The 109,386-nt window shown below is 73.2% G+C and carries 112 protein-coding genes, 1 tRNA gene and 1 riboswitch (2 of these 114 only partly in view); of the genes, 66 read left to right on the top strand and 47 right to left on the bottom strand.

Features of this window, described 5'->3' with window-relative positions; all coding sequences use genetic code 11:
• The 11 genes from ACZ50K_RS14575 to ygfZ all read left to right on the top strand — a co-directional run.
• A protein-coding gene (locus ACZ50K_RS14575) for an LmeA family phospholipid-binding protein (RefSeq protein ID WP_468902281.1) crosses the window boundary here: on the top strand, positions 1-525 show its 3' portion. The gene continues 192 nt to the left of window position 1, outside the view; the window shows 525 of its 717 coding nt (coding positions 193-717); its start codon lies off the left edge, out of view; it ends in the stop codon at positions 523-525.
• A gap of 159 nt (positions 526-684) precedes the next feature.
• Positions 685-768 carry a putative leader peptide gene (locus tag ACZ50K_RS14570; RefSeq protein ID WP_389475332.1) on the top strand — a complete coding sequence of 28 codons (84 nt, stop codon included), beginning with the start codon at positions 685-687 and terminating at the stop codon, positions 766-768.
• Between the two features lie 184 nt (positions 769-952).
• Positions 953-1,798 (top strand): sulfurtransferase, encoded by an 846-nt coding sequence (locus ACZ50K_RS14565; RefSeq protein ID WP_468902279.1) that lies wholly within the window; start codon positions 953-955, stop codon positions 1,796-1,798.
• Between the two features lie 61 nt (positions 1,799-1,859).
• On the top strand, positions 1,860-2,150 hold the full coding sequence (locus ACZ50K_RS14560; RefSeq protein ID WP_468902276.1) for a DUF1416 domain-containing protein: 291 nt from the start codon (positions 1,860-1,862) through the stop codon (positions 2,148-2,150).
• Positions 2,151-2,317: 167 nt separating this feature from the next.
• Positions 2,318-2,590 (top strand): DUF3099 domain-containing protein, encoded by a 273-nt coding sequence (locus ACZ50K_RS14555; protein ID WP_468902274.1) that lies wholly within the window; start codon positions 2,318-2,320, stop codon positions 2,588-2,590.
• A 130-nt stretch (positions 2,591-2,720) separates the two neighbouring features.
• Entirely contained in the window at positions 2,721-3,605 is an 885-nt protein-coding gene (locus ACZ50K_RS14550; protein WP_468902271.1) for a hypothetical protein, read from the top strand.
• Positions 3,602-4,348, top strand: a complete 747-nt coding sequence (locus ACZ50K_RS14545; RefSeq protein WP_468902269.1) for a hypothetical protein — start codon at positions 3,602-3,604, stop codon at positions 4,346-4,348. Before ACZ50K_RS14550 ends, ACZ50K_RS14545 begins: the two co-directional genes overlap by 4 nt.
• Positions 4,345-5,250 (top strand): hypothetical protein, encoded by a 906-nt coding sequence (locus ACZ50K_RS14540; RefSeq protein WP_468902266.1) that lies wholly within the window; start codon positions 4,345-4,347, stop codon positions 5,248-5,250. Before ACZ50K_RS14545 ends, ACZ50K_RS14540 begins: the two co-directional genes overlap by 4 nt.
• A gap of 263 nt (positions 5,251-5,513) precedes the next feature.
• On the top strand, positions 5,514-6,086 hold the full coding sequence (locus tag ACZ50K_RS14535) for a heme-binding beta-barrel domain-containing protein (protein ID WP_468902263.1): 573 nt from the start codon (positions 5,514-5,516) through the stop codon (positions 6,084-6,086).
• An 85-nt stretch (positions 6,087-6,171) separates the two neighbouring features.
• On the top strand, positions 6,172-6,630 hold the full coding sequence (locus ACZ50K_RS14530) for a Fur family transcriptional regulator (protein WP_468902260.1): 459 nt from the start codon (positions 6,172-6,174) through the stop codon (positions 6,628-6,630).
• A 59-nt stretch (positions 6,631-6,689) separates the two neighbouring features.
• Positions 6,690-7,655 (top strand): CAF17-like 4Fe-4S cluster assembly/insertion protein YgfZ, encoded by a 966-nt coding sequence (gene ygfZ / locus ACZ50K_RS14525; protein WP_468902257.1) that lies wholly within the window; start codon positions 6,690-6,692, stop codon positions 7,653-7,655.
• A 33-nt stretch (positions 7,656-7,688) separates the two neighbouring features.
• Here ygfZ and dtd read toward each other — a convergent pair whose 3' ends face one another.
• Positions 7,689-8,114, bottom strand: coding sequence for a D-aminoacyl-tRNA deacylase (dtd, locus tag ACZ50K_RS14520; RefSeq protein WP_468902255.1), 426 nt, complete (start codon positions 8,112-8,114; stop codon positions 7,689-7,691).
• Between the two features lie 134 nt (positions 8,115-8,248).
• Here dtd and ACZ50K_RS14515 point away from each other — a divergent pair, with 134 nt between their 5' ends.
• From ACZ50K_RS14515 to ACZ50K_RS14500, 4 genes are all read left to right on the top strand, one after another.
• A complete protein-coding gene (locus ACZ50K_RS14515; RefSeq protein ID WP_468902253.1) occupies positions 8,249-8,890 on the top strand; it encodes an RsiG family protein in 642 nt (213 codons plus the stop codon).
• Between the two features lie 86 nt (positions 8,891-8,976).
• Positions 8,977-10,236, top strand: coding sequence for a GNAT family N-acetyltransferase (locus ACZ50K_RS14510; RefSeq protein WP_468902250.1), 1,260 nt, complete (start codon positions 8,977-8,979; stop codon positions 10,234-10,236).
• A gap of 65 nt (positions 10,237-10,301) precedes the next feature.
• The gene (locus tag ACZ50K_RS14505) at positions 10,302-10,859 is read left to right on the top strand and encodes a sigma-70 family RNA polymerase sigma factor (protein WP_468902248.1); all 558 of its coding nucleotides are present in this window, start codon (positions 10,302-10,304) and stop codon (positions 10,857-10,859) included.
• 11 nt (positions 10,860-10,870) lie between these two features.
• Positions 10,871-11,653, top strand: a complete 783-nt coding sequence (locus ACZ50K_RS14500) for a putative protein N(5)-glutamine methyltransferase (protein ID WP_468902246.1) — start codon at positions 10,871-10,873, stop codon at positions 11,651-11,653.
• A gap of 36 nt (positions 11,654-11,689) precedes the next feature.
• Here the strand turns inward: ACZ50K_RS14500 and ACZ50K_RS14495 are convergent, their stop codons facing one another.
• Entirely contained in the window at positions 11,690-12,598 is a 909-nt protein-coding gene (locus ACZ50K_RS14495; RefSeq protein ID WP_468902243.1) for an aminoglycoside phosphotransferase family protein, read from the bottom strand.
• Between the two features lie 161 nt (positions 12,599-12,759).
• On the opposite strand from ACZ50K_RS14495, the gene ACZ50K_RS14490 reads away from it, so the two are divergent.
• The 3 genes from ACZ50K_RS14490 to ACZ50K_RS14480 all read left to right on the top strand — a co-directional run bounded on the left by ACZ50K_RS14490 (position 12,760) and on the right by ACZ50K_RS14480 (position 14,189).
• Positions 12,760-13,137 (top strand): helix-turn-helix domain-containing protein, encoded by a 378-nt coding sequence (locus ACZ50K_RS14490; protein WP_468902240.1) that lies wholly within the window; start codon positions 12,760-12,762, stop codon positions 13,135-13,137.
• 26 nt (positions 13,138-13,163) lie between these two features.
• On the top strand, positions 13,164-13,748 hold the full coding sequence (locus ACZ50K_RS14485) for a hypothetical protein (protein ID WP_468902237.1): 585 nt from the start codon (positions 13,164-13,166) through the stop codon (positions 13,746-13,748).
• Positions 13,749-13,844: 96 nt separating this feature from the next.
• Positions 13,845-14,189 (top strand): DUF2516 family protein, encoded by a 345-nt coding sequence (locus ACZ50K_RS14480; RefSeq protein ID WP_468902236.1) that lies wholly within the window; start codon positions 13,845-13,847, stop codon positions 14,187-14,189.
• Positions 14,190-14,269: 80 nt separating this feature from the next.
• Here ACZ50K_RS14480 and ACZ50K_RS14475 read toward each other — a convergent pair whose 3' ends face one another.
• The 3 genes from ACZ50K_RS14475 to ACZ50K_RS14465 form a co-directional block, all read right to left on the bottom strand.
• A complete protein-coding gene (locus ACZ50K_RS14475) occupies positions 14,270-15,724 on the bottom strand; it encodes a PP2C family protein-serine/threonine phosphatase (protein ID WP_468902233.1) in 1,455 nt (484 codons plus the stop codon).
• A 154-nt stretch (positions 15,725-15,878) separates the two neighbouring features.
• Positions 15,879-16,931, bottom strand: coding sequence for a C40 family peptidase (locus ACZ50K_RS14470; protein WP_468902231.1), 1,053 nt, complete (start codon positions 16,929-16,931; stop codon positions 15,879-15,881).
• A 204-nt stretch (positions 16,932-17,135) separates the two neighbouring features.
• A complete protein-coding gene (locus ACZ50K_RS14465) occupies positions 17,136-17,951 on the bottom strand; it encodes a methyltransferase domain-containing protein (protein WP_468902228.1) in 816 nt (271 codons plus the stop codon).
• Positions 17,952-18,132: 181 nt separating this feature from the next.
• Here ACZ50K_RS14465 and mshA point away from each other — a divergent pair, with 181 nt between their 5' ends.
• Both mshA and ACZ50K_RS14455 read left to right on the top strand, forming a co-directional pair.
• Positions 18,133-19,503: a D-inositol-3-phosphate glycosyltransferase gene (gene mshA / locus ACZ50K_RS14460; RefSeq protein ID WP_468902226.1), complete on the top strand. Its 1,371-nt coding sequence runs from the start codon at positions 18,133-18,135 to the stop codon at positions 19,501-19,503.
• The gene (locus ACZ50K_RS14455; RefSeq protein WP_468902223.1) at positions 19,496-19,999 is read left to right on the top strand and encodes a type III secretion system chaperone family protein; all 504 of its coding nucleotides are present in this window, start codon (positions 19,496-19,498) and stop codon (positions 19,997-19,999) included. Before mshA ends, ACZ50K_RS14455 begins: the two co-directional genes overlap by 8 nt.
• On the opposite strand, the gene ACZ50K_RS14450 is transcribed toward ACZ50K_RS14455, so the two are convergent.
• Positions 19,977-21,314: an MDR family MFS transporter gene (locus tag ACZ50K_RS14450; protein ID WP_468902221.1), complete on the bottom strand. Its 1,338-nt coding sequence runs from the start codon at positions 21,312-21,314 to the stop codon at positions 19,977-19,979. The two genes, ACZ50K_RS14455 and ACZ50K_RS14450, sit on opposite strands and share 23 nt — an antisense overlap.
• Before the next feature lie 196 nt (positions 21,315-21,510).
• On the opposite strand from ACZ50K_RS14450, the gene ACZ50K_RS14445 reads away from it, so the two are divergent.
• Positions 21,511-22,272: a phosphoglyceromutase gene (locus tag ACZ50K_RS14445; RefSeq protein ID WP_468902219.1), complete on the top strand. Its 762-nt coding sequence runs from the start codon at positions 21,511-21,513 to the stop codon at positions 22,270-22,272.
• Positions 22,273-22,357: 85 nt separating this feature from the next.
• Here the strand turns inward: ACZ50K_RS14445 and ACZ50K_RS14440 are convergent, their stop codons facing one another.
• The gene (locus ACZ50K_RS14440; RefSeq protein ID WP_468902216.1) at positions 22,358-22,882 is read right to left on the bottom strand and encodes a hypothetical protein; all 525 of its coding nucleotides are present in this window, start codon (positions 22,880-22,882) and stop codon (positions 22,358-22,360) included.
• A 58-nt stretch (positions 22,883-22,940) separates the two neighbouring features.
• Positions 22,941-24,326 (bottom strand): collagen-like domain-containing protein, encoded by a 1,386-nt coding sequence (locus tag ACZ50K_RS14435; RefSeq protein WP_468902213.1) that lies wholly within the window; start codon positions 24,324-24,326, stop codon positions 22,941-22,943.
• 307 nt (positions 24,327-24,633) lie between these two features.
• Here ACZ50K_RS14435 and ACZ50K_RS14430 point away from each other — a divergent pair, with 307 nt between their 5' ends.
• Complete coding sequence (locus ACZ50K_RS14430) at positions 24,634-25,101, top strand: GNAT family N-acetyltransferase (RefSeq protein WP_468902211.1); 468 nt, start codon at positions 24,634-24,636, stop codon at positions 25,099-25,101.
• A 37-nt stretch (positions 25,102-25,138) separates the two neighbouring features.
• Positions 25,139-25,726, top strand: a complete 588-nt coding sequence (locus ACZ50K_RS14425; protein ID WP_468902209.1) for a hypothetical protein — start codon at positions 25,139-25,141, stop codon at positions 25,724-25,726.
• Positions 25,727-25,801: 75 nt separating this feature from the next.
• Here ACZ50K_RS14425 and ACZ50K_RS14420 read toward each other — a convergent pair whose 3' ends face one another.
• Positions 25,802-25,957: a hypothetical protein gene (locus ACZ50K_RS14420; RefSeq protein ID WP_468902206.1), complete on the bottom strand. Its 156-nt coding sequence runs from the start codon at positions 25,955-25,957 to the stop codon at positions 25,802-25,804.
• Positions 25,958-26,061: 104 nt separating this feature from the next.
• Positions 26,062-26,739 carry a phosphate signaling complex protein PhoU gene (gene phoU, locus ACZ50K_RS14415; RefSeq protein WP_468902203.1) on the bottom strand — a complete coding sequence of 226 codons (678 nt, stop codon included), beginning with the start codon at positions 26,737-26,739 and terminating at the stop codon, positions 26,062-26,064.
• A gap of 207 nt (positions 26,740-26,946) precedes the next feature.
• Here phoU and phoR point away from each other — a divergent pair, with 207 nt between their 5' ends.
• A complete protein-coding gene (gene phoR / locus ACZ50K_RS14410) occupies positions 26,947-28,161 on the top strand; it encodes a two-component system sensor histidine kinase PhoR (protein ID WP_468902200.1) in 1,215 nt (404 codons plus the stop codon).
• 5 nt (positions 28,162-28,166) lie between these two features.
• Positions 28,167-28,838, top strand: coding sequence for a two-component system response regulator PhoP (phoP, locus tag ACZ50K_RS14405; protein ID WP_466527820.1), 672 nt, complete (start codon positions 28,167-28,169; stop codon positions 28,836-28,838).
• A gap of 64 nt (positions 28,839-28,902) precedes the next feature.
• On the opposite strand, the gene ACZ50K_RS14400 is transcribed toward phoP, so the two are convergent.
• Positions 28,903-29,577: a copper chaperone PCu(A)C domain-containing protein gene (locus tag ACZ50K_RS14400; protein ID WP_468902197.1), complete on the bottom strand. Its 675-nt coding sequence runs from the start codon at positions 29,575-29,577 to the stop codon at positions 28,903-28,905.
• A gap of 627 nt (positions 29,578-30,204) precedes the next feature.
• Between ACZ50K_RS14400 and ACZ50K_RS14395 the strand changes: the two genes are divergently transcribed.
• The 6 genes from ACZ50K_RS14395 to ACZ50K_RS14370 all read left to right on the top strand — a co-directional run bounded on the left by ACZ50K_RS14395 (position 30,205) and on the right by ACZ50K_RS14370 (position 36,553).
• The gene (locus ACZ50K_RS14395; RefSeq protein WP_003953493.1) at positions 30,205-30,687 is read left to right on the top strand and encodes a CarD family transcriptional regulator; all 483 of its coding nucleotides are present in this window, start codon (positions 30,205-30,207) and stop codon (positions 30,685-30,687) included.
• 262 nt (positions 30,688-30,949) lie between these two features.
• On the top strand, positions 30,950-31,717 hold the full coding sequence (gene ispD / locus ACZ50K_RS14390; protein WP_468902194.1) for a 2-C-methyl-D-erythritol 4-phosphate cytidylyltransferase: 768 nt from the start codon (positions 30,950-30,952) through the stop codon (positions 31,715-31,717).
• Positions 31,707-32,243 carry a 2-C-methyl-D-erythritol 2,4-cyclodiphosphate synthase gene (gene ispF, locus ACZ50K_RS14385; protein ID WP_468902191.1) on the top strand — a complete coding sequence of 179 codons (537 nt, stop codon included), beginning with the start codon at positions 31,707-31,709 and terminating at the stop codon, positions 32,241-32,243. Before ispD ends, ispF begins: the two co-directional genes overlap by 11 nt.
• Before the next feature lie 125 nt (positions 32,244-32,368).
• Positions 32,369-33,769 (top strand): cysteine--tRNA ligase, encoded by a 1,401-nt coding sequence (cysS, locus tag ACZ50K_RS14380; protein WP_468902188.1) that lies wholly within the window; start codon positions 32,369-32,371, stop codon positions 33,767-33,769.
• A 95-nt stretch (positions 33,770-33,864) separates the two neighbouring features.
• Positions 33,865-34,821, top strand: a complete 957-nt coding sequence (rlmB, locus tag ACZ50K_RS14375; protein WP_468902185.1) for a 23S rRNA (guanosine(2251)-2'-O)-methyltransferase RlmB — start codon at positions 33,865-33,867, stop codon at positions 34,819-34,821.
• Between the two features lie 136 nt (positions 34,822-34,957).
• Positions 34,958-36,553: a DoxX family protein gene (locus tag ACZ50K_RS14370; RefSeq protein ID WP_468902182.1), complete on the top strand. Its 1,596-nt coding sequence runs from the start codon at positions 34,958-34,960 to the stop codon at positions 36,551-36,553.
• Positions 36,554-36,673: 120 nt separating this feature from the next.
• Here ACZ50K_RS14370 and ACZ50K_RS14365 read toward each other — a convergent pair whose 3' ends face one another.
• The 4 genes from ACZ50K_RS14365 to ACZ50K_RS14350 all read right to left on the bottom strand — a co-directional run bounded on the left by ACZ50K_RS14365 (position 36,674) and on the right by ACZ50K_RS14350 (position 39,831).
• Positions 36,674-37,492 carry a nucleotidyltransferase family protein gene (locus tag ACZ50K_RS14365; RefSeq protein WP_468902180.1) on the bottom strand — a complete coding sequence of 273 codons (819 nt, stop codon included), beginning with the start codon at positions 37,490-37,492 and terminating at the stop codon, positions 36,674-36,676.
• A 50-nt stretch (positions 37,493-37,542) separates the two neighbouring features.
• Positions 37,543-37,956: a hypothetical protein gene (locus ACZ50K_RS14360; protein ID WP_468902178.1), complete on the bottom strand. Its 414-nt coding sequence runs from the start codon at positions 37,954-37,956 to the stop codon at positions 37,543-37,545.
• A gap of 235 nt (positions 37,957-38,191) precedes the next feature.
• A complete protein-coding gene (locus ACZ50K_RS14355; RefSeq protein WP_468902175.1) occupies positions 38,192-39,280 on the bottom strand; it encodes an ABC transporter ATP-binding protein in 1,089 nt (362 codons plus the stop codon).
• 281 nt (positions 39,281-39,561) lie between these two features.
• The gene (locus tag ACZ50K_RS14350; RefSeq protein WP_468902172.1) at positions 39,562-39,831 is read right to left on the bottom strand and encodes a helix-turn-helix domain-containing protein; all 270 of its coding nucleotides are present in this window, start codon (positions 39,829-39,831) and stop codon (positions 39,562-39,564) included.
• A gap of 163 nt (positions 39,832-39,994) precedes the next feature.
• Here ACZ50K_RS14350 and ACZ50K_RS14345 point away from each other — a divergent pair.
• Together ACZ50K_RS14345 and ACZ50K_RS14340 are read left to right on the top strand one after the other, a co-directional pair.
• Positions 39,995-40,069: transfer RNA gene (locus ACZ50K_RS14345), tRNA-Thr, on the top strand.
• A gap of 223 nt (positions 40,070-40,292) precedes the next feature.
• Entirely contained in the window at positions 40,293-41,783 is a 1,491-nt protein-coding gene (locus ACZ50K_RS14340; protein ID WP_468902169.1) for a multicopper oxidase family protein, read from the top strand.
• 45 nt (positions 41,784-41,828) lie between these two features.
• On the opposite strand, the gene ACZ50K_RS14335 is transcribed toward ACZ50K_RS14340, so the two are convergent.
• Positions 41,829-42,725, bottom strand: coding sequence for a ScbA/BarX family gamma-butyrolactone biosynthesis protein (locus ACZ50K_RS14335; protein WP_468902166.1), 897 nt, complete (start codon positions 42,723-42,725; stop codon positions 41,829-41,831).
• Positions 42,726-42,856: 131 nt separating this feature from the next.
• Between ACZ50K_RS14335 and ACZ50K_RS14330 the strand changes: the two genes are divergently transcribed.
• Positions 42,857-43,483: a ScbR family autoregulator-binding transcription factor gene (locus tag ACZ50K_RS14330; RefSeq protein ID WP_468902163.1), complete on the top strand. Its 627-nt coding sequence runs from the start codon at positions 42,857-42,859 to the stop codon at positions 43,481-43,483.
• A 111-nt stretch (positions 43,484-43,594) separates the two neighbouring features.
• Here the strand turns inward: ACZ50K_RS14330 and ACZ50K_RS14325 are convergent, their stop codons facing one another.
• Positions 43,595-45,028 carry an NAD(P)/FAD-dependent oxidoreductase gene (locus ACZ50K_RS14325; protein WP_468902161.1) on the bottom strand — a complete coding sequence of 478 codons (1,434 nt, stop codon included), beginning with the start codon at positions 45,026-45,028 and terminating at the stop codon, positions 43,595-43,597.
• A 143-nt stretch (positions 45,029-45,171) separates the two neighbouring features.
• Between ACZ50K_RS14325 and ACZ50K_RS14320 the strand changes: the two genes are divergently transcribed.
• The 3 genes from ACZ50K_RS14320 (at position 45,172) to ACZ50K_RS14310 (ending at position 47,313) form a co-directional block, all read left to right on the top strand.
• Positions 45,172-46,101: an aminoglycoside phosphotransferase family protein gene (locus ACZ50K_RS14320; RefSeq protein WP_468902158.1), complete on the top strand. Its 930-nt coding sequence runs from the start codon at positions 45,172-45,174 to the stop codon at positions 46,099-46,101.
• 77 nt (positions 46,102-46,178) lie between these two features.
• Complete coding sequence (locus ACZ50K_RS14315) at positions 46,179-46,658, top strand: GNAT family N-acetyltransferase (protein ID WP_468902155.1); 480 nt, start codon at positions 46,179-46,181, stop codon at positions 46,656-46,658.
• Position 46,659: 1 nt separating this feature from the next.
• Positions 46,660-47,313, top strand: a complete 654-nt coding sequence (locus tag ACZ50K_RS14310; RefSeq protein WP_468902152.1) for a pentapeptide repeat-containing protein — start codon at positions 46,660-46,662, stop codon at positions 47,311-47,313.
• A 68-nt stretch (positions 47,314-47,381) separates the two neighbouring features.
• Here ACZ50K_RS14310 and ACZ50K_RS14305 read toward each other — a convergent pair whose 3' ends face one another.
• Genes ACZ50K_RS14305 through ACZ50K_RS14295 form a run of 3 tightly spaced genes read right to left on the bottom strand, consistent with a single transcriptional unit; the run spans position 47,382 to position 49,789 of the window.
• Positions 47,382-47,885, bottom strand: coding sequence for a hypothetical protein (locus tag ACZ50K_RS14305; protein ID WP_468902149.1), 504 nt, complete (start codon positions 47,883-47,885; stop codon positions 47,382-47,384).
• 36 nt (positions 47,886-47,921) lie between these two features.
• A complete protein-coding gene (locus tag ACZ50K_RS14300) occupies positions 47,922-48,548 on the bottom strand; it encodes a response regulator (RefSeq protein WP_468902146.1) in 627 nt (208 codons plus the stop codon).
• Entirely contained in the window at positions 48,545-49,789 is a 1,245-nt protein-coding gene (locus tag ACZ50K_RS14295) for a sensor histidine kinase (RefSeq protein ID WP_468902144.1), read from the bottom strand. Before ACZ50K_RS14295 ends, ACZ50K_RS14300 begins: the two co-directional genes overlap by 4 nt.
• Before the next feature lie 270 nt (positions 49,790-50,059).
• Here ACZ50K_RS14295 and ACZ50K_RS14290 point away from each other — a divergent pair, with 270 nt between their 5' ends.
• Both ACZ50K_RS14290 and ACZ50K_RS14285 read left to right on the top strand, forming a co-directional pair.
• Positions 50,060-50,602 (top strand): GlcG/HbpS family heme-binding protein, encoded by a 543-nt coding sequence (locus ACZ50K_RS14290; protein WP_468902141.1) that lies wholly within the window; start codon positions 50,060-50,062, stop codon positions 50,600-50,602.
• Between the two features lie 77 nt (positions 50,603-50,679).
• Positions 50,680-52,101, top strand: a complete 1,422-nt coding sequence (locus tag ACZ50K_RS14285) for a M1 family metallopeptidase (protein WP_468902139.1) — start codon at positions 50,680-50,682, stop codon at positions 52,099-52,101.
• Positions 52,102-52,128: 27 nt separating this feature from the next.
• Here ACZ50K_RS14285 and ACZ50K_RS14280 read toward each other — a convergent pair whose 3' ends face one another.
• Entirely contained in the window at positions 52,129-52,641 is a 513-nt protein-coding gene (locus ACZ50K_RS14280; RefSeq protein ID WP_468902136.1) for a GNAT family N-acetyltransferase, read from the bottom strand.
• Between the two features lie 61 nt (positions 52,642-52,702).
• Positions 52,703-53,278, bottom strand: a complete 576-nt coding sequence (locus tag ACZ50K_RS14275) for a TerD family protein (protein ID WP_468902133.1) — start codon at positions 53,276-53,278, stop codon at positions 52,703-52,705.
• 147 nt (positions 53,279-53,425) lie between these two features.
• Here ACZ50K_RS14275 and arfB point away from each other — a divergent pair, with 147 nt between their 5' ends.
• Positions 53,426-53,851 (top strand): alternative ribosome rescue aminoacyl-tRNA hydrolase ArfB, encoded by a 426-nt coding sequence (gene arfB / locus ACZ50K_RS14270; RefSeq protein WP_468902130.1) that lies wholly within the window; start codon positions 53,426-53,428, stop codon positions 53,849-53,851.
• Positions 53,852-53,930: 79 nt separating this feature from the next.
• On the opposite strand, the gene ACZ50K_RS14265 is transcribed toward arfB, so the two are convergent.
• The gene (locus tag ACZ50K_RS14265; protein WP_468902127.1) at positions 53,931-54,497 is read right to left on the bottom strand and encodes a flavin reductase family protein; all 567 of its coding nucleotides are present in this window, start codon (positions 54,495-54,497) and stop codon (positions 53,931-53,933) included.
• A 328-nt stretch (positions 54,498-54,825) separates the two neighbouring features.
• On the opposite strand from ACZ50K_RS14265, the gene cdgB reads away from it, so the two are divergent.
• Positions 54,826-56,547, top strand: a complete 1,722-nt coding sequence (cdgB, locus tag ACZ50K_RS14260) for a diguanylate cyclase CdgB (protein ID WP_468902125.1) — start codon at positions 54,826-54,828, stop codon at positions 56,545-56,547.
• Positions 56,548-56,615: 68 nt separating this feature from the next.
• The gene (locus ACZ50K_RS14255) at positions 56,616-57,611 is read left to right on the top strand and encodes a carbohydrate-binding protein (RefSeq protein WP_468902123.1); all 996 of its coding nucleotides are present in this window, start codon (positions 56,616-56,618) and stop codon (positions 57,609-57,611) included.
• Here ACZ50K_RS14255 and ACZ50K_RS14250 read toward each other — a convergent pair.
• From ACZ50K_RS14250 to ACZ50K_RS14240, 3 genes are all read right to left on the bottom strand, one after another.
• On the bottom strand, positions 57,601-58,533 hold the full coding sequence (locus tag ACZ50K_RS14250; protein ID WP_468902120.1) for a 1-phosphofructokinase family hexose kinase: 933 nt from the start codon (positions 58,531-58,533) through the stop codon (positions 57,601-57,603). The genes ACZ50K_RS14255 and ACZ50K_RS14250 overlap by 11 nt on opposite strands.
• 90 nt (positions 58,534-58,623) lie before the next feature.
• Entirely contained in the window at positions 58,624-59,775 is a 1,152-nt protein-coding gene (nagA, locus tag ACZ50K_RS14245; RefSeq protein ID WP_468902117.1) for an N-acetylglucosamine-6-phosphate deacetylase, read from the bottom strand.
• On the bottom strand, positions 59,775-60,707 hold the full coding sequence (locus ACZ50K_RS14240; protein ID WP_468902443.1) for an ROK family protein: 933 nt from the start codon (positions 60,705-60,707) through the stop codon (positions 59,775-59,777). The genes nagA and ACZ50K_RS14240 overlap by 1 nt, the downstream gene beginning before the upstream one ends.
• A gap of 244 nt (positions 60,708-60,951) precedes the next feature.
• Between ACZ50K_RS14240 and ACZ50K_RS14235 the strand changes: the two genes are divergently transcribed.
• The 3 genes from ACZ50K_RS14235 to otsB all read left to right on the top strand — a co-directional run bounded on the left by ACZ50K_RS14235 (position 60,952) and on the right by otsB (position 63,447).
• Complete coding sequence (locus ACZ50K_RS14235) at positions 60,952-62,199, top strand: ABC transporter substrate-binding protein (RefSeq protein WP_468902114.1); 1,248 nt, start codon at positions 60,952-60,954, stop codon at positions 62,197-62,199.
• A 50-nt stretch (positions 62,200-62,249) separates the two neighbouring features.
• Positions 62,250-62,504, top strand: a complete 255-nt coding sequence (locus ACZ50K_RS14230; RefSeq protein WP_468902111.1) for a DUF3263 domain-containing protein — start codon at positions 62,250-62,252, stop codon at positions 62,502-62,504.
• Between the two features lie 79 nt (positions 62,505-62,583).
• The gene (gene otsB, locus ACZ50K_RS14225) at positions 62,584-63,447 is read left to right on the top strand and encodes a trehalose-phosphatase (protein ID WP_468902108.1); all 864 of its coding nucleotides are present in this window, start codon (positions 62,584-62,586) and stop codon (positions 63,445-63,447) included.
• Here the strand turns inward: otsB and ACZ50K_RS14220 are convergent.
• A complete protein-coding gene (locus ACZ50K_RS14220) occupies positions 63,444-64,814 on the bottom strand; it encodes an alpha,alpha-trehalose-phosphate synthase (UDP-forming) (protein WP_468902105.1) in 1,371 nt (456 codons plus the stop codon). The genes otsB and ACZ50K_RS14220 overlap by 4 nt on opposite strands.
• 102 nt (positions 64,815-64,916) lie before the next feature.
• Positions 64,917-65,867, bottom strand: coding sequence for a glucosyl-3-phosphoglycerate synthase (locus ACZ50K_RS14215; RefSeq protein WP_468902102.1), 951 nt, complete (start codon positions 65,865-65,867; stop codon positions 64,917-64,919).
• 175 nt (positions 65,868-66,042) lie between these two features.
• Positions 66,043-66,195: riboswitch (SAM riboswitch) on the top strand.
• On the opposite strand from ACZ50K_RS14215, the gene thrC reads away from it, so the two are divergent.
• From thrC to ACZ50K_RS14185, 6 genes are all read left to right on the top strand, one after another.
• A complete protein-coding gene (thrC, locus tag ACZ50K_RS14210) occupies positions 66,189-67,490 on the top strand; it encodes a threonine synthase (protein ID WP_468902099.1) in 1,302 nt (433 codons plus the stop codon). (Overlaps the previous riboswitch by 7 nt.)
• 34 nt (positions 67,491-67,524) lie before the next feature.
• Positions 67,525-67,800 carry a MoaD/ThiS family protein gene (locus ACZ50K_RS14205; protein WP_468902096.1) on the top strand — a complete coding sequence of 92 codons (276 nt, stop codon included), beginning with the start codon at positions 67,525-67,527 and terminating at the stop codon, positions 67,798-67,800.
• Between the two features lie 444 nt (positions 67,801-68,244).
• A complete protein-coding gene (locus ACZ50K_RS14200) occupies positions 68,245-68,448 on the top strand; it encodes a cold-shock protein (RefSeq protein ID WP_005315736.1) in 204 nt (67 codons plus the stop codon).
• Positions 68,449-68,771: 323 nt separating this feature from the next.
• On the top strand, positions 68,772-70,397 hold the full coding sequence (groL, locus tag ACZ50K_RS14195) for a chaperonin GroEL (RefSeq protein WP_468902094.1): 1,626 nt from the start codon (positions 68,772-68,774) through the stop codon (positions 70,395-70,397).
• A gap of 141 nt (positions 70,398-70,538) precedes the next feature.
• Entirely contained in the window at positions 70,539-71,144 is a 606-nt protein-coding gene (locus tag ACZ50K_RS14190; protein WP_468902092.1) for a phosphoribosylanthranilate isomerase, read from the top strand.
• Positions 71,145-71,427: 283 nt separating this feature from the next.
• Positions 71,428-71,799 carry a hypothetical protein gene (locus tag ACZ50K_RS14185; protein ID WP_468902090.1) on the top strand — a complete coding sequence of 124 codons (372 nt, stop codon included), beginning with the start codon at positions 71,428-71,430 and terminating at the stop codon, positions 71,797-71,799.
• Positions 71,800-71,846: 47 nt separating this feature from the next.
• On the opposite strand, the gene ACZ50K_RS14180 is transcribed toward ACZ50K_RS14185, so the two are convergent.
• From ACZ50K_RS14180 to ACZ50K_RS14170, 3 genes are read right to left on the bottom strand one after another with little or no spacing between them, the layout of a single operon-like run.
• Complete coding sequence (locus tag ACZ50K_RS14180) at positions 71,847-73,355, bottom strand: PTS transporter subunit EIIC (RefSeq protein WP_468902088.1); 1,509 nt, start codon at positions 73,353-73,355, stop codon at positions 71,847-71,849.
• 49 nt (positions 73,356-73,404) lie between these two features.
• Positions 73,405-74,340, bottom strand: coding sequence for an N-acetylmuramic acid 6-phosphate etherase (murQ, locus tag ACZ50K_RS14175; protein WP_468902085.1), 936 nt, complete (start codon positions 74,338-74,340; stop codon positions 73,405-73,407).
• A 10-nt stretch (positions 74,341-74,350) separates the two neighbouring features.
• Positions 74,351-75,340, bottom strand: a complete 990-nt coding sequence (locus tag ACZ50K_RS14170) for a MurR/RpiR family transcriptional regulator (RefSeq protein WP_468902082.1) — start codon at positions 75,338-75,340, stop codon at positions 74,351-74,353.
• Between the two features lie 103 nt (positions 75,341-75,443).
• Here ACZ50K_RS14170 and ACZ50K_RS14165 point away from each other — a divergent pair, with 103 nt between their 5' ends.
• Together ACZ50K_RS14165 and ACZ50K_RS14160 are read left to right on the top strand one after the other, a co-directional pair.
• Positions 75,444-75,818, top strand: a complete 375-nt coding sequence (locus ACZ50K_RS14165; protein ID WP_468902079.1) for a hypothetical protein — start codon at positions 75,444-75,446, stop codon at positions 75,816-75,818.
• A gap of 14 nt (positions 75,819-75,832) precedes the next feature.
• Positions 75,833-76,099, top strand: coding sequence for a DUF4031 domain-containing protein (locus ACZ50K_RS14160; protein ID WP_468902077.1), 267 nt, complete (start codon positions 75,833-75,835; stop codon positions 76,097-76,099).
• A gap of 53 nt (positions 76,100-76,152) precedes the next feature.
• Here ACZ50K_RS14160 and ACZ50K_RS14155 read toward each other — a convergent pair whose 3' ends face one another.
• Entirely contained in the window at positions 76,153-76,839 is a 687-nt protein-coding gene (locus tag ACZ50K_RS14155) for a copper homeostasis protein CutC (RefSeq protein ID WP_468902075.1), read from the bottom strand.
• Between the two features lie 160 nt (positions 76,840-76,999).
• Here ACZ50K_RS14155 and ACZ50K_RS14150 point away from each other — a divergent pair, with 160 nt between their 5' ends.
• Both ACZ50K_RS14150 and ACZ50K_RS14145 read left to right on the top strand, forming a co-directional pair.
• Entirely contained in the window at positions 77,000-77,665 is a 666-nt protein-coding gene (locus tag ACZ50K_RS14150) for an HD domain-containing protein (RefSeq protein ID WP_468902072.1), read from the top strand.
• Between the two features lie 152 nt (positions 77,666-77,817).
• The gene (locus tag ACZ50K_RS14145; protein ID WP_468902069.1) at positions 77,818-79,035 is read left to right on the top strand and encodes a Cmx/CmrA family chloramphenicol efflux MFS transporter; all 1,218 of its coding nucleotides are present in this window, start codon (positions 77,818-77,820) and stop codon (positions 79,033-79,035) included.
• Positions 79,036-79,062: 27 nt separating this feature from the next.
• Here ACZ50K_RS14145 and ACZ50K_RS14140 read toward each other — a convergent pair whose 3' ends face one another.
• On the bottom strand, positions 79,063-81,201 hold the full coding sequence (locus ACZ50K_RS14140; RefSeq protein WP_468902066.1) for a HelD family protein: 2,139 nt from the start codon (positions 81,199-81,201) through the stop codon (positions 79,063-79,065).
• Positions 81,202-81,534: 333 nt separating this feature from the next.
• Between ACZ50K_RS14140 and ACZ50K_RS14135 the strand changes: the two genes are divergently transcribed.
• Positions 81,535-81,738 carry a hypothetical protein gene (locus ACZ50K_RS14135; RefSeq protein ID WP_468902063.1) on the top strand — a complete coding sequence of 68 codons (204 nt, stop codon included), beginning with the start codon at positions 81,535-81,537 and terminating at the stop codon, positions 81,736-81,738.
• Between the two features lie 70 nt (positions 81,739-81,808).
• On the opposite strand, the gene ACZ50K_RS14130 is transcribed toward ACZ50K_RS14135, so the two are convergent.
• Both ACZ50K_RS14130 and ACZ50K_RS14125 read right to left on the bottom strand, forming a co-directional pair.
• Positions 81,809-83,452, bottom strand: coding sequence for a DNA repair helicase XPB (locus ACZ50K_RS14130; protein ID WP_468902060.1), 1,644 nt, complete (start codon positions 83,450-83,452; stop codon positions 81,809-81,811).
• A gap of 120 nt (positions 83,453-83,572) precedes the next feature.
• Positions 83,573-86,158 (bottom strand): helicase-associated domain-containing protein, encoded by a 2,586-nt coding sequence (locus ACZ50K_RS14125; protein WP_468902058.1) that lies wholly within the window; start codon positions 86,156-86,158, stop codon positions 83,573-83,575.
• A 109-nt stretch (positions 86,159-86,267) separates the two neighbouring features.
• On the opposite strand from ACZ50K_RS14125, the gene ACZ50K_RS14120 reads away from it, so the two are divergent.
• Together ACZ50K_RS14120 and ACZ50K_RS14115 are read left to right on the top strand one after the other, a co-directional pair.
• Positions 86,268-87,398: a hypothetical protein gene (locus tag ACZ50K_RS14120; protein WP_468902055.1), complete on the top strand. Its 1,131-nt coding sequence runs from the start codon at positions 86,268-86,270 to the stop codon at positions 87,396-87,398.
• 373 nt (positions 87,399-87,771) lie between these two features.
• Positions 87,772-88,404, top strand: coding sequence for an HAD family hydrolase (locus tag ACZ50K_RS14115; protein WP_468902052.1), 633 nt, complete (start codon positions 87,772-87,774; stop codon positions 88,402-88,404).
• Between the two features lie 96 nt (positions 88,405-88,500).
• Here ACZ50K_RS14115 and ACZ50K_RS14110 read toward each other — a convergent pair whose 3' ends face one another.
• Entirely contained in the window at positions 88,501-88,767 is a 267-nt protein-coding gene (locus tag ACZ50K_RS14110; RefSeq protein WP_468902049.1) for a hypothetical protein, read from the bottom strand.
• Between the two features lie 188 nt (positions 88,768-88,955).
• On the opposite strand from ACZ50K_RS14110, the gene ACZ50K_RS14105 reads away from it, so the two are divergent.
• Complete coding sequence (locus ACZ50K_RS14105; protein WP_468902046.1) at positions 88,956-89,339, top strand: cold-shock protein; 384 nt, start codon at positions 88,956-88,958, stop codon at positions 89,337-89,339.
• A 93-nt stretch (positions 89,340-89,432) separates the two neighbouring features.
• On the opposite strand, the gene ACZ50K_RS14100 is transcribed toward ACZ50K_RS14105, so the two are convergent.
• From ACZ50K_RS14100 to ACZ50K_RS14085, 4 genes are all read right to left on the bottom strand, one after another.
• A complete protein-coding gene (locus ACZ50K_RS14100) occupies positions 89,433-90,341 on the bottom strand; it encodes a 1,4-dihydroxy-6-naphthoate synthase (RefSeq protein ID WP_468902043.1) in 909 nt (302 codons plus the stop codon).
• Positions 90,331-91,062: a futalosine hydrolase gene (locus ACZ50K_RS14095; RefSeq protein ID WP_468902041.1), complete on the bottom strand. Its 732-nt coding sequence runs from the start codon at positions 91,060-91,062 to the stop codon at positions 90,331-90,333. The genes ACZ50K_RS14100 and ACZ50K_RS14095 overlap by 11 nt, the downstream gene beginning before the upstream one ends.
• A gap of 19 nt (positions 91,063-91,081) precedes the next feature.
• Entirely contained in the window at positions 91,082-91,576 is a 495-nt protein-coding gene (locus ACZ50K_RS14090) for a DUF2771 domain-containing protein (protein WP_468902039.1), read from the bottom strand.
• A gap of 78 nt (positions 91,577-91,654) precedes the next feature.
• Positions 91,655-93,031 carry an MFS transporter gene (locus ACZ50K_RS14085; RefSeq protein WP_468902036.1) on the bottom strand — a complete coding sequence of 459 codons (1,377 nt, stop codon included), beginning with the start codon at positions 93,029-93,031 and terminating at the stop codon, positions 91,655-91,657.
• A 333-nt stretch (positions 93,032-93,364) separates the two neighbouring features.
• Here ACZ50K_RS14085 and ACZ50K_RS14080 point away from each other — a divergent pair, with 333 nt between their 5' ends.
• Both ACZ50K_RS14080 and ACZ50K_RS14075 read left to right on the top strand, forming a co-directional pair.
• Positions 93,365-94,282 (top strand): DUF3027 domain-containing protein, encoded by a 918-nt coding sequence (locus ACZ50K_RS14080; protein WP_468902034.1) that lies wholly within the window; start codon positions 93,365-93,367, stop codon positions 94,280-94,282.
• 250 nt (positions 94,283-94,532) lie between these two features.
• Positions 94,533-95,009, top strand: coding sequence for a Rieske (2Fe-2S) protein (locus ACZ50K_RS14075; RefSeq protein WP_468902031.1), 477 nt, complete (start codon positions 94,533-94,535; stop codon positions 95,007-95,009).
• Positions 95,010-95,051: 42 nt separating this feature from the next.
• Here ACZ50K_RS14075 and ACZ50K_RS14070 read toward each other — a convergent pair whose 3' ends face one another.
• Entirely contained in the window at positions 95,052-96,137 is a 1,086-nt protein-coding gene (locus ACZ50K_RS14070; protein ID WP_468902029.1) for a WD40 repeat domain-containing protein, read from the bottom strand.
• 68 nt (positions 96,138-96,205) lie between these two features.
• Here ACZ50K_RS14070 and ACZ50K_RS14065 point away from each other — a divergent pair, with 68 nt between their 5' ends.
• Both ACZ50K_RS14065 and ACZ50K_RS14060 read left to right on the top strand, forming a co-directional pair.
• The gene (locus tag ACZ50K_RS14065; protein ID WP_468902027.1) at positions 96,206-96,892 is read left to right on the top strand and encodes a GDSL-type esterase/lipase family protein; all 687 of its coding nucleotides are present in this window, start codon (positions 96,206-96,208) and stop codon (positions 96,890-96,892) included.
• Between the two features lie 41 nt (positions 96,893-96,933).
• Positions 96,934-97,926, top strand: coding sequence for an aldo/keto reductase (locus tag ACZ50K_RS14060; protein ID WP_468902024.1), 993 nt, complete (start codon positions 96,934-96,936; stop codon positions 97,924-97,926).
• A gap of 384 nt (positions 97,927-98,310) precedes the next feature.
• Here ACZ50K_RS14060 and ACZ50K_RS14055 read toward each other — a convergent pair whose 3' ends face one another.
• Both ACZ50K_RS14055 and ACZ50K_RS14050 read right to left on the bottom strand, forming a co-directional pair.
• Positions 98,311-99,669, bottom strand: a complete 1,359-nt coding sequence (locus ACZ50K_RS14055; RefSeq protein WP_468902022.1) for an MFS transporter — start codon at positions 99,667-99,669, stop codon at positions 98,311-98,313.
• A 24-nt stretch (positions 99,670-99,693) separates the two neighbouring features.
• Entirely contained in the window at positions 99,694-100,131 is a 438-nt protein-coding gene (locus ACZ50K_RS14050; RefSeq protein ID WP_468902019.1) for a MarR family winged helix-turn-helix transcriptional regulator, read from the bottom strand.
• Positions 100,132-100,249: 118 nt separating this feature from the next.
• Between ACZ50K_RS14050 and ACZ50K_RS14045 the strand changes: the two genes are divergently transcribed.
• Positions 100,250-100,432: a hypothetical protein gene (locus ACZ50K_RS14045; RefSeq protein WP_030156886.1), complete on the top strand. Its 183-nt coding sequence runs from the start codon at positions 100,250-100,252 to the stop codon at positions 100,430-100,432.
• On the opposite strand, the gene ACZ50K_RS14040 is transcribed toward ACZ50K_RS14045, so the two are convergent.
• Positions 100,425-101,876, bottom strand: a complete 1,452-nt coding sequence (locus tag ACZ50K_RS14040) for an NCS2 family permease (RefSeq protein ID WP_468902016.1) — start codon at positions 101,874-101,876, stop codon at positions 100,425-100,427. The genes ACZ50K_RS14045 and ACZ50K_RS14040 overlap by 8 nt on opposite strands.
• A 148-nt stretch (positions 101,877-102,024) precedes the next feature.
• Here ACZ50K_RS14040 and ACZ50K_RS14035 point away from each other — a divergent pair, with 148 nt between their 5' ends.
• Together ACZ50K_RS14035 and ACZ50K_RS14030 are read left to right on the top strand one after the other, a co-directional pair.
• On the top strand, positions 102,025-102,360 hold the full coding sequence (locus ACZ50K_RS14035; RefSeq protein ID WP_468902013.1) for a DUF2530 domain-containing protein: 336 nt from the start codon (positions 102,025-102,027) through the stop codon (positions 102,358-102,360).
• Positions 102,361-102,531: 171 nt separating this feature from the next.
• Complete coding sequence (locus ACZ50K_RS14030) at positions 102,532-104,985, top strand: cation-translocating P-type ATPase (protein WP_468902011.1); 2,454 nt, start codon at positions 102,532-102,534, stop codon at positions 104,983-104,985.
• Between the two features lie 71 nt (positions 104,986-105,056).
• Here the strand turns inward: ACZ50K_RS14030 and ACZ50K_RS14025 are convergent, their stop codons facing one another.
• From ACZ50K_RS14025 to ACZ50K_RS14015, 3 genes are all read right to left on the bottom strand, one after another.
• Positions 105,057-108,482 carry a sacsin N-terminal ATP-binding-like domain-containing protein gene (locus ACZ50K_RS14025; RefSeq protein ID WP_468902008.1) on the bottom strand — a complete coding sequence of 1,142 codons (3,426 nt, stop codon included), beginning with the start codon at positions 108,480-108,482 and terminating at the stop codon, positions 105,057-105,059.
• Between the two features lie 86 nt (positions 108,483-108,568).
• Complete coding sequence (locus ACZ50K_RS14020) at positions 108,569-109,201, bottom strand: class F sortase (protein ID WP_468902006.1); 633 nt, start codon at positions 109,199-109,201, stop codon at positions 108,569-108,571.
• Positions 109,194-109,386 carry the 3' end of a hypothetical protein gene (locus ACZ50K_RS14015; protein WP_468902004.1) on the bottom strand. It continues 356 nt past the right edge of the window, so 193 of the gene's 549 nt are visible here — the last part of the coding sequence; the start codon falls outside the window, past its right edge; it ends in the stop codon at positions 109,194-109,196. The genes ACZ50K_RS14020 and ACZ50K_RS14015 overlap by 8 nt, the downstream gene beginning before the upstream one ends.

Raw genomic sequence — 109,386 nt, 5'->3', positions numbered from 1 at the left:
ACCCAGGCCCTCGGACACCGTCTGGACCGGGTCGACGTCCGGCTCACGGACGTGGAGACCACCACCTCGGAGGGCCGCCGGCTGCTGATCTCCGAGCTGGACACCCGCTTCCACGAGGTCCGGCTGGACTCCTCGTACGCGCGCGGCACCGCGACCCGCGCCGAGGGCTCCGCCCGGATCGGCTATCCGGCGCTGACCGCCGCCTCGACCGGCGGCGTGGTGATCACGTACGGCGGGGCGCCGGACAAGGTCAAGGTGACCGCCTCCGTGGAGGTCCTGGGCCGGACCCTGTCCCGCAGTGTGATCTCCACCATCACGGTGGTCGACGGGCACACCGTCCGGGTCCGGGCCGACGAGGTGCCCGGTGAGGGCATTCCCGGCATCGAGCGGCTGATCAGGGAGAAGACCGATTTCGACCGTCGGATCGAGGGCCTGCCGACCGGCCTGGAGGTGTCCGCGCTGACCGCGGACAAGGCCGGACTCCGCTTCTCCGTGGAGGGCCGCGAAGTGGACCTGGCCGGATAGTGAGACGACCGGGTCCGATCCGCAGGCGCAACGGACCCCCGGACCTCTCCCGACCCCCTCGCGGGACCTTCCGGAACGACCCGCGTCCCAATATCCGGACGATCCTGTCTCGACATATGACACACCGGTGACAGGGGTGCCGATTCGTCCCTACGATCCATGCCCATGAAGCGAATGCAGGCGGACCTCACGAAGCGACGGGCAGTAGACCTGTGTCGCGTCGCCGCCATGCTCTGTCGCTGACCGAGCGCGGCACGACGTCGCTCCCGCAGGCCGCACGACGGCCCTTCCCCGCGTGATCCCCGCACCGCCACCCGCCCCTGTGCCTCCCCGCGCAGACCGGCCGAGCGCACCCGGAGCCACGCACCCCCGCTGTTCGCACAGCACCCGCACAGCCCCGCCGCACACTGCCCCGGAGGAGAACACCATGAGCCGCAGCGACGTCCTCGTAGACGCCGACTGGGTCGAGGCCCACCTGGACGACCCGAAGGTCGTCATCGTCGAGGTGGACGAGGACACGTCCGCGTACGACAAGAACCACATCCGCAACGCCGTCCGGATCGACTGGAAGCAGGACCTCCAGGACCCGGTCCGCCGCGACTTCGTGGACCAGGAGGGCTTCGAGAAGCTGCTCTCCGCCAAGGGCATCGCCAACGACGACACGGTGGTCCTCTACGGCGGCAACAACAACTGGTTCGCCTCCTACGCCTACTGGTACTTCAAGCTCTACGGCCACCAGGACGTCAAGCTCCTCGACGGCGGCCGCAAGAAGTGGGAGCTCGACTCCCGCGACCTGGTCGACGGCGCCGAGGTCCCGCAGCGCGCGGCCACCCAGTACCAGGCCAAGGCCCAGGACACCTCGATCCGCGCCTTCCGCGACGACGTCGTGGCCGCGATCGACAGCCAGAACCTGGTCGACGTCCGCTCGCCCGACGAGTTCTCCGGCAAGCTGCTCGCCCCGGCCCACCTCCCGCAGGAGCAGTCGCAGCGCCCCGGCCACGTGCCGAGCGCCCGCAACATCCCGTGGTCGAAGAACGCCAACGACGACGGCACCTTCAAGTCGGACGAAGAGCTGACCGCCCTCTACGAGGCCGAGCAGGTCGATCTGGCGAAGGACACCATCGCCTACTGCCGCATCGGTGAGCGTTCCGCGCTCACCTGGTTCGTCCTGCACGAGCTGCTGGGCCAGGAGAACGTCAAGAACTACGACGGCTCCTGGACCGAGTACGGCTCGCTGGTCGGCGTGCCGATCGAGCTCGGCGCGGCCAAGTAGTTCCCCCGCCGGGCAGAGCGCGCCCGGCAGCGGCAGACCTCTCTAGGACAGGACAGAGAACATGTGTGGAGCACAGATCGGCGGGCCCGACCTCTCGACCCTCAAGCCGGGCGAGACGGCCATCCAGGGCCAGGTGACCAAGGACGGCGAGCCCGTCAGCGGGTACGTGCGGCTGCTGGACTCGACCGGTGAGTTCACCGCCGAGGTCCCGACCTCGGCCACCGGCCAGTTCCGCTTCTACGCGGCCACCGGCAGCTGGACGCTGCGGGCCCTGATCCCCGGCGGCCAGGCCGACCGCTCCGTGGTCGTCGCCGAGGCCGGCGGAGTCACGGACATCGCCATCGCCGTCTGAGCACGGCAGACGGTTTGACCGGCCGAAGGGCCGCACCCCCGGGGGTTGGACGCCACTGACCGGGGTGCGGCCCTTCGTGCCGTTCCGGCGCCGGTGCGGTGCCGTTGCGGTGCCGTTCCGGGCCGGGCGCCGTTCCGGGCCGGGCCCTCCGGAACTACGCTTGGTTCATGTATGCGCGGCGCCGGCGCGCCTATTTCTGGCTGATGGGCGGATGCCTCTTCCTCTTCGTCTCCGCCTGGAGCTTCGTGCGCCTGTGGTCGGTGGAGGCCGCGGTGGCGCTCTGTGTGGTGGCCATGGTCATCCCGCCGGTGGCCGCGATGGTGGCCAACCGGCGGGGGCCGGACGACCGCTGGTGGGACGACCCCTCGGGCGACCGGACCTCCGACGAATGGTGGGACGAACTCGACGGCAAACCCCGCCGCCGGGATACCGAATCGTGATCACACCCGCTACAACCCCCACCCCCGGGCCCGGGTCTCCCGTGTGCACAGGTAACGGAACCTGTGTCCCATGTCCTGTGGGGGGACCCCTTTGCACCGAGAACAAACGCCAGAACGAGCATCGGAACCGATGGAATCGGACACTCCGGAATTCTCACTGGCAAAGCCTGAAAACCCGCCGATACCGGAGCCGGAGGAGCGGCCCGCGCCGGACCAGGAGCCCGCGCCGGAGCAGCGGCCCGCGCCGGAGTCCGCGTACGCGCCCGAGCCCGCGGCAGCACCCGTACCCGCGCGGCGCCGCCGCCGGACGGCCCGCACGGTCGCGCTGATCGCCTCGGCCGCCGTCCTCGGCGTCCTGGCCGGCACGGCCACCGGCTACGGCATCCAGATCGACCGCGAGCCCACCCCGCTGCCGCCCCTGGCCCAGCAGCACCTCCCGGCCCCGAAGCCGGTGGCCGCCGACGACTCGACCACCCACCGCACCGTCAACGCCAACCGCTGGCACAAGACGGAAGGCGACCTGCTCAAGCTCCTGCTGCCGGCGCCGGCCGGAAGCCGGGCGGCGTGGTCCGGGTACCAGTCGCCGGAGGTCTATGTCAGCGACTTCTTCGCGGACCCCGACTACGTGTTCGGGGACTTGATCTCGTCCGACCTCCGGCGGGTCGCGCTCAGCCGCTGGTCGGCGGGCGCCGGCCGGTCCGTGGAGGTCCGGCTGGTCCAGTTCCGTGACCGGGCCGGAGCCGAGGATTTCTGGCTGCGCCAGACGAACTACCAGTCGCGCGACGGCTGGGCCGGGAACGACGGGGAACTCCTCCCCGGTTACACGGACGGCCCAGGTCGCCTCTGGGTGTACAAGCCGAAGGAAGAGGCGGGCCGCCATCCGCTGAACCAGGCCCGGGCCCTGATCCGGCGCGGCGACACCGTCGTCGACGTCTCCTGGCTCGACCGGCAGGGGAAGCCCATCACCATGGCCGCTCTGCGGAGCGTGGCCCTGCGACAGCTGGAGCGACTGTGACCAAGCGCCGGAAGGTCATCGCCTCGGCGGGGGCGGCCCTCGCCGTTCTCGGCCTGACGAGTGCGGCACTGGTCGGAGTCCAGCGGGTCTCCGAAGCCGACCGCACCTCCCCGACCCGCTACTGGACGGTGGCCGACGCACCCGGGGCCGGTGCCTCCGAGGCACCTCCCGCCCCCGGCCCGGTCCCGGAGCACCCCATGGCCGCGAAGCTGCTGCCCGTACCGAAGGGGTTCCGGCCGGGTCCGGACAGCGGTACCGACGGCAGCGACTTCTTCGTGGTCGGCGAGCGGGCGGCCGATCTGGTCAGGTCCCAGGGGACCGGGCTGTCGGGCACGGAGCGCAAGGAACGGGACAAGGTGCTCAAGGCAGCCGACCTCAAGGGCTTCGCCGGGCGCAGCTACACGCATTCCTCCGACGCGTTCACCGTCCGGATCCAGCTGATGCAGGCCGACCCCAAGGCGCTCCGGCCCTTCGCCGAGGTCACCGGGCGGCTGCTGAAGCAGCTCAACGACAAGGGTGTGAAGCCGCCGGTGGTGGTCGGCCACCCGAAGGCCGTGTGCGCGCTGATGAAGACCGGGCCGGTGGACAAGAAGCGACTGCGGTCCCTCGACTGTGTCGCCGTGGAAGGGGACCACCTGGTCAGCCTCCAGGCGCACGGTCGGGCGGCCTTCAAGCCCGCCGAGGCCGCCGCGCTCCTCAAGGACCAGCTCGACCACCTGAAGTCCCCCGGAGAGTCCGTATGACCGAGCCGATCACCCAGACCGAGCCGATCACCCAGACCGAGTCGGCGACTGGGTCCATGTTGGCGACCGCGTCTGGTCCGGCGGGCCCGGTATCGGAACATGCTGCCCCCGGCCGCGGCCGCAGGGCAGTCTTCGCCGCGCTGCGCTGGACCGGTGCCCTCCTCGTCTTCGCGAGCGCGGCCACGGCGGTCGGGTACGAGATCACCGGCCGGGAGCGCACCGACGTCCCGGGCCTGGCCACCGAACCGGACGGCCGCTGGGCCTACCCCGAGCTCCGCAAGCCGGTGCTGCCCAAGGGCGCTCCGCTGCCCTTCGCCAGGGACAACCCGGACGGCGTCCACTACGCCTCCCTGTCCCGGTTGCTGCTGCCGCCCCCGGCCGGAGCCGCACCCGACACGACGCTGAAGACCGGGCGCGACGGCACGGTCACTCCGGAGGCCCTCCTCGCCGAGTACGGGCAGGACTCCCGCCCTGGCCTGCGGGAGCAGCTGCGGGACGAGGCGCTGCGCGGAATCACCGGCCGTGGCTGGACCACCCCCGACGGCACCCGTACCCGGATCTATCTGCTGCGCTTCCACAGCTCCGCCTTCGTGGACGCCTTCAGCGGCTGCGGCTACCACCTGGCCCCGGTGGGCGAGGCCGCGCTGTCCGACGACGAGGGCTGGAAGGCCGCCCTGGAGGCCGAAGGGGCAACCGGCGGCCGCGGGCTCCCCGGCAGCCGGGACACCGAGGTCCAGGTCTTCCGGGAGACGCCGCCGGCCGCCGGCCCGGAGACCGTCCGCGCCGCCTGTCTGCGGTCCGGGGACATCCAGGCCGTGGTGCTCCAGTCCCGCAAGGGGGCCGAGCCGGACGCCGTGCCCTTCCACCAGACGGTGATCCTGCAGAACCAGCTGCTCGGGTAGCCGCGGGGCCGCGGGACCACCTACGGGGCACCTCGCAGAGTGGCCCGGGCCCCGGGCCAGTAGGCTGGGGGCCGGCCCCGTAGCCACCCGAACCGACCCCTCCGAGGAGCACCCCGTGCTTGAGGCAGTCTTCACCTCCCTGCTGGTCCTGGTCGCCGTCGGCGTCCTCGCCTTCACCGCGCTGGCCGTCGCGAAGCTCTACCAGGGCCAGCGCTGACCTCCGGTTCACCAACCCCTCCCACAGATCGCCTGAGCAGCCATTCATGATCCAGATCCCGTCCGACCTGAACCCGGGCCTCGTCCCCCTCGCCTTCCTCCTCGGCACCTGGGAGGGCGCGGGCGTCTTCGACTTCCCCGGTGAGGAGAAGTGCAACTTCGGCCAGGAGGTCGTCTTCAGCCACGACGGCCGGGACTTCCTGGAGTACGTCTCGCGCACCTGGGTGCTGGACACCGAGGGCAACAAGGTCCGGCCCCTTGAGTCGGAGACCGGTTACTGGCGCATCGACAAGGACCGCAAGGTCGAGATCGTCATGGTCCGCGACCAGGGCGTCGTCGAGATCTGGTACGGCGAGCTGGCGGACCAGAAGCCGCAGATCGACCTGGCCACCGACGCCGTCGCCCGGACCGCGGCCTCCGGCCCGTACAGCGGGGGCAAGCGCCTCTACGGCTACGTCCACGGCGATCTGATGTGGGTGGGCGAGAAGGCCACCCCGGAGGTCGAGCTCCGCCCGTACATGTCGGCGCAGCTGAAGAAGGTCGTCACCCCCGAGGAGGTCGCCGAGATGGCCCGCAACCTCCCCGACCTGCCGGACGAGGGCATCGCCTTCTTCCGCTGACGGAGACGGAGCCGGAGCACGGCGTAGGACGAAGAGGGGGGACCGCGGAGCGCCGCGGCCCCCCTCTCCCGCATACACTGGCCGGGTGGCGAGCACCGACTGGAAGACCGACCTGCGGGCGCGGGGCTACCGGCTGACCCCGCAGCGCCAGCTGGTCCTGGAGGCGGTGGACGCCCTGGAGCACGCCACCCCGGACGAGATCCTCGCCGAGGTCCGCAAGACCGCCGCCGGGGTGAACATCTCCACCGTCTACCGGACCCTGGAGCTCCTGGAGGAGCTCAAACTGGTCTCGCACGCCCATCTCGGGCACGGTGCCCCCACCTACCACCTCGCCGACCGGCACCACCACATCCATCTGGTCTGCCGGGACTGCCAGGCGGTCATCGAGGCCGAGCAGGACGTCGCCGCCGAGTTCATCGCCAAGCTCAGCTCCACCTTCGGCTTCCAGACCGACATGAAGCACTTCGCGATCTTCGGGCGCTGCCGGAAGTGCTCCGCCGAGCACCCCGCCGAGCACCCCGCGGAGCACCCCGCCGAGCACTGATCCGGGCACTCCGCCGGGCACCCGGGCGGGCAGTCCCAGCGCGGTCGTAGGCTTGGCCCATGACCAGCCCTTTGCTTCATCTGCCCGGTGCGGTGGCGGCCGAAGGCCGTGACGCAGGCGTCGCCGCCCACTACGGAGAGCTCTACGGAGAGCAGCGCGCGCTCGCGGACGGCCGCGGCTTCGTCGACCTCTCGCACCGCGGAGTCGTCACGGTCACCGGGCCGGAACGGCTCAGCTGGCTGCACCTGCTGCTCACCCAGCACCTCACCGAACTCCCCCCCGGCCGGGCCACCGAGGCGCTGATCCTGTCGGCCAACGGCCACATCGAGCACGCCCTGTACCTGGTCGACGACGGCGAGACGGTCTGGGCGCACGTGGAGCCGGACACCCAGAAGGACCTGATCGCCTACCTGGAGTCGATGAAGTTCTTCTACCGGGTGGAAGTCGCCGACCGCACCGACGAGTTCGCGGTGGTCCACCTGCCCGCCGGATCCATCGCCGAGCTCCCCGGGGGCCACGCGGTCCGGGAGACCCCGGCCGGCCGGGACGTGTTCCTGCCGCGCGCGGAGATCGAGGAGTTCGCGGCCGCCCACGGCCCCGCCGCCGGGCTCCTCGCCTACGAGGCGCTGCGCGTGGAGGCGCACCGGCCGCGGCTGGGCCTGGAGACCGACCACCGGACCATCCCGCACGAGCTGGGCTGGATCGGCAGCGCGGTGCACCTCCAGAAGGGCTGCTACCGCGGCCAGGAGACGGTGGCCCGGGTCCACAACCTGGGGAAGCCCCCGCGCCGGCTGGTGTTCCTGCACCTGGACGGCTCCGAGGTGCTGCTGCCGGCGCACGGAACCCCCGTACGGCTGGCCGCCGACGGGCCGGAGGGCCGGCAGCTGGGCTTCGTGACCACGGCGGTGCGCCACCACGAGCTCGGCCCGATCGCGCTGGCGCTGGTCAAGCGGAACGTTCCGCTGGACGCCCCGCTGCTGGCCGGGAACACGGCGGCGGCGCAGGAGGTCGTGGTCGCCCCGTAGGGCGGTTCCGGCGGTTCCCCCTCCGGGCGCCGCTCAGATGTCGATGACGAGGGTGAACGGGCCCTGGTTGGTCAGCGAGACCCGCATCTCCGCGCCGAACCGGCCCGTCGCCACCGTCGCGCCCAGCTCCCGCAGCCGCGCCACCACCTCGTCGACCAGCGGCTCGGCCACCGGGCCGGGCGCGGCCGCGTTCCAGGTGGGGCGGCGGCCCTTGCGGGCGTCCCCGTAGAGCGTGAACTGGCTGATCACCAGCAGCGGGGCGCCGATGTCGCTGCACGACTTCTCGGCCTCCAGCATCCGCACCGACCACAGCTTCCGGGCCAGCTGGGCCGCCTTCTCCGGGGTGTCCTCGTGGGTCACCCCCACCAGGACGCACAGCCCCTCGCCGACGATCTCGCCGACCGTCTCCCCGGCGACGACCACGCTCGCCCCGTCCACCCTCTGCACCACTGCTCGCATACCACCTGTGTACCAGGCGTGCACCCGTCCGGGGCCGATCGGGTGGACTGGGCCTGCACCGGCCCCGCCGACAGTGGCACGATGCACGGAGGCGGTGCCCGATGGGCACCGGTCGAGGGGACGGACACGTTCGTATGAATACTTCTGGTACCTCAGCGGCCTCGGCCGGGGCGGCGGGCGCGGGCCCGGTGTCGTCGGTGTCGGCGGCGGTCCGGCCGCCCGCACAGCGCTCCACGGACGCCCCACCGGCCCCCGGCTCCCCGGGAATCCCCGGCGCCCCCGGTGCCCCGAGCGTCACGGGGCTGGGGCTGCCGGACCTGCGGACCCTGCGCCGGAGCGCCCAGTGCGACGAGGCGGACCTCAGCTACATCCGCCGGCTGCTGCACGGACGCATCGACATCCTCCGCGCCGAACTCGCCCGGCGCACCGACCAGGAGGGGCCCGGGGTGCCGGCGGCCGTCGCGGACCGGCTTTCGGAGATCCTCACCGACGCCCCCTCCAGCCGCAGCGCCTCCGCCCGGCACGTCACCCTCGGCACCCCGCAGAACGAGGAGTACCGGCTGCTGGCCGCCGAGATGCTGGCCGATGTGGAACTCTCCGACCTGGCCGCCCGCACCGATGCCGAACTGCACGACGCGATGGGCCGGCTGGTCCGGTACGAGAAGCAGGTCTCCCGGCGCCGCCAGCAGCTCCAGCGCACCGCCGACGACTGCAGCGCCGAGATCACCCGCCGGTACCGGGAGGGCGAGGCCCAGGTGGACGACCTGCTGGCCTAGGCCGTCTCTTCCGGAGCGACGGCGGCCCAGGGGCGTCGGCGTAATTCGGGCGACGCATCCGGTGCCGCCGACTAGCGTGACCCGTCATGACCGCTGCCGACGACGCCATCGCCATCCGTACCGTCACCGAAGCCGAACTGGCCTCCTGGCTGAGCACCGTGCAGACCGGATTCCTCTCGCCCTCCGAGGTCACGGACGGCGACCTCGCCCAGCGGCTCAAGTACAACGACCTGTCCCGCACGGTCGGCGCCTTCGACCCCGCCACCGGTGGCTGCGTGGCCACCTTCCGGACCTTCCCGCAGGAACTGACGGTCCCCGGCGGCGCCCGGCTGCCGGCCTGCGCCGTCACCAACGTCTCCGTGCTGCCCACCCACCGGCGGCGCGGGCTGCTGACCCGGATGATGGCCCGGGAACTGGCCGCCGCCGAGGCCCGCGGGGACGCCGTCGCCACCCTGATCGCCGCCGAGTACCCGATCTACGGCCGGTACGGCTTCGGGCCCGCCACCACCGTCATGGAGTGGGAGGTCGACGTCCCCCGCACCGGACTCGACCCCCGCTGGTCGGGGCCCGGGGACGGCGGCCGGATCGACCTGGTGGACGCGGCCGAGGTCCGCCGGCTGGGCCCCGCCCTGCACGAGCGGGTGCGCGCCCGGATACCCGGCACGGTCGGCCGCACCGACCGCTGGTGGTCCGTGGAGACCGGACTCGAAACCCTCGACTCGCGGCCCTACAAGCCGAAGCACTTCGCCGTCCACCGCTCGGCCGACGGCGAGGTGCAGGGCCTGGCCGCCTACCACGCCGACGGCCACTGGACCGAGGCCAAGGTCCCCCTGAACACGGTCCAGGTCACCGATCTGCTGGCGGCCACCCCGGCCGCCGAACGGGCCCTGTGGCACTTCCTGTGCTCCATCGACTGGGTGCTGAAGGTCCGCACCGGCCGCCGCGCCCCCGACGACCTCCTCCCGCACCTGCTCCCCGACCCCCGCTCGGCCCGCACCCTGCTCTGCGCGGACTTCTTCTGGCTCCGGCCGCTGGACGTCGTACGGGCCCTGGAGGCGCGGACGTACGAGGTGCCGGGCCGGCTGGTGCTGGAGGTAGAGGACCCGGCGGGCCCGGCGGGCGGCCGCTACCTCCTGGACGCGGGCGCCGGCAGCTGCGAACGCACCGGGGCCGAACCGGACCTGGTCCTCGGCGCCGCCGAACTCGGCACGCTCTACCTCGGCGACGGCTCGGCGGTCCGGCTGGCGGCCCTCGGCCGGCTCCGGGAGGTCAGGCCCGGCGCCGCGGCCCTCGCGGACGCCGTGTTCCGCACCGCCCGCCGCCCCTGGTGCCCGGACATCTTCTAGGCCGGGGGCCCTCGCGGGGATCCGGCCGGCGGTCACATCGCCGTCCGTCGATCCGTCAGCAGGCCATGAACTCATCGACCGAACGCGACCTGGCCGAAAGGGAATTCCTGGCCGCCCGCTTCGAGGAGCGGCGGACCCGGCTGCGGGCCGTGGCCCGGCGGATGCTCGGCTCCCCGGCCGAGGCGGAGCAGGCGGTCCGGGAGGCCCGGGCGTTGCTGGCCGACGCCCCCGGGCACGGGTCCCGGGCCCTGGACGGCTGGCTGACCACGGTGCTGGCCGGGGTCTGCCTGGACCGGCTGCGCGCCCGCCGCGCCGGACCGGCGTCGCGGCCCGCCGAGGGGGAGGAGCCCATGGACACGGCGGCCCCTGCGGACCCCACGGACACGGCGGAGGTCACCGACGCGCTGGGGCCCGCCCTGCTCGTCGTACTGGAACACCTGGAGCCGGGGGAACGGCTGGCGTTCGTGCTGCACGACGTGTTCGGGATGCCCTTCGAGGAGATCGCCCCGATCGTGGACCGCTCCCCGGCCGGGGCCCGCAGGCTGGCCCGCGGGGCGCGCCGCCGGGTGCGGGGCGGCCGACCGGTCCCGGCAGGATGGACGGAACGCGAAGAGACGACGTGAGGGAGGACCGGGTGACGGATCCGGCGACGGACTGGGTGGTGGACCGGCTGCGCACCGCGGGCTGTGTCTTCGCCGAGGAGGAGGCGGAGCTGCTGCGCGCGGCGGCCGCCGAGGGCGCCGATCTGGCCCGGCTGGTGGAGCTGCGGGCGGCCGGCCGGCCGCTGGAGCACGTGGTCGGCTGGGCGGAGTTCTGCGGACTGCGGATGGCGGTCGGCGAAGGCGCCTTCGTGCCGCGCCGCCGCACCGAGTTCCTGGTCCGGGAGGCGGCCGGGCTGGCCCGGCCGGGCGCCCTGGTGGTGGACCTGTGCTGCGGGGTGGGCGCGGTGGGCGCCGCCGTCGCCGCGGCCGTGCCGGGCACCGAGCTGCACTGCGCGGACATCGACCCGGTGGCCCTCGGCTACGCCCGCCGCAACATCGCCCCGTACGGCGGCCGCGCCCACCGGGGCGACCTGTACGCGGCGCTGCCGCAGGAGCTGCGCGGCCGGGTGGACCTGCTGGTGGTGAACGCCCCCTACGTGCCGACCGGTTCGATCCCGCTGCTGCCGGCGGAGGCCCGCGAGCACGAGCCGCGGACGGCCCTGGACGGCGGCCCGGACGGCCTCGCGGTCCAGCGCCGGGTCGCCGAGGGCGCGCCGTCCTGGCTGGCCGAGGGGGGCCGTCTGCTGATCGAGACCAGTGCCCGGCAGTCCCCGTCGACGGCTTCGGCGATGGCCTCCGCCGGCCTCTCGGTCCACGCCGAGTCCTCGCAGGAGTGGTCCGCCACGGTGGTCACCGGCCGCCGCCCCCTCACCTGACCACCCGCCCGCCCGTGTGACGCGCAGCGACAGCCGTCACCGGTCGTCGGCAGCCTCCAGGATCGCGCGGAGGCGCGAGAGGCATTCGTCGACGAAGGCGGGATAGGTGGCCCAGTAGTACGACACTCCGCTGACCCCGACGGCTATGGCCCACGCCCGGGCGCGCAGCCAGGTCTCGTGGTCGAGGCTCATGGCGTCCCAGTAGGCCTGTCGGGCCCCGGGGGGAAGGTCCCAGAGAGGCGAGTGCTCGGCATCGGGGAGGCCGACCGAGAGGGCGCCGAAGTCGATGACCGCGTGCAGCTTTCCCTGCTGTACCAGGAGGTTGCCGGGTTTGAGGTCCCCGTGAAGCCATACCTGGTGGCCGGATGGCTCGGGCAAGGCGAGCGCACCCTTCCACAGGTCTCGCAGGTGCGCGACGTCGAGGTCGAGGCCCTCGATCATCCGGCAGTCGTCGAAGCTTTCGCCGACCCACCGGTCACAGGCTCGCAGGCCACCTCCGCGGTACCAGCTGAGCTCGCCCTGGCGAGTGGCTCCCATGAGGGGGGTGGAGTGCAGGGTTCGCACGACCGCCGCCAGGTCGGCCCCGAAGGCGGGCCAATCGGTGACCGATCCCGGGCCGGGTTCATCGCCGTCGATCCAGCGGTACACCGACCAGGCGAGCGGAAACGAGGAACTCGGGGTGCCGGCGTGCACCGGCTCGGGGATGCGACAGGGGATGTGCGGCGCCAGCCGCGGCAGCCAGGTCTGTTCCTTGCGCACGGCCTTCGCGTTGTCCGGGGTACGCGGCAGCCGCACCAGCAGCCGGTCGCCGAGCCGGTACATCCTGTTGTCGGTGCCCTCGCCGGCCGGTGCGATCGGAAGGGCGGACCACTCCGGTCGCTGCTCCCGCAGCAGCGAGCGGACGACGGCCTCATCCACGGGGATCTCGTTCTCGTGAAGTGTCACGCCGAGAGCCTTCTGCCCGGGCCTCGCCGCCGCCAGTGATTTTCACGGTGGTCGCCGCTCGGAACGGTCCGGCAGGAGTCCAGCGCCCTGCCCTTCCGACCGGTGGGAGCTTTTGCAAGCGACTGCTTGCAAAAGTTAGCAAGCTGGGGGAGGATCGGGGCATGGCATCCCTGAACGTCGGGAATCTCGGCGAGTACCTGCGGGAGCAGCGCCGGCAGGCGCAGCTCTCGCTGCGGCAGCTGGCCGACGCGGCAGGGGTGTCGAACCCGTACCTCAGTCAGATCGAGCGCGGGCTGCGCAAGCCGAGCGCGGACATCCTGCAGCAGCTGGCCAAGGCCCTGCGGATCTCCGCGGAGACGCTGTACGTGCAGGCCGGCATGCTCGACGAGCGGGACCGGGACGAGGTGGAGACGCGGGCCGTCATCCTCGGCGACCCCTCCATCAACGAGCGGCAGAAGCAGGTGCTGCTCCAGATCTACGAGTCGTTCCGCAAGGAGAACGCGCTCGGCGAGGCCGAGGTCCCCGCCGACACCCCATGACACGCGATCCGGGAGGACCGGCACACATGGCCATCGCCGATGACCTGAAGAAGACCCTGACCGACCCGACCCCGCTCTACTTCGCCGCCGGCACCGCCGATCTGGCCGTGCAGCAGGCCAGGAAGGTGCCGGGGCTGATCGAGCAGCTGCGCGCCGAGGCCCCGGCGCGGATCGAGGCGGTGCGCAACACCGACCCCAAGGCCGTGCAGGAGCGGGCCAAGGAGGACCTGGAGGCGGTCGCCGCCAAGGTCGTCGGGGTGATCGGGTCCATCGACCCGAAGAAGATCGACGCGAAGAAGCTCGGGGAGACCGCCCAGGACCTGGCGCTGCGCGGGGTCGGCGTGGCCGCCGAGTACGCGGTGCGGGCCAAGGAGACCTACGACAAGGTCGCCGAGCACGGCGAGCAGACCGTGCGGACCTGGCGCGGGGAGTCGGCCGAGGAGGCCGCCGCCGAGGGCACCGTCGCCGAGTTCGTCGAGGTCACCGAGCCGGAGCCCGGCCCGGAGACGGCCGCGAAGCCCGCCGCGAAGAAGACCGGCGCGCGCAAGCCGGCCGCGAAGAAGGCGGCCCCCGCGGCGGCCGAGGCCCCGGCGGAGGCCCCGGCGGAGTGACGACCGGCCGGACCGGGCACCTACCGGGTGTCCGGTCCGTTCTGTCGGTAGCGTGGAACGGACAGCGGCCAAGGACGGCGTGAGGCGGTAGAGGGCATGTTGATTCAGGGGTTCAATTCCTTCGTGGGGTTGTTGGGGCTCGCCATGCTCGCCCTCGCCGTGATCGCGTTCGGGTTCGCCCTGCTCGCGCGGGAGGACGCCTACCGGGCGGCGGACAAGCAGACCAAGACCTTCTGGCTGGTGATCCTCGGCATCACCGTGCTGGTCGACGCGTTCCTGGGGATGCTGTTCCTCCAGATCGCGGGCCTGATCGCCTCCATCGTCTTCATGGTGGACGTCAAGCCGGCCCTGAAGCGGGTCACCGGCTCCGGTGGCGGCGGCGGTCGGCGCGGCGGCAGCAGCAGCGACGGTCCGTACGGGCCGTACAACGGCAACCGCTGACCTGGGCCCGGCCCGGGCCGGCATCGATCCCGCCGATCCCGCCGATCCCGCCGATCCCGCAGACCCCGCCCCGCCCCCGGTCAGGGGGCGGCGGTGCGTTCCGCTCGGTCCAGCAGGACCACGGCGACGTCGTCGGTGAGCTCGCCGCCGTTCAGCCGGCGGGCCTCGGTGACGGCGGCCTCCAGCAGGGCCTCGCCGCGCAGCCCCCGGTCCAGGTGCCGGTTGATCATCTCGACCATGCCGTCCTGGCCCAGCCGCTCGCGTCCCTCGCCGATCCGGCCCTCGATCAGGCCGTCGGTGTACAGCATCAGGCTCCAGGCGCCGCCCAGCTCCACCTGGCGGCGCGGCCAGCGGGCCCGCGGCAGCAGGCCCAGTGCCGGGCCGCTGTTCTCGTAGGGCAGCAGTCGGGCGGGCCGCCCCGGGCGGGTGATCAGCGGGGCCGGATGGCCGGCCAGGCAGAGCCCGGCCCGGCGGCCGTCCGGGGAGATGTCCACCGTGCAGAGCGTCGCGAAGATCTCCTCGCAGGGCCGCTCCACCTCCAGCACCTCCTGGAGGGTGGCGAGCAGGTCGTCCCCGCACAGCCCGGCCAGGGTCAGGGCGCGCCAGGCGATCCGCAGCTCCACCCCGAGCGCGGCCTCGTCGGGGCCGTGCCCGCAGACGTCCCCGATCATCGCGTGGACGGTGCCGTCCGGGGTGCGGACGGTGTCGTAGAAGTCCCCGCCGAGCAGGGCGCGGCTGCGGCCGGGCCGGTAGCGGGCGGCGAAGCGGAGATCGGCCCCCTCCAGCAGCGGGGTGGGCAGCAGGCCGCGCTCCAGCCGGGCGTTCTCCTGGGCGCGCAGCCGGGACTCCGCCAGCTTGTACTGGGCGATGTCGGCCCGCTTGCGCTCCACCGCGTACCGGATGGCCCGGCTCAGCAGCCGGCCGTCCAGCTCGTCCCGGAACAGGAAGTCCTGGGCGCCGACCCGGACGGCCTCGGCGGCCCGGTCGGCGTCCGCCTCGGCGGTCAGCACGAGCACGGCGTGCCGCGGGGCGATCCGCAGCACCTGGCGGAGGGTGGCCAGCTCGTCGGTCTCGGTCTCCAGGACGGCACCCGCGCCCGCGCCGGGACCGCCCGGGTTCGGGGCGGGGGCGGCGCCCGGGTGGGCGGGGGCGGCCGGATGGCCGGGGCGGCGGGGCGCACCGGGGAGGCTGAGGTCCAGCAGGATGCAGTGCACGTCGTGGGTGAGCAGCCGGGCGGCCTCGGTGAGGTTGCGCGCGGTGCGGATGCGGATGCGCTGGCCGTCGGCGTCCAGGATCTCCGGGACGGTGAGGCCGCCGGACGGATCGTCCTCGATCACCAGCAGTGTCAGCGCCTGCGGGGGTATGCCGGGCGGACCGCTCTCCGCGGCCGGGGTGTCCCTCTGCCGCGGTACGGGTACGGTCATCGTCTCGGTTCCCTTCCCTCCCCCCGAGGCTGCGCTGCGCTCGCTGCGTGCCGACCCTAGCGGGCCTTTCCGCGACGACGGAATGCCAGCCCCCTCACGGGCCACCGGCATATGCCCTATCCCGGGCGAAGTCGCTGGTCAGCCGCAGGTGACGGGATGACGCACATCACGCCGGCCGGGGCCCTCGTCTCGGTAGTCGGACCGCCTCCGAGGGCCCTCCGGAGCTCCTCCGCGGACCCTCCGGAAGCCTTCCGGAAGGGTGTGGCTACGCCCCGTAGTCCGGCCGGACCACTGCCTTGATCGGCATGGAGCCGGCGCCCGCCACGGTGATGTCCCGGCCCGGCCGGGGGGCGTGCACCATCGCGCCGTCCCCTATGTACAGGGCGACATGGCTGGCGTCGGCGAAGTAGATGATCAGATCGCCGGGCCGCATGTCCTTGACCGGCACCTTGGTCAGCCGGCGCAGCTGCTCCTGCGAGGTCCGCGGGATGTTCAGACCGGCCGCCAGCCAGGCCTTCGAGGTCAGACCGGAGCAGTCGAAGGAGCCCGGACCCTCGGCCCCCCATTCGTACGGCTTGCCGATCTGCGCGGTGGCGAACCGCACCGCCCGCTGCCCGGCCTCGGTGGCCGTGCCCTTGGCGTCCCGGATCGCGCCGGTGTCCAGCCAGTCCTTCTGGGCGCGGTACTGGGCATCCTGCTCCAGCTGGAGCAGCCGGGCCTTCTCCTCGGCCTCCAGCTTGCTCTCCAGCTCCTCGGCGGCCTTGATCTTGGCCTCTATCTCCTTCTTCGCCGCCTCCTGCTTGACCCGGTTGGCCTCCAGGGCCTGCCAGTGCGTGGTGGCGTCCTTGGCGTACTGCTCCAGATCGCCCTGGGTGCGGTTCAGCTCGGCGAGCACTCCCGCGGTGGCCTTCTCGCCCTGCCGCAGCCGGTCGGCCCCGTCCAGGAAGCGGGCCGGGTCGGGGCTCATCACCAGGCTGGCCCCCGGCGGCAGCCCGCCCGACCGGTACTGGGCGCGGGCGGCGGCCCCCACCTGGTTCTTCAGGGCGGCGATCCGCTCCTGGCCGGCCACGATCCGCTTGGCCAGCGACACGATCTGGTCGGACTGCCGCGCGGTGTCGGCCTCGGCCTGGTTGTACGCGTCGGTGGCCGTCCCGGCCTGCCGGTACAGCCCCTCGATCTCCGTGCGGACCTGTTCCAGCGACTTCACCGGGGGCTGCGGAGCCGGGGCCGCGAAGGCCGGGGACACCGCCCCGGCGCACAGCAGCGCCGTCGCGCAGAGCAGCGTCAGCGTGATGCCGCCGCGTCGCCGTCGGTTCATGGTCCCCCCAGACACACCGCAGATCTGCCCGCACAGCAAATCTGACTATTCATCAGTAACTTTCCATCGCCTTCGGGATGGTGCCATGCCCGGGTGAATTCCGACACCCTCTGTGGACAACCCCCAGGCCGCCCCCAGGCACCCCGCCCGTTCCCCCCAACCCCAACGCGCGGACCCCGCCCCCCGTTCCCCACCCCGCCCGATTCACCCCGCCGGCCGCAAGGCCTCCCAGCGCACCGTCAGTTCACCCTGCCGCCAACGCCCCGGCCCGTCCGCCAGGGGCCAGTCCCCGGCCAGCGCCCGCGCCGTCCGGATCCACCGCTGCCGGGCACCGTACGAGGCGTACGGCGCCGCGGCCGCCCACGCCCGGTCGAAGTCCCGCAGGAACGCGTGCACCGGCTCACCCGGCACGTTCCGGTGGATCAGCGCCTTCGGCAGCCGCTCCGCCAGGTCCGAAGGACGCTCCAGCGACCCCAGCCGGGTCGCGAACGTCACCGTCCGGGGCCCCTCCGGACCCAGCGCCACCCACACGTGCCGCCGCCCGATCTCGTCACAGGTCCCCTCCACCAGCAGCCCCTCCGGCGCCAGCCGCCCGCACAGCCGGGCCCACACCTCGGCCACCCGCTCCTCGTCGTACTGCCGCAGCACGTTCGCCGCCCGGATCAGCGCCGGCCGCTCCCCGCCCGCCAGCGGCACCTCGAACCCGCCGTGCCGGAAGGACAGCCCCTCCCGCTCGTACGGCTTCGCGCCCGCCACCCGGGCCGGTTCGATCTCGATCCCCACCACCCGCACCCCGGGCACCGCCGTCCGCAGCCGCCCCAGCAGCTCCACCGCCGTCCACGGCGCCGCCCCGTACCCCAGGTCCACGGCCACCGGGGACTCCGCCCGGCGCAGCGCCGGACCGTGCACCGCCGCGATCCAGCGGTCCATCCGGCGCAACCGGTTCGGATTGGTCGTCCCGCGGGTCACCGTGCCCACCGGACGGGCGGACCGGCTCGGCACGGACGGGCGGGAACTCATGATCCGAGGGTAAACGGAACGCCCGGACCGCAGGAAAACCCGACGGCCCGCAGAGAAAAGCAGAGCAAATCCGTCCGGCGCGGAATGCGGAACGGGTCCCCCTCCGTTGCACTGCATCGAGGACCGCTCCGCGGGCCCTCCGTCAGACGTGCCGTCGCCCCCGACCGAGAGGACTGCTCCCTTGAGCCAGTACGTATCCCGGCTCGGAGGCAGGCGAACCGCCGGCCGCCTCTCCCGGTACGAACCGCCCCGGCTGCGCCTGCCGGAGTTCGGCCACCACCGCCGGCCGCGCCGGGTGGCCATGCTCAGCGTCCACACCTCCCCGCTGCACCAGCCGGGCACCGGCGACGCCGGCGGCATGAACGTCTACATCGTGGAACTGGCCAAACGCCTCGCCGCCATCGACATCGAGGTGGAGATCTTCACCCGGGCCACCGAAGGCGGCCTGCCGCCCACCGTGCAGCTGGCCCCCGGGGTCCTGGTCCGGCACGTGGACGCCGGCCCCTACGAGGGCCTCGCCAAGGAGGAGCTGCCCGCCCAGCTCTGCGCCTTCACCCACGGGGTCATGCAGGCCTGGGCCGGGCACCGCCCCGGCTACTACGACCTCGTCCACTCCCACTACTGGCTGTCCGGACACGTCGGCTGGCTCGCCGCCGAACGCTGGGGCGTCCCCCTCGTCCACGCCATGCACACCATGGCCAAGGTCAAGAACGCGGCGCTGGCCGAGGGGGACACCCCCGAACCGGCCGCCCGCGTGATCGGCGAGACCCAGATCGTCGACGCCGCAGACCGCCTCATCGCCAACACCGCCGAGGAGGCGGACGAGCTCGTCAGGTACTACGAGGCCGAGCCCGCCAAGGTCGCCGTCGTGCACCCCGGCGTCAACCTCGACCGGTTCACCGCCGGCGACGGCCGGGCCGCCGCCCGCGCCCGCCTCGGGCTCCCGCAGGACGCCCTGATCCCGCTCTTCGCCGGCCGCATCCAGCCCCTCAAGGCCCCCGACATCCTGCTCCGCGCCGTCGCCGTGATGGTCGACCGCGACCCCTCACTCCGCTCCCGGCTCTTCGTCCCGGTGGTCGGCGGCCCCAGCGGCAGCGGACTCGCCAAGCCGGAGGGACTCCAGAAGCTCGCCGCCCGGCTCGGCATCGCCGACCTCGTCCACTTCCACCCCCCGGTGGCACAGGACGGCCTCGCCGACTGGTTCCGCGCCGCCTCCGTCCTGGTCATGCCCTCCTACAGCGAGTCCTTCGGACTCGTCGCCATAGAGGCCCAGGCCGCCGGCACCCCCGTGGTCGCCGCCGCGGTCGGCGGACTGCCCGTGGCCGTGGCCGACGGAGTCACCGGAATGCTGGTCCCCGGCCACGACCCGGCGGACTACGCCGCCCGCCTCCAGCGGTTCGCCGACGACCCCTCCCTCGCCGACCGGATGGGCCGCGAGGCCGCCCGGCACGCCCAGTCCTTCGGCTGGGACACCGCCGCCGCCGGCACCGCCGAGGTCTACACCGCGGCCATGCACGACCACCGCCGTCGCGTACGCTCCCACCATGGCTGATCACCCGGACCACCAGGCGGTCATCGAGGGCGTCCTCACCGACGGCGAGCTGGAGTGGGAATCCCCCGAACCCGGGTCGTACGTGGTCAGACTTCCCGGCACCCGCAAGCTGTCGACCACCTGCTCCCTGCGGGTCGGCCGCCACTCGCTGTCCGTCAACGCCTTCGTCATCCGGCACCCCGACGAGAACGACACCGGGGTCCACCGCTGGCTCCTGGAACGCAACCTCAAGCTCTACGGCGGCCTCGCCTACGCCATCGACCGGCTCGGCGACATCTACCTGGTCGGCCGGCTCCCCCTGGCGGTGATCACCCCGGAGGAACTGGACCGGATCCTGGGCACCGTCCTGGAAGCCGCCGACGGCGCCTTCAACACCCTGCTGGAACTGGGTTTCGCCTCGGCCATCCGCCGCGAGTACGACTGGCGGGTCTCCCGGGGCGAGCCCACGTACAACCTGGACGCCTTCCGGCACCTCACCCGGCCGCAGACCCCGTGACCACCGGTCCGGCCGGCGCGCCCGGAGTGGCCGGAGCCTCCACCGGCACGACCTCCACCGGCACCGCCGCTGCCGCCGCGGACGTCTCGGCCACCACCGAGGACGCCTTCGGCTCGGGACCCAACCCCCGCATCAGCAGCCAGTAACCGGCCGCCGCCACCGTCCCCAGCACCCCGGTGGCCCCCCACAGCCACCCGGCCCCGTACGTGTCGATCACGAACCCCGCCATCAGCGGCGCGACCAGCGCGGCCACCGCCCAGGACATCGTGTACACGCCCTGGTAGCGCCCCCGCCCGTGCACCGGGGACAGCCGCACCACCAGGCTCATCTGGGTCGGCGAGTTCACGATCTCCGCCAGCGTCCACACGCACACCGTCAGCGCGTACACCCCGATCGATCCGGCGAACGCCGTCATCGCGAACCCGTAACCGGCCAGCAGCGCCGACACCACCAGCAGCCGCTGCGGGTCCCGGTGCTCGATGAACCGGGTGACCGGCAGCTGGAGCACCACGATCAGCAGACCGTTCACCATGATCACCAGGCCGTAGTCGCCCGGCGAGAACCCGGCCGCGCCCATCGCCACCGGCAGCCCCACCGAACCCTGGGTGAAGATCAGCGAGATCAGGAAGGACAGCCCGACCACGCCCATGTAACGGCCGTCCCGCAACACCGTCCCCAGCCGCACCTCCGGCTCCGCGGCGACCCCCGTCACGATCCGCTCAGGCCGCGACTCCGGCAGCTTCACGAACACCAGCACCGCGCACACCAGCGTCAGCACCGCCTCGCCCAGGAACCCGGCGAGATAGCTGTACTCGGCCACGAACCCGGCCGCCGCCGCACTCACCGCGAAACCCAGGTTGATCGCCCAGTAGTTCAGGGCGAAGGCCCGCACCCGGTCCTCCGGCCGCACGATGTCCGCCATCATCGCCTGCACCGCCGGACGCGAGGCGTTCGAGGTCATACCGACCAGCAGCGCCACCGCGGCGATCGCCGCCGGATGCTCCATGAAACCGAGCAGCGCCACCGAGAACGCCGTCGAGGCCTGCGCCGCCAGCAGCGTCGGCCGCCGCCCCAGACGGTCCGTCATCACCCCGGCGGCCAGCGAGGAGATCACCCCGCCCAGCCCGTGCAAAGCGGCCACAAGTCCCGCGAAGGAGGCCGAATAGCCCCGCTCCAGGGTCAGGTACAAGGCCATGAACGTGGCGACGAAAGCCCCGAGCCGGTTCACCAGGGTGCTCGCCCACAGCCACCAGAACGCGCGCGGCAGACCCGACACGGTCTCCCGGGCGGCACGTCTCAACGTGGCGACGGACATACGGATCCCCCTGGCGGTGTAAGCGGCGTGATAGCTGTTCGGACGTTACGTCCAGGGGTGCTCCGGCGCTACTCAATTGACGCTCCACGTCAATCGGCGAAGGTCCGTACGGGGCCGGGACCGGTCCCGGGACGGGTCCCGGAAGCCGCCCGGGCGAGGCGCGCGACGGCCCCTCGCGTCCATTAGGCTCGTACGCATGGCCGACGCACCGTACAAGCTGATCCTGCTCCGTCACGGCGAGAGCGAGTGGAACGCGAAGAACCTGTTCACCGGCTGGGTGGACGTCAATCTCAACGAGAAGGGCGAGAAGGAGGCGGTCCGCGGCGGTGAGCTGCTCAAGGACGCCGGCCTGCTGCCCGACGTGGTCCACACGTCCCTCCAGAAGCGCGCGATCCGCACCTCCCAGCTCGCCCTGGAGGCCGCCGACCGCCACTGGATCCCGGTCCACCGCTCCTGGCGCCTGAACGAGCGCCACTACGGTGCGCTCCAGGGCAAGGACAAGGCCCAGACCCTCGCCGAGTTCGGCGAGGAGCAGTTCATGCTGTGGCGCCGCTCCTACGACACCCCGCCGCCGGCCCTCCAGGACGGCACCGAGTTCTCCCAGTCCGAGGACCCGCGCTACGCGACCATCCCGCCGGAGCTGCGCCCGAAGACCGAGTGCCTCAAGGACGTCGTCGTCCGCATGCTGCCGTACTGGTACGACGGCATCGTCCCCGACCTCCTCGCCGGCCGCACGGTCCTGGTCGCCGCCCACGGCAACTCGCTGCGCGCGCTGGTCAAGCACCTGGACGGGATCTCCGACGAGGACATCGCCGGCCTCAACATCCCGACCGGCATCCCGCTCTCCTACGAGCTGGACGCCGAGTTCAAGCCCCTGAACCCGGGCGGCACCTACCTCGACCCGGACGCCGCGGCGGCCGCCATCGAGGCCGTCAAGAACCAGGGCAAGAAGAAGTAGCAGAAGAAGAAGCAGCACAGCAGAGGCCCCCCGGCCGCCGGTCTTCGGCGGGCGGGGGGCCTTCGCGTGGGGCCGGGGCCCGGGGTCAGTACTGGATGGCGACCAGCCGGCTGCAGACGATGGCCACGTCGTAGGTGCGCGAGACGGTGTCGTTGTTGAGCACCGTGGTCTCCCAGGACTCGCTGACGCCCTTGATGGACTTCTGCAGGACCAGCAGCGGAGCGACGGTGCCGAGGTCCACACCGCCGCTGTCGATCAGCCAGCCCGGGTCGCAGGCGAGGCTGCCGTTGTGCGGGACGCCGGGCAGCGCGGTGAACGTGGTCTCGATGGTGCGGGACTGCAGCTCGTAGCTGATGCCGCGGGACTTGTCGTGGCAGCCGTCGGAGCCGCCGCGGGGCGCGGACCGGCGGTCGTCGTCACAGCCGCCCTTGGTCTGGTGCGGCGGGTCGAGGGCCACTACGGGCGCGGGGGCGCCGGAGGCCGTGGCGGCGGAGGCCGGGGTGGCGAGGCCGGTCAGGGCGAAGGCCAGCGAGGCGGTCAGACCCGAGGCGATGGCGGCCGGGCGGCGCAGCCGGGCGGCGCGGTGTCCCGAGGTGCGGTGGATGCTCAACTCTCACTCCTGGTTCGTGGTGTGCGTGCGGTGCGTGGCGTTCGTGGGGACGGGGTGCTCAGGAACGCGCGGCGTGGGGTCCGGCGTGGGCGGGCTTCTTGTGGTCGAGCCGGGCGCAGAGGGCGTGGATCTCCGCGACCCAGGTGCCGGCCGTGGGGTCGGTGGTTCCGGCGGGCAGGGTGTTGGTGACCGAGGCGATCCAGTTCTGGGCGTCGCCGGAGTTGTCCCACAGCAGGTTCAGGTCGGGGCTGCGGAGCGTCGCCCCGCCGCCGGTGACGAAGTAGCCGCGGGGGCAGACCGCTTCGATGGTCACCGTCGAACCCGGGAGCACCGGGGCGCTGACGTTGACGACCCGGCGGACCTCCAGTTCGGAGTGGGAGCCGTGGGCCGGCTTGCCCTGCGGGCCGCGCGGGCCCTTCGGACCCTTCTCGCCCTTGTCACCCTTGGGTCCGGCGGGACCCGCCGGGCCTGCCGGACCCTGGGGGCCGGGCTTGCCGTGTCCGGAGCTTCCGGCCGGGCCCTGGGGGCCTGCCGGTCCCGCGGGGCCCGCCGGGCCGGCGGGTCCGGGCGGGCCGCCGATGCCGGCCGTGCCCGCGGGACCCGCGGGGCCGCCCGGTCCGGGCGGGCCGCCGATACCGGCCGGGCCCGCCGGGCCGGCCGCCCCCTGGTTGCCGGTGTCGCCCTTCTGGCCCTGGGCTCCGGGGTCGCCCTTCGCACCCTGGGAGCCGGTGTCGCCCTTGGGGCCGGCCGGGCCGGCGGGACCGATGTTGCCGGTGTCGCCCTTGGGGCCCTGGATGCCCGTGTCGCCCTTCGGGCCCTGAACCCCGGTGTCTCCCTTGGGTCCCTGGGAGCCGGTGTCTCCCTTGAGGCCCTGCGGTCCGGTGTCTCCCTTTGGTCCCTGGGAACCCGTGTCGCCCTTGGGGCCCTGGACTCCGGTGTCACCCTTGGGGCCCTGCGGGCCGGTGGGTCCGGTGTCGCCCTGCTTGCCGGGGTGCCCCTTGGGACCCTGCGGGCCGGTGGGACCGGTGTCACCCTTCTTGCCCGGGTGGCCCTTGGGTCCCTGCGGGCCGGTCGGTCCGGTGGGGCCGGTAGGACCGGTCGGGCCCGTGGGACCAGTGGGACCCGTCGGTCCGGTGGGGCCGGTCGGACCCGTCGGACCGGTGGGACCGGTCGGTCCGGTGTCGCCCTTCGGGCCGCGCGGCCCGGGGGTGCCCTCGTCGCAGTGCTTCTCGCCGCCACCGCCCGCCGCCGTCCGCGGGTCGTCCTTGCCACAGGGTTCGCGGTGGAACGCGGCGCCCTGCTGCGGTGCGGCCTTCACCTGGTGCCGGGCGGCCGAAGCCGCCGCTGCCGGGGCGGTCGCCGCCCCGAGGGTCAGTGATGCCAGTGCTCCGCACACCAGCCATGCGCCCCCAGCGCGCGCTCTCGCCTGACGACGAGCATTCATCTGCACCGCTCCTTGCCGACTCGGGATCCCCCAGGGGATCCAATTGCGACTTTTCTACGCAAAACGGACATTTCGCAATCGTCTCGGAGTTCGCGTTCACTCCCGTGTTCGACGAAACCGGTGTGATGAACGGACCGGCCTGTCGGGTGTCCTACGCGAAATGGCCGCCACCCGAAGGGATGCCCCGTGCGGGGCCCGGGCGTGTCGGGAGCGCGTGTCGCGAGCGCGTCGGGGCGGCCGTCGCGGTTCCCGTCCCGGGCGTGGATATTCCGTGGGCACGGGCGGTCCGGGTTGTTACCGTGCGCGGATGGAACTGCGCCTTGAGAAGATCACCCCCGCGAACGTCGAGGCCGGGATCGCGCTCCGGATACGGCCCGAGCAGGAGAAGAACGTCGAGCCGGTCGCGCACTCGCTGGCCGAGGCGTACGCGTGGGGCGAGACCGCCTGGCCGCGGTTCGTCTACGACGGGGAGCGGCTCGTCGGGTTCCTGATGGCCTTTCTGGACATCCAGTGGAACCCGGAGAAGGACCCCGAGGACCGGCGCAGCGGGCTCTGGCGGCTGAACATCGGGGCCGGGGAGCAGGGGCGCGGATACGGCCGGTTCGCGGTGGAGGCGGTGGCCGCGGAGATCCGGCGTCGGGGCGGGACGCGGCTGTTCACCACCTGGGAGCCGGGGGAGCACAGCCCCGAGGAGTTCTATCTGAAGCTGGGGTTCCGCCCCACCGGGGAGACCAGCGGCGGTCAGACGGTCGGTGTGCTCGAACTCCACGGCTGACGGACGGGTGGCCGGCGACGGGGTGACGGACGACCGCGTGACGGACGACCGTGTGACGGACGACCGTGTGACGGACGATCGGCTGACGGCCGAGGACCTCGGCCGTCTGCGGGCGGCCGCCGAGGCGGCCGGGCCCGGGTTCCGCGGCCTGGACGAGGCGCTGGCCCGCTGGCGGCTGGTGGTCGTGGACGTCGAGGCCGGCTTCGACCCGGCCTTCGCCTGGGAGTACCACGGCGAACTCGTCTGCCGGGACTGGCTGGACAGGGCCTGGCCGCTGCTCGGCGAGCGTCTGCGGCGTCTGCGGCAGCCGGAACTCGACCGCTGGGACCGGCGTTTCCTCGCCGCCACCCTCCCCATGCACCCGGACCCCGACCCGGACGCCGAACACGGCGCCGACCCGAACCCGGGACCGAACCCGGGACCGAACCCGGGACCGAACCCGGGACCGGACCCGGGACCGGACCCCGACCGAGGCGCCGAGCCGGACCCCGGGCGCGGCGCCGGCCCGGACGCCGGGCGGGCCGGGGCCTGGTGGCATCGGCGCTTCCCGGCCCGCTGTCTCAGCGGCGAGGGCCAGGAGCCGCCCGCCCGCTGGTCTCCGCCGCCGCCCGCCGGGCGCCACTGAGCCGCCGCGGGGCGTACGCGTGCGAAGGGCCCCGACCGGGGACGGTCGGGGCCCTTCGCGCTGCCGGAGGCGGCCTCAGCCGCCGCACTGGCACGGCGCGCCGGACTGACAGCCGCAGCCGCAGCCCGAGCCGCACCCGCAGGCGGCCAGCAGGGGAAGCCGCAGCAGCTCGCTCTGCGCCGCCGGCTGCTGCTCCTGCTCCGGGGTGATGGGAACGGGGGAATCGGGCATGGTTCCTCCTCGCGGGCGTACGTGCCTATCGACTCATTCATGCCCACCGAAGGCGGCGCGTCAACGGCGCATCGAGGCAGAACCGGCCCGCCCGGGCGCCCGGTTCAGGCCCCCTCGACCACCGTCGGCGCCTGGAGCTCGTCCGCGTGCTCGCCGGTCACCAGATAGACCACCCGCTTGGCCACCGACACCGCGTGGTCGGCGAACCGCTCGTAGTAGCGGCCCAGCAGGGTCACGTCCACCGCGGTCTCGATGCCGTGCTTCCAGCGGTCGTCCATCAGGTGCTGGAACAGCGTGCGGTGCAGCTGGTCCATCTCGTCGTCGTCCTGCTCCAGCTGGAGCGCGAGGTCCACGTCCTTGGTGATGATCACCTCGGCCGCCTTCGCCATCAGGCGCTGCGCCAGCTGCCCCATCTCCAGAATGGTCGCGTGCAGGTCCCGGGGCACCGCCGTGTCGGGGAAGCGCAGCCGGGCCAGCTTGGCCACGTGCTGGGCCAGGTCACCGGAACGCTCCAGGTCGGCACTCATCCGGAGCGAGGTGACGACGATCCGCAGGTCGGTGGCCACCGGCTGCTGGCGCGCCAGCAGCGCGATCGCCCGGGCCTCCAGGTCGTGCTGCAGGTCGTCGACCTTCTGGTCCGCCGCGATCACGCTCTCGGCCAGCTTCAGATCGGCGTCGAGCATGGCGGTGGTGGCCCGCCCGATCGCGGAACCGACCAGCCGGGCCATCTCGACCAGGCCTTCCCCGATCGAGTCCAGTTCCTCGTGGTACGCGTCCCGCATGGGTGTTCCCTTCCTACCTGATGCCAGAGGGCCGGGGGGATCCGTTCGGTTCCGGCCCCCACGCTCTCACGGTGCGCCCCGGACGCGACGGACTCCGGCACCACAAGTGAATCAACCCCGTCGTCACGGTGAACTCTGGGCGACGAGTGTTCGAGGTGCCACCCGAACGGCTGTGGAAGTGTCGTCGTGCCTGCTTAACCTGGATGCATGGACGTGAACGCGGCGGTCGCCGCAGCTGCAGCGATCGCCGGGTTGTGCACCGGTGTGATCGCGATGCTGGCGTTCCGCTGGAGCGAGCGCGACCAGGCCCGCCCCACCCGGAGCTCCATGCGCCCCGACATCAATGCCGTGCTGCCGCCCGGCGTGGACACCGTCCTGTCGGTGCTCCGCTCCTCCGCCGTGGTCCTCGACGAGGGCGACGCGGTGGTCAAGGCCAGCTCGGCGGCGTACGCCCTGGGGCTGGTCCGCGGCGGGAAGCTGGCGGTGGAACCGATGCTGCACATGGCCCGGGACACCCGCCGGGACGGGGAGATACGGCAGGTGGAACTGGACCTGCCGCGCCGGGGCACCGGCCGCGGCGAGGCCCTCGCGGTCTCCGCCCGGGTCGCCCCCCTCGGATCCCGGCTCGTGCTGCTGCTGGTCGAGGACCTCACCGAGGCCCGCCGCATCGAGGCGGTCCGCCGGGACTTCGTCGCGAACGTCTCGCACGAGCTCAAGACCCCGGTGGGAGCGCTCTCGCTGCTCTCGGAGGCGGTCATGGACGCCTCCGACGACCCCGAGGCCGTCACCCGCTTCGCCGGCCGGATGCAGATCGAGGCCACCCGCCTCACCAACCTGGTCCAGGAGCTCATCGACCTCTCCCGGGTGCAGAACGACGACCCGCTGGAGGACGCCGAGCCGGTCCGGGTCGACACCCTGGTGGCCGAAGCCATCGACCGCTGCCGGCACACCGCCTCCAGCAAGCAGATCACCATGGCCTCGGGCGGCACCGCCGACCTGAGGGTCTGGGGGCACCGCGGACAGCTCGCGGCCGCCCTGGGCAATCTGGTGGAGAATGCGGTGAACTACAGCCCGGCCCGGACCAGGGTCGGGATAGCCGGGCGCCGGGTCTCGGCACCCGGCGGTGACTACATCGAGGTCGCCGTGACCGATCAGGGCATCGGCATCCCCGAGAAGGACCGAGAACGCATCTTCGAGCGGTTCTACCGCGTCGACCCGGCCCGTTCCCGCGCCACGGGCGGCACCGGACTCGGCCTCGCCATCGTCAAACACGTGGCCGCCTCGCACGGCGGGGAGGTCACCGTGTGGAGCTCCGAGGGCCAGGGCTCCACGTTCACCTTGAGACTTCCGGAGGCCGCCACCAGCCGGACCGTGCCCGACCGAGAACCAGCCGCCACCCCTGCCCCGGAGGTCCTTCCGTGACCCGAGTGCTCGTCGTCGAGGATGAGGAATCCTTCAGCGACGCCCTGTCCTACATGCTCCGCAAGGAGGGCTTCGAGGTCGCCATCGCGGCGACCGGCCCCGACGGGCTCGACGAGTTCGAGCGCAACGGCGCCGACCTCGTCCTGCTCGACCTGATGCTCCCCGGGCTGCCCGGCACCGAGGTGTGCCGCCAGCTGCGCGGCCGCTCCAACGTCCCCGTGATCATGGTGACCGCCAAGGACAGCGAGATCGACAAGGTCGTCGGGCTGGAGATAGGAGCCGACGACTACGTCACCAAGCCCTTCTCCTCCCGCGAGCTGGTGGCCCGCATCCGCGCGGTGCTGCGCCGCCGGGGCGAACCGGAGGAGGTCACTCCGGCGGCCCTGGAGGCCGGACCGGTCCGTATGGACGTGGACCGGCACGTGGTCACCGTCGCAGGTGCGAAGGTCGACCTCCCGCTGAAGGAGTTCGACCTGCTGGAGATGCTGCTCCGCAACGCGGGCCGGGTGCTCACCCGGATGCAGCTGATCGACCGGGTGTGGGGCGCCGACTACGTGGGCGACACCAAGACCCTCGACGTCCACGTCAAGCGGCTCCGGGCCAAGATCGAGCCGGACCCGGGCGCGCCCCGGTACCTGGTGACGGTCCGCGGCCTGGGCTACAAGTTCGAGCCGTAGACCGCCGCGCATACGAGTGGGCCCCCGACCGCCATGCGGTCGGGGGCCCACTCGTATGACGGTGTCAGTGACCGGCGCTGTGCGACGGCGAACCCGACGGGGAGGTCCCGGTGGAGGCGGACGGGGAGGCCGGGGTGCCGGCCTCCGGGCTGCCCGAGGGGGAGCCCGAGGGGGACCCGGACGGGCTGCCCGAGGGGGACCCGGAGGCGCTCGGCTTGACGGGCTCGGCGGCCGCGGTCGGGCCGAAGCGCTCGTAGTAGCCGGTGGCGGGGACCACGAAGGCCTCCAGGGCCACGTCGCCGGCCTCGCTGAGCTGGAAGACGACCTTCTGGGCGTTGCCGTCCTCGACGGCCTCCTGGCCGCCCTCGACGACGGCGCTGGCGTTGCCCTCGCCGCCGATGATCACCGAGCCGCCCGGCGCGATGACGATCTTGGAGGAGCCGCCGGCACCCTTCAGGGTGACCGTGTTGCCCGGCATGGTGATGCCGTCCAGGGTCTGCGGCTCGTCCCCGTTGTTGAAGACCGTCGCGGAGACCGCGGCCGGGCCCTTCCTGCCCTGCTCGCCCTGGGTGATCACCAGGGCGTTCTGGACCTGGATGTCGCCCTTGGTGACCGCGGCGTTGTCCGGCTTGATCTGGAGCGTCTCCGCGTCGTTGCCCGCGGCGCAGGCGGCGAGGGCTCCGGTCGAGAGTACGAGGGCGGCGGCGGCGAGGACGCCGCGTCGAAGGCTGCGGCTCACGGCGGCGGCAACTCCTTGGACGTACGGACGGAGGGTGTCGGGCGACCGAGGTGAAGCCGCCCTAAGGGTGTGTCAGCGCGCTTAGGTTACCGAGCCGCCGCCCCGCCCCCGCACCCGACCCTCCGGCGCGGGCCCCCGGCCCCGGCACCGGTCTTTTCCGAGGCCCGCGATCCGGCCCTTGATCGACCCGGTGATCCGTCACGTGATCCACCCCGTGATCCGTCTCGTGATCCACCCCGATCCACCCCGTGATCCGTCTCTTGATCCACCGTCGGGGGATATCCGTGATCAATTTTCGGATTCCGCGGTGATCAATTCGAGATTGGGCCGGAACCCGCTCGACGGAGCGGCCGGCCAGTCGAACGGAGTAGTTCGGTTTCCCGGTCCGGAAACCGGCAAAACGGGACGTACATCACGTCCTGCGGGTCACCCGCCAGGTGTAACGTGGTCGTTTCTGCCTGTCCCCACAGCGCCTCCGACCTGCGGATACCCCCTCCGGGAAGCTCTCCGCAGCACGTTCCCGCCGCTGTTGTCAAGCCCCGAGATAGGCCCTGACCTGCGAAAACGCCATTCATAACGGTCCGTTCTCGTGTTACCCTGGATAGCCACGGAAGGGGTACCTGTCACATGACGTTCAAGGTTGGCGACACCGTGGTCTATCCCCATCACGGGGCCGCGCTGATCGAGGCCATCGAAACTCGCCAGATCAAAGGCGTGGACAAGACCTACTTGGTGCTCAAGGTCGCCCAGGGCGACCTGACGGTTCGTGTGCCTGCGGACAATGCGGAGTTCGTCGGTGTTCGCGATGTGGTCGGCCAGGACGGGCTCGACCGGGTCTTCGAGGTGCTCCGCGCACCGTATGCCGAAGAGCCGACGAACTGGTCTCGCCGCTACAAGGCGAATCTGGAGAAGCTCGCTTCTGGCGATGTCATCAAGGTCGCCGAAGTGGTGCGTGACCTGTGGCGTCGTGAGCGCGAGCGCGGACTGTCCGCAGGTGAGAAGCGCATGCTCGCGAAGGCGCGGCAGATCCTGGTGAGCGAGCTCGCGCTCGCCGAGAACACCAATGAGGACAAGGCGGAAGCCCTCCTCGACGAGGTCCTCGCGTCCTGACGCGACGGATCGACGTCTCACACAGTGTGCCGCGGTGCCCGATGACCGTGCCTCTCATTTATCGATGAGAGGCCTGTTGCCGGGCGCTGCGGCATGTCTGCATCAAGACCTCGTACCCTTTGGCGTGCCGGGCCCGGGCAGCCGCCTCGACCGGTCGTCACGGAAGGGGCGAGGGGCATCGCACCCGGCACCCTTCAGGCCATACCCACGCCGGCCGCGGTCACAAACCTGGCCGTTTCCCGGAGCCGACCGGAGCGAGCAGATGTACGAGGAAACGCGCCCCGAGCGCCCCGCCAGCCCCACCCACCGCACCGCCGCGGTGATCCCGGCCGCCGGCCGAGGGGTCCGGCTCGGACCGGGCGCCCCCAAGGCGCTCCGCTCCCTCGGCGGCATCCCCATGCTGGTCCACGCGGTCCGCGCGATGGCCCGCTCCCGCGCCGTCTGTCTGGTCGTGGTCGTCGCCCCGCCGGACGGCGCCCCCGAGGTCCGCCGCCTCCTCGACGAGCACGCCCTGCCGGAACGCACCGAGCTCCTGGTGGTCCCCGGCGGCGACACCCGGCAGGAATCCGTCCGGGCCGGCCTCGACGCCCTCCCGGCCGGCATCGGCTCCGTACTCATCCACGACGCGGCCCGCCCGCTGGTCCCGGTCGACACCGTGGACGCGGTGGTCGAGGCCATCCGCGACGGGGCCCCCGCCGTGGTCCCGGCCATGCCGCTCGCCGACACCGTCAAGGAGGTCGAGCCCGGCCCGCCGGGCGAGCCCGAGCCGGTCGTCGCCACCCCCGCACGGGCCCGGCTGCGCGCCGTACAGACCCCGCAGGGCTTCGACCTGGCCACCCTGCTCAAGGCGCACGAGGCCGTGGCCGTCGCCGGCGAGGGCGCCACCGACGACGCCGGCATGGTGGAACAGCTCGGCGTCCCCGTCGTCCTGGTCCCCGGCCACGAAGAGGCCTTCAAGGTGACCCGCCCGCTCGACCTGGTCCTCGCCGAGGCCGTACTCGCCCGCCGGAGGGCCACCGATGCGTACTGAGCACACCCCCCAGCCCCCCCAGGTCCCCGCAGCCCCGCTGCTGCCGCTGGTCGGGATCGGCACCGACGTGCACGCCTTCGAGGCCGGCCGCGAACTCTGGTGCGCGGGCCTGCTCTGGGAAGGCGAGGAGGCCGGCCTGGCCGGACACTCCGACGGGGACGTCGCCGCCCACGCGGCCTGCGACGCCCTCTTCTCCGCCGCCGGGGTCGGCGACCTCGGCGCCCACTTCGGCACCTCCCGCCCCGAGTGGTCCGGAGCCTCCGGGGTCACCCTGCTGGCCGAGGCCGCCCGGATCGTCCGCGCCGAGGGCTTCGAGATCGGCAACGTGTCCGTGCAGGTCATCGGAGTCCGCCCGAAGATCGGCAAACGGCGCGCGGAAGCCCAGCAGGCGCTCTCCGCCGCCGTGGGCGCCCCCGTCTCGGTCTCCGGCACCACCACCGACGGCCTCGGCCTGACCGGCCGCGCCGAGGGACTCGCCGCGATCGCCACCGCACTCGTCTACCGGAGCCCCGGCGGCACCGGCTGACCCACCCGTACGGCACCGGCTGACCCACCCGTACGGGACCGGCCGACCCACCCGTACGGCACCGCGCGAACCGGGTATCCACAGGGGTCCCTGGGCACTGCCCCGGGACCACTACCCTTGATGCCGTGACTATTCGCCTGTACGACACCAGCGCCCGGCAGATCCGCGATTTCACCCCGCTCGTGCCGGGCTGTGTCTCGATCTACCTCTGCGGCGCCACCGTGCAGGCGGCCCCGCACATCGGGCACATCCGCTCCGGCCTGAACTTCGACATCCTGCGCCGCTGGTTCGAGTACCGCGGATACGAGGTCACCTTCATCCGGAACGTCACCGACATCGACGACAAGATCATCACCAAGTCGGTGGACCAGGGCCGCCCGTGGTGGTCGATCGGGTACGAGAACGAGCGCGCCTTCAACTCCGGGTACGACGCGCTCGGCTGCCTCCCGCCCACCTACGAGCCCCGCGCCACCGGCCACATCACCGAGATGGTCGAGATGATGCGCGGCCTCATCGAGCGCGGCCACGCCTACGAGGCGGACGGCAGCGTCTACTTCGACGTCCGCTCCTTCCCCGACTACCTCAGCCTCTCCAACCAGGAGCTGGACAACCTCCTCCAGCCCTCGGAGGAGGGCATCACCGGCAAGCGGGACCCCCGCGACTTCGCCATGTGGAAGGCCTCCAAGCCCGGCGAGCCCGACTGGGAGACCCCGTGGGGCCGCGGCCGCCCCGGCTGGCACCTGGAGTGCTCCGCCATGGCCCACAAGTACCTGGGCAGCGCCTTCGACATCCACGGCGGCGGGCTGGACCTGATCTTCCCGCACCACGAGAACGAGATCGCCCAGGCCAAGGCCTTCGGCGACGAGTTCGCCGCCTACTGGCTGCACAACGCCTGGGTCACCATGTCCGGCGAGAAGATGTCCAAGTCCCTCGGCAACTCGGTGCTCGTCTCCGAGATGGTCCGGAACTGGCGGCCCATCGTCCTCCGCTACTACCTCGGCACCCCGCACTACCGCTCCATGATCGAATACAGCGAGGACGCGCTGCGCGAGGCCGAATCGGCCTTCGCCCGCATCGAGGGCTTCGTCCAGCGGGTCATCGAGAAGGCCGGCGGCCCCGTCCCCCCCGCCACCGAGGTCCCGCCCGCCTTCGCCGAGGCCATGGACGACGACCTCGGAGTCCCGCAGGCCCTCGCCGTCGTCCACACCACCGTCCGCCAGGGCAACAGCGCCCTCGCCGCGGACGACAAGGACGCCGCCATCGCCCGTCTCGCCGAAGTCCGTGCCATGCTCGGAGTCCTCGGCCTCGACCCCCTCGACCCGCACTGGGCCGAAGAGGCGGACCGCGGAGAGGACCTCCACGGAGCGGTGGACACCCTCGTCCGGCTCGTCCTCGAACAGCGCGAGTCCGCCCGGGCCCGCAAGGACTGGGCCACCGCGGACGCCATCCGCGACCAGCTCCAGCAGTCCGGACTGGTCATCGAGGACAGCCCCACCGGCCCCCGCTGGACGCTCGGCCCCCGCTGAGCCCGGGCAGCCCCGGTTTGGTGGCCGCCCGGCGCTCCGGGCGGCACACTCTTCATACGTACATATCGCAGCACCAACGAAAACAGGTAGAGGTCATGGCCGGGAACAGCCAGCGCAGGAACCGCCGCACGTCCAACAAGAAGGGCGCCACGGTCGGCAGCGGCGGGCAGCGGCGCAAGGGCCTGGAAGGCAAGGGCCCCACCCCCAAGGCCGAGGACCGCAAGGGCCACAAGGCCTTCCGGGTCTCCAACGCCATGGCCCGACAGGCCGCCAAGCGACGCCCCGCCCCCCGCCGCGGCGGCCCCAAGGGCACCAGCGAGATGGTCGTCGGCCGCAACCCCGTCTTCGAGGCCCTCCGCGACGGCGTCCCCGCCACCACCCTCTACGTCCAGCAGTTCATCGACAACGACGACCGCGTCCGCGAGGCCCTCCAGCTCGCCGGCGCCCGCGGCAACATCAACCTGATGGAAGCCCCGCGCCCCGAGCTCGACCGGATGACCAACGGGCTCAACCACCAGGGCCTCGTCCTCCAGGTCCCGCCCTACGAGTACGCGCACCCCGAGGACCTCACCGCCGAGGCCTACGACGAGGGCAAGGACCCCCTCATCGTCGCCCTCGACGGAGTCACCGACCCCCGCAACCTCGGCGCCATCGTCCGCTCCGTCTCCGCCTTCGGCGGCCACGGGGTGGTCATCCCCGAGCGCCGCGCCGCCGGTATGACCGCCGGTGCCTGGAAGACCTCCGCCGGCACCGCCGCCCGCACCCCGGTCGCCCGCGTCACCAACCTCACCCGCGCCCTCCAGGACTACAAGAAGGCCGGCATCACCGTCGTCGGCCTCGCCGCCGAAGGCACCCACGAGGTCCAGGACCTCGAAGCCCTGGGCGGCCCCGTCGTCATCGTCGTCGGCTCCGAGGGCAAGGGCCTCGGCCGCCTCGTCGGCGAGACCTGCGACTACCTCGTCCGCATCCCGATGCCCGGCGGCGCCGAATCCCTCAACGCCGGTGTGGCCGCCGGAGTCGTCCTCTACGAAGCCGCCCGCCGCCGCGCCTGACCACCCCACCGGGCCCCCGTGCCCGGCCCGGCCACCCCGCCCGCACCGGGCGAGGTGGCCGGAAAACGGCGTTTGACGGGTCTCGGACAGTTCCCTGCTGTCAAGGCAGTGTCCTAAACATTGATCACTCGGTTAGATGAGTGTGGACACAAGAACGCCGTTCGACGACCAGCCCGCGCTGAGCATGGTCAAGGTGCCGTGCGACCCCGCACAGGTCATCGTCAACCACGCCAGCTTCCGTGTGCGGCTCGCACCGAGCGCGAGCGCGCGTCCCAAGCCCGCCTCCGCCCCCGGCGGCCCGGCCCGCGTCCCCGCCCTCGGCGGAGCCGCGGTGGCCGCCGCCGGAGCGACCCGCCGCCGCGCCCCCGTCGTCTGGAGCGGCAAGGCCGGACCCGGCGGCGACGCCGGCGCCGCCATGGGCGGACTCCTCCAGGCCGTCCGCGAGTCCGGCCGCGGCCACGAGGAGTACGACGGCGGAGCCACCCAGGTCATCCCCCGCGTCGACCTGGCCCAGGACCTCGCCGAGGACACCCTCCAGACCCCCACGGTCATCGGCCAGCGCAGCCGCACCGACGCCGGCGACACCCGCCAGCTCTCCGCCGTCCCCGAACCCGCCCACCCCACCGGCCCCGGCCGGACCGGAGGCGGCCCGGCCACCGGCGGCCCCGGCACCGAATCCCGCCGCGACCGCACCGAACCCCGCCCCGGCGGCCACTCCTCGTACTACCCCGACCGCCGCATGAACCTCGGCGTGGTCCTGCTCCCGCTGCGCGTCTTCCTCGGCTTCATCTCCATCTACGCCGGCATGGGCAAACTCTGCGACCCCGTCTACTTCGACGGCGGCGAACGCGGCTCCATGGTCACCTGGCTGCACACCCTGCACCCCTGGGCGCTGGCCGAACCGCTCCGCGACTTCGCCCTCTCCCACCCCGTCGGCGCCGGACTCACCGTCGCCTTCCTCCAGGTCATCGTCGGCGTCCTGACCGTCTTCGGCCTCTGGCAGCGGTTCGCCGCCTGCTTCGGAGCACTCCTCTCGGCCGCCCTCCTGATGACCGTCAGCTGGAAGACCGTCCCCGCCTACGACGCCCCCGACATCATCTACCTCGCCGCCTGGAGCCCGCTGGTCATCGCCGGCGCCCCCGTCTACTCCCTCGACGCTCGGCTCGCCGGCGAAGCCTGGCGCACCCTCGGACCCCGCTCCGAGATCTGGCAGCTCCGCCGCCGCGTCCTGCGCCGCGGCATCATGATGGCCACCGTGGTCGTCGGACTCACCCTCCTCATCGGCTCCCTCCTCGGCGGCGCCGTCCGCTCCAGCACCGTGGTCACCGTCCCCGGCCCCGGCGAAGCCCCCAGCAACTACCTGCCCGGCTCCCCGCTGCCCCAGGAACCCGCCCGCAGCGGAAAGCCCGAGCGGAAGGCCCCCAAGCAGCCCACCCCCTCCGCCAAGGCCTCCAAGCCCGCCAAGCCCTCCCGCACCGCCCCCGGAGCAACCTCCAAGGCCACCGCCGGAACCGGCTCCGACAAGAGCTCCGGATCCCCGACCGCGACCCGCGGCACCACCGGCCGCCAGACCCCCCGCGGCCAGACCCCCCGGCAGTCCGCCACCCAGCGCCCGCCCTCCTCCTCCGGCAGCTCCGGCTCCACCGGCGGATCCGGCTCCACCGGAGGCTCCGGAAGCGACAAGCCCACCCCGGAGAAGCCCGGCCTGGTCGGCGGCCTCCTCGGCGGCTGATCCCCGTACAGCAGCGACGAAGCCGGGGCCCGGAACGCGAACCACGCGTTCCGGGCCCCGGCTTCATACGTCCCGGGACGTCCCGCACCGAGGTGCGGACATCCCGCGCCTCCGAAGGCCTCAGGAGCCGCCCTGAGCCGCCAACTCCTTGGCCGCCTCCGTCAGGTCCTTCGCCGTGTCGATCGCCCGCCAGTAGGCCCCCTGCGGCAGCGGGAACCCCGCCAGCCGGCGCTCACGCGCCAGATGCGGGAACGTGGTCCGCTCGTGATCGCCCAAGTCCGGCAGCAACGAAGCGAATTCACCCGAGAACACATACACACCGGCGTTGATCAGATAAGGCGACGGCGGCGCCTCGATGAAGTCCAGGATCTGCCCGAACTCGTTGGTCTCCACCACACCCCACGGAATCCGCGGCCGAGCCAGCGCCAACGTCGCCGTCGCCGCCCGCTCCGTATGGAAAGCCGCCATCTCCCGCAGCGAGAACCGGGTCCAGACGTCCCCGTTCGTCGCGTACCAGGACCGCTCCGGATGCGGCAGATGCGCCGCCGCGAACTTCAGCCCACCACCACGCCCCAGTGGCTCCTTCTCCACCACCGTGGTCACCCGCAACGGGAGTTCCGCCCCGGCCAGCCACTCCTGCAGCACCTCGGCCAGATGCCCGCAGGACACCACCGCGTCGGTGACCCCCTCGGCAGCCAGCCACGCCAACTGGTGCCCGATGATCGGCACCCCGGTGCCCGGGATCTCCACCATCGGCTTCGGCCGGTCGTCCGTATACGGACGCAGCCGCGAACCCTGGCCGCCCGCCAGCACGACAGCCTGGGTGGGCGTGGCCGGGTACGCGGCCGCGGAATGGGAGAGCACCGGGCGGGCGCCCGGGTCGGAATCGGGGGAAACGCCACTCGTGGCAGGGCGCGGGGCGTCGGAAGGTGCCGTCATGACGGCAGCCTATGCAGCCGGCCGCACCCCCGGGGAGCCGCCCCGGCGACTCAGCCGAAGGAGGCGACCCCGGCCGCGTACGAGGTGTCGCAGACCGGCCGCGCGTACGACTGCGCCTTGGTCGGACCGTACGCGTCGACGGCCGCCCGGCCCAGCGCCCGGGCGATGCCCACGCAGTGGTCGGCCAGCGAAGGCCGCTTGTTCACCTCCTGCTGGAGGTGCGTGAGGACGACTCCGGGGTTCTGGCCCTGCTGGAGCTCGCTCAGCAGCTTCTCCCGCAGCACGTCCTGTGCGGTACGGGGCTTGGCGGGCAGCGAGACGTCCTCGGCGGAGGCGGTCAGGATCTGGGACGGGGTGTTGTCGGCCCAGGGGACCATGGTGACCGCGAGGGTCCCGGACAGGACCAGGACGACGGGCAGGACCAGGGCGAGGGAACGGCCGATACGGCGGGCAGTGTGGGTCACGAGGGCGAGAGTAGCGCTCGGTGAAGATTTGGCGACATTTAGTCACCCTGTCGGGGGATGGTTCGACGTGGCTTTTCGAATGGGGTGTTGACGCACGGCATTCGAAAACGCCTGGTCTGCAGCGGAGTTGAACGACCTGTACCCCCATCCGTGGACAGGGGTACAGGGGTTGCCGCGGTCGGCCGCAGCCGGAGTCAAGGCCGCCTCGGCCCGGCTCCGCCGACCGCGGCCGCCATCAGCCGGAGAGCCGGGCGCCGCTGGAGGTGGAGAACACGTGGATCTCCCCGCCGCGCGGCACCACGTGCAGCACGGAGCCCTTCTCCGGAACCTGCCGGCCGTGCACCCGGACCACCAGGTCCTGGGAGCTCTCGCCGACCTTGGCGCTGCCGTACACGTAACCGTCGGCGCCCAGTTCCTCCACCACGTTCACCGTGACGGCGAGACCGCCCTCCTCGCCGATGTCGAAGTGCTCCGGACGCACGCCCACGGTCACGGTGCGGTCGCCCGCGTCCGCCGCCGCCGACAGCGCCTCACGGGACACCGGCACCACGCTCTCGCCGAACTTCACACCCCCGTCGGTGATCGGCACCTCCACCAGGTTCATGGCCGGGGAGCCGATGAACCCGGCGACGAACAGGTTCGCCGGCCGGTCGTACATGTTGCGCGGGGTGTCGACCTGCTGGAGCAGACCGTCCTTCAGGACCGCGACCCGGTCGCCCATGGTCATGGCCTCGACCTGGTCGTGGGTGACGTACACGGTGGTGATCCCCAGGTCGCGCTGGAGCGCGGCGATCTGGGTGCGGGTGGACACGCGCAGCTTGGCGTCCAGGTTGGACAGCGGCTCGTCCATCAGGAACACCTGCGGCTTGCGGACGATGGCACGGCCCATCGCCACGCGCTGCCGCTGGCCGCCGGAGAGCGCCTTCGGCTTGCGGTCCAGGTACTGGGTGAGGTCCAGCATCTTCGCCGCGTCCTCGACCTTGCGGCGGATGGTGGCCTTGTCCTCACCGGCGATCTTGAGCGCGAAGCCCATGTTGTCGGCGACGGTCATGTGCGGGTACAGCGCGTAGTTCTGGAACACCATCGCGATGTCCCGGTCCTTGGGCGGCAGGTGGGTGACATCGCGGTCGCCGATGCGGATGGCGCCGCCGTTCACGTCCTCCAGCCCGGCGAGCATCCGGAGCGAGGTGGACTTGCCGCAGCCGGAGGGGCCGACGAGCACGAGGAACTCGCCGTCCTCGATCTCCAGCTCAAGCTGGTCGACGGCCGGCTTGTCGCCGCCCGGGTACAGCCGCGTCGCCTTGTCGAACGTCACAGAAGCCATGGTGAGGCGTCCCTTCTACCGGCAGGAACGTGCCGGACGATCCGAGTGGAAGGAGAAGTGTTGGTCTAGTCCACACAGTGAACTCCGAGTGACGCTACCCCGCCGGTGCCGCATCTGTCAGCACCTGGCGGGCGGTGATTTCCACCGCTCGCCGGGAGGCAGAGCAGCCGACTCTCCACAGGCATCACGGCCGACGGCCCGTCGGTCCGTACCGCGCACCGCCGTCTACGCGGCGAGGAAGGGTTCGGACAGCTCCGAATCCCGCGACCGACGCTTCGACTTCACCCTCGGATACTTCGACAACCCCCGGAAGAACCCGACTCCGCGAACCCCAACGACACCCGGTGCTGCTCCCAGGCCCTCACCCGGAGCGCCAGACCCTCGTTGTAGACCCACCGGCACGCACCGAAGGTTCGGAGCAGCTGCGCCCCCTGCGAGGGGGCCACGCCCTTCAGCGGGGTGGCCTTGCGTGCGTGGTGTTTGACGCGGTCGCCCACCCCGAGCTTCTCGCGTTTGGTCTTCCGGGCTTCCTCGCCCGTGATGCGCGCCATCGTCCCTCCCCCGGCCGAGTCGATCTTCTGATCGGCACACCAGTACGTTCAACGAACTGGTGGGTGGTCGGTTACGGGCGCGCTGGAACGTGATGGCCTCGGGAATCGGCTGCTGTGTACAGTGGTGGCGGCTTCGCGCGCGAGGGTTCGTGGGTGTGGTCGCGCCTCCTTAGCTCAGTCCGGTCAGAGCACCCCACTTGTAATGGGAAGGTCGTCGGTTCGAATCCGACAGGGGGCCCCGTCCCAGGTCAGAAAGTTGACGACCGAGGGAATTCGTACACAGGTAAAAGGTCCCGGGTGGTTGCCCGGGGCCTTTTTCGTGTTTTCCGGGCGGGGGGCTCCGGCGGAAGCGGGGAGTCCTTGGCGGGGATCTGACAGTTCTTGTCGTTTACCGGACACCGGTCTGTCGGTGGGGCCCCTAGCGTGAAACGCCCCCAGACATCCGTTCGAAGGAGACCGTCATGTCCACCTCGCGGCGTGAGCTGCTCAAGCTCGCAGCGGCCACCGGCGGCGCCCTCACCGTCGGCGGGCTGCTGGTGCACCGGAGCACGGTCGGCGGCACCGGGGTGTCCGGGGGTTCCGGCGGGGGACCGGTGGCCGGGGTGGCGGAGCCGGCGGCGGTGCCGGCCGGGCTGGCCGCGGTGGCGGCGCCGTTCCAGGTGGCGATGCCGGTTCCGCGGGTGCTGCGGCCGCAGTGGGTGAGCGGGACCACCGACTACTACGCCCTGCCGGTGAAGGAGGCCTCGGTGGAGATCCTCCCGGGGCTGTCCACCCGGGTGCTGACCTACGGGGGCAGCTTCCCCGGGCCGACGATCCGGGCGCGGTCGCGGCGGCGTACGGTCGTCGTCCAGCGGAACCAGGGGGGTACGGGGACGTCCATGCACCTGCACGGTGCGGTGACGGATCCGGCGAACGACGGCGGGCCGATGGACCTGGTGCAGCCGGGGCGGGAGCGCAAGTACACGTATCTGAACCCGCAGGTGGCGGCGACGCTCTGGTACCACGACCACGCGCACCACATGGAGGCGGAGAACGTCTACCGGGGGCTGGCGGGGGTCTACCAGCTGACGGACCGGAACGAGGAGTCGCTGCCGCTGCCGCGGGGTGCGTACGACGTGCCGGTGGTGATCCGGGACATCGCGCTGAACGAGGACGGCAGCCTGTTCTTCAACCACGACTTCTTCACCCGGCGGCAGATCCTGGTGAACGGGAAGCCGCAGCCGTTCTTCCGGGTGGAGGGGCGGAAGTACCGGTTGCGGGTGGTGAACGCGTCGAACCTGCGGCCGTTGGACCTGCGGCTGTCGGACGGCGGGGAGTTCACCCAGGTGGCCTCGGACCGGGGGCTGCTGCCGGCGCCGTACACGACGGCGCGGCTGCCGTTGTCGCCCGGGGAGCGGGCGGACATCGTGGTGGACTTCTCGCGGTACGCGGCGGGGACTTCGCTGGTGTTGGAGAACACGCTGCTGGCGGACGCCACCACGAAGGAGATCATGCGGTTCGACGTGGGCCGCAAGGTGCGGGACCGGAGTGCGGTGCCGGCCCGGCTGGCGACCCTGCCGGCGACCGAGGAGCCGGTGAACACGCGGACCTTCGAGATGTCGATGGACGCGGCGGGCACCGGTCTGATGAACGGGCGGGTGTGGGACGAGAACCGGGTGGACACCACGGTGCGGTGGGGGGACACGGAGATCTGGGAGGTGCGGAACCTGGATCCGCGGATCCCGCACAACTTCCACATCCACCTGGTGGACTTCCGGGTGCTGGACGTCAACGGGGTGCCGCCGGTGGCCGGTGAGGCGGGGCTGAAGGACACGGTGCGGGTGATGCCGGGGCAGACGGTGCGGATCCTGGTGTCGTTCCGGACGCCGTACGCGGGGCGGTACTACTACCACTGCCATCTGATCGACCACTCGGCGATGGGGATGATGGCGAATCTGGACATCGTCCGGTAGGTCTCGGCCCGGTAGGTCCCGGCCCGGTGGGTGCGGGCCGGTCGGTCAGACGGTGGTGACCAGGGTGGTGAAGGCGAGCCGGTCGCGTTGGTGCGCGGTGACCCGGGTGCGGTGGAGGTGGCCCGGGCCCGGGGGTGCCGGCTCGGTGGTGAGCACGCAGGGGGCGTCGAGTTCCACGTAGTGGTGGAAGTCGGTGCCGAACCCGGTGATGGTGGCCGGGCGCGTGCTGGTGGCGAGGGCGGCCTGGGTGGCCGCTTCGAGGAGGACCATGCCGGGCACGTGGTCGTGCGGGTGGTCGAAGAGGACCGGGTGGGCGGGGTCCACGCGGAGGGTGAAGCGGTCGGGGGCGCTGGTGGGGGAGAGGACCACGTCGTGCGGGTCGGTGCGGCCGACGCGGTGGGCGGGCAGTGGTGCGGGGGGTGCGGGGGCGAGGGCGGTGGCCTGCAGGGGGTCGGCGTAGCGGCCGCGCAGGCGGTTGTAGAGGCCGGCGGGCAGGGCGCTGTAGTCGAGTTCGGCGGAGCCGGCGTAGCGGCCGCGGACGGTGGCGACGATGTGGGCGGTGAGCCGGGCCGAGCCCATGCGGCGGCGGTCGACGGTGGAGTGGGTGACCCGGAGTTCGGCGTGGACGGGGGCGCCGGTGGTGCGGAGTGCGCTGGGGTCGGTGTGGAAGCGGAGGCGTTCCCAGCCGAGGCGGTGGCCGATGGGTATGTCGTAGGCGGTGCGGCAGAGGACGGCGAGGGCCTGTCGGATGCTCTCGGTGAGCAGGAGCGGGCTGTGGGTGGCGGGGTGGGGGGTGTAGAAGGGGTGGTGGGCCGGCCACCGGACGGTGACGGTCTGGGTGGTGGCGTCGTGGGGGTGCCAGTCGACGACGAGGGCCTCGTCGAGGTGTTTCTTACCGACATACTGCTTGGTGTCGGCCAGGGTGCCGGTGGTGCTGGTCATATGGTTCTGCTTCCCCGGAGAGCCGTGCAGCAGGATCAGACCCGTGCGATCGTGATCCGTGATCGAAGCCGGCTCAAAACATAAGCAAAATATTTTTTCCTGTCGAACGAGCGAAAGAATGTGGGACCGGGATGGTGCAGCGGGCCGTCAAGCAGGACCGTGCCTTGCGGACGAGGGCGGCGCTGATCCAGGCGGGTGCCGAGGTCTTCGGTGAGCAGGGGTTCGCCGGGGCGAGCGTGACGCGGATCGCTGAGCGGGCCGGTATGACGCTGGGCGCGATGTACTTCCACTTTCCGTCCAAGGAGGCCCTGGCGCGGGAGATCGTTCGTTCGCAGCCGGATCTGGTGAGTCCGCCGTTGCCGTCCGAGGGTTTGCAGCATGCCGTGGACGTGACGCTGACCTGGGCTTATCAGTTGCGGACGGATGCTTTGCTGTTCGCGGGGGCGCGGCTGGTGATGGAACAAGATCATTTCATTGCGCGTGAGGAGAATTCGCACCGGCAGTGGACGGATCTGCTGGTGGGGGATTTCCGGTTGGCGGTGCGTCGGCGGGAGTTGCGGAGGTCCGCCGATGTGGAGGCGTTGGCGCGGGTGATGGTGAATGCGTGCACCGGGGCGCAGATGCATTCGCATATGGAGACGAAGCGGGCGGATCTGCCGTTGCGGGTGGAGGAGATCTGGCGGTTGGTGCTGCCGGCGGTGGCCACTCCCCGGGTGATCGAGGGCCTGGAGTTCGGGGCGGAGCGCGGCCGGCAGTAGTCCGGCCGGCCGCGCGGGCCGGTGGCTTCCCGAAGGGGTGTCGGGTGGCTGCCCCGTGGGTGTCCGTGGCTGCCGGTGGGTGTCCGAGGGTGTCCGGGGGTGTCCGGTGGGTCAGTGGCGGCCGGAGATCCGGTCGGCGAGCCGGGCCAGGGTGGCGGTGCGGGGGGTGTGGGTGGCGGTCTCGCGGCGGTCGGCCTCGCGGTAGGCGGCGTAGAGGGCGTGTACGCCGAGCCAGCGGAGGGGTTCCGGTTCCCAGCGGCGGACGCGGTGGTCGACCCAGGGCAGTGTGGTGAGTTCGGTGGGGCGTTCCAGGACCAGGTCGCGGAGGGTGCGGGCGGCCAGGTTGGAGGTGGCGACGCCGGAGCCGACGTAGCCGCCCGCCCAGCCGAGGCCGGTGGTGCGGTCGAGGGTGACGGTGGCGCACCAGTCGCGGGGCACGCCGAGGACCCCTGACCAGGCGTGGGTGATCTCGGTGCCGGCCAGCGCGGGGAAGAACGAGGTCAGCAGGGTGGTCAGGGCGGCGATGGTGGCGGGCTGGGTGGTGCCGTCGTTGTCGGTGCGGGAGCCGAAGCGGTAGGGGACGCCGCGGCCGCCGAGGGCGATGCGGTTGTCGGCGGTGCGCTGGGCGTACATGTAGGCGTGGGCCATGTCGCCGAGGGTCTCGTTGCCGGACCAGTGGAGTCGTTCCCAGGTGGCCTCGGGGATCGGGGCAGTGACGATCATGGAGGAGTTCATCGGGAGCCAGGAGCGCTTCTGGCCCTTGAGGGCCGCGGTGAAACCTTCGGTGCAGCGCAGGACGTGGGGTGCGCTGACGGTGCCGTACGGGGTGATGGCGCGGCGGGGTGCGATCTCGGTGACCGGGGTGGACTCGTGGATGACCACGCCGAGGCGTTCGCAGGCGGCGGCGAGCCCGCGGACCAGTTTGAGCGGGTGGATGCGGGCGCCGTGCGGGGTCCAGCTGGAGCCGACGGCGTCGGCGATGTCGATGCGGGCGCGGGTGGCGGTGGCGTCGTGGAGGGTGCGGTCGGTTTCGCCGAAGGCGAGTTCGGCTTCGTGGAAGGCGTGCAGGCGGCCGAGTTGGGCGGGGGTGCGGGCGACTTCGAGGACTCCGCCGCGGTGGATGTCGGCGTCGATGCCCTCCTTGGCGGCGGTGTCGATCACTTCGGTGACCGTGTGGTTCATGGCCTGTTGGAGGCGGCGGGCGGCTTCGTGGCCGTGCCGGGCGGCGTAGCGGTCGCGTCCGGCGATGCCGTTGTAGAGCCAGCCGCCGTTGCGGCCGGAGGCCCCGTATCCGCAGAACTTCTGTTCGAGGACGGTGACGCGGAGGTCGGGGGCGGCCTGCTTGAGGTAGTAGGCGGTCCACAGGCCGGTGTAGCCGGCGCCGACGATGACGACGTCGGCGGTGGCGTGGCCGGTGAGGGGGGCGCGGGCCGGGCGGGGCGCTCCGGTGCCCGTTCCGGTGGCCGACGCGGTGTCTGTTCCGTCGCCTGTCGCGGTGTCCGGATCGGTCGCGTACCAGAAGGAGATGCCGCCGTTGATCGTCATGGGGGAGTTGGTACACGGGCTGCCGGAGGGGTGTCCAGATACCGGATGCCGTGTTTCGGGGCGGGTGATGCGGCCTTGTGACTGATGTGGGGGCGCGGGCGGGCCTTTAGGGTGCCGGGCCCCGTGCGGCCTAGGGTCGGGGCATGATCGAGGTTCCGGCGGGGTGGGCCGAGGCGCAGGTTCTGTTCCACGGGGAGGCGGGGCGGGCCTTCGTGGCCGCGCTGCCGGGCCGGGCGGAGGAGTTCCTGGGGCGCTGGGGGCTGCGGCCGGCCGGGGAGGTGATGCACGGTACGGCGGCGCTGGTGGTCCCGGTGGAGCGGGCGGACGGTACCGCGGCGGTGTTGAAGCTGCAGTTGCCCGACGAGGAGACGGCCGGGGAGTCGGCGGCGCTGCGGGTCTGGGACGGGCGGGGCAGCGTGCGGCTGTTGGAGCACGACGCGGGGACCGGGACGCTGCTGCTGGAGCGGCTGGACGGACGGCGTTCCCTGGAGGCGGTGGCCCAGTCCGATCCGGACCGGGCGGTCGGCGTGGTCGCGGACCTGCTGGCCCGGCTGACGGCGGTTCCGGCGCCGCCCGGGATGCGGGGGTTGGGGGAGCTGTCCGAGCGGATGCTGGCCGAGGTGCCGGGGGCGCTGCGCGCCCTGCCGGAGGGGCCGGAGCGGGAGCTGCTGCGGGACTGCGCGGCGGCGCTCCGGGAGGTGGCGGGGGAGCCGGGTGACCGGCTGCTGCACTGGGACCTGCACTTCGGCAATGTGCTGGCGGGCCGCGCGGGGAAGTGGCCGGGGGAGCGGCCGGGGGAGTGGCTGGCGATCGATCCGAAGCCGCTGGCCGGGGACCCTGGGTTCGATCTGATGCCGGCGCTCCGCAACCGGTTCGCGGTGGACCAGGTGCTCCGGCGGTTCGACCGGATGACCGGGGTGCTGGGGCTGGACCGGGAGCGGGCCCGCCGGTGGACGCTGGCGCGGGTGCTGCAGAACTGTCTGTGGGATGTGCAGGAGGCGGTGGCGGAGGGGGAGGTGCCCGAGCCGGACGCGGAGCAGCTGGTGATCGCCGGGCTGCTGCTGGGGCGCTGACCGGGCCGTGGGGCAGGTGCCGCACGGCCGGTGCCGCAGTGACGGCCGGTGTCGGGGGGACGGCCTAGGCTGCGGGGATGATCAGAGAAGCCGAGGTGTCCGACGTTCCCGCCGTGCTCGCGATGGTCCGGGAGCTCGCCGACTACGAGCGGGCGCTGCACGAGGTGCGGGCCACCGAGGAGCAGTTGCGGGAGGCCCTGTTCGGGCCGGATCCGGCGGTGTTCGCGCACATCGCGGAGGACGCGGACGGCTCGGTGGTCGGGTTCGCCCTGTGGTTCCGGAGCTTCTCGACCTGGCGCGGGGTGCACGGCATCTATCTGGAGGACCTGTACGTCCGGCCCGGCGCGCGCGGTGGCGGCCACGGCCGGGCGCTGCTGGCCGCGCTGGCGCGGACCTGTGTGGAGCGTGGCTGGGAGCGGCTCGAATGGTCGGTGCTGAACTGGAACGCGCCGACGATCGCCTTCTACGAGTCGCTGGGCGCGCGGCCGCAGGACGAGTGGACCAAGTACCGGCTGACCGGTGACGATCTGGTGCGGACGGCCGGGGCGGGGGCCTGAGGTGGCGAAGCCGAGGCCGGCCCGGCGGCCCGAGGTGCGGCTGCCGGAGCCGGTTCCGTACGAGGGCGGGCTGGAGCCCGACGGTGACTACGACGGGCTGGCCTTCGACGGGCTGGACCTCGGCGGGCAGCAGGGGGACGGCGCCCGGTTCCTGGACTGCCGGCTGACGGGCTGTGCCCTGGACGGGGCGCGGCTGGCGCGGGCCCGGTTCCTGGACTGCGTCCTGGACGGGGTGCGCGGGGTGGGCGCGGATCTGGCCGGGGCGACGCTGCGGGACGTGGAGCTGGTGCAGGCGCGGCTGGGCGGGGCGCAGTTGCACGGGGCGGGTCTGGAGCGGGTGCTGGTGCGCGGCGGGAAGATCGACTACCTGAACCTGCGGGCGGCCGTGCTGCGGGACGTGGTGTTCGAGGGGGTGGTGCTGGTGGAGGCGGATTTCGGGGAGGCGGTGCTGGAGCGGGTGGAGTTCCGGGACTGTGTGCTGCGCGGGGCGGACTTCAGCCGGGCCCGGTTGTCGGACGTGGACTTCCGGGGGGCCGCCGAGCTGGACATCGCCCGGGGCCTGGACCGGCTGGCCGGTGCGGTGATCAGCCCGGCGCAGCTGCTGGACCTGGCTCCGGCGTTCGCGGCGCATCTGGGGGTACGGGTCGAGCCGTAGCCCGTAGCCCGTCGTTCGTATCCCGCGGCCCGCGGCCCGCGGCCCGTCGTATGGCTCCCCGTGTCCGGTCAGGCCGGGACGCGGGGGAAGCGGGACTGGAGGGTCCAGATGGTGGGGTTGTCTCCGAGGCCCTCGTGCATGTCGGTGAGGTCGGCGATCAGGTCGTGCAGGAAGTCGCGGGCCTCGCGGCGCAGCAGCCGGTGGCTGAAGGTGAGCGGGGCCTCTTCGGCCGGCATCCAGTCCGCTTCCACGTCCACCCAGCCGAAGCGGCGCTCGAAGAGCATGCGGTCGGTGGATTCGGTGAAGTCGAGTTCGGCGTACTGCCGGTTGGAGGAGCGGCTGCCGCGCGGGTCCCGGTCGAGCTGTTCGACGATGTCGCAGAGGGCCCAGGCGAAGTCGAGGACGGGCACCCATCCCCAGGCTGTGGATACTTCCCGGTCCTCCTTGGTGTCGGCGAGGTAGACGTCCCCGCAGAACAGGTCGTGGCGCAGCGCGTGGACGTCCGCGGACCGGTAGTCGGTCTGCGGGGGGTCGGGGAAGCGCCGGGAGAGGGAGTAGCCGATGTCGAGCACGTATCCGATGGTGTCACGCCCCGGCGGGGCCGGGGGTCACGGCAGCAGGCGCTGTTCCTTCGCGACCGCGACGGCGCCGGCCCGGGTGTCCACGCCGAGCTTGTCGTAGATCCGGCCCAGGTGGGTCTTGACGGTGGCCTCGCTGATGAACAGGGCGCGGGCGATCTCCCGGTTGCCCAGGCCGTGGGCGAGCTGGCCCAGGATGTCGAGCTCGCGTTCGGTGAGGGTGGGGCGGGCGCCGCGCATATGGGCCATCACCCGGCTGGCGACGGGCGGGGACAGGGTGGTGCGGCCCTGGGCGGCGGAGTGGATGGCGGCGAAGAGTTCCTCGGGGCGTTCGGCCTTGAGGAGGTAGCCGGTGGCGCCGGCCCCGATGGCCCGGGTGATGTCGGCGTCGGTGTCGTACGTGGTGAGGACCAGGACGTGCGGCGGGCGGCCGGGCAGGGCGGTGATCCGGCGGGTGGCCTCGACCCCGTCGATGCCGTCCCCGAGCTGGAGGTCCATCAGGACCACGTCGGGGTGCAGCTTGGCGGCCAGGGCCACGGCCTCCTCGCCGCTGCCGGCCTCGCCGAGGACCTCGATGTCGGGTTCGCTGCCGAGCAGGGCCAGCAGCCCGGCGCGCACCACCACGTGGTCGTCGCACAGCAGGATCGTGGTCGTCATGGGGTGGGCTCCAGGGGCAGTGCGGCGGAGAGGACCGTGCCCTCGCCGGGGGCGGATTCGAGGGTGAGGGTGCCGCCCAGGCCGTGCACCCGGGCGCGGATGGCGGGCAGGCCGTGCCCGCGGTCCCCGGTGGGCGGCCGGTCGGTGGCGGTGAAGCCGTGGCCGTCGTCCGCGATGTCCAGGACCACCTGGTCGCCGAGGAAGCTGAGGGTCAGTGCGGCGGCACGGGCGCCGGAGTGCTCCCGTACGTTCGCCAGGGCACCCTGGGCGATCCGCAGCAGGGCCGACTGGGTGCGGTCGGGCAGCGGGACCGGGGTGCCTTCGAGGTGGAAGCGGACGGTGATGCCGGGGCCGGCGTCCAGGGCGCGCAGGGCCTCCGGGAGGCCGGTGCCGCCGGCGAGTTCCCGCGGGGCGAGGTCGTGGACCAGCCGGCGGGCCTCGGCGAGGCCCCGGGCGGTGATCCCGGTGGCGGTGCGGACGTGGGCGCGGGCGGTCGCCGGGTCGGCGTCCCAGACGCGGTCGGCGGCCTGGAGCAGCATCTGCTGGCTGGAGAGGTGCTGGGCGAGGGTGTCGTGGATCTCCATGGACAGCCGCTGCCGTTCGGCGAGGGTGCCCTCCCGGCGTTCGGTGGCGGCGAGTTCCCGGCGGGTGCGGATCAGGTCGTCGATCAGTTCCTGCTGGGCGGTGGCCTGCCGTTCCATGTGGATGAACACGGCGGTGGCGAGCGCGGCCACGGCGGGCGGGGCCAGCAGCAGGTTGGGGTCGAAGCGGTCCGACAGCTGGAGCTGGGCGATGACCACGAACAGGGTGAGCAGGGCGACCAGGGCCACCGCGGCCCGGGGCGGCAGGGTGCGCAGGGCCGTGTAGAAGAGCGGGACCGCGCACCAGGCGAAGCTGGGCGCGAGGACCACCAGCACCACCCAGGTGGCCACGACCAGGCCCAGCCAGCACAGCCGGCGGAGGGTGGGGCGGGCCGGGCCGCCGGCCGCCGGGCCGCGGGAGCCCGGGCCGGTGCGGGCGGCGCCGCCCAGGACGTAGAGGAGGGCGAGGGCGGTGCTGAGGGCGATCACCCAGGGGGTGCGGGGTTCGCCGGGGTGGCGGAGCAGGAAGCGGGCCACGGAGGCGCCGAGCAGCAGGAAGAACGCGGTGTGGGTGACGGCCGCCAGCGCCCGGGTGCGCCGCACGGCCTGTCCGGCGGGCGGCCGGGCGGTGCGGCCCTGGGGCGGCGGGGCGGTGGTCACGCGGTGGGTTCCTTCGCTGGGTCGGTGTGCTCCTCCATCCTGCCGGGCCGGCCGGCTCAACGGCTCCGACCGGGCCGGGAGGGGGTTCTGACCAGCAAACTCGGGGTGGCGGCCGGGGCGCATCGACCGATCGGCTGACCCCCGTGTCGTCCGGACCGGTGCCCGGGGCGAGCCGGTACGGGGACGGGCCGGCGGGGTCCGCGGGGACAGGCTTGGAGCAGACGAGAACGAGTCCAGGACCCGTCCAGAACCACGCCAGGGAGCAGCAGCATGAACACCCGTACCCGTGTCCTCACCGGTGCCGCCCTCGCCGTCGCGCTCGGCGCCGGAACCTTCGGTGCCGTCACCGCGAACGCGGCGCCCGGTGCCGCCCCGGCCGCCGTCGCCAAGAAGGACCGCGACCGGAACTTCACCACCTCCACCCACCTGACCGTGGAGGCCGCGACCCGCGCCGCCCAGGCCGCGCTGGACGCCGCGGAGAAGGAGAACCAGCGGGTCACGGTCGCGGTCGTGGACCGCAACGGCAACACGATCGTCACCCTGCGCGGCGACGGCGCCGGTCCGCAGTCCTACGAGTCGGCCGAGCGCAAGGCGTTCACCGCCGTCTCCTGGAACGCGCCGACCTCGGTGCTCGCCGGCCGGCTGGCCCAGACCCCGAACCTGAAGGACATCCCCGGGACCCTGTTCCTCGGCGGCGGCACCCCGGTGCAGGCCAAGGGCGCCCCGGTGGCCGGCATCGGTGTGGCCGGCGCGCCCAGCGGGGACCTGGACGAGAAGTTCGCCAAGGCCGGCGTGGACGCCCTCGACCGCTGACGGCGAACGGCCTGATCCGGACGGGCGCGGCGGTGGACAGCGGTCCGCGGCCGCGCCCGCCGCTTAGGATCGATCGTGTGGATCACCGCACGCACTTCCGGTTCGCCGCCCCCGCCACCGCCGCCCTGCTCGCCCTCACCACGGCGTGCACGGCCGGCACGGTCCAGGGGCGGCCCGGCTCGTCCGGCCTCCGGGACCCCTACTTCCCGAAGGCCGGCAACGGCGGCTACGACGTCCGCCACTACGGCCTGGACCTGGACTACCGCCCCGACAGCGGGCGCCTCGACGGCACCGTGGTGATCACCGCGGAGGCCCGGCAGGGGCTCAGCTCCTTCAACCTCGACCTGTCCGGGATGGACGTGTCCGGGGTGACCGTGCAGGGCGAGGGCGCCCGGTTCAACCGGACCGGACAGGAGCTGACGGTCCGTCCGGCCGAGGACCTGGAGAAGGGCGAGGTGTTCCGCACCGTCGTCCGCTACTCCGGCAAGCCCCGCACCGTGAAGGACGCCGACGGGTCCGAGGAGGGCTGGATCCGCACCGCCGACGGATCCGTCGCGGTCGGCGAACCCGTCGGCTCGATGGCCTGGTTCCCCGGCAACCACCACCCCGCCGACAAGGCCGCCTACGATCTGACCGTGCGCGTCCCCAAGGGCTACGAGGCCGTGTCCAACGGCCGGCTCGGCTCCCGCACCGACAGCGGCGGCACCACCGAGTTCCGCTGGCACTCCGGCGAGCCCATGGCCGGCTATCTGGCCACCCTGGCGATCGGCAAGTACCGCGTCAGCACCGCCACCACCCCCTCCGGGATCCCCGTCTACAACGCGGTGGTGCCCGCCGAGGCGGAGCGCAGCGCGCCCGGGCTGGCCCGGATCCCGGAGATCGTGGAGTGGGGGAGCGCGAAGTTCGGGCCGTATCCGTTCGCCGCCGCCGGGGCCATCGTGGAGAGCGAGGGCACCCTCGGCTACGCCTTGGAGACCCAGACCCGGCCGGTCTACCCGGGGGCCCCGGACGTGGACCTGGTGCTCCACGAGACGGCCCACCAGTGGTTCGGGAACTCGGTGTCGCCGAAGTCCTGGAAGGACATGTGGCTGAACGAGGGCTTCGCCACCTACGCCGAGTGGCTGTGGTCCGAGGACCACGGCGGGCCCACCGCCGAGCAGCGGTTCCGGGCCTTCGACCGGGGCGACACCGAGGTCGACCCGGCCGCCGACTCCGACTGGCGGGCGTTCCCGCCGGCCTCGCCGCCCGGCCCCGAGGACATCTCCGGGGACCCGGTCTACTACCGGGGCGCGATGGTGCTGCACCGGATCCGGCAGGAGGTGGGGGACGCGCGGTTCTTCGACCTGCTCCGCGGCTGGGCCGCCGACCACCGGCACGGGAACGCGAGCACCGCCGACTTCACCGGCTACGCGGAGCGCCGCACCGGGGCGGACCTGGACGAGGTGTGGGACGTCTGGCTGTACGGGGAGGACCGGCCCACCGCCTCCCCCAAGCGCTAGGCCGCCGTCGGGCCCGGCCGGCAGCGTTCAGTCGAGGGGTTTGCGCAGGACGGTGCAGGCCCGGCCGGCCTCGCGGTCGGTGCCGGCGCGGAGCTCGGAGTACCCCTGGGCCTGCCAGAAGGCCAGCCCGCGCGGGTTGTCGTCCAGTACGGCCAGCCGTACGCCGGTCCGGCCGGCCGCCCGGAAGCGGGCCTCGACCTCCCCGGCCAGGGCCCGGCCGAAACCCCGGCGGTGCGCGGTGGCGTCGATCAGCAGCAGTCCGATCCAGGGGTCCGGGTCCGCCGGGTCCGGATGGCGGTCGAGGACCGCGGCCAGACCGACCAGCCGTCCCGCCGAGCGGGCCAGCAGCACCCGGGCACCGTCCTGGGCCAGTTCGTCGGCGAGGGCCGCCGCCACCTGTTCCACGGTGATCCGGTCCGGGTTCGGGAAGTCCCCGGTCAGCTCGAAGAAGGCGCGGTTGGTGGCGTACAGGGCGGCCACCTCGGTGAGCACCGGGCCGGGCAGTGCGCCGTCCACCGGGACGAGCGGTTCGATCATCATTGGCCGACCGTAGCGAAGCCCCCTCCCCGGACGGCCGGGAGGGGGCTTCTGCGAGCGGGACTCAGACGTTGACGCCGAAGTCCTGGGCGATGCCGGTCAGACCCGAGGCGTAACCCTGGCCGACGGCGCGGAACTTCCACTCGGCGCCGTTGCGGTAGAGCTCGCCGAAGACCATGGCGGTCTCGGTGGCCGCGTCCTCGGAGAGGTCGTAGCGCGCGATCTCGGTGCCGCCGGCCTGGTTCACCACGCGGATGTACGCGTTGCGGACCTGGCCGAAGTTCTGGCTGCGGGCGTCGGCGTCGTAGATGGACACCGGGAAGACGATCTTGTCGACATCGGCCGGCAGACCGGCCAGGTTGACGTTGATGGCCTCGTCGTCGCCCGAGCCCTCGCCGGTCCGGTTGTCACCGGTGTGCACGATGGTCTGGTCCGGGGTGGACTTGTTGTTGAAGAAGACGAAGTGGCCGTCGGAGACCACACGGCCGGCCGCGTTCACCGCGATCGCCGAGGCGTCCAGGTCGAAGTCGACGCCGGTCGTCGTACGGACGTCCCAGCCGAGGCCGACCGTGACCGCGCTGAGGCCGGGCGCCTCCTTCGTGAGGGAGACGTTGCCGCCCTTGGACAGGCTTACCGCCATCGGATGTCCCTTTCGTCGAGCCGTGACCGTGTGGTCAAGCTATCGCTGACTGTCATAACGCGGGGAGGGGGCGGGAAGGTTCCGCGGTCCCCGACGCCGTGCGAAATGGGGATGACGGGACGGCTCCCGGGGCGGGACCATGGGGGCATGCCTGGTCCCTATGTCATCCGCGGCTCGGTCGTGCTTCCCGAGGCCGAACTCAGCTGGCGGTTCTCGCGTTCCTCGGGACCCGGCGGCCAGCACGTCAACACCTCGGACTCCCGGGTGGAGCTCCTCTTCGACCTGTCCGCGACCTCGGCGCTGCCCGAGGTGTGGCGGGCCCGGGCGCTGGAACGGCTGGCGTCCCGGCTGGTCGACGGGGTGGTGACGGTCCGCGCCTCCGAGCACCGCTCGCAGTGGCGCAACCGGGAGACGGCGCTGGTGCGGCTGGCCGCGCTGCTGGCCGAGGCGACCGCGCCGCCGCCCAAGCAGCGGCGCGCCACGAAGATCCCGCGCGGGATCAACGAGCGCCGGCTGCGCGAGAAGAAGGCCCGCGCCGAGACCAAGCGGGGCCGCACCGGCCGCGACTGGTAGCCCGCGGGCCGGCCCGGGCCGCAGCCCTGGCCCGCAGACTCCGGCCCGGGCCGGCGGATGGTCGTGCCGTGCCGGCGAGTCAGCCGCCCAGGCGGCGGTAGCCGCCGCGGAAGTACGCCAGCGGGCCGCCGTCCGCGCCCGCCGGGCAGTGCGCGGCCAGTACCCGGCCCACCACCAGCGTGTGGTCCCCGGCCGCAGTCCGGGACTCCGTACGGCACTCCAGGGTGGCCAGCGAGCCGCCCAGCAGCGGGGCCCCCGAGATCCCGCCCCGCGACCACGGCAGGTCCGCGAACAGCAGCCGGTCGCTGATCCGGTTCTTCATGGCGAACAGGCTCGCCGCCCGCTGCTGCCCCTCCGCCAGCAGCGACACCGCCCACAGCGGCTGTTCGGCCAGCAGGTCGTCCATCCGGGAGCCCTCCCGCAGGCTGACCACCACCAGCGGCGGATCCAGCGAGACGGACATGAAGGCGGTGGCCGTCATGCCCACGTCCTCGCCGGGCGGGCCGGTCTCGGTCAGGGCCGGCTCGTGCGCCGTGACCAGCACCACACCCGCTGCCAGCCGGGACATCGCGGCCCGGAACTCTTCGTCGCTCACCCCCTCAGCATGAGGGGTGGCGGGTTCGGTCCGGGGTCTCGTCTTGGGCATGCCGGGAACGCTAGTCTCGCCCTCCCGCGTCCCGCATCGGTCCATGGTCCGAGCCCGGTCCGGCCGCGCTCGGGCTCCGGTCCCGTCCGGTCCGGGACCTGGGACGTACGCACGCGTTCGCGACCGGGAAGCCGGGGGAGCGCTCCCCTCCGCACCCCGCCCACCATCAACCCGATCAGCAGATCATGTGACTTGAGTCACAGAGAGCAAGATTTGTTGACCCTGTGTACCTGCCGCACAGCTCACTGTGATTCAGTGGACGGGACACCGCAACGAAACGCCGATGCCAAACCTGGAGTTGCTGTCGAGGTCTCGGGGAGAGCGAGCAATGGAGACCGAGTCGGAGCCGTACGTCCGTCTTGCGACCCTGCGGCAGCTGCACCAGGTGGTGGCCGAACTCAACACGGCCAGGAGCCTGGCGGACACCCTGCAGACCGTCGTGGACGGCATCGTCGTCGGCCTCGGCTACGAACTCGCCTGTGTCAACCTCGTCCGCCCCGACGGTGATCTGGTCGTCGCCGCCTTCGCCGGGGACCCCGCCGCCGAAGCCCTGATCACCGGCCGGGTCGGCTCCCGCGCCTCCTGGGAACGCCGCCTGGCCATGGGCGAGTCCTGGGACGGACTCCGCTTCATCCCGCACTCCGAGGGCTGGGTGCTGCTGGAGGACGACGTCCCCCAATGGCACACCGACGGCCCCGAACCCCGCTTCAAGGACGAGTGGCACCCCGAGGACCGGCTCTACGCCCCCATGTACGCCTCCGGCGGCGAACTCCTCGGGGTCATCTCCGTCGACCGCCCGCGCAACGGACGCCGCCCCGGCGCCTGGGGCCGCGAAGCCCTCCAGATGTACGCCTTCCAGGCCGCCATCGCGATCAGCAACGCCCGGCTGCGCGCGAACATGCAGCGGGCCCTGGTCCGGCTGGAACGCGAACAGCAGGCCCTGCGCGCCAGCGAGGAGTCCTTCCGGCAGGCCTTCGAGTACGCGCCCAGCGGCATGGCCATCGCCGAGATGGGCGGCGACCAGCACGGCCGGCTGCTCCGCACCAACGACGCCCTGTGCCGGCTGCTCGGCCGGCCCGCCTCCGTGCTGCGCCGCTACTCCTTCTCCGACCTCGTGCACCCCGAGGACATCGGCACCCTGCTGCGCACCTCCGCCGAGGGCGGCCGGGCCGAGCTCCGCCTCGGCCGCCGCGACGGCAGCTACGTCTGGGTCTCGCTCCGCAACTCGGTGGTCGCCGACGCCGCCGACGGCCCCCGGTTCCTCCTCACCCACGTCGAGGACATCGAGGAACGCAAACGCCACGAGCTCCAGCTCGCCCACCGGGCCAGTCACGACTCCCTCACCGGCCTGCCCAACAGCGCCGAACTGCGGGCCAGGCTCGGCGCCCGGCTCTGCCGGCGGCCCCAGTCGGTGCGGGCCACCGCGGTGGAGGCCCTCGACGCCGCCTTCGAACCGCACGGCCGGCACGCCGTCCGCCCCGGCGAGGGCTCCGGCCCCGGGGAGCACGGCTTCCAGCCGGACGGCTACCCCGACCCCTTCGAATACCCCGGCGGACAGGGCGGGCCCGGCGGTCCGGGCGTCCCCGAGGCCGGCGGCCCGTACGACCACCACGTCCACACCGTGGCCCCGGACGGCGAGGTCGACGACGGCAGCAAGGGGCTGGCCGTCCTCTTCTGCGACCTCGACGGCTTCAAGTCGATCAACGACCGGTTCGGGCACCACACCGGGGACGCCGTCCTCATCGAGGTCGCCAGACGGCTGACCACCGGCGTCAGGGACGGCGACACCGTCGCCCGGCTGGGTGGTGACGAGTTCGTCGTCCTCGCCGACGGACTCGGTGCCGCCGACGCCGCCGACCTCGCCGTCCGGCTGCGGAACGCGATCATCCCGCCGATCCGGGTGGACGGCCGCGCGGTCCGGGTCGGAGCCAGTTTCGGCATCGGCTGGGCCAGCTGCGGAATGTCCGCCGACGAAGTGCTGCGCTCCGCCGACCAGCGGATGTACATCGAGAAAAGGTCTCGTTCCAAGGCCCACCGCCGGGCCGGCTGAGACCATCCGGAGCCCGTGGGCGCACCTGTTCGGGGTAGGCTCCCGTGGGTCGAAAGGAGTGACCCGCGATGACCACGCCCGCGAACAAGCCCGAGGACGACGATCCGTTCGGCTACCTCTACGCGGACGGCCAGGCTGCCGGAGCCACCCCGCCCGCCTCGGGTGGAGGATACGGCTACCCCGGCCCGACGGTCGGTGGTCAGCCCGGCGTCCAGCCAGGCGTCCCGCGGACCTCGTACAACCAGGTCCGTACCGTCGGCGAACGGACGTACGGCGGCCAGCGCGGCGTCCCGCCGCAGGCCCAGCCGCAGCCGCACTACGCCGCACCCGAAGCCATCCAGTCCGGCGGCTACGGGGTGCCCCCGCAGGCCCCGCCCCCGCAGTACACCCAGCCGGGCCCCTCGCACGGCGGCCACGGCGGTGGCGGCGGCTCCTCCCGGCGCGGCCTGCTGATCGCGGCGGTGGCCGTGGTCGGCGCCGTGGTGATCGGCATCGGAGCCGCCCTCGCCTTCGGCGACGACGACAAGAAGACCTCCGGCGGCGACCAGCCCACCACCGGCCAGTCCCAGGACGTGCAGCCGTCGCCCGAGGACCCGAGCCCGAAGGCCAGCAAGCCGGACAAGCCCAAGCCCGCCGGCCTGCCCAAGGGCGACGCCGGCGGCCCCGGCATGGAGATCTCCGGCGGCGCCCGGCTGGACTCCTCGGTGACCGGCGCCAAGTCCGCGAGCGGACAGTACGTCGGCGGGTTCAACCAGGTGGGCGCCGCCGTGACATGGACCTTGGAGCTGCCCAAGGGCGGCGACTACCGGTTCTACATCCGGTACGGCATCCCGGGCGAGGACGCCGACGGCACGCTGACGATCAACGGCAAGCCGAACTCCTCCTCGGTCCGGCTGCACAACTTCTCCCGGCAGCCGCAGGGCGACTGGGAGAAGGGCTGGCAGAGCACCTGGGGCCAGGTGACCCTCAAGGAGGGCACCAACACCATCAAGCTGTCCTGCGAGGCCGGCAACAAGTGCAACGCCAACATCGACCAGTTCTGGCTCACCGGGATCAACGGCTGAGCGGCTGATCCGGCGTCACCTCCACCGACCCCCGCAGCTGTTCGTAGGTGCGGGGGTCGAACTCGCCCGCGGCCGGGGCCCGTACGGTGGCCGCCGACAGGGCGACCGCGCGGGCGAGGCGGTCGGGCCAGGGCAGGCCCTCGGCGAGGGCCGACAGCAGGCCGGCGACGGCCGAGTCCCCGGCGCCCGTCGGATTGCCGGCCAGCGGCCGCGGCGGGGCGGCCCGCCAGGTGCCGTCCGGGGTGGCGGCCAGCAGGCCGTCCGGGCCCAGTGAGGACACCACGGCGCGGGCCCCGCGCCGGCGGGCGGCGAGGGTGGCGGGGAGCGGGTCCCTGGACCCGGTGAGCTCCGCGAGCTCCGTGGCGTTGGGTTTGATCACGTCGGGGCGGGCGGCGACCCCGCGGCGCAGGGCCTCGCCGCCGGTGTCCAGCAGGACCGGGACCCCGGCCGTGCGGGCGGCGCGGACCAGGACGGCGTACGCGCCGACCGGGACGCCCGGTGGCAGGCTGCCGCAGAGGGCGACCGCGCGGGCGGTGCCGAGCAGTTCCCGGAAGCGGTCCAGGAAGGCCGACCACTCGTCGGCGGTGATCTCCGGGCCGGCCTCGTTGAACTGGGTGGTGTCCCCGGTGGCGGTGTCGACGACGGCGACCGTGCGCCGGGTGTTCCCGGCACACGGCAGCAGGGCGTCCGTCACCCCCGGGACGGCGGCCAGTGCGGTGCGCAGCGCCTGGCCCGCGGGGCCGCCCGCGAAACCCGTGACGGTGGCCGGATGTCCGAGGGCGGTCAGCACCCGTGCCACGTTCACGCCCTTGCCGCCCGGCCGTTCGCGGACGTCGAAGACGCGGTGCGAGGTGTGCGGGCGGAGTCTGGGCACGTGGTAGGTCACGTCCAGTGCGGTGTTGAGCGTGACGGTGAGGATCATGGCACGCCCCTGTCGGTCGGCCCGTCGGTCGGTGCCGGGGATCATGCCAAACGGACGGCGGTCCGCCCAGACCCCCGGCCGTCCGGAGGGTCAGCCGAGCGGGCTGACGACCCATTCGCCGCGCCGCATGACGCCCTTGAGGTCGTAGGACTCGTCCAGGACGACCAGGTCGGCGTACTTGCCGGGTTCCAGGGAGCCGACCTCGTCGTAGAGGCCGAGGAGCTTGGCCGGGTTCGCGGAGATCGCCTGGACCACGGATTCGACCGGCAGCCGGTCCAGGGTCACGGAGCGTTTGAAGGCGGTGTCCTGGGTGAGGGTGGAGCCGGCGATCGAGCCGCCCTCCACGAGGCGGGCGACGCCCTCCTTGACCTCGACCTCCAGGGGTCCCAGGTGGTAGATGCCGTCGCCGAAGCCGGCCGCGTCCATGGCGTCGGTGATCAGGGCGACCCGGCCGGCGCCCGCGTGGTGGAAGGCGAGTTCCAGCATGGCGGGGTGCAGGTGGGTGCCGTCGTTGATCAGCTCGACGGTGACCCGCTCGTCCTCCAGGAGGGCGGCGATCGGGCCGGGGGCGCGGTGCTCCATGCCGGGCATCGCGTTGTAGAGGTGGGTGGCGACGGTGGCGCCCGCGTCGATGGCCTGGCGGGTCTGCTCGTAGGTGGAGTCGGTGTGCCCGATGGCGGCGATCACCCCGTGCTCGGCGAGCAGGCGTACGGAGTCCAGGCCGCCGGGGAGCTCGGTGGCGAGGGTGAACATCCGGGCGGTGCCGTGGGCGGCGTCGATCAGTTTGCGGACCTCGGCCGGGTCGGGGTGGCGGAGCAGGTCCTCCTTGTGGGCGCCCTTGCGGCAGGGGGAGATGAAGGGGCCCTCGAAGTGGATGCCGGCCAGGTCGCCCTGCTGGACGATCTCGGAGAGCAGTCCGGCGCGGCGGGCGAGTTCGGCGAGGTCGCCGGTGACGGTGGAGGCGACCAGGGTGGTGGTGCCGTGGGCGCGGTGGGTGCGGACCCCCTGGAGGACCTCCTCGGGGGTGCCGGAGGTGAAGGAGGCGCCGCCGCCGCCGTGGTTGTGCATGTCGACGAAGCCGGGGACGATCCAGTGTCCGGACAGGTCGACGAGCCGCGCGTCCTCGGGTGCGGCGCCCGCGATGCGGTCCCCGGCGACGATGACCCGCCCGTTCGCGACGGTCCCGGTGGGCAGCACCACCCTGGCGCCGGAGAGAACGGTGCTGTGTGCGCTTCCGGACATCAGGCAGGTACCTCCGTGGCGAGTAGGTCCCAGGCGAGCAGGCCCGCGCCCAGGCATCCGGCGGTGTCCCCGAGGGCTGCCGGAACGATGTGGGGCAGCCGCTGGAACGTGACGCGTTCCTTGACGGCCGTCCGTAGGGGTGTGAACAAGGTTTCCCCGGCCTCGGCCAGTCCGCCACCGATGATCAGGGTGCGGGGGTCCAGCAGGGTGAGGGCGGTGACCAGGCCGTCGGCGAGTGCGCCGACGGCCTCGTGCCAGACCTCCAGGGCGCGTACGTCGCCGGATTCCACGGCCTTGGCGCAGTCGGCCGCGTCCGCGTCGGGGGAGCCGGAGGCGGCCGCCCAGGCGCGGGTGACGGCGGCGGCGGAGGCGAGGGTCTCCAGGCAGCCGTGCTGGCCGCAGCCGCAGGCGGGGCCGCCGGGGCGGACCACGATGTGGCCGATCTCGCCGGCGTAGCCGTGGGCGCCGGCCTCGATGCGTCCGTCGATGCCGATGGCCCCGGCGATGCCGGTGCCGAGCGGGACGAACAGGAAGCGGTCGGCGCCGCGGCCGGCCCCGATGCGTCCTTCGGCGAGTCCGCCCGTGCGGACGTCGTGGCCGAGGGCGACCGGGATGCCGCCGAGGCGTCTGCTGAGCAGGGCGCGCATCGGTACGTCGCGCCAGCCGAGGTTGGCGGCGTAGACGGCGATGCCGGCTTCGGAGTCGACGATGCCGGGGACGGCGACGCCGGCGGCCGAGGCGGGGTGGCCGAAGCGTTCGGCGCCCAGCGCGTGGAGTTCGGCGGCGAAGTCGAGGATGGACTCGACGACGGCGTCCGGGCCCCGGTCCCGGCCGGTTCTGCGGCGCGCCTCGTGGAGGAGGGAGCCGTCCTCGGCGACGAGGGCGGCCTTCATCCCGGTGCCGCCCACATCGAGGGCGATGACGTGTTTCACGGGTTTCACGGGTGACAGTGTCGCGCGCATGGAGGGGAAAGGTCTAGTCCATTGAGGGGGATTGTTGAGTGGCCATACAAAAGAGGGACTCCGGTCCTTGAGGCGGTGCCTGCAGCGGACTCCCGCAGAGCCGCCCAAGTGGTGTAGACCTATGTGCATCGTACGGACAACCAGGGGTGGAACGAGAGCTGTGCAGCGCCGTAACCGAAAGCCGGCCACGATCGTCGGCGCACTCTGCCTGACCATGACGCTCGCGGGCTCCCTCACGGGCTGCGGCACGCTCGGAGGGAACAACGAGGTGACCCTGCGGGTCGTGGCGGCCGACTACGGGGACAATCCGCAGAACTCCTCGACCGGCTACTGGAAGGACCTCGCCGCCTCCTTCGAGGAGGCCAACCCCGACGTCAAGGTCGAGGTCACCGTCCTGTCCTGGTCGGAGGTCGACGCCAAGGTCGCCGAGATGGTCAAGGAGGGCAAGGCCCCCGACATCGCGCAGATCGGCGCCTACTCCGACTACGCCGCCGCCGGAAAGCTCTACAGCGCCTCCGAACTCCTCTCCGTCCGCACCGAGGCCGACTTCCTGGCCCCGCTCGCCGACGCCGGCACCATCGAGCGCGTCCAGTACGGCCTGCCCTTCGTCGCCAGCACCCGGCTGCTCTTCTACAACCAGCGGCTCTTCGCCGACGCCGGGATCACCGGCGCGGACGGCACCAAGACCTGGCAGCCGAAGACCTGGGACGACCTCGAATCGGCCGCCAGGAAGCTCAAGGCCGCCGGGGTCAAGACCCCCTTCGCCCTGCCCCTGGGCCGCGAGGAGGCCCAGGCCGAGGCCATGATGTGGATGCTCGCGGGCGGCGGCGGCTACACCAACACCGAGGAGCGCTACACCCTCGACTCCCCGGCCAACATCGCCACCTTCGACTGGCTCCGCGACACCCTCCGCGGCCAGGGCCTCACCGGCCCCGTCCCGCCCGCCGAACTCAACCGGCAGGACGCCTTCGACGCCTTCTCCGCGGGCGAGGTCGGCATGCTCAACGGCCACCCCACCCTGATGCGGCAGGCCCAGGACAAGGGCGTGAAGTTCGGCATGGTGCCGCTGCCCACCCGGGACGGCGACGAACACCCCACCATGGGCGTCGCCGACTGGGTCATGGCCTTCAAGAACGGCCACCGCGCCGAGTCCGGCAAGTTCCTCGACCACCTCTACGAGGCCGGGAACGTCACCAAGTTCACCGGCGCCTACGGCCTGCTGCCCGTCACCACCAGCGGCTACCGGGCCATGGAGGAGGGCACCGGAGGCGGCGACCCCCGGCTGCGCACCTTCCTGAAGACCCTGCCCGGCTCCCGCCTCTACCCGGTCAACAAGAAGTCCTGGGCCGCGGTCAGCGAGGACGTCAAGAAGCGCATCGGCACCGTCCTGGACCCGGCCCCCGCCTCCCCGGCCAAGACCCTCGAACTGCTGGCCACCACCGCCAGGGACGGCGACGAGTGACCCCCGGGCCCCGGGCGCCGCTGTCGGAGCCCGGGGCTATGTTGGACGCCATGACGACCCCGGACCCCGACCCAGGACCACCACCGCTCTCCGAGCGCGAGACCGCCGTCCTCGCCTACGAGAGCCGGACCTGGCCCGGACCCGGAGCCAAGGAACGCGCCATACGCGAACACCTCGGCCTCACCCCGGTCCGCTACTACCAGCTGCTCAACGCCCTGATGGACGACCCGCGCGCCCTCACCCACGCCCCGGCCACCGTCCACCGCCTCCGCCGCATCCGCGACACCCACCGCGCCCGCCGCTGACCCCGCCACCGCGCCCTCCGCCGAGAGGTCCCCGCCGGAGCCTGGGCGGCAGGCCCCGGCCGCCGGTAGGGTCGGGGGCATGGGGAGCCATCCGCACGACCTGCCGATGCCCGTCACCGCCGCCGGACGCGAGGGCCTCGAAGCCCTGCTCCGGCAACCCCGCCGGTCCGTGGTCGCCCTCGACTTCGACGGCACCCTCGCCGAGATCGTCCCCGACCCCGACCAGGCCCGCGCCCACCCCGGGGCCCTGCCCGCACTCTCCGCGCTGGCCCCCGAGGTCCGCTCGGTCGCGGTCATCACCGGACGGCCCGCCGGGGTCGCCGTCCGCTACGGCGGCTTCGCCGGCGCCCCCGGACTCGACCACCTCGTCGTCCTCGGCCACTACGGGGCCGAACGCTGGGACGCCGTCAGCGGCATCGTCCACGCCCCCGCCGAACACCCCGGGGTCGCCGCCGTCCGCGCCGAGCTGCCCGGATTCCTCGACTCCATCGGCGCCTGGCAGGGCACCTGGATCGAGGAGAAGGGCCGCGCCCTCGCCGTCCACACCCGCCGCACCGAGGACCCCACCGCCGCCTTCGCCGCCCTCCGCGAACCCCTCTCCGAGCTCGCCCGGCACTACGGGCTGATCGTCGAACCCGGCCGCGCCGTCCTCGAACTCCGGCCCCCCGGCATGGACAAGGGCGTCGCCCTCACCGAATACCTCGCCGAGACCGGCGCCGAGGCCGTGCTCTACGCCGGAGACGACCTCGGGGACCTGGCCGCCTTCGCCGCCGTCGAGAAGCGCCGCGCCGACGGCCTCCCCGGAGTCCTGGTCTGCAGCGGCTCCGCCGAGGTCCCCGAACTCTCCGCCCGCGCCGACCTCACCCTCCCCGGCCCCGCCGCCGTCGCCGCCTTCCTCGCCGCCCTGGCCGCCACCCTCCGCAACGGCGGCGACACCCCCTAAGGGGTGTCCGCCAGGGCGGACAGCTGGGCCGTGAACCAGGCCGACGGCGGCAGCGCCGTGGCCGCCGCGGCCAGCCGCTTGGTGCGGTCCGCACGCTCCGCCGAAGGCATCGACAGCGCCCGGTGCAGGGCCTCCGCCGTCGCCGAGACGTCGTACGGGTTCACCGTCAGCGCGTCCTCGCGCAGCTCCTCGTACGCCCCCGCCCCGGTCGACAGCACCAGCGCACAGCCGGCCTCCGAGACCACCGGGATCTCCTTGGCCACCAGGTTCATGCCGTCCCGCACCGGATTCACCAGGGCCACGTCCGCCATCCGGTAGGCCGCCAGCGAGCGGGCGAAGTCGTCCTGGACCGAGACCAGCACCGGCCGCCAGCCCGCCGTCCCGAACTCCGCGTTGACCTCCTCGGCCAGCTCCCGCACCGACTCCGTGTACGCCCGGTACACCGCCAGGTCCTGCCGCGAGGGGTACGCCGACGCCAGGTGCACCACCCGGCCGCGCCACTCGGGGCGGGTCGCCAGCAGCTCCCGGTAGGCCAGCAGGCCGCGCAGGATGTTCTTCGACAGCTCGGTGCGGTCCACCCGCACGATCGTCCGCAGCCCGGCCGTCTCGGCCCGCAGGGCCGCCAGCCTGCCGTCCACCTCCGGCCGGTGCGCCAGCCCCCGCAGCTCGTCCCCGTCCACCCCGAGCGGATACACCGCCAGCCGGGTCCGCCCGGTTTCCGGGCCCGCGCAGGCCCGGAAGCAGTCCGCCCAGGCGGCCGTGTGGAAGCCCAGCAGGTCCGCCCCCAGCATCCCCGCCAGCAGCTCCGCACGGACGTCCGCCGGCAGCATGTCCAGGAACTCCGGGGACGCCCACGGGGTGTGCGTGAAGTGCGCGATCCGCAGGTCCGGGCGCAGCTCCCGCAGCAGCCCCGGGACCAGGGCCAGGTGGTAGTCCTGCACCAGGACCCGGGCGCCGTCCGCCGCCTCCCCGGCCAGGGCCTCGGCGAAGGCCCGGTTGTAGGCGGTGTAGGAGGCCCAGCGGCGGCGGAAGGCCGCGTCGAAGACCGGCTCGCGCGGGATCTCGTAGAGGTGGTGGTGGGTGAACCAGAGCACCGAGTTCGCGATGCCGTTGTAGGCGTCGTCGTACACCTCCGGGTCGATGTCCAGCATCCGCACGCCGGGCTCGGACACCCCCCGGCGGACCGCCTCCCGGTCCGCGTCCGAGAGCGCCGCGCAGATCCACAGGGCCCCGGGGCTGTCCGCGAGCGCCGCGGACAGCCCGGAGACGAGGCCGCCGCCGCCGCGCCGGGCGGTGAGGCCGCCGTCCTCCCCGAGGGCGTAGGAGAGCGGGCCGCGGTTGGCTGCTACGAGCACCTGAGAAGACATGCGGCACACCTAGCCCGGTCGGGTCCCCCTCAAACCATGGGCCCCGTCACGCCACGCGCCCTGCCCCGCCCCGCCGTGCCGTCCGCCCCGCCGTACGCCCGGTCACGCCACGCGCCGGACCGCGTACTCCTCGATCTCGGCCATCGGCGGCCGCTCCTCGGTGTCCACCGGGTGGGTGTGCGGCAGGAAGCCCTCCGGGCCGCGCTCGAACTGGGTGAGCGCCGGCCGCACCAGATGGCCGCGGGACAGCCGGACCTGCGCGGTGCGGTAGATCGCGGCGGCCATCCGGCCGAGCGCCTGGTCGTCCTGGTGGCGGTGCAGCCGCACCCCGACGTCGACCTGGGCGAGGGCGTCCAGCCCGACCGTGTGCAGGGCGTCCACCAGCAGGCCCAGCTCCACCCCGTAGCCCACCGGGAACGGCAGGCGCTCCAGCAGGGAACGGCGGACCGCGTACTCGCCCCCCAGCGGCTGGACGAAACCCGCCAGCCGCGGCCAGTGCAGGTTGAGCAGCGGGCGGGCCACCAGCTCGGTCACCCGGCCGCCCTGCCCCGGCGTCCCGCTCAGCGGCCGGTCGTACATGGCCTTGACGAACTGGACCTCCGGATCGGTCAGCAGCGGGCCCAGGATCCCGGACACGAACACCGAGGAGAAGTCGCGCAGGTCCGCGTCCACGAAGCAGACCACGTCCCCGGTGGTGGCCAGCAGCGACCGCCACAGCACCTCGCCCTTGCCCGGCACGGCCGGCAGCCGGGGGAGGATCTCGTCCCGGTGCACCACCCGGGCCCCGGCCTTGGCGGCCACCTCGGAGGTCCGGTCGGTGGAACCGGAGTCGACCACCACCAGTTCGTCCACCAGCGGGACGGGCAGCCCGTCGATCAGATCCCGGCGGATCGTCTCCACGATCTCCCCGACCGTGGCCTCCTCGTCCAGGGCCGGCAGCACCACGCTGACCGTGGTCCCGGCCGCCCGTTTCGCGGAGAACAGCTGGTCGAGCGGCCTGTCGCCGGCTGCCTGGGACCGGCGGTCCAGCCAGCGCTCCACCTCTTCCAGCACCTGCGGCACTCCCTGGTTCCGTCCGTTATGTGATCCATCTCGCGGTTCGGACGCCTGTCTCAACCGCCCGGTCCGTCGGTTACAGTCTTGAACAACGCGTAGCTCCTCCGCATGCCGGGGGTGCTCGCCGACAAATGCCCGGGTGCGCCACAGAGCGCGCGGCCCGGCGCCATACCGCTCATCCAGAGGGGCAGAGGGATACGGCCCGTTGAAGCCCCGGCAACCCTCCAGTCGGCTCTCGCGCGATTTCCGCAATCAGCGAGGTCCACCGGCTAGGGAAGGTGCCAAATCCGTCTCGTGGCGAAGTGCGCCACGAGGAAGATGAGGAGAAAGGGCCTCGCCACCATGGCTTCTGCACAGACTCTCGCCACCTCTGTCGATCTCGGACCCGCCGTCGCGCTCTCCTGTCGCGAGTGCGGCACCCGCTTCGACCTCGGTCCCATTTTCGCCTGTAACGAGTGTTTCGGACCGCTCGAAGTGGCGTACGACCTCCCGGTCGGCGACCCCGAGGCCCTCCGCGCCGCCATCGAGGCCGGACCCAACAACATCTGGCGCTACGCCCCGCTGCTGCCCGTCCCCGCCGACGTGGCCGGCAAGCCCAGCCTGAACCCCGGCTTCACCAAGCTGGTGGACGCCGAGAACCTGGCCAAGGAACTCGGCATCACCGGCAAGCTGTACGTCAAGGACGACTCCGGCAACCCGACGCACTCCTTCAAGGACCGCGTCGTCGCCATCGCCGTCGAGGCCGCCCGCGCCTTCGGGTTCACCACCCTCTCCTGCTCCTCCACCGGCAACCTGGCCGGCGCCGTCGGCGCCGCGGCCGCCCGCGCCGGCTTCCGGTCCTGCGTGTTCATCCCGCACGACCTGGAGCAGGGCAAGGTGGTCATGGCCGGTGTCTACGGCGGCGACCTGGTCGGCATCGAGGGCAACTACGACGACGTCAACCGCTTCTGCTCCGAGCTCATCGGCGACCCGCTCGGCGAGGGCTGGGGCTTCGTCAACGTCAACCTGCGCCCGTACTACGGCGAGGGCTCCAAGACCCTGGCGTACGAGATCTGCGAGCAGCTCGGCTGGCGGCTGCCCGACCAGATCGTGATCCCGATCGCCTCCGGCTCCCAGCTCACGAAGATCGACAAGGGTCTTCAGGAGCTCATCAGGCTGGGCCTCGTCGAGGACCGCCCGTACAAGATCTTCGGCGCCCAGGCCGAGGGCTGCTCCCCGGTGTCCACTGCCTTCAAGGCCGGGCACGACGTGGTCCGCCCGCAGAAGCCGAACACCATCGCCAAGTCCCTGGCGATCGGCAACCCGGCCGACGGCCCGTACGTGCTCGACATCGCCCGCCGCACCGGCGGCTTCGTCGAGGACGTGGACGACGCCCAGGTGGTGGAGGCCATCAAGCTGCTCGCCCAGACCGAGGGCATCTTCGCCGAGACCGCGGGCGGCGTGACCGTCGGCGTGACGAAGAAGCTGATCGAGAACGGGCAGCTCGACCCCGCGCTCACCACCGTGGTCCTGAACACCGGCGACGGCCTGAAGACCCTGGAGGCGGTGGCCGCGGACAGCGGGCAGACCGCCACCATCCGCCCGAGCCTGGACGCGTTCCGCGCCGCCGGCCTGGCCTGACCCTCCCCCCGCACCCCGGAAAGGCAGTAGCGCCATGAGCGTCAACGTCCGCATCCCCACCATCCTGCGCACCTACACCGGTGGCCAGGCCGAGGTTCCCGCCGAGGGCGCCACCCTGGCCGAGGTCATCGAGTCCCTGGAGAAGGACCACCCCGGCATCGCCGCGCGCGTCCTGGACGACCAGGGCAAGCTGCGCCGCTTCGTCAACGTGTACGTCAACGACGACGACGTGCGCTTCGAGGGCGGGCTGCAGGCGGCGACCCCGGACGGCGCCGGAGTCTCGATCATCCCCGCCGTCGCCGGCGGCTGACCCGGCCGGACCCGATCCGATGCGACCCGTCGGTAAGTACCGTCGGGTACTTCGGTAGCTGACACGCGCAAACCCAGAATTGCCCCCTCCGGCTAAACGGAGGGGGCAATTCTGCTTGGTTGGGCGCGGTAGAGTTGGGGAAGTCCCCTCCGCTGTTCTTGCCCGCCGCATATGGCCGGGCCTTCCCATGGTCGACATCGGGCCAATGTGTGCGTGTGATATGGGGCATTGATACGTTTCGCCGGGTCCAAGTTGCCCTGGGCTATGCCAAATTTTCACTATATTTCAATGTATTCGCATGTCCAGATTTCTCGTCGGAATGACCTGTTGCAGACAGCTCCGGTCCGGATACATTCAGCCGCGGTCGACGCGTTCCGACGCAAGTTCTGACCCGGGACCGCGAAGTGCGGTCCTGCGCAAGGGCCAGTAATAGGGGAGTTAGGCATGGCTCAGGGCACCGTCAAGTGGTTCAACGCGGAGAAGGGCTACGGCTTCATCGCGGTCGACGGTGGTGCGGATGTGTTCGTCCACTACAGCGCCATCCAGATGGACGGGTACCGCACCCTTGAAGAGGGTCAGCGGGTCGAGTTCGAGATCTCGCAGGGCCAGAAGGGTCCGCAGGCGGACATGGTCAAACTCGCTGTCTGACCAGGACGTCGACCACCGGCACACGTGAAACGCGAGGGGCCCGCATCCCGGACCGGGGATGCGGGCCCCTCGCGTGTGCCCGGCGGGGGCCCTTGCGGCGCCCGGGTCGTGTCCGCGGGTTGTCCACAGTCGCTTGCACTCGTGGGGGTCGAGTGCTAATCATTGGCGTTAGCACTCTCCGGGTGAGAGTGCTACATAGACGAGGACCGGGTCGGTGAGGCCCGCAGTGCCCGGCGGGAAGGAACCGCCGGGTGCGCAGGCCGTCCGTCGCGGGCGCCCACACGGTCCGGAGCAATCCACCCCGTCCGGGAGGACCACTTCACATGGCCAAGATCATCGCGTTCGACGAGGAGGCCCGGCGCGGCCTGGAGCGCGGCATGAACCAGCTCGCCGACGCCGTCAAGGTCACCCTTGGCCCCAAGGGTCGCAACGTCGTCCTTGAGAAGAAGTGGGGCGCCCCCACGATCACCAACGATGGTGTGTCCATCGCCAAGGAGATCGAGCTGGAGGACCCGTACGAGAAGATCGGCGCCGAGCTGGTCAAGGAAGTCGCCAAGAAGACGGACGACGTCGCCGGTGACGGTACGACCACCGCGACCGTCCTCGCCCAGGCGCTCGTCCGCGAGGGCCTCCGCAACGTCGCCGCCGGCGCCAACCCGATGGCCCTCAAGCGCGGCATCGAGAAGGCCGTCGAGGCCGTCTCCGGCGCCCTGCTGGAGCAGGCGAAGGATGTCGAGACCAAGGAGCAGATCGCTTCCACGGCCTCCATCTCCGCCGCCGACACCCAGATCGGCGAGCTCATCGCCGAGGCCATGGACAAGGTCGGCAAGGAAGGCGTCATCACGGTCGAGGAGTCGCAGACCTTCGGCCTGGAGCTTGAGCTCACCGAGGGCATGCGCTTCGACAAGGGCTACATCTCGGCGTACTTCGCCACCGACATGGAGCGTATGGAGGCGTCGCTCGACGACCCGTACATCCTCATCGTCAACTCCAAGGTCAGCAACGTGAAGGACCTCCTTCCGCTGCTGGAGAAGGTCATGCAGTCCGGCAAGCCGCTGCTGATCATCGCCGAGGACGTCGAGGGCGAGGCGCTCTCCACCCTGGTCGTCAACAAGATCCGCGGCACCTTCAAGTCCGTCGCGGTCAAGGCTCCGGGCTTCGGCGACCGCCGCAAGGCCATGCTGGGCGACATCGCCATCCTCACCGGCGGCACGGTCATCTCCGAGGAGGTCGGCCTCAAGCTGGAGAACGCCGGTCTCGACCTGCTGGGCCGCGCCCGCAAGGTCGTCATCACCAAGGACGAGACCACCATCGTCGACGGCTCCGGCGACAGCGACCAGGTCCAGGGCCGCGTCAACCAGATCCGCGCCGAGATCGAGAACTCGGACAGCGACTACGACCGCGAGAAGCTGCAGGAGCGCCTGGCGAAGCTCGCCGGCGGTGTCGCGGTGATCAAGGCCGGTGCCGCCACCGAGGTCGAGCTCAAGGAGCGCAAGCACCGCATCGAGGACGCCGTTCGCAACGCGAAGGCGGCCGTCGAGGAGGGCATCGTCGCCGGCGGTGGCGTGGCCCTCATCCAGGCCGGCCACGTCTTCGAGAAGCTTGAGGCCGACCTGGTCGGCGACGAGGCCACCGGTGCCGCGATCGTGAAGCTGGCCCTGGAGGCCCCGCTGAAGCAGATCGCCGTCAACGCCGGCCTCGAAGGCGGCGTCGTCGCGGAGAAGGTCCGCAACCTGCCGACCGGTCACGGCCTGAACGCCGCGACCAACGAGTACGTGGACCTCATCGCCGAGGGCATCATCGACCCGGCGAAGGTGACGCGTTCCGCGCTGCAGAACGCCGCGTCGATCGCCGCGCTGTTCCTCACCACCGAGGCCGTCATCGCCGACAAGCCGGAGAAGGCCGCCGCCGCTCCTGGTGGCATGCCGGGCGGTGACATGGACTTCTGATCCCCCGCGGATCGGTCGCTCCACAGCTGTACGCAGAGGGCGGTACCCCCACGACGGGGGTACCGCCCTCGGGCGTTCCCGACCTGACCGAATGCCGGGCGGGGACGCGGCCGCCGGGCCCGGGACTGGTTGACTGGCCGCATGACTGATGTGTTCGTCAAGATCTGCGGACTGAGGACCGGGCCGGACGTGACCGCGGCGGTGGAGGCCGGGGCCGACGCCATCGGGTTCGTGTTCGCGCCCGGCAGCCCGCGGACCGTCGACACCGCCACCGCACGCCGACTGGCCGCCCTCGTCCCCGACCGGGTGCTCACCGTGGGCGTGTTCCGCGGACAGCCCGTCGAGGAGGTCCGCCGGCTCGCCGGGGAGAGCGGGGTGCGCGGGGTCCAACTGCACGGCGAGGAGCCCGCCGAGGACTTCGCCGCCCTCCGCGCCCCCGGCCGCACCCTGCTGCGGGCCACCGCCGAGCCGGTCCGCCGGTGCGGGGAGTACGGCGAGGACCTGCTGCTCCTCGACGCCCCCGACCCCGGCTCCGGCAAGCCGTGGAACTGGGGGGCCGACACCTTCACCGCCCCCGAGGGACGCTGGCTGCTGGCCGGCGGACTCGCCCCCGGCAACGTCGCCGAGGCCCTCGCCGCCACCGGGGCCTGGGGGGTGGACGTCTCCAGCGGGGTGGAGAGCGCCCGCGGGGTGAAGTCCCCCGCCCTGATCCGCGCCTTCATCGAGGCCGCCCGCGCCCGAGGCTGAGCCCCGTACGCGGCGCCCCGTACGCGGGCCTTCGGGCCCGGCGGGCGCGGACCAAGGTCCCTGTCCCCGGGGCTTCCGCCCCGGCCAGACTCGCCCCGTGGACTCCGTCGGGTTCCGGGAGCTGGCGGCCGGCGGCATCGGCGCCCGCTCCCGCGAACCCCTCCCGGCGGCGCGGGGACAGCTGCGTGCACCCCCTGATCGTGGGACGCTGAGACGAGCGGCCCCGGGGCCGCGGACCGTCGATCTACGCTCGCCCGCATGGGCCACAGAGAGGGGACCCGTGATGACCGCAGCCATGGTCGAGCCCGGCCGGGGAGCCGAGGGCCGTGCGTGGGACTACCTGCTGCAGAGCTGGCGTGAGCTGGACGTGCCGGAGGGCTGGCGCGCCGAGATCGACGGAGGACAGATCCACTCGGCACCACCGCCCCACCGATACCACAACGCCATCGCTGCCAGGCTTCAGCGGGCCCTATACGGGGTGCTACCACCCGAATGGGAGGTCTACCAGACGCTCGGTATCCACATCGCGGCCCTGGACAAGCTCTACGTGGAGGACGGGGTCTTCAAGGACGCCCACCGGGTGCCGTTCGGCGGGGAGCTGGAGCTGCCCGAGCCGTTCGAGGTGACCGTGGACACCGGGGTCTTTGCCCGCTGAACGGCCGTCGGCCCCGACGCGCGGTGGGCGCGTCGGGGCCGGGGCGGTCAGTGGGTGAGGGCCGGGGCGGGGGACGGGTCGGCGGCCGGGGTGGCGGTGGCGGGTTCCGGGTCGGTGTTCAGGTCTTCGAGCATCTGCCGGGTGAAGCCGAAGAAGTAGGTGGCCGCGAAGCCGACCAGGTAGCCGGTCAGCAGCCCGCCCGCGTAGACGGCGATGCTGGTGCCCATTCCGGAGGTGCCGTCGAGCAGCGGGAACAGGGCCCAGCCGGAGGGGCCGATGGCGGTGGAGCCGAAGGCGGAGCCCAGCTGGTTGAACAGGCCCACGAAGGCGCCGCCGGCCGCGCCGCCCGCGCAGGCGGTGACGAAGGGGCGGCCCAGCGGCAGCGACACCCCGTAGATGAGGGGTTCGCCGACCCCCAGGAAGCCCGCCGGGAGCGCCGACTTGATGGTGTTCCGGAGGGAGCCGTTGCGGGGGAGCCGGAGGTAGACGGCGGCCGCCGCACCGACCTGGCCGGCGCCGGCCATCGCCAGGATGGGCAGCAGGACGGTGTAGCCGGACTGCTCGATCAGGGTGGTGTGGATGGGGATCAGGGCCTGGTGCAGGCCCAGCATCACCAGGGGCAGGAACAGTCCGCCGAGGACCAGTCCGGCGAAGGCGCCGCCGCTGGCCAGCAGCCAGTTGGCGAAGCTGCCGATGGCCTGCGAGACCTCGCCGGCCAGGAACATCAGGCCGAAGAGGGTGACCAGCCCGGACAGCAGGACGGTGAGGGTGGGGGTGACCAGGACGTCCAGGGCCTCGGGGACCCAGCGGCGGCACCACTTCTCCACGTACACGGCGAGGACGGCCGCGCCGAGCGCGCCGAGCACCCCGCCCTGGCCGGGGGAGAGGGCCATGCCGAAGGCGGTGACCTTCGCGACCCCGGGGAAGACGATGATGGCGGCGACCGCGCCGCCCAGGACCGGGGTGCCGCCGAATTCCTTGGCGGTGTTGTAGCCCACGAACACCGCGATCAGGGACATGAACCCGGAGGCGATGGCGGCCAGGGCCGGGACCACGGCCGGCAGCCAGCCCAGGTTGGTCAGCAGCCCGTTGAGCCCGGCGATGATCCCGCAGCCGATCAGGGCGGGGATCAGCGGGACGAAGATGTTCGCGATCCGGCGCAGCAGCAGTTTGAACGGGGTGGCGTTGCGTTCCTTCTGGGCCGCCTTGAGCGCGGCGCCCTGGGCGGCGAGCGCGTCGGCGGACACCGGGCCGCCGGTGCCCGGGGCGGCCGGGGCGGGGTCGGGGGTGGTGGCGCGTTCCTCGGCGACCAGCGCCTCGAACTCGGGGGTGATCCGGGCGACGGCGCCCGGGCCCAGCACGATCTGGTACGTGTCGTCCTCGACCACGCCCAGTACGGCGGGGAGTGCCTTGAGGGCCTCGTCCTGGACCAGGCTCCGGTCGCGCAGGCCGATCCGCAGCCGGGTCATGCAGTGGGCGATGGAGGTGATGTTGTGCGGGCCGCCGACGAGAGGAAGGATCGCGGCGGCGGTGGCGCGGTTCTTGTCTGTAGCCATGGATGTGCCTTGCCTTGCGTGCGTATGGGGGTTGCGACGGGGAAAGGGGTCAGCCGGTGGTGCGGGCGGCGCGGGCCAGGGCCGCGCGGAGGTGGCCGCCGGATTCGGTCAGCAGGGTGGCGGCGGCCGGGCCGTCCACTCCGCCGAGGACGACCAGGATGGCGTCCTTGACCTCGCCGCCGGTGGCGGTGAGCGCCGCCTCGATCTCCTCGTCCGGGGCGCCGGTGGCCAGCGAGACGATGCGGCGGGAGCGGGCGCGCAGCTTCTCGTTGGAGGCGCGGACGTCGACCATCAGGTTCCCGTAGGTCTTGCCCAGACGGATCATGGTGATGGTCGAGATCATGTTGAGCACCAGCTTCTGGGCGGTGCCTGCCTTCAACCGGGTGGATCCGGTGAGGAGTTCGGGGCCCACGACCACCTCGATGCCGTGCTCGGCGGCCGCGGCCAGCGCGGAGCCGGCGTTGCAGGAGAGTCCGACGGTGAGGGCGCCCCGGGCGCGGGCGGACTCGACGGCCCCGATCGCGTACGGGGTGCGGCCGGAGGCGGAGATCCCGACGACGGTGTCGAGTTCGCCCACCGCGAGCGCTTCGAGGTCGGCGGCCGCGAGTTCCTTGGAGTCCTCGGCGCCCTCGACCGCCTTGACCATGGCGGAGGGGCCGCCCGCGATCAGTCCGAGGACCTCGGAGGGGTCGGTGTTGAAGGTGGGCGGGCACTCGCTGGCGTCGAGGACCCCGAGCCGGCCGGCCGTGCCGGCGCCCGCGTAGACCAGTCGGCCGCCACGGGCCATCCGCTCGGCGATCGCGTCCACGGCGGCCGCGATCCGGGGCAGTTCGGCGGCCACGGCGGCCGGGACGGTGGCGTCTTCGGCGTTCATGGTGCGGGCGATGTCCAGGGTGGACTGCCGGTCGATCTCGGCGAGTTCGGGGCGGAAGGCCTCGGTGGTGAGGGTGTCGAGCTGGGCGCGGAGCTCGGCGTACGCGGTCATGGCGGGTCTCCTAGCGAGCGGTGCGAGTGGTGCTGGTGGTGCTGGTGGAGCGGGTGGTGCTGGTGCGGGGGGTGGTGAGGGGTGCGGGGGCAGTGGCCTTGTGGCGGGAGGTGAGCGCCTCGTACGAGGCGGCCAGCGCGGGCGCCGCGGTGCTGTGGGTCTGCTGTGCGATGCCGACGAACAGGCAGTCCACGACGAGCAGTTGACTGGTCCGGCTGGACATCGCGGCGGGCCGCAGCTCGGTCTCCCGGGCGACGGAGGTGGCCAGCACCAGATCGGCGTGGTGGGTGACCGGTGCCCCGGGCCGGCCGGTGATCGCGACGGTGGTGGCGCCGCGCTCGAAGGCGATGCGGAACGGGTCGGTCACGTCCTGGGTGGTGCCGGAGTGGGTGATGGCGACGGCCGCGTCGCCGGGGCGCAGCAGTACGGCGTTGGTGACGGCCAGGTGGGCGTCGCCGGGCGCGTGGGCGATCAGGCCGATCCGGAGCAGCTTCTGGGCCAGGTCCTGGGCGACCAGGTGCGAGGCGCCGACCCCGTAGACGTCGATCCGGCGGGCGGTGGCCAGGGCGGCCACGGCGGCGCCGAGGTGGGCGTGGTCCAGGCCGGCGGCGGTGTCGGCGAGGGTCTGGCGTTCCTCGGCGGCCAGTTTGGCGACCACCTCGGATATCGGGTCGTCCACGGTGATGTCGGCGGTGACCGAGGGGGCGGCGCCGGTCTCCTGCTGGGCGGCGAGCGCGGCGAGGGCGAGCCGGAGGTCCCGATAGCCGGGGTAGCCGAGGAGGCGGGCGGTGCGGACCACGGTGGCCTCGCTGGTGCCGGTGCGTTCGGCGAGTCCGGTGACGGTCAGCCGTGCGCAGCCGGCCGGGTCGTCGGCGACGGCCTCGGCGACGGCCTGGACGGACCGGGTCATCGAGCCGCCCAGGCCGCGGACCCGGGCGCGCAGGGTGCCGGGGGCCGGGGCCGCCGGAGGGGTGGAAGTTTCTTTCTGGTGGCTGCTCACGCTCTGAAAGATATTTTCAGAGGGGTGTCGGGTCAAGGAGCCGTCGGACCCCGTTCCCGGGGGACCTTCGACCGGACGGGGGGTGCGGGGCCACAATGGCCCCATGGACCACGCGACCCCACTGGAACAGGCGCTGCACGCCGCACGCGCCCTGGTACTCGCCGATCTCGTCGCGGGCGAGGTCGCCGAGGCCGATGTCGTCTCCCTGGTCGAGGACGCGGTCGTGCACCGGCGCTGGTGGGTGGAACAGTGGCCGGAGGGCGTGAACTACCTCGCCGGGCTGGTCGCCCAGGACGTGCAGGACGCGCTGCTGGAGAAGTACGGCCGCTGGCCGCTGTGCCCGGTCTGCTCGCACGGTGATCCGCACGCGCTGGACGTGGAACCGGAGCTGGGACCGGACCCGCACTGGGTGTGCGGGAAGGCGGGCGTGAAGGTGGCGGCGGTCGGGGCCCTCGCCCCCGTGTTCGGCGACCGGTGACGGGCGACGGACCCTTGACCCTCTACATCGACCCGCCGACCTGGCCCGGTCATGGCCGGATGTGGTCCCACCTGGTCAGCGACGTCTCGTTCGAGGAGCTGCACGCGTTCGCGGCGGGCATCGGATGCCCGCCGCGGGCGTTCGAGCGGGACCACTACGACGTGCCGGCGTTCCGCTACGCGGACGCGGTCGCGGCGGGCGCCGTGCAGGTGGGCAGCAAGGAACTGCTCCGCCGCCTCACGGCCGCGGGCCTCCGCCGCCCCAAGCACAGGCCGGCCTGAGCGGGGCGCCGGTCCGCCGCGCCCCGCGCCCGCGCCCCCGTCGTGCGTACGGCCTAGTCGAGGGCCGTGCGCCAGGCTTCGACCGCGGGGGCGCTGACCGGGTGGTCCCAGCCGTCCGGGCGGGCCGCGCCGCCGATGTGGAAGGCGTCGATGCCGGCCGCGCGCAGCGCCGGCAGGTGCCCGAGGTTCAGGCCGCCGCCGACCAGGATCTGCGGGCCGTAGCCCGGCTCGCCCTGCCGGGCCGCCTCGGCGACCAGCACCGGCAGCCCGGTGTCCACGCCCTCGGCGGAGCCGGCCGTCAGATAGGTGTCCAGGCCGGGCAGGTCGGCCAGGGCCTTGCGCAGCTGGTCGCGGTCGGCGGCCCGGTCGATGGCCCGGTGGAAGGTCCAGCGGCAGCCGGACAGCTCGGCGACGACCGCCTCCACGGCGGTGAGGTCCGGGTTGCCGTGCTCGTCGAGGAAGCCGAGGACGAACTCCTCGGCGCCCTCCGCGCGCAGTGCCCGGGCCTCGGCGAGGAGACCGGACAGGTCCCCGGCGGCGAAGCCGTCCGCCGTGCGGAGCATGACGCGCAGCGGGATGTCCACGGCGGCGCGGATCGCGGCGAAGGTCTCCCGCGGCGGGGTCAGCCCGTCCGCGGCCATGTCGGTGACCAGTTCCAGGCGGTCCGCCCCACCGGCCTGGGCGGCGGCCGCGTCCTCGGCGTTGAGGGCGATCACCTCCAGGACTGCACGGTTGCTCATGTGATCCCATCCTTCGGAAATCTGTCGGTTCGGTCGGTATGGAAAATAGGTCTAGTCCAATCTCAAGGGTACGGGTCCCGGGGAGCGGTCCACCAGCACAATCACGCCACCCGCACATCCGCCCCGCATCCACCGCACACCCGCACAGCACAATGACCGCATGGACACCCACATCGCGCAGCTCCGGGAGCGGCTGACGGACGCCTGGGCGGACACCGCCCGCGCGGCCGGGGCCCGGCGCGACCCCGCCCCCTACGCCACCCGCCTGCTGGCCGCCTGGGCGGAACCGCAGCGCCGGTACCACACCACCGCACACCTCGACGCGGTCCTCCGGCACGTCGACACCCTGGCCGCGCACGCCGCCGACCCGGACGCGGTCCGGCTCGCCGCCTGGTTCCACGACGCCGTCTACCGGCCCGACCGCTCCGAGAACGAGGAGCGCAGTGCCGCCCTCGCCGAGCGGGCGCTGCCCGAGCTCGGCCTCGACACGGCCCGTACCGCCGAGGTCGCCCGGCTGGTCCGGCTCACCGTCAGCCACGACCCCGCCCCGGGGGACACCAACGGCGAGGTGCTGTGCGACGCCGACCTGGCCGTACTGGCCGGAGAGGTCGACGCCTACGCGGGGTACGTCGCGGCCGTCCGCGAGGAGTACTCCTTCGTCCCGGAGGAGGCCTTCCGCACCGGCCGGGCCGCCGTGCTCCGCCAGCTGCTGGACCTGCCCCGGCTGTTCCGCACCCCGCACGGCACCGCCCACTGGGAGAGCCGGGCCCGCCGCAACCTGGCCGCCGAACTGGCCACCCTGACGGAGGCCCCCGCGGACCACTGACCGGGGCGGCCCGGCAGGCCCGCGGGTCCCCCGGGTCTCCGCGGCCCCCGCGGGCTCCGCGGTCTGTGGCCGGGGCCACGGCGATGCCGGGAATGTCCGGGCGGGCGGGGCGGTTGACGCTGTTCATGCCCGCCGTAGCCGAACGTACCCGTATGCCCGTGGCCGTCTACATCCTCGGCCTGTCCGTCTTCGCGCTCGGCACGAGCGAGTTCATGCTCTCCGGACTGCTGCCGCCCATCGCCGAGGACATGGGCGTCACCATCCCCCAGGCCGGCCTGCTGATATCCGCCTTCGCCATCGGCATGGTCGTCGGCGCCCCGCTGCTGGCCGTGGCCACCCTGCGACTGCCCCGCCGCACCACCCTGATCGCCCTGATCACCCTGTTCGGCCTCGGACAGATCGCCGGCGCCCTCGCCCCCAGCTACGAGCTGCTCTTCGTCTCCCGGGTGGTGGCCGCCCTGGCCTGCGCCGGATTCTGGGCGGTCGGCGCGGCCGTGGCCATCGCCATGGTCCCGGCCGACTCCCGGGCCCGCGCCATGGCCGTGATGATCGGCGGGCTGTCGATCGCCAACGTGCTCGGGGTGCCGCTCGGCGCCTTCCTCGGCGAGCACCTCGGCTGGCGGTCCGCGTTCTGGGCGGTCGCGGCGGCCTCCGCCGTCGCCCTGGCCGGCATCCTGGCCCGGGTCCCGCGCATCCCGCTGCCCACCGAACGCCCCCGGCTCGGCCGGGAACTGCGGATCTACCGCGACAAGCAGGTCTGGCTGTCCATCGGCATCACCGCGCTCGCCGCCGGCGGCGTCTTCTGCGCCTTCAGCTACCTCGCCCCGCTGCTCACCGACGTCGCCGGACTGGACTCCGGCTGGGTGCCGTGGGTGCTGGGCCTCTTCGGGATCGGCGCGCTGGTCGGCACCACCATCGGCGGCCGGGTCGCCGACGCCCACCTGTTCGGCGTGATGATCTGGGGCATCGTCGGCTCCACCGTCTTCCTGACCGCCCTGGCGCTGCTGGCCTCCACGGCCGCCGCCGCGGTCGGCCTGTCCTTCCTGCTCGGCGTCTCCGCGTTCTTCACCGCCCCCGCGCTCAACGCCCGCATGTTCAACGTGGCGGGCGCCGCCCCGACCCTGGCCGGGGCGACCACCACCGCCGCGTTCAACCTGGGCAACACCGGCGGCCCCTGGCTCGGCGGCGCCGTGATCGACGCCGGACGGGGCTTCGCCGCCACCGCCTGGGCGGGCGCGGCGATGACCGTCACCGCGATCGTCCTCGCCGTGATCGCCCTCCGCCTGGACCGCCGCACCCGCGTCCCCTCCCGCCTGGTCACCTCCTCGGCCCCCCACCCGGCCACCACCCCCGCGGACGCCGTCTCCTGAACCCCCGCCGCCCGCCGCCCGCCCCGCTCAGCCGGCCAGGACGGCCGGGAGGGGGGCGGTGTGGAGGGCGGTGAGCCCGGAGACCGCGCGGGTGAGGCAGACGTAGAGGCGGCGGAGACCGGTGCGCTCGTCCGGTTCGCCCGAGACGATGGCCGCCGGCTCGTCCAGGACCACGTAGTCGTACTCCAGGCCCTTGGCCAGCGAGGCCGGGACCAGGGTCAGCCGGGACTCGGCGGTGGTCTCCTCGCCCGGGGACAGGTACGGCAGCCCGGCCGCGAGCAGCGCCTCGCCCAGCTCGGGGATCCGGGCGTCGGCGGCGATCAGCCCGATCGAGCCCTCGTGCCGCAGCGCGTCCCGGCAGGCGTCGAGCACGGCCCCGGTCGCGCCCGATCCGGCGGCCGGGTCCTCCGGCACCTCCCGGACCAGCAGGGAGCCCGGGGTCTCGCGGACGGAGGACACCGGGGCCAGGCCCGGTGAGATCGCCGGCAGCAGCCGGGAGGCGTACGCGATGACCTCGCGCGGCACCCGGAACCCGGCCGTCAGCTCCTCCACCGCGGCCTCCGGCTTCCCCAGGTGCCCCAGAGCCTCCGACCAGCTGCGGGTGGCCCACGGGGTGGTGCCCTGGGCCAGGTCGCCGAGGACGGTGGCCGAGCCGGTGGTGCACCGGCGGCCCACCGCCCGGTACTGCATCGGGGACAGGTCCTGGGCCTCGTCGAGGACCACATGGCCCAGCGAAGGGGTGCGCTCCACCAGGTCGGCGGCCTCGTCGATCAGCACCAGGTCGGCCGCGGACCACTTCGCGGCCTTCACGCTCCGGTACGGCTTCGGCCACAGCAGCAGCTTCTGCTCCTCGGCGCTCAGCACCCCCTCCGCGTGCTCGGCCAGGAACTCGGGGTCGGCCAGCAGCCGCAGCACCAGCTTCGCGGGGTCCACCGCCGGCCAGACCGCCTTCACCGCGGCCTTCACCGCCGTGTTGCGGGCCACCGCGTCCTGCACCCGGTCGTCGGGCGCCTCGCCCGCCTGCTCCATCCGTACCAGCACGGCGTGCGCGATCCGCTGCGGGAGCGCGTCCCGGGCGGCGCCGTAGCGGATGTCCCGCTCCAGCAGCTCGCCCACGATCTCCGCCAGCTCGTACGCCGGGACCCGCCAGCGGCGGGAGCCGCGCACCACCATCAGCGGCTCGGCCGGCTCGGTGACGTGCGAGCGGACGGCCCGGCGCAGCACCTCGGCCATCCGGGCGTCGCCCTTGACCACGGCGGTCGCGGCCCCGTCCACGGCCCGTACCGGGGCGTCGGCGCGGGCCACCAGGTCGTCCACCGTGGCCTGCTTGACCTCCAGCTCGCCCAGCGCCGGCAGCACCTGCTCGATGTAGTGCAGGAACGACCGGTTCGGGCCGATGACCAGGGTCCCGGTCCGGGCCAGCCGGTCCCGGTGCGCGTACAGCAGGTACGCCACCCGGTGCAGGCCCACGGCGGTCTTCCCGGTGCCGGGCCCGCCCTGCACGCAGACGGAACCGCCCAGCCCGGAGCGGACGATCTCGTCCTGTTCGGGCTGGATGGTCGCCACGATGTCCCGCATGGGGCCCACGCGGGGCCGCTCGATCTCCTGCTGGAGCAGCTTGCTGACGCCGGCGCTCTCGGCCGGGTCGGAGAGGTGCTCGTCCTCGTACGCGGTGAGTTCCCCGCCGGTGTAGCCGAAGCGGCGGCGCAGCGAGACGTCCTGCGGGTCGGCCTTGGACGCCCGGTAGAAGGGCTGGGAGACCGGCGCCCGCCAGTCGATCACCATGGGGTCGCCGTCCGCGTCGTGGACATGGCGGCGGCCGATGTAGAACTGCTCGCCCTCGGCGCCCTCGGCGAGGTCCGCGCCGGGCGCGTGCAGGTAGTCGAGGCGGCCGAAGAACAGCGGGGTGTGCGAGAGGTCGGCCAGGGCCTTGATGCGGTCGTCGATCTGGGCCTGGAGGACGATCGCGTTGACCCAGTTCGCGGTGACGTCGCGGATGTCGAGGGACTCGACGTCCTCGCGCATGGCGCGGAGCGCGGCGCGGGAGGAGGCCAGATGGGCCCGCTCGCGGCCGAGCGGACCGCCGGGACCGCCGCTGTCGGCCGGGCTGCCGGGCGTGCTGTCGGCCTGGCTGCCGGGCGTGGTGTCGGGGACGTGCGTGGGCACGGGGACTGCCTCCTGCTCGTGGACCGGAAACGGGATCCGTCCGGTTCCGACCGGACGGTGGCACTCCCCGGTGGAGACGGCGGAGGCGGCAAGAGCGGGAATTGTAGTCACCCGCGCCCGGCCGCGGCGAACGGTTTCCCTCCGCACCGGGGCCCGCCCGGACCCGCCCGGTCCCGCCCGGTCCCGCCCGGGCCCCACACCGGGGTCCCCTGCCCGGGCCCCGCCCCCTACGGGGGTCGTACGCGGGCATGGTCCGCGAGTCGTACACGGGGCTCGTCGGGGTTAGGCCGTGCGGGCGATGTGCCGGGCGGCGCGGAGTCGCAGGATGGATCCATGAGCACCGCAACCTTCACCCCGACCCGGGGCGGCCGCCCGAGCGGCGCCACCGCCACCTCCTCCGACTCCCACCGCCGTCCCCGCTACGGGGTGGGCGGCGTCCTGCGGGCCGCGAAGGTCTTCGCCGGCGCCGCCGTCAGCGTGGTCCTCCTCGGGGAGTACACCGACGCCGCCGGCGAACAGGATCTGGTCCGCCGCTGAAGCCGCCGGTGCCGCCGGAGCCGTGAAGCCGCCGGAGCCGTGGAGCCGCCGGAGCCGCTGAGGCGGAGGCTCAGTCCCCCTTCAGGAGCTCGTCGGCGTCCATGATCCGGTAGGCGTAGCCCTGCTCGGCGAGGAACCGCTGGCGGTGCGCCGCGAAGTCCTGGTCGATGGTGTCGCGGGCGACCACCGAGTAGAACCGGGCCTCGTGCCCGTCCGCCTTCGGGCGCAGCACCCGGCCCAGCCGCTGGGCCTCCTCCTGCCGGGACCCGAAGGTGCCGGACACCTGGATGGCGACCGTCGCCTCCGGGAGGTCGATCGAGAAGTTCGCGACCTTGGACACCACCAGCACGCTGATCTCGCCCTGCCGGAAGGCGTCGAAGAGCTTCTCGCGCTGCGCGTTGGAGGTCTCCCCCTTGATCACCGGGGCGTCGAGGTGCGCGCCGAGCTCGTCGAGCTGGTCGATGTACTGGCCGATGACCAGGGTTTGCTCCCCGCGGTGCTTCCGGACCAGGGCCTCGGTGACCTTCCGCTTGGTGGCGGTGGTCGCGCAGAAGCGGTACTTCTCCTCGGTCTCGGCGGTCGCGTAGGCCAGCCGCTCGCTCTCCGTCAGGTTGACCCGGACCTCGACGCAGTCGGCCGGTGCGATGTAGCCCTGCGCCTCGATCTCCTTCCACGGCGCGTCGAACCGCTTGGGCCCGATCAGCGAGAACACGTCCGACTCCCGGCCGTCCTCGCGCACCAGGGTGGCGGTCAGCCCGAGCCGGCGGCGGGCCTGGAGGTCGGCGGTGAACTTGAACACCGGGGCGGGCAGCAGGTGCACCTCGTCGTAGACGATCAGCCCCCAGTCCCGGGAGTCGAAGAGCTCCAGGTGCGGGTAGATGCCCTTCCGCTTGGTCGTCAGGACCTGGTAGGTGGCGATGGTGACCGGCCGGATCTCCTTGCGGGTGCCGCTGTACTCGCCGATCTCGTCCTCGGTCAGCGAGGTCCGCTTGACCAGCTCGTGCTTCCACTGCCGGGCCGACACCGTGTTCGTCACCAGGATCAGCGTGGTCGCCTTCGCCTCGGCCATGGCGCCCGCGCCGACCAGGGTCTTGCCCGCGCCGCAGGGCAGTACGACCACCCCGGAGCCGCCGTGCCAGAACCCGTCGACGGCCTGCCGCTGGTACGGGCGCAGCTGCCAGCCGTCCTCGGCCAGCTCGATCGGGTGGGCCTCGCCGTCCACGTATCCGGCCAGGTCCTCGGCCGGCCAGCCCAGCTTCAGCAGGGTCTGCTTGATCTGCCCGCGCTCGGAGGGGTGCACGGCCACCGTGTCGGCGTCGATGCGCTCCCCGACCAGCGGGGTGATCCGCTTGGACCGCAGGATCTCCTCCAGCACCGGCCGGTCGGTGCTGGTCAGCACGAGCCCGTGCACGGGGTGCTTGGACAGGGTGAGCCGCCCGTACCGGGCCATGGTCTCCGCCACGTCCACGAGTAGCGCGTGCGGCACCGGATAGCGGGAGAACTCCACCAGCGCGTCCACGACCTGCTCGGCGTCATGCCCGGCGGCCCGGGCGTTCCACAGGCCGAGGGGGGTGATCCGGTAGGTGTGGATGTGCTCGGGAGCCCGCTCCAGCTCGGCGAAGGGCGCGATGGCCCGCCGCGCGGGCTCGGCGAGTTCGTGGTCGACCTCAAGCAGCAGCGTCTTGTCGCTTTGAACGATGAGCGGACCGTTCACCTGGCGTGCGTCCCTTCGGGCAGCGGTGGCCCCCCGGATGCGGCAGACCAAACCTCCAGTCTGCCATCCGGCCGCTCCGTCGGGAGCGCGGACGCCGACGCCGATACGTCCGGCCGGCGGCTACACCTGGTCGTCGGCGAGTTCTGCCACGCCCGTGATGCGGTGCAGGGGGTAGGTGCGGACCTCGTCGGCGGTGTGGTCGTAGCCCGTCACGAAGCCGCCCTCCACGCGGACCGGGGCGATCACCCGCTGGCTGGCCGCGCCCTCCGCGTTCACGTAGCCGATCCACACCGCGCTGCCGGTCAGGGCCGCCGCCTGGACGGTGGCCAGGGTTTCGGCCGCCGTGGTGCGGGGGAGTTCGCCGGGGGCCGGGGCCCGGCCGCCGGGCGCGGTGGGTTCCTTGCGGACGGCGGTCGCCGCCAGGTCCCCGGCCCGGACGGCCCGGACCGCGGCGGCGAGCAGGGTGGCGTCCGGGACCGGCGGGCCGTCCGGGACCGGCCGGGGGGCGGTGCGCGGCGGGGTGCGGTGGGCGTCGGTCCGGGACACCAGCACGTCCCCGGTGTGGGATTCGGCGGCGGGCGCGTACCCCATGGCCCGCAGTCCGTCGAGCAGTACCGTCGGGTCGGCGAGGGCGGCCAGCACGGTCGGGGCGAGCCGGCGCAGGCCGAGGGCCGCGGACCGCTTGTCGGCGAGGATCTCGCCGAGCACGGAGTCGTCGTCGCAGCGGACGTACGAGGAGGCGGCGCCCACCCGCAGATGGCCGTGCCGGCGGGCCACGTCGTCGATCAGGTACGAGAGCGGCTGCGGGACCGGGGTGCGGCTGTGCTCGGTGAGGAAGGCCTGGAGTTCGGCGGCGGTCCGCCCGGCGTCCAGGGCCCGCCGTACCGAGGCCGGGGTGAACCGGTACACGGTCGCCCCGCCCTTGGACTCCACCACCGCGAGCACCGCGAGGGTGTCCGCGAGCGGCCGGCGCAGCGGGCCCGGGGCCACCGCGGTCAGGTCGGCCTGGAGCAGTACGTGGTCCACCGGCTCCGGCAGCAGCGGCCCGAGCAGCGGGGCGGGGTCCTCGCCGGCCAGCAGGGCCCGGCCGTGGGCGGCCAGCGCGCCGCGGCCGGTGACCCCGAGGAGTTCCGCCTCGTCCAGGGCCGACCGGGCCAGCCGGGCCCGCAGTTCGCCGGTCTGGCGGACCGGCCGTTCCCAGGCCAGCCGGTCCAGCAGGGCCTCGGCGCCGGCCGAGGCGCCTTCGGGGAGCGTGCCGAGGAGTTCCAGGACCCGGTGGCGGACCTCCGGGGCCGCGGACCGGTCCAGGTCGGGGCCGAGGGCGGCCAGGGTGCGTCCCTTGCCGTCGAGTTCGCCGACCAGTGCCGCGGTCCGGGTGGCGGGCAGCCAGGCGCCGGCCAGCAGCGACCAGCGCCGCTCCGGCGGGAGTTCGAGCCACTCGTCGTAGGCGGGGGTGGGGGCGTACCGTTCGTCGGCCTCGCCGTCGCTGGCCAACAGACCCGCAGCGTAGGCGAGTTCGATCCAGAAGGCGGTGGTGGGCTCGGTCAGGTCCAGGGTGGCCGCGGTCCGCTTCAGATCGCGTACGGACAGCCCGCCGGCCCGCAGCACGGCCGGTCCGGCCCCGTGCTCCCAGGACTTGAGCAGCTCCTCGACGGCGGCCAGCGCGGCCAGCGCCTGCCCGGCCGCGTTCGCGTCCACCAGCCGGGGCCGGTGCTCGGCCGCGGCCGGCACCGCCGGGGCCTCCGGCTCGGGCCTGCGGTGCGCCCGCCCGCCACGCAGATGGAGCGCGACCTCGCGGGGCAGCACCACGGTCCGGGGCGAGGCCGGCAGCAGCAGCCCGCGGTCCCGGAGCCAGCGCACCGGCGGGGTCGGGTTCGGGGTGACCTCCCCGTACGGCGGCCCCCACACCAGCCGGTCCAGCACCTGATGGGCCTCCGCCGGGGCCTCGTCCAGCAGCGCCGACATCCGCTCCGGATCGGTGAACAGCCCCGTCAGCGCGGTGACGGCGGACACCGGGTCGTGGGTGGCGGGCAGCCCGGCGTTCGCCACGATCTCCTGGACCCGGGTCGGCGACATCCCCGAGGTGGCCTCGGCGACGGTCGGCCCGAGACCGGTCGGGGAGGGGCGGGAGGCGCTGGGGGCGAGCAGCTCCCGGACGGTGCGGACCAGCCGCAGCCGGTCGTCCTCGCCCCAGACCAGCGCCTGGGTGCGCAGCAGTTCCAGGGTGCGCGGCAGCTCGCGCCGGATCGCGGCGGCCAGCGCGGCGGCGGAGCCGGTGGCGGCCTCGTGGCCGCCGTGGCCGCCGTGATCGCTCCCGTCCTCCCCGTCCCCGTCCCCGTCGGCGTCTGAGACTGTTGTGGCCGTCGTGGCCGTCGTGGCCGGAGCACCCGTCAGCAGGGCCTCCAGGGTGGCCGGATCGCAGGGTTCCGGGGCCACCGCCAGGGCCTCGGCGACCTGGAGGGCGAAACGGTCCAGCCGGTCCAGGGCCCGGACCACCGAAGCCCGGGTGCCGGCCCGGCCGGCCAGCTGGGTCAAGTCCCCCGGAACGGGGCTGAGCAGGTCGGGGCGGGCCGACAGCAGCGCGGCGAGGCCCGCGTCGTCGCGGGCGCGCAGCGCCTCGGCCAGGGAGCGCGGTGCGGTCCCCGCGGTGCTTGCGTCGGGCACGTTCGCCTCCAGGTCGCCTCGGCCGGTCCCGCCGGCCCCCATCCGGCCAACGTTATCCGCTGCGCCCCGGGCGGCTCCACGGGCGCACGCGCTACCTTCGGGACCGGGGGAGCCCCGCGGGACGCCGGGGACGGTACGGGAGGAGCCGGGCATGGGGATCGAGAGCGACCATCTGGTCTACGAATACCTGAGCCGCGTCGGGGACTTGGCGCAGCGTCGGCAGCTGGCCTCCGGGGACCGGATGCGGCTGGTGGCCGGGCTGCGGGACGAGATCGACCGCCGGCGCGCCAAGTACGACCCGGACACCCCGGCGGCGGTGCGGCGGATCCTGGAACGCATCGGCAGCCCGGAGGAGGTCCTGGACTCCCTCGCCGGGCGTCCGGGCGGCGCGGCGGAGCGGGCGGGCGAGCCGGAGGCGCGCGGCGTCCCCGACCAGCGCACCGCGGGGCGGCGCCCGACCGAAGGCCGGTCCACGGAAGGCCGGTCCACCGACGGCCGGTCCACCGACGGCCGGTCCGCCGAAGGCCGGTGGTCGGCCGCCCGGCTCCGCCGGTCCCGTACGTCCGCCCCCGGCGCTCCCGACACCTCCGCCGCCCCTGCCCCGGCCATGACCCCCGAAGTGCCCACCGGCGGGGCGCCGCCGCATCTGGCGGGCCTGGACGAACTCGGGCCCTCGGGCGGCGCGGGCGGGCCGGAGCCCGACTGGTGGCGGGTGTCCCCGCAGTTGTACGGGGCGGGGCCGCAGGTCGAGGGCTTCGCGGGCGGAATCGAGTTCCCCGCCTCCTTCGGCAAACCGGCCGCCGCCCCGGCGCCGGACCCGGACCCCGAGCCGGCGCCCGAGCCGGGGCCCGGAGGCGTACGGGGTGCCGTACGGGCCCTGCGCGAGCGCCGCCGCAAGCCGGCCCCGGCCGCCGCCCCCGAACCGGCCCCGGCCGCCCCCGCCGCCCGTCCCCGGCCGCACGTCTTCCTGCTGCTGGCCGCGGCGGTGCTGGTGGCCGGTGCGATCGTCGGGCACTGGCTGCTGCTCGCCCTCGGCTGGCTGTTCGCGTACGGGTCGAAGGTGCTCGGCCCGACGGAACGCAAATGGGTGGTGTTCGGGCTGCCCGGGGTGGTGGCCGCCGGAGTGCTGCTGTGGGTGTGGGGGCGGGCCTCGGGCCAATGGGGCGAGGCCATCGCCGCCGACGGCACCGGCGAAGCCCTCCGCGCCCTGTTCCCCTGGACCGTCCGGGCCGCCGCAGTGGCCTCGGCCCTCCACCTCACCTGGCGAGCCACCCGCCACTGACCCGACGCCCCGGCCCATGCCCTCCTGCCCCGGGCCGGCCCCGGCCCCACGGCCGGGCGGTGCGCGGCCCGGGCCTCGCGGCCGACGGCCGTCCGCGCTCCGCGCGTATTGCCGCGCGCTGACCAGCGACCGCTGGGTCCCGGGGGAGGAGCCCCGGTCTCGGGCACCTCGCGTTCGCCCGTCCGCCCCCGCCGGCCCAGCTGGCCCGGCGGGCACAGGGGGGCGCCCGCCCCGGGACCTCCCGGGCGCGGCCCGGCGGCCGCGGGGCCCCGGCCGCCGGGCTGCGCCCCGTCCGGCGGACGCGTGGCCCGCGCTGCCTGACCCGTACCCCCCGGCGCCGAGGCCCCGGAGGGGGCGTCGGCACAATGGGGGTATGGACCAGAGTGTGCTGACCGTTGGTTTCGACCTCGATATGACCCTCATCGACTCCCGGCCCGGGATCCGTGCCACCTATGTGGCGCTGGCGGCCGAGACGGGGGCCTTCATCGACGCGGACCTCGCGGTCACCCGGCTCGGGCCGCCGTTGGAGGAGGAGCTCGCGCACTGGTTCGCCGAGGAGGAGATTCCGGCGGTCGCGGACCGCTACCGGGAGATCTATCCCACCCATGCGATCGAGGCGACCCCGGCGATGCCGGGTGCCCGTGAGGCGATCGAGGCGGTGCGGGCGCTCGGTGGGCGCGCCATCGTGGTCACCGCCAAGCACGAGCCCAACGCCCGGCTGCACCTGAGCCACCTCGGCATCGAGCCGGACGCGGTGATCGGCTGGCTGTGGGCGGAGGCCAAGGCGGGCGCGCTGCGCGAGCACGGGGCGCAGGTGTACGTCGGCGACCACGTCGGCGACGTGCGCGGCGCCCGTACCGCCGGGGCGCTGTCCGTCGCGGTGCCGACCGGGCCCTGCCCGGAGCCGGAGCTGCGGGCGGCCGGCGCGGACGTGGTGCTGCCCGACCTCACGGCCCTGCCCGCCTGGCTGGCCGAGTACACGGCCGCCGCCCGCCCCGCCGTCTGAGCGACCCCCGGGGCGCCCACGCCCGGCTCCGCCGGAGCGGTCGGCGCTCACGCGCCGAGCGGCAGCCGGCAGGCGCCAGGCTTCAGACGCCTGGCGTCACGCGCCCGGTGCCGCCGTCTGGGAGGCGGTGGCGGCCCGCCGCTGGGCGGCGATTCCGCGCAGCACGCCGGCCGCCGAGATCATGAAGCCGACGCCCATCAGCATGCACACCGCCCACGCGTACGACGGGAACGGGTCGGTGCCCAGGAACAGCGGTGCCATGGTCGCCAGGGTGGCCAGCGCGCCGAGCAGGAACACGATGCCGCCGGCCTTGACCAATGCGTCGCCGGGCCGTGCGTCTTCGGACTGAGGAGTAGAGGTCACCCCACCAGGGTAGTTCCCTGGCCGAAGCGGTCGACAGGTTCGGTCCGGGGGACGTCTTGTCAGCCGCCCCTGGACCATTAGCCTGGAGGTGGCGGGTCGCGGACGACCCGCTGTACTGCTGTCCGGGGCCGTTCGCTGCGCACACCGGACGGCGATGCCGATCCGACGAGCGAGGACAGAGGACAGACGTGCCTACCGGCAAGGTCAAGTGGTTCAACAGTGAGAAGGGCTTCGGCTTCCTCTCCCGGGACGACGGCGGCGACGTGTTCGTCCACTCGTCGGTGCTCCCTGCCGGGGTCGAGGCGCTCAAGCCCGGCCAGCGCGTCGAATTCGGCGTGGTCGCGGGCCAGCGCGGTGACCAGGCCCTTTCGGTGACGGTCCTGGAACCGGCCCCCTCGGTGGCGGCCGCCCAGCGGCGCAAGCCCGATGAACTGGCCTCCATCGTCCAGGACCTGACCACCCTCCTGGAGAACATCACGCCGATGCTGGAGCGCGGCCGCTATCCCGACAGGGCGCAGGGTGCGAAGATCGCCGGTCTGCTGCGCGCGGTCGCCGACCAGCTGGACGTCTGACCCGTCACCGAAGCCGGACCGTGCCCCGCCGCTCCCACGAGTGGCGGGGCACGGTGCCGTCCGGGGCACGGTGCCGTCCGGGACCCCGCACCGCTACGGGAACTCCAGCGCGTCCGCCGCGATCGGCGGCACCAGGCCCTCCGCCGCCGCCCGGGTCAGCAGGCCGCGCACCGCCGCGTACCCGTCGTCGCCGAGGTCGGCCGTGAACTCGTTCACGTACAGGCCGATGTGCTGGTCGGCGACGGCCGGATCCAGCTCCTGGGCGTGCGCCCGGACGTACGGGCGGGACGCCTCCGGGTCCTCCCAGGCCATCCGCACCGAGCTGCGGGCCGCGTCGGCCAGGGCGCGCAGCCGTTCGGCGCCCAGCGACCGCTTCGCGACGATGGCGCCCAGCGGGATCGGCAGTCCGGTGGTGGACTCCCAGTGCTCGCCCATGTCGGCCAGGCAGTGCAGTCCGTAGTCGCGGTAGGTGAACCGGGCCTCGTGGATGACCAGTCCGGCGTCCACCCGGCCGTCCCGGACCGCGGGCATGATCTCGTGGAAGGGCATCACCACGACCTGGCCGATCCCGCCCGGCAGCACGTCGGCCGCCCACAGCCGGAACAGCAGATAGGCGGTGGAGCGTTCGCCGGGCACCGCCACGGTCCGCCCGGTCAGGTCCAGGCCGGCCTCCCGGGCCAGCACCAGCGGGCCGCAGCCGCGCCCCAGGGCTCCGCCGCACGGCAGCAGGGCGTACTGCTCCAGCACCCACGGCAGCACCGCGTACGACACCTTCAGCACGTCCAGCTCGCCGCGCTCGGCCATGCCGTTGGTGAGGTCGATGTCGGCGAAGGTGACGTCCAGGGCGGGCGCGCCGGGGATCCGGCCGTGTGCCCAGGCGTCGAAGACGAAGGTGTCGTTGGGGCACGGCGAGTACGCGATCCGCACGCCGACGCCCCCGGAGTCCTGGCCCTCGCCCTGGCCATGGCCCCGGCCCTGAATCTTGTCCTGGTCACCGGTCATGGTGGTGTTCTCCCCAGTTCGCGAGTACGGGTCCGAGCACGCGGAACGCGGCCGTCAGCGCGGCCAGCGCGTCGCCGATCCGCCAGGCGTCCCGGTCGCGCGGTCCGACCGTGTTGGACACGGCACGGATCTCCAGCACCGGCAGCCCGTGCGCGGCGGCGGCCTCCGCCACTCCGAAGCCCTCCATGGCCTCGGCCCCGGCCAGCGGGTGCCGGGCGGCCAGCTCGGCGGCCCGGGCGGCGGTGCCGGTGACCGTGGACACGGTCAGTACCGGCGCCAGCAGTGCCCCGGTGGCCTCGGCGGCCCGGGCGGCCAGCCCGGCGGGCGGCAGGTGCACGCTCCGGCCGAAGCCGAGCGCGTCGACGGTCAGGAACCCGTCCGGGGTGTCGGCGCCGAGATCGGCGGCCACCAGGGCGTCGGCCACGACCAGCGAGCCGGTCGGGGCGGCGGGCGCGAACCCGCCGCCGATGCCCGCGGACACCACCACCTGGTACGGGGCCGGGGCCAGTGCCAGCGCGGTCGCGGTACCGGCCGCGGCGGCGGCCGGACCGACACCGGCGACGAGGACGTCGAGGGCCAGCCCGGGAAGGTCCCGGCGGGTGATGAGGTACCCGCCGGGCAATGTGCGCGGCCCCGCTTCCACGGGGTCCGGATGAGGGGTGAGACCGGTGACGACGGAGTCCGCCTCCGCCGGCACCGCGGTCACGACGAGCGCGCGCACCGGATGCCCTCCGCCCGGACTACTTGAGCTTCAGACGGAACGCCCACACGGACAGCGGCTTGCCGTCCTTGGACAGCTGCACGATGTTCAGCGACTTGGAGGCCGGGGCCTCGCCCTGGCCGCCGGTGGCGAAGATGTCGGCGTTCGGGAAGCTGCGGTAGGTGTTCTTCGACAGGTCGGTGATCGGCTGGCCGTCCAGCACCGCCTGCCACTGGTCGCCGTGCTCCACGACCTCCGGCTCGACGCCCAGCCGCAGGGTGTCCCCGCGGCCGTACTCGATGGTCTTGGCCTTCTTGAGGTCGGTCAGGCAGGACTGCACCTTCTCGACCTCCAGTTCCTTCTTGCCGGACTCGGGCTTGCAGCTGGCCTCGGCGGACACCGAGGAGCTGCCGACCGTCACGGTCGCCAGAGGGGTCGGCTTTTCGCAGGCGGTCAGGAGGAGGAGGCCGGCTGACACGGCCCCGAGGGCCGCGACGCTGCGGCGGGCCCTACCCGGGATAAGCGGTGCGGTCATGAGCCGAAGGCTATCGGGCCGACCCGCCCCCGCACCGCACGGGGTGCGGGTGCCGCGCCGCACCCGTCCGCCGGGGGCTCACAACACCTTCGCCGGTGAGGACCCGGGGGAGGACCCGGGGGTCCGGTGGTGCGGGGAGCTGAGCAGCCCGCGCAGCGCCATCGTGGTGCCGGCCGCGACGATCGCGGCGGCCACCGCCATCCCCAGCACCCCGTTCAGCGGCAGCGAGATCCCGATCGCCCCGCCCACCACCCACGCCATCTGCAGCAGGGTCTCCGAACGGGCGAACGCCGAGGTCCGCACCGACTCCGGCACGTCCCGCTGGATCATCGCGTCCAGCGACAGCTTGGCCAGCGCCTGGCAGAACCCCGCGGTGGCCCCCAGCACCGCCACCATCACCGGACTGAAGAACGCCGCCGCCAGCACCGACACGCCCAGGGTCAGCGACAGCACCGTCGCCACGATCCCCTCCGGGGCCCGCGCCTTCAGCCAGGCCCCGACCGCCGTCCCGCAGGCGTTCCCCACCCCCGCCGACACGCCGACGATGCCCAGCGACACCGCCGCGCTCTGCCCGGCCAGCGGCTGCTCCCGCAGCAGGAACGCCAGGAAGAAGATCAGGAACCCGGACAGCCCGCGCATCGCCGCGTTCGCGCCCAGCCCGCACAGCACCGACGGACCCACCGTCCGCAGCCCCGGCTTGCGCGACTTCGGCTCGTGGGTGGACAGCCGGGCCCGCCGCTCCCCCTTGGCCTCGTCCACCTTGTGCGGCATCCGGAACGCCGCGACCGTCCCGGCCAGGAACACCACGCTCGCCCCGTACAGCGGCCAGGCCGGCCCGATCATGTGCAGCCCGGCACCCACCGGCGCCGCCGCACCCGTGGCCAGCAGCCCGGCCAGCGTCACCCGGGAGTTCGCCTTGACCAGCGAGAACCCCGGTGGCAGCAGCCGCGGCACCACCGCGCTGCGCACCACCCCGTACGCCTTGGAGGCCACCAGCACCCCCAGCGCGGCCGGATACAGCTCCAGCCCGCCGGTGGCCACCGCGCCCGACATCATCAGCGCCAGCAGCGCCCGCGCCAGCATCGCCGCCGCCATCGCGGCCCGCCGGCCGTGCGGCAGACGGTCCAGCAGCGGTCCGATCACCGGGGCGAGCAGGGTGAACGGCAGCATGGTGATGCCCAGGTACAGGGCCACCCGGCCGCGTGCCTCGTCCGTGGGAACGGAGAAGAACACCGTGGAGGCCAGCGCCACCGTGATCATCACATCGCCGGCGCCGTTCACCGCGTGCAGTTCGATGAGCTTCCCGAGCCCCGACTCGCCCGCCCCGTGCGCGTGCGTGGCCCGCCGGATCCCGCGCGCCGTACCGGTGAACGGCAGGTGCAGGGCGCGCCCGACCGCCCGGCCGGCCCGGCGGGCCCGGTCCGGGCCGCCATCGGCCGAACGTACGGGTGCCACCTGGCCATAGTGCCCCAGTGGGCCCCGACAGACCCCCCGCGGGACACGCGACCGGCCCGCCGATGTCCGAGAATCGGACTTGCATGTGGGCCCGGAGCCTGGAAGGAGGTAGCGTGCGTAGCGCGCCACCGGCGGTTGCTCCTGGCCGCGCGCCTCTTCGCTGTCCCGCAGAATGGATGGCAGTAGGCGCGCCCGGGACCCATCGGGCGCGGACGTCGACGCGGCCCTCTGGTCCGCTCCGCCCGCGCCACGCAGGGTACTGACCGACGGGTCGTTGTGAACGACAAGTACGGACGGCGCACTCGTGAGACGGCGTAGGAGAGAACGAGACCAGTGAGTGCTGCGACCACGCGAAGCCGGACCCCCCGCACCCCCGACCGCCTGTGCGTCGAGGCGGTGGAATTCGCCCGCGCGGCGGCCGAGGAGGCCGCGGCCCCCGGTGTGGTGGGCGAGCACGTCGCCGCCGTCGCCGAGGGCGACCGGGTGGTCACCCACTTCTTCGAGGCCAAGGAGCCCGGCTACCGGGGCTGGCGCTGGGCGGTGACCGTCACCCGCGCCTCCCGCGCGAAACTCGTCACCCTCGACGAAACGGTGCTCCTGCCCGGCGAGGACGCCCTCCTGGCCCCCGAATGGGTGCCCTGGAGCGAGCGGCTGCGCCCCGGCGACATGGGCCCCGGCGACCTGCTGCCCACCGACGCCGAGGACCTGCGGCTGGAGCCCGGCTACTCCGGCGAGGACACCCCGCCGCCGAACTCGATCCTCTCCGAGGACCTCGCCGAGCTCGCCGAGGCCGAGGACGCCGACCTCACCGACCGCACCGTGGTCCCCGAGCGCGGCTCCATCACCTCGGTCGCCGAGGAGCTCGGCATGCGCCGGGCCCGGGTGCTGTCCCGGTACGGCCTGCACACCGCCGCCGACCGCTGGGACGAGTCCTTCGGCGCGAAGACCCCGATGGCCCAGGCGGCCCCCGCCTCCTGCGTCTCCTGCGGGTTCCTGGTCAAGATCGGCGGCTCGCTGGGCCAGGCCTTCGGAGTCTGCGCCAACGAGTTCGGCCCGGCCGACGGCCGCCTGGTGTCGCTGTCCTACGGCTGCGGAGGCCACTCCGAGGCCGCGGTCATGCCCAAGCCGCTGCGCCCGGCCCCGCCGGTGCTCGACTCCATGGGCTCGGACGAGTTCCCGCTGCACCCCGCCGAGGTCCGGGGCACGGTGCCCGCCGAGGACCTCGAAACCGCCGACCTGGGCCACTCCTGACGGACCCTCCGCTCCACCGTCCGCCCCAGGGTCCGCCCGCGGACCCGAGCCCGGGCGGATTCCGGCGGACCCCGTTGGACCCCGTCCGGCGGTATCGGGGCCGCCCGGTCCGGCCGGGCCGCCCCGCATCCGGGGTGAATCCCCGGTGAACCCGCTCCACTGGTGGTACGTGTTGGCTGCGAGTCCACTTCCGGGGCTCCCGGTGCCGTGCGGCACCGCGCGGGCGCCGGGCGACGAAGGAGGCACGGGCATGGGCGACACCACGCTTCGGCGTACGGTCCTGGCTGCGGGCGCGGCGGCGGTCGCCGGCACCGCGCTGGCGGGCTGCGGCAGCAGCGGCGGCGACGGGACGGGCACCGGCGGCGACACCGCGACCGACCCCGGCGCCTCGGCCGGCACCGGAGGGGAACAGGCGGCCAAGGGCGTCGAGCTCGGCGCCGTCTCGGAGATCCCGGTCGGCGGCGGCAAGGTCTTCAAGAAGCAGAAGGTCGTGGTCACCCAGCCCAAGGCCGGCGAGTTCAAGGCCTTCTCCTCGGTCTGCACCCACGCGGGCTGCTCCGTCTCCTCGGTGACGGACGGACACATCGTCTGCCCCTGCCACCAGAGCCTCTTCAAGACCGAGGACGGCACCCCGGCGGACGGCCCCGCCACCCGCCCGCTGCCCCCGGCCGTGATCACCGTCACCGGAGACCGCATCACCCTGGTCCGTCCCCCCAAGGCGGAATGAGCCACACCGGCACGCCCCCGAGCGCCCGCGCCGCGCGCCCCGTCAGTCGCGGTTCGCGCGTCGGCGGAACAGGCGTTTACCGACGAGGACCAGGCCGGTGGCGGCCGCCAGCACCAGTGCCCCGCGGGTGAAGTTCGCGCCTTCCCCGGCCGGTTCGGCCGAGCCGGCCGACGGGGAGCCCGACCCGGACCCGGGCCCCCGGGACGGCCCGGCGGAGGCCGGCGGCCCGCCGGCCGCGGCCGGCACCGGGACCGCCACCACCTCGCTCCGCGGCCCCTCCGCCCCGAACATCAGCGTCGAACCGTCCGCCGAGTAGGTCACCGACTCCGCCTGCCCCTGCCACGGCGCGTCGATCCGCTCGCCGTCCCCGCCGCCCAGGGTGCCGTCCCGCCACGGGTACACCCGGGCCAGCAGATAGCCGCGCAGGGCCAGGTGGGTGCCGTCCGGGGAGAACGCCCCGTCCGTCACCCACGGCACCGGCGCCACCCGCCGGAACACGTTGGTGCCGGTGGCCGACAGCTTCGCCGGACCCTCGTACAGCCCGCCCTTGTCGTGCCGGTTCTTGCTCGCGATGTACACCCGGCCGGTCTTCGGATGGACCATCAGGGCCTCGGCGTCCCGCGGCCCGTCCGCGTACTTCACCGTGAACTGGGTGGCCCGCACGGTCACATCGCCCAGCTCCGCCGGCTCCGGGAACCGGTAGATCCACACGTGGTTCCAGCCGCCGTCGAGGTTGTCGCCGATGTCCCCGACGTACAGGGCCCCGTCCGGGCCGAGCGACACCGCCTCCACGTCGCGCGGTCGGCCGACCCCGGTCATGGTCACCCGGGCGACGGTCCGCCCGGTCGCGGAGTCCACCGCGTACAGGTAGGGGCCGTCGTCGCTGTCGTTGTGCGTCCAGTACACGCCCGGGTGCCGCCGGCTGGCCGCCAGACCGCTGGACTCGGTGATCCGCAGGTCCTCGATCACGAAGGAGGAGGCACCGTCCGCCGCGACGGCGGCGGGACGGGCAGTGGCGGCGGCCCCGGCGGACCCGGCTGCCGGGCCCGTCAGGACGGTGAGCGCGGCGAGCACGGCGGCCGCCGGGGCGGCGAGGACGGCGGCGGGGCGGGGCGGGATACGGCGCATGCCCTCCAGCCTGCCAGGGTGTCCGGCATCACAGCGGACCGGCCCGTGGGATCCACGATGATGACGGGATGCGTTTCATGTTCGTCGGCGACTCCATGACCATCGGACGCGCCGGCGACTACACCTGGCGCTATCGGATGTGGCAGCACCTCGCCGCCACCCTCGGCACCCCCCACGAGATCGTCGGCCCGCGCACCGAGGTCTACGACACCGGCGCCGACGCTCCCGTCTCGCACCACTACGCCGACCCCGGCTTCCCCGCGCCCGCCCGCCGCCACCTGGCCGGCTGGGGCGAGGGCTGGCAGCACATGGCCCCCGTCGTCGGCGAGGCCGTGGCCGCCCACCGGCCGGACGTCCTGCTGGTCTCCCTGGGCCTGATCGACCTCGGCTTCTACACCGACGCCGAGCAGACCGCCGCCAACGCCCGCCGGTTCGTGACGGCCGCCCGCGCGGCTCGCCCGACGGTCCGGATGGTGCTCCTCCCGGTCATCCCCAACAGCCGCGCCGAGACCGACGCCCCGTTCGCCGCCGAGGTCGAGCGCTTCAACGAACTGCTGGCCAAGACGGTGGCCGACCTGTCCACGGACACCTCCCCGCTGCTGCTCGCGGCACGCCCGGACGGGTACGAGATCGACCGGGACACCTACGACGGCACCCACCCCAACGCCTCCGGGGAACACCGGCTCGCCGGGGAGTTCGCCGCCGTCATGCACCAGGCCTGGGACCTCGGCGCGCCCTACCGGCCGCTGGACTGACCCTTGCTTCGAGTGGACTCCAGGCAGTTGGCTAGTGCCCCATGAAGTACACGCAGCTCGGACGCACCGGACTCAAGGTCAGCCGACTCGTTCTCGGCACGATGAACTTCGGTCCGCAGACAGACGAACCCACCAGCCACGCGATCATGGACACCGCGCTCGACGCGGGCCTGAACTTCTTCGACACCGCCAACGTCTACGGGTGGGGCGACAACAAGGGCCGCACCGAGGAGATCATCGGCACCTGGTTCGCCGAGGGCGGCGGCCGCCGCGACCGGACGGTGCTGGCCACCAAGGTCTACGGCAACATGGCCGGCGAGACCGGCTCCGCCTGGCCCAACCACGACAAGCTCTCGGCGCTGAACATCCGCCGGGCCGTGGAGGCCAGCCTCAAGCGGCTCCAGACCGACTACATCGACGTCTACCAGTTCCACCACATCGACCGGCAGACCCCCTTCGAGGAGATCTGGCAGGCCGTGGACGTCCTCATCCAGCAGGGCAAGGTCCTCTACGCCGGCTCCTCCAACTTCCCCGGCTACAAGATCGCCCAGGCCAACGAGACCGCCGCCCGGCGCGGCTCCGTCGGACTGGTCAGCGAGCAGTGCCTCTACAACCTGGCCGAGCGGCGCGCCGAGATGGAGGTCATCCCGGCGGCCCAGGAGTACGGCCTCGGGGTGATCCCCTGGTCCCCGCTGCACGGCGGACTCCTCGGCGGGGTCATCCGCAAGGAGGTCGAGGGCGGACGCCGCGCCTCCGGCCGGTCCGCGGACGCGCTGGCGAACACCTCGGTGCGGGCGCAGGTCCAGGCGTACGAGGACCTGCTCGACAAGCACGGCCTGGAGCCCGGCGAGACGGCCCTGGCCTGGCTGCTGACCCGGCCCGGGATCACCGGCCCGATCGTGGGCCCGCGCACGCCCGAGCAGCTGGCGAGCGCCCTCGCGGCACTGGAGCTGGAACTCGGCGAGGAGGTGCTGGCCGGCCTGGACGAGATCTTCCCCGGACCCGGACCCTCCCCGGAGGCCTTCGCCTGGTAGCCGGACGCCGTGGCGCCGCCGCCCCCGGGGGCGGCGCCACGGCTACCTCATGGCCGAAGCGACCGCCACCACGGCGAACATCAGCACGAGCACACCGGCCATCACACGGTTTCTGGTCTTGGGATCCACACGCCGAGCCTAACGAATGACGGGCGGCTCCCCGTCACCCGGTCGGCCGGTCAGCGGCCAGGAACGCACCGGCTCGTAGCGGGGCTGCTCACCGGGAACCCCGGCGCCGGGCAGCCGGCTGCGCACCGGACGCAGCTCACGCACCTGCCAGGGCCTCCCCGAACTCCGCCGGCCCGCTCACCCGGGCCCGCAGGTCGACGTCCCCGTGACGGCGACGGGCCGGTGTGAGGTGCGGCACGTAGCCGCCGGCCGGGGTCATGCGACCTTGACCAGTTCGCGGTCGGCGGGCCGTCCGGCGGGGACGAAGGAGACCCCGTGCCGGTCCACCCTCAGCCGGAGGTTGCCCACCCGGGAGAGCACCAGGCCCACCGCGACCGCGGCGGCCAGCGAGACCAGGCCGCCGGCGGCCATCCCGGTCCGCGCGCCGAACTGGTCGGTGATCCAGCCGACCAGCGGGGCGCCCAGCGGGGTGCCGCCGAAGAAGACCATCATGAAGAGGGCCATCACCCGGCCCCGCATCTCGGGGTCGGTGGCCATCTGGACGCTGGAGTTCGCCACCACGTTCACGGTGAGGCCGAACATGCCGACCGGCACCAGCAGGGCCGCGAACAGCCAGAACGAGGGCGCGAAGGCGGTCACCGAGACCAGCGCGCCGAACAGGGCGGCGGCCGTGACCAGCAGCCGGAGCCGGGCCCGGCCGCGGCGGGCGGCCAGCAGGGCGCCGGCCAGCGAGCCGGCCGCGATCAGGGTGTTGAGCAGGCCGTAGGTGCCGGCGTCGGCGTGGAAGACGTCCTCGGTGAAGGCGGTCAGCCAGATCGGGAAGTTGAACCCGAAGGTGCCGATGAAGCCGACCAGGACGATCGGCCAGACCAGCTCGGGGCGGCCCGCGACATAGCGCAGGCCCTCGCGGAGCTGCCCCTTGGCGCGCGGCCGGGGGGTGCTCGGGTGGAGTTCGCCGGTCCGCATCAGCAGCAGCCCGATGATCGGGGCCGCGAAGGACAGTCCGTTCAGCAGGAAGGCCCAGCCGGAGCCGACGGCCGTGATCAGCACGCCCGCGACGGCGGGACCGACGAGCCGGGCGGACTGGAAGTTCGCCGAGTTCAGGCTGACGGCGTTGGCCAGCTGGTCGGGTCCGACCATCTCGGAGACGAAGGACTGCCGGGCCGGGTTGTCGACCACGGTGATCATGCCGACCAGGAAGGCGGTCAGGTAGACGTGCCAGACCTGGACGTGTCCGGTGATGGTGAGGACACCGAGCGCGGCGCCGGTGAGGCCCATCGCGCCCTGGGTGGCCAGCAGCAGCGGCCGCTTGGGCAGCCGGTCGGCGAGTACGCCTCCGTAGAGCCCGAACAGCAGCATCGGCAGGAACTGCAGGGCGATGGTGATGCCGACCGCGGAGGCGGAGCCGGTCAGTGAGAGGACCAGCCAGTCCTGGGCGATGCGCTGCATCCAGGTGCCGGTGTTCGAGACGACCTGGCCGGTCGCGAAGAGCCGGTAGTTGCGGATGCGCAGCGAGCCGAACATCGAGTTCTCGCTGCGCCGGCCCGTCCGGGGGCCGGCGTCGGGGGTGGATATCGGTCCGGGGGCGGAGTCTGCTCCGGTTCCCGTACTCAAGGGCTTTCGCCTCCTCTGGTGCTCCTACAGGTGGGCGAGCTTTTCGAGGACGGGCGCCGCTTCCCTCAGCTTGGCCCATTCGTCCTCGGACAGCTCGGCCGCGAGCCCGGCCAGGAAGGCGTTCCGCTTGCGACGGCTCTCTTCGAGCATCGCCTCGGCCTCCTCCGTCTGGCTGACCACCTTCTGGCGGCGGTCGTCCGGGTGCGGCTCCAGCCTGACCAGCCCCTTGGCTTCCAGCAGCGCGATGATGCGGGTCATCGACGGGGGCTGGACGTGCTCGCGGCGGGCCAGCTCACCGGGGGTGGCGTGGCCGCAGCGGGCGAGGGTGCCGAGCACCGACATCTCGGTCGGGCTCAGCGATTCGTCGACGCGCTGGTGCTTCAGGCGCCGGCCCAGCCGCATGACGGCGGAGCGGAGGTCGTTCACGGCGGCAGCGTCGTCGCCATGGGTCAGGTCTGGCATGTATTTAGAGTAACTCATTACTCTCTCTAAAGAACATCCGACCCATACATCACTCGTAAGGGTGAGTCGGTTCCGGAAAGTGACACGCGTCGGCGGCCGGTGGCCCGACTCTTTCGCCATGGGGACACATGTGCTGAGCATGCGCATAGACGGGGAGCTCCTCGACCGGCTGAGGACTCACGCGGCCAAACGCGGAATGAGCGTCCAGGACTATGTGGTCCGGACGCTCATTCGCGACGACTTCGACGAGCGCTTCAAGGCGGCCGTCGACGAGACGGAGAAGTTCTACGGCCTCACGTGAGGCCCAGGGCCGGCATGGCGTAGTAGAAGACGAACACCGCCGCCACCACGTACATGGCCACCGGGACCCCGCGGCCCCGGCCGGTCGCCAGGCGCAGCACGCAGAAGCTGATGAAGCCGATGCCGATGCCGTTGGTGATCGAGTAGGTGAAGGGCATCATCAGCATCGCCAGGAAGGCCGGCACCGCGATGGTGAAGTCGCTCCAGTCGATGTCCTTCACCGATCCGGCCAGGATCAGGAAGCCCACCGCCACCAGCGCGGGGGTCGCCGCCTGCGAGGGCACCATGGTGGCCAGCGGCGTCAGGAACAGCGCGACCGCGAACAGACCGCCGGTCACCAGGTTCGCCAGACCGGTACGGGCGCCCTCGCCGACCCCGGCCGTGGACTCCACGAAGCAGGTGGTCGCCGAGGAGGAGGTGGCGCCGCCCGAGGCCACCGCCAGTCCGTCCACCAGCAGCACCCGGTTGATGCCCGGGAAGTTGCCGTCCTCGTCGATCAGCTTGGCCTCGTCGCCGACGCCCAGGATGGTGCCCATGGCGTCGAAGAAGCAGGACAGCAGCACGGTGAACACGAACAGCAGGCCGGTCAGGAACCCGACCTTGCCGAACCCGCCGAACAGGCTGACCTGCCCGACCAGCCCGAAGTCGGGAGCCGCCACCGGGTTGCCCGGCCACTCGGGGACGGTCAGCCCCCAGGCCTGACCCGGCAGGTCCGCCAGCAGCTGCACCGCCACCGCGACCACGGTCATGGCCACGATGGAGATCAGGATCGCGCCGGGGGTCTTGCGGATCAGCAGGGCCAGGGTGAGCAGCACACCCACCACGAAGATCAGCACCGGCCAGCCGTGCAGGTGCCCGTCCGAGCCGAGCTGGAGCGGGACCGTGGTGTGCGCGGCGTCCGGGATGCGCGAGACGAACCCGGAGTCCACCAGGCCGATCAGCATGATGAACAGGCCGATGCCGATGGCGATGCCCTTGCGCAGGCCGAGCGGCACCGCGTGCATCACCCGCTCGCGCAGACCGGTGGCCACCAGCAGCATCACCACGAAGCCGGCCAGTACCACCATGCCCATGGCGTCCGGCCAGCTCATCCGGGGGGCCAGTTGGAGGGCCACCACGGTGTTCACGCCGAGCCCGGCGGCCAGGGCGATCGGGACGTTGCCGATCACGCCCATCAGCAGGGTGGAGAAGGCCGCCGTCAGGACGGTCGCGGTGACCAGCTGGCCGCCGTCGAGCTGGTGCCCGTACATGTCCTTGGCGCTGCCGAGGATGATCGGGTTCAGCACGATGATGTAGGCCATCGCGAAGAAGGTGGCGAGTCCGCCCCGGATCTCGCGGGCGAAGGTGGAACCGCGCTCGGAGACTTTGAAGTAGCGGTCCAGGCCGTTCTTCGGGGGCGTGGGCGGCTGGGAGGTCGGGGCCGCGGCGGGTGCCGAGGTGCTCATGCGGTCCTCATGGGTTCAAGGGGGTTCGTTCTGGTGGATTCATACGAATAAATCCGGTCGCACGCAAACCGTTTCAGTATGAACACATGAACGACAGAGCGTCCATCTCCGCGCGTAGACCCCGGAAGCGGCCGCCTAGACTGGCGATATGGCGAAGTGGACACCCCAGCACGAGGCACCGGCTCCCCTGGAGGGCCCGGTGGTCGCCACCGTCACCGGCGGCACCATCCTCTGGTTCGGCCTCTTCCTGGTGCAGCTCCCGTTCTACGGCTGGTTCGCCGACCGCGACCTCCTCTGGTGGGTGTGGACCTGCGCGGCCGGCGGCGCGCTCGGACTGATCGGCGTCTGGTACGTCCGGGCCCGCGAGGCCGCCCTCAAGCGCCATGCGGCTGCCGCCGCTGCGACCGGGGCCGAGGCCGCCACGGGGCCGGGTGCAGCCCCGGACGGCGGCGCGGCCCCGGCCGCCGAGCGGCCCGCCGAATAGCCCCGGTCGGCCCGGTCGGCCTGGGCATCGCCGGTCGGCCCGTGGCCCCCGGCCGCCGTGGCCGGATATCGCCCTCGGCGCCAGACCACGGAAGGATTCGGCTCATCCTGAAGTCGGATCTTCGGCCTTCTCGGCGGGTGCGCCACGGTTCGTCCCCTTACCGTCGGAAGCATGACGCAGCGGGCGAAGATCGACCATGACGGGCCGGAACCGGCCGGCCAGGCCATCGACGCGGGCGCGGAGCTCGATCCGGTCCATCCGGTCAAGCTGCCCGCACCCGCGTTCAAGGCCGGCGGCCTGACCACCGCGGAGGTCGCCGAGCGCGTGTCCCGCGGCGAGGTCAACGACGTCCCGGTCCGGTCCTCCCGCTCCACCGCCGACATCGTCCGCGCGAACGTCTTCACCCGCTTCAACGCCATCATCGGCGTGCTCTGGGCGATCATGCTGGTGGTCGCCCCCATCCAGGACAGCCTCTTCGGCTTCGTGATCATCGCGAACACCGGCATCGGCATCATCCAGGAACTCCGGGCCAAGAAGACCCTGGACGGCCTCGCCGTCATCGGCGAGGCCAAACCCTCGGTCCGCCGCGACGGCCGCACCGTGGAGATCTCCACCTCCGAGATCGTCCTCGCCGACGTCATCGAACTCGGCCCCGGCGACAAGGTGGTCGTCGACGGGATCGTCGGCGAGGCCGACGGTCTGGAGATCGACGAGTCCCTCCTCACCGGCGAGGCCGACCCGGTCCTGAAGAAGCCCGGCGACCAGGTCATGTCCGGATCCTTCGTGGTGGCCGGCGGCGGCGCCTTCACCGCCACCAAGGTCGGCCGCGAGGCCTACGCCGCCCAGCTGGCCGAGGAGGCCTCCCGGTTCACCCTGGTCCACTCCGAGCTGCGCTCCGGAATCTCCACCATCCTCAAGTACGTCACCTGGATGATGGTCCCGACCTCCATCGGCCTGATCATCAGCCAGCTGGTCGTCAAGCAGAACAACCTCAAGGACTCCATCGCCCGGACCGTCGGCGGCATCGTCCCGATGATCCCCGAGGGCCTGGTCCTCCTCACCTCGGTGGCCTTCGCCATCGGCGTGATCCGGCTGGGCCGCAAGCAGTGCCTGGTCCAGGAACTCCCCGCCATCGAAGGCCTCGCCCGGGTCGACGTGGTCTGCCTCGACAAGACCGGCACCCTCACCGAGGGCGGCATGGACGTCACCGAGCTCCGCCCGCTCGGCGGCGCCGACCCCGAGTACGTCCGCAAGGTCCTCGGCGCCCTCGGCGAGTCCGACCCCCGCCCCAATGCCAGCCTCCAGGCCATCATCGACGCCTACCCGGACAGCGAGGAGTGGCGCTGCACCGAATCGCTGCCCTTCTCCTCGGCCCGCAAGTACAGCGGCGCCAGCTTCAGCGAGGGCGACGGCGAGAACTCCACCTGGCTGCTCGGCGCCCCCGACGTCCTGCTGCCCTCCGGCGACCCCGCCCTGGAGGAGATCGACCAGCTCAACGAGCAGGGCCTGCGGGTGCTGCTGCTCGCCCGCTCCACCCGGGAACTCGACGAGGAGGACGTCTCCGCCGGCGCCCGCCCCACCGCCCTGGTCGTCCTGGAACAGCGGCTGCGGCCCGACGCCGCCGACACCCTGCGCTACTTCGACGAGCAGGACGTCCACGCCAAGGTCATCTCCGGCGACAACGCCGTCTCCGTCTCCGCCGTCGCCGGCAAGCTCGGACTGCCCGGCGCGGAGAACACCGTCGACGCCCGGCAACTGCCCACCGAACAGGGCGCCATGGCCGACGCCCTCGACAAGAACTCCGTCTTCGGCCGGGTCACCCCGCAGCAGAAGCGGGACATGGTCGGCGCCCTCCAGTCCCGCGGCCACACCGTCGCCATGACCGGCGACGGGGTCAACGACGTCCTCGCCCTCAAGGACGCCGACATCGGCGTCTCCATGGGCTCCGGATCCGAGGCCACCCGGGCCGTCGCCCAGATCGTGCTCCTCGACAACTCCTTCGCGACCCTGCCCTCCGTGGTCGCCGAGGGCCGCCGGGTCATCGGCAACATCACCCGGGTCGCCACCCTGTTCCTCACCAAGACGGTCTACTCCGTCCTGCTGGCCGTGCTGGTGGTCTGCAGCCAGGTCGAATACCCCTTCCTGCCGCGCCACCTCACCCTGCTGTCCACCCTCACCATCGGCATCCCGGCCTTCTTCCTGGCCCTGGCGCCGAACAAGGAGCGGGCCCGCCCGCACTTCGTCAAACGCGTGATGCGGTACGCCATCCCCGGCGGGATCGTCGCCGCCGTCGCCACCTTCGTCACCTACCTGGTGGCCCGCGCCCACTACTCCGGCCAGGGCGCCCTGGAGGCCGAGACCAGCGCCGCCACCCTCACCCTGTTCCTGACCTCCATGTGGGTGCTGGCGATCATCGCCCGCCCCTACACCTGGTGGCGGGTGGGCCTGGTCGGCGCGATGGGCCTCGCCTTCCTGATCGTCCTGGTGGTGCCCTGGCTCCAGGAGTTCTTCGAACTCAAGCTGATCGGCGCCACCATGCCCTGGACCGCCGTCGGCATCGCCGCGGCCGCCGCCGCCCTCATCGAGATCACCTTCCGCTGGGTCGACCGCAAATTCCCGGCCTGACCCCGGCCCGACACCAGCCCTGACCCCCCGGCCCGCCCCGAGGAGCGGCCGGGGGCGGGGGCCGGGCGGGGTCAGTCGAACCAGCGGTCGCGGGCCAGTTCCGGGGTGCGGGACGGGTCCTCCAGGAGGGCCGCCACCTCGAACCGGCGCGGCCACTGGCCCGCCGACCAGGCCAGACCCGCGGCCACCCCCTCCAGGGTGGCCGCGTGCAGCACCCCGTCCGGGGTCCGCCGCCAGTCCAGCTCGGTGCCGCCCGCGATCAGCTCCTCGTGCTCCAGATACGTCCCCGGGGTCGCCGGACCCAGCAGCACCCGCACCGGCTCCGGCACCTCCCGGACCTCGCCCGGGGTGCTCACCTCCGCCGGCACCGTCTCCGACAGCCGCCGCACCTGGAGCAGCTCCGCCAGCTCCGCCGCCCGGGCCGGAGCCACCGGCAGCAGCGGCAGTCCCGCCGTCAGCGGCAGCAGGTCCGGAGCGTCCGCGACCAGCGCCCCGGCCGCGTCCGTGACCACCACCTCGCCGTCCACCACCGCCCGCAGCTCGTCCGGCAGGGTCACCTGCTCCGGGTCCAGCTCGGCCAGCGCCCCGTACAGGGCGTGCAGCTGCCGGCCGGTGACCTCCCGGTCCGGGTCCGCGAGCCGGCCCAGCAGCTCGGCCGCGCCGCCCGGCTCGTCCAGCAGCGCCCCGACCGAGGTCCGCACGCCCAGCGCCCGCAGCACCTGCTCGTCCTCGAAACCGGTGGCGTCCGCCGAGGTGTAGAGCCCGTCCAGCAGCGGATCGCCGCCGGCCGCCCGCAGTCCGGCCGGCCGCCGCCCGTCGAGTACCGGGTGGTCGCGCAGCCACCACGCCGTGTACGAGCGGACGTTGCGGGTGGTGCCGTCCGGCAGCAGCACCCGCACCGGCTGGGTCAGCGCGTCCCGCAGCGGCGGCTGCGCCAGCATCGCCAGCGCCTGCGGCCAGCGGTCGTCGTCCACCAGGTCCAGGTCCCGTACGGCCACCAGCTCGGTGGCCACCGGCGGCACCGGGGTCTCCGGCAGCTGGTCGAGCAGGTCCTCGCACCACACGTCCACCGCGTCCAGCAGCCCCGCGTCATCGGGCTCGGCGAAGTCCCCCTCGCGCGGCTCCAGTTCGTCCGGGTCGAGGACCACATCGGTGGCCCGGACCAGCTGGAAGCCGGCCAGCACCCCGACCGCCGTCAGCGGCTGCTCGCCCCACCGGTCGGCCAGGTCCTGGTCCACGTACGGCAGTTCGCCCTCCCGGACCACCGAGGCGAAGGCGGATCCCGGCAGCAGCAGTTCACCGGCCGGGACGAGCTCCCCGTCCTCGTCGGGCAGCGCCAGCGCACCCAGCCACGGCTCGTCCCCGGGCAGCAGCTCCGCGTCCCGGACCAGCCGCAGGACCAGCTCGGCGAGCTCGTCGGGATCCAGGGCGTCCTCGTCCCACACCTCGCCCGCGTCCAGGGACCCCGCGACGGCCGCCCGCACCTGCGGGGTGGTCAGCACCGCCCGCGGACTCGCCGGAACCGCACCCAGCTTCTCCAGCAGCGGATGCGCGGCGTCCGGATGGGCCACCTTCAGCCCGAGCCGGGTCAGCCCGGCCGGAGTGTCGGGGCCGGGCAGCAGGATGTGCCGGGGGCCCACGGCCGTACGGACCCGCCCGCCCGGTCCGCCGGGACCGCCCTGTCCGGGCGCGCCGGCCGGGTCGATCGGATCGATCGGGTCGATCGGACCGGGGCCCAGGTCCTGCCATTCGGGGCCGCCGGCGGGCGCCGGCCCGGGGGCCGCCGGCAGGTCGGCGAAGCCGTCGCCCGGGCCGGCCGTCCCGCCGTCCTCCGGCGCCAACGGGACCGGAAGACCGGTCAGATGGTCCGGGTCGACCCCGGCCAGGGTGTCGTAGAGGCGGTACCACCAGTGCGGGGACCGCTCCACCCCGGAGATCCGCTCGATCGCCTCGCCCAGCGACAGCCGGCCGACACCCAGGGCGCGCAGCTCCGACCGGCGCTCCAGACCGGCCGGCAGCAGGGTGGGCAGCACCTCGGCGAGCACCCGCACGGTGTCCGCACCCGCGCCCTCCACCACCTCGGCCTCGAACGGCCGCAGTGCCGTCAGCTCCTCGGAGGGGGCGGCGGGCGCCAGGAACGCGGTACGCGGCAGCAGCCGCAGGATCTCGGCCCGCAGGGCCCCGTCGAGCTCGCCCTTGCCGAGCGGCCCCGGCACCAGACCGACCAGCGCGGTGCTCACCGGCGCCCAGGCGCCCAGCAGTTCGGCGTACGCCTCGGCGGCGCGCGCCACCAGGAAGTCGGTCAGCGGCCCGGGGGCCGGGTGCCGGCGGGAGGTGTCCAGCGGCAGCGAGGCGATCAGCAGGGCGGGGATGCCGAGGGGCTCGTCGGTGGGGGTCGGGGCGTGCACCACGGCCGCGGTGTCCGGCCGTACGGGGGAGCCCTCGGCGTCCACCGGGACCGCCCAGGACACCGTCCAGGACGGCCGGAGCCGCTCCTCCACCGGCCGGTCGGCGAGCAGCTCCCGGTCCAGGGCGCCACCGTGCCGGACCGTGCGCCAGCGGCGCACGGAGGTGCCACCGCCTTCGGTGCCCTCGGTGATCTCGACCAGTGAACCTGTACCTGTACCTGTCCCTGCACCTGCCGCGGTCACCGAGTCGGTGGCGGCGGGCGAGTCCGCGGCCGGAGTGGGGTCGGTGTGGTCCGTGCGGTCGGTGCGGCGCAGGGTGCGCAGCCCGGCCGGGGTGTCCACGCACACCTCGCGCAGCCCCGGCAGGGTCAGCAGCAGCGCGTCGTCGATCGCGGCGAGCAGCCGCTCCGTCAGATCGGCCGCGGCCGCGTCCCGCAGCGGCAGGATGACCACGGTGTCGTAGCCGTCGGGTGCGGTGCCCTCGGCGGGCAACGGCAGGCGCAGCAACGGCACATGGCCGTCCCGGCGGCGCAGCTCGTCACCGAGTCCGGGGCTGCCCTGGGAGGCGCCGACGGCCAGTTCGCGGGCCTCGGCCAGGGACCAGCGGACCCCGCCGTGCCGGCCGACCACGGCCGGTTCGTCGGTGACGGCCAGGACGGCGGCGAAGCCGACGCCGAACCGGCCGACGGTCCCGGCCGCCGACTCCCGCTTCGCGGAGGCCCGCAGGGTGCTCAGCGACTCCACCCCGGCCGCGTCCAGCGGGGCACCGGTGTTGGCGACCGCCAGCACCCCGTACCCGCCGGCCGCGCCGGTTCCGTCCGGCTCGCCGGACCCGCCCGGGCCGCCCGGGCGCAGGGTGATCCGCAGCCGTCCCGGGACCCCGGCCCGGGCGGCGGCGTCCGCCGCGTTCTGGGCGAGTTCCACGAACAGCCGGTCCCGGTAGCCGCCGAGCGCCAGATCCTCCTCGGCGTTCGCGTCCTCCCGGAACCGGGCCGGGCCCGCGCCCCAGGAATCGAGCACCCCGCGCCGCAGCCGGGCCGTGCCGAAGGGGTCCGCGCCACCCTGGTCAGCCGTCACTCGCACGCTCACGCCCGCCGCCTCCTCAGTACTGGAACCACCGAAGGTATCGTGCGCGGCCGCCCCGGCGACGCGCGGGCGCCGGGGCCGGACGCGCCCTACGCCTTGCCGGTCAGGTGGGCGAACACCACCACGTTGGAGTCCCAGTGGCGGTCCGGGGTGAGGTTTCCGCCGCAGGTGATGAGGCGGAGTTCGGCCTTGCCGCGGGTGTCCCCGTAGACCTTGGAGGTGGGGAACGCGTCCTTCTTGAAGGTGTCCACGGTGTCCACCGCGAACACGGCGGTGCTGCCGTCGGTGCGGTGCACCTCGATCCGCTGGCCCTTCTTCAGCTGCTTCAGGTTGTAGAAGACCGCCTTGGGGGCGTCGGGGGTGTCCATGTGGCCGACGACGGCGGCCGCCCCGGGTTCGCCGGGGGTCGGGCCCTGCCGGTACCAGGCGGCGTCGTCCGGTTTGGCGAAGTCCGGTTCCTGCATGACGCCGTGGGCGTCCAGGCCGACCGCGTCCAGCGGGGCGTCCACCTTGATGTCGGGTATCTCGATGCGGTCCGGGACGGAGGCCGGCAGGGCCGAGGCCGGGGTGGCGTGCGCGGCCGGGTTCACCGGGGCGTCCAGGCCGGCCGCCGGTCCGGCGGAGCAGCCGGTGGCCAGTACGGCGGCCAGGGCGGCCGCCCCGGCCAGCCCGGCCGCACCGCGCGCGCGGCCGGTCCGGGGCAGGAGGGAGTGCTCAGCCATGGAAGTGGACGTCCTCGGTGGTGTGGCGGGCGGTGTCCCCGGCAGGCGACGCCTGGCCGGTGTTGACGGACCCCTTCGGGGTCCTGTGCTGGCCCGGCTGCAACGGAACGGCCGGCGTGCCGCGACCCCGGTCCTGGTGGCGGCTCTTCCTGGCCTCGGTGGAGAACTTGACGGTGTCGAACTTC

The sequence above is a fragment of the Streptomyces sp. NPDC033845 genome (assembly GCF_055576225.1).
The sequence above is the reverse complement of the archived record's forward strand: the minus strand, read 5'-3'. Positions and strand labels throughout refer to the sequence as shown.

Coding starts and splice junctions, on each gene's coding strand:
- ACZ50K_RS14570 (WP_389475332.1), top strand. CDS start 685: ATGCCCATGAAGCGAATGCAGGCGGACCTCACGAAGCGACGGGCAGTA.
- ACZ50K_RS14565 (WP_468902279.1), top strand. CDS start 953: ATGAGCCGCAGCGACGTCCTCGTAGACGCCGACTGGGTCGAGGCCCAC.
- ACZ50K_RS14560 (WP_468902276.1), top strand. CDS start 1,860: ATGTGTGGAGCACAGATCGGCGGGCCCGACCTCTCGACCCTCAAGCCG.
- ACZ50K_RS14555 (WP_468902274.1), top strand. CDS start 2,318: ATGTATGCGCGGCGCCGGCGCGCCTATTTCTGGCTGATGGGCGGATGC.
- ACZ50K_RS14550 (WP_468902271.1), top strand. CDS start 2,721: ATGGAATCGGACACTCCGGAATTCTCACTGGCAAAGCCTGAAAACCCG.
- ACZ50K_RS14540 (WP_468902266.1), top strand. CDS start 4,345: ATGACCGAGCCGATCACCCAGACCGAGCCGATCACCCAGACCGAGTCG.
- ACZ50K_RS14535 (WP_468902263.1), top strand. CDS start 5,514: ATGATCCAGATCCCGTCCGACCTGAACCCGGGCCTCGTCCCCCTCGCC.
- ygfZ (WP_468902257.1), top strand. CDS start 6,690: ATGACCAGCCCTTTGCTTCATCTGCCCGGTGCGGTGGCGGCCGAAGGC.
- dtd (WP_468902255.1), bottom strand. CDS start 8,114: ATGCGAGCAGTGGTGCAGAGGGTGGACGGGGCGAGCGTGGTCGTCGCC.
- ACZ50K_RS14515 (WP_468902253.1), top strand. CDS start 8,249: ATGAATACTTCTGGTACCTCAGCGGCCTCGGCCGGGGCGGCGGGCGCG.
- ACZ50K_RS14510 (WP_468902250.1), top strand. CDS start 8,977: ATGACCGCTGCCGACGACGCCATCGCCATCCGTACCGTCACCGAAGCC.
- ACZ50K_RS14505 (WP_468902248.1), top strand. CDS start 10,302: ATGAACTCATCGACCGAACGCGACCTGGCCGAAAGGGAATTCCTGGCC.
- ACZ50K_RS14490 (WP_468902240.1), top strand. CDS start 12,760: ATGGCATCCCTGAACGTCGGGAATCTCGGCGAGTACCTGCGGGAGCAG.
- ACZ50K_RS14485 (WP_468902237.1), top strand. CDS start 13,164: ATGGCCATCGCCGATGACCTGAAGAAGACCCTGACCGACCCGACCCCG.
- ACZ50K_RS14480 (WP_468902236.1), top strand. CDS start 13,845: ATGTTGATTCAGGGGTTCAATTCCTTCGTGGGGTTGTTGGGGCTCGCC.
- ACZ50K_RS14475 (WP_468902233.1), bottom strand. CDS start 15,724: ATGCCGGTGGCCCGTGAGGGGGCTGGCATTCCGTCGTCGCGGAAAGGC.
- ACZ50K_RS14470 (WP_468902231.1), bottom strand. CDS start 16,931: ATGAACCGACGGCGACGCGGCGGCATCACGCTGACGCTGCTCTGCGCG.
- ACZ50K_RS14465 (WP_468902228.1), bottom strand. CDS start 17,951: ATGAGTTCCCGCCCGTCCGTGCCGAGCCGGTCCGCCCGTCCGGTGGGC.
- ACZ50K_RS14455 (WP_468902223.1), top strand. CDS start 19,496: ATGGCTGATCACCCGGACCACCAGGCGGTCATCGAGGGCGTCCTCACC.
- ACZ50K_RS14450 (WP_468902221.1), bottom strand. CDS start 21,314: ATGTCCGTCGCCACGTTGAGACGTGCCGCCCGGGAGACCGTGTCGGGT.
- ACZ50K_RS14445 (WP_468902219.1), top strand. CDS start 21,511: ATGGCCGACGCACCGTACAAGCTGATCCTGCTCCGTCACGGCGAGAGC.
- ACZ50K_RS14435 (WP_468902213.1), bottom strand. CDS start 24,326: ATGAATGCTCGTCGTCAGGCGAGAGCGCGCGCTGGGGGCGCATGGCTG.
- ACZ50K_RS14430 (WP_468902211.1), top strand. CDS start 24,634: ATGGAACTGCGCCTTGAGAAGATCACCCCCGCGAACGTCGAGGCCGGG.
- ACZ50K_RS14420 (WP_468902206.1), bottom strand. CDS start 25,957: ATGCCCGATTCCCCCGTTCCCATCACCCCGGAGCAGGAGCAGCAGCCG.
- phoU (WP_468902203.1), bottom strand. CDS start 26,739: ATGCGGGACGCGTACCACGAGGAACTGGACTCGATCGGGGAAGGCCTG.
- phoR (WP_468902200.1), top strand. CDS start 26,947: ATGGACGTGAACGCGGCGGTCGCCGCAGCTGCAGCGATCGCCGGGTTG.
- ACZ50K_RS14395 (WP_003953493.1), top strand. CDS start 30,205: ATGACGTTCAAGGTTGGCGACACCGTGGTCTATCCCCATCACGGGGCC.
- ispD (WP_468902194.1), top strand. CDS start 30,950: ATGTACGAGGAAACGCGCCCCGAGCGCCCCGCCAGCCCCACCCACCGC.
- ispF (WP_468902191.1), top strand. CDS start 31,707: ATGCGTACTGAGCACACCCCCCAGCCCCCCCAGGTCCCCGCAGCCCCG.
- rlmB (WP_468902185.1), top strand. CDS start 33,865: ATGGCCGGGAACAGCCAGCGCAGGAACCGCCGCACGTCCAACAAGAAG.
- ACZ50K_RS14370 (WP_468902182.1), top strand. CDS start 34,958: ATGAGTGTGGACACAAGAACGCCGTTCGACGACCAGCCCGCGCTGAGC.
- ACZ50K_RS14365 (WP_468902180.1), bottom strand. CDS start 37,492: ATGACGGCACCTTCCGACGCCCCGCGCCCTGCCACGAGTGGCGTTTCC.
- ACZ50K_RS14355 (WP_468902175.1), bottom strand. CDS start 39,280: ATGGCTTCTGTGACGTTCGACAAGGCGACGCGGCTGTACCCGGGCGGC.
- ACZ50K_RS14350 (WP_468902172.1), bottom strand. CDS start 39,831: ATGGCGCGCATCACGGGCGAGGAAGCCCGGAAGACCAAACGCGAGAAG.
- ACZ50K_RS14340 (WP_468902169.1), top strand. CDS start 40,293: ATGTCCACCTCGCGGCGTGAGCTGCTCAAGCTCGCAGCGGCCACCGGC.
- ACZ50K_RS14335 (WP_468902166.1), bottom strand. CDS start 42,725: ATGACCAGCACCACCGGCACCCTGGCCGACACCAAGCAGTATGTCGGT.
- ACZ50K_RS14330 (WP_468902163.1), top strand. CDS start 42,857: ATGGTGCAGCGGGCCGTCAAGCAGGACCGTGCCTTGCGGACGAGGGCG.
- ACZ50K_RS14325 (WP_468902161.1), bottom strand. CDS start 45,028: ATGACGATCAACGGCGGCATCTCCTTCTGGTACGCGACCGATCCGGAC.
- ACZ50K_RS14320 (WP_468902158.1), top strand. CDS start 45,172: ATGATCGAGGTTCCGGCGGGGTGGGCCGAGGCGCAGGTTCTGTTCCAC.
- ACZ50K_RS14315 (WP_468902155.1), top strand. CDS start 46,179: ATGATCAGAGAAGCCGAGGTGTCCGACGTTCCCGCCGTGCTCGCGATG.
- ACZ50K_RS14300 (WP_468902146.1), bottom strand. CDS start 48,548: ATGACGACCACGATCCTGCTGTGCGACGACCACGTGGTGGTGCGCGCC.
- ACZ50K_RS14290 (WP_468902141.1), top strand. CDS start 50,060: ATGAACACCCGTACCCGTGTCCTCACCGGTGCCGCCCTCGCCGTCGCG.
- ACZ50K_RS14280 (WP_468902136.1), bottom strand. CDS start 52,641: ATGATGATCGAACCGCTCGTCCCGGTGGACGGCGCACTGCCCGGCCCG.
- ACZ50K_RS14275 (WP_468902133.1), bottom strand. CDS start 53,278: ATGGCGGTAAGCCTGTCCAAGGGCGGCAACGTCTCCCTCACGAAGGAG.
- arfB (WP_468902130.1), top strand. CDS start 53,426: ATGCCTGGTCCCTATGTCATCCGCGGCTCGGTCGTGCTTCCCGAGGCC.
- ACZ50K_RS14265 (WP_468902127.1), bottom strand. CDS start 54,497: ATGCCCAAGACGAGACCCCGGACCGAACCCGCCACCCCTCATGCTGAG.
- cdgB (WP_468902125.1), top strand. CDS start 54,826: ATGGAGACCGAGTCGGAGCCGTACGTCCGTCTTGCGACCCTGCGGCAG.
- ACZ50K_RS14255 (WP_468902123.1), top strand. CDS start 56,616: ATGACCACGCCCGCGAACAAGCCCGAGGACGACGATCCGTTCGGCTAC.
- ACZ50K_RS14250 (WP_468902120.1), bottom strand. CDS start 58,533: ATGATCCTCACCGTCACGCTCAACACCGCACTGGACGTGACCTACCAC.
- nagA (WP_468902117.1), bottom strand. CDS start 59,775: ATGTCCGGAAGCGCACACAGCACCGTTCTCTCCGGCGCCAGGGTGGTG.
- ACZ50K_RS14235 (WP_468902114.1), top strand. CDS start 60,952: ATGACGCTCGCGGGCTCCCTCACGGGCTGCGGCACGCTCGGAGGGAAC.
- ACZ50K_RS14230 (WP_468902111.1), top strand. CDS start 62,250: ATGACGACCCCGGACCCCGACCCAGGACCACCACCGCTCTCCGAGCGC.
- otsB (WP_468902108.1), top strand. CDS start 62,584: ATGGGGAGCCATCCGCACGACCTGCCGATGCCCGTCACCGCCGCCGGA.
- ACZ50K_RS14220 (WP_468902105.1), bottom strand. CDS start 64,814: ATGTCTTCTCAGGTGCTCGTAGCAGCCAACCGCGGCCCGCTCTCCTAC.
- thrC (WP_468902099.1), top strand. CDS start 66,189: ATGAGGAGAAAGGGCCTCGCCACCATGGCTTCTGCACAGACTCTCGCC.
- ACZ50K_RS14205 (WP_468902096.1), top strand. CDS start 67,525: ATGAGCGTCAACGTCCGCATCCCCACCATCCTGCGCACCTACACCGGT.
- ACZ50K_RS14200 (WP_005315736.1), top strand. CDS start 68,245: ATGGCTCAGGGCACCGTCAAGTGGTTCAACGCGGAGAAGGGCTACGGC.
- groL (WP_468902094.1), top strand. CDS start 68,772: ATGGCCAAGATCATCGCGTTCGACGAGGAGGCCCGGCGCGGCCTGGAG.
- ACZ50K_RS14190 (WP_468902092.1), top strand. CDS start 70,539: ATGACTGATGTGTTCGTCAAGATCTGCGGACTGAGGACCGGGCCGGAC.
- ACZ50K_RS14185 (WP_468902090.1), top strand. CDS start 71,428: ATGACCGCAGCCATGGTCGAGCCCGGCCGGGGAGCCGAGGGCCGTGCG.
- ACZ50K_RS14180 (WP_468902088.1), bottom strand. CDS start 73,355: ATGGCTACAGACAAGAACCGCGCCACCGCCGCCGCGATCCTTCCTCTC.
- murQ (WP_468902085.1), bottom strand. CDS start 74,340: ATGACCGCGTACGCCGAGCTCCGCGCCCAGCTCGACACCCTCACCACC.
- ACZ50K_RS14165 (WP_468902079.1), top strand. CDS start 75,444: ATGGACCACGCGACCCCACTGGAACAGGCGCTGCACGCCGCACGCGCC.
- ACZ50K_RS14155 (WP_468902075.1), bottom strand. CDS start 76,839: ATGAGCAACCGTGCAGTCCTGGAGGTGATCGCCCTCAACGCCGAGGAC.
- ACZ50K_RS14150 (WP_468902072.1), top strand. CDS start 77,000: ATGGACACCCACATCGCGCAGCTCCGGGAGCGGCTGACGGACGCCTGG.
- ACZ50K_RS14145 (WP_468902069.1), top strand. CDS start 77,818: ATGCCCGTGGCCGTCTACATCCTCGGCCTGTCCGTCTTCGCGCTCGGC.
- ACZ50K_RS14135 (WP_468902063.1), top strand. CDS start 81,535: ATGAGCACCGCAACCTTCACCCCGACCCGGGGCGGCCGCCCGAGCGGC.
- ACZ50K_RS14125 (WP_468902058.1), bottom strand. CDS start 86,158: ATGGGGGCCGGCGGGACCGGCCGAGGCGACCTGGAGGCGAACGTGCCC.
- ACZ50K_RS14120 (WP_468902055.1), top strand. CDS start 86,268: ATGGGGATCGAGAGCGACCATCTGGTCTACGAATACCTGAGCCGCGTC.
- ACZ50K_RS14115 (WP_468902052.1), top strand. CDS start 87,772: ATGGACCAGAGTGTGCTGACCGTTGGTTTCGACCTCGATATGACCCTC.
- ACZ50K_RS14100 (WP_468902043.1), bottom strand. CDS start 90,341: ATGACCGGTGACCAGGACAAGATTCAGGGCCGGGGCCATGGCCAGGGC.
- ACZ50K_RS14090 (WP_468902039.1), bottom strand. CDS start 91,576: ATGACCGCACCGCTTATCCCGGGTAGGGCCCGCCGCAGCGTCGCGGCC.
- ACZ50K_RS14075 (WP_468902031.1), top strand. CDS start 94,533: ATGGGCGACACCACGCTTCGGCGTACGGTCCTGGCTGCGGGCGCGGCG.
- ACZ50K_RS14070 (WP_468902029.1), bottom strand. CDS start 96,137: ATGCGCCGTATCCCGCCCCGCCCCGCCGCCGTCCTCGCCGCCCCGGCG.
- ACZ50K_RS14065 (WP_468902027.1), top strand. CDS start 96,206: ATGCGTTTCATGTTCGTCGGCGACTCCATGACCATCGGACGCGCCGGC.
- ACZ50K_RS14060 (WP_468902024.1), top strand. CDS start 96,934: ATGAAGTACACGCAGCTCGGACGCACCGGACTCAAGGTCAGCCGACTC.
- ACZ50K_RS14050 (WP_468902019.1), bottom strand. CDS start 100,131: ATGCCAGACCTGACCCATGGCGACGACGCTGCCGCCGTGAACGACCTC.
- ACZ50K_RS14045 (WP_030156886.1), top strand. CDS start 100,250: ATGGGGACACATGTGCTGAGCATGCGCATAGACGGGGAGCTCCTCGAC.
- ACZ50K_RS14040 (WP_468902016.1), bottom strand. CDS start 101,876: ATGAGCACCTCGGCACCCGCCGCGGCCCCGACCTCCCAGCCGCCCACG.
- ACZ50K_RS14035 (WP_468902013.1), top strand. CDS start 102,025: ATGGCGAAGTGGACACCCCAGCACGAGGCACCGGCTCCCCTGGAGGGC.
- ACZ50K_RS14030 (WP_468902011.1), top strand. CDS start 102,532: ATGACGCAGCGGGCGAAGATCGACCATGACGGGCCGGAACCGGCCGGC.
- ACZ50K_RS14020 (WP_468902006.1), bottom strand. CDS start 109,201: ATGGCTGAGCACTCCCTCCTGCCCCGGACCGGCCGCGCGCGCGGTGCG.